A 111,681-nucleotide genomic window follows, 5' to 3' on the forward strand; every position below is an offset into this window, starting at 1 on the left:
TCCGCGACGACAACCCACCCGGAACACCCCCACCCCCCACACCAGACCCCACCGACCCCTCCGACCCCTCCACCACACCATCCACAACAGACATGTCATTCCTCCGGTTTCTCGTTGGTTCTCGTTGGTTCTCAGTGGTTCTCAGTAGTTCTCAGTGGTTCTCCGCCGCGGCCTTCTCGTCCAGGCCGAGGCGGGTGTTCTCGAATCCCGCCGCCATCTCCTGCCAGATCTGCCGGCAGCGGGCGGCCACGACGGCGACCGTGGCGATCTGGTGAGCGGGGACCACCGAGGCGATCCGTGCGGAACTGCGTTGTGCCGCCAGATGCAGATCGAGCAGCCTCAGCAGCAGCCGGCCGTCGGCGGAGTGCCGTAGCGAGGGCTCGTTGCACAGGCGTTTCACCAGGGCCGGGAAATCCGCCGGGTCGATCGTCGGCGGGCCGTTACGGGGCGGCGGGACCTCCGGGTGTTCCGGCCGGCTGCCCGGAACGGGGTCCTGCCCGCTGTCGATCCGTCGTTTCACGTCCCGCACCGTGGTCGCCGAGATCCCGGCGAGGCGTCCGACCCTGCGCAGCGAGGAATCGGGCTGGCTGCGCAGGATCTCGGCCGCGCGCCGCCGCCGTTCGTCCGCGTCGGTGGGGCGCAGCCGTCCGTCACGGCCCAGCCGATGGGTCGGATCCGTCCCGGACCGCGCGTCCTTGCGCAGATCGGCGACGGTGCGCGGGGACAGTCCCGCGACCCTCGCGACGGACCGGTCCGACCAGTGCGGATGCGCAGCCAGGATGCGTCCGGCCGCCGCCGTCCGGTCGGACCGGCTCAGCGGAAGGCCGTGCCGGACGTTCTCCCGGACGGAGCGGACGAACGCGGTCTCCAGCGGTTCGTCGCAGAACCGCACCGCGATGTCGGTCTCGCCCCGCAACCGCGCCGCGTGGAAGCGGTGGACGCCGTCGAGTATCGCCATGGTCGCGCGATGGACCAGGATCGGCGGGAACTCACCGGATTCGGCGAGGGCCCTGGTGTGCCGTTCGTCCGGGCCGTCGAGTCTGACCTTGACGGAGGTGTTGAGCGCGGTGAGCGGGACCCGGTGCCCGCCGTGCCGAACTCCCTTCTGTGTCCGGTCTGCTGTCTGTTCTTCGCTCTGGTCTTCTGTGTGCTCGGATCCGTTCGTCCTGCTTCGCTGTATTCGCTCGTGGTGGACCATACGGAGATCTCCTGTCGTCATCCAGGTGGCGGAACCGGACCGTGGCGACCTCACCAACTCGCCTAAGAGGGAACGGCGTTCAACGTTCAACCGGTGCTCCGGACGCACTTGGACACGTCAGGCGGTGAGCGCCGCCCGGTCGCCGGCCAGGAACCCGTGCAGCCACTCGACGAAGCCGGGGCCGAGGTCGTCGCGGTCGGCGGCGATCCGGACCACCGCGCGCAGATAGTCGGCGCGGTCCCCGGTGTCGTAGCGCCGCCCGGAGAAGACCACCCCGTGCACCGGATGCCCCTGGAGGGCGAGCGTGCGGATGGCGTCGGTGAGCTGGATCTCGCCGCCGCGTCCCGGCGGGGTCCGGCGCAGCACCGGGAAGACCGCCGGGTCGAGGATGTAGCGGCCGATGACCGCCAGATCGCTCGGCGCGGTGCCGGGGGCCGGCTTCTCCACCAGGTCGGTGACCCGCACGATGTCGCCGCCGTGCTCCCGCTGCACGGCGGCGCAGCCGTAGAGATGGCTGCGCGCGGGGTCGACCGCCATCAGGGCGACGACCGAACCGCCGTGCCTGCGGCGCACCTGCTGCATCTGCGCGAGGAGCGGGTCGCGAGGGTCGATCAGGTCGTCGCCGAGGAGTACGGCGAAGGGCTCGTCGCCCACGTGCGGGGCGGCGCACAGCACGGCGTGGCCGAGGCCGCGCGGGTCGCGCTGGCGGGTGTAGTGGATGTCGGCGAGTGCGGTCGAGGCGTGCACGGCGGCCAGCCGTTCGGTGTCGCCCTTCTTCTCCAGGGCGAGTTCCAGCTCGCAGTTGCGGTCGAAGTGGTCCTCCAGGGCGCGTTTGTTGCGCCCGGTCACCATGAGGATGTCGCGCATCCCCACGCTGACGGCCTCTTCGACGACGTACTGGATGGCCGGCTTGTCCACCACCGGCAGCATCTCCTTCGGGGTGGCCTTGGTGGCGGGCAGGAAGCGGGTGCCGAGTCCCGCGACCGGGATGACGGCTTTCGTTATCTCGCTCATGTGGGATGTCCAAAGACGTGTGGGAGTGCCGTGATGCACGGCCTGGGGAGGGGCGCGCGGCGCCCGGGCGAGGGATGCGTACCGGCTCGCCGTCGGCCGTCATAGTGCGCACCACCGGCCGCGTCGCCGCGAGCCCGGCGCCCCGAACGGACGCGACTTAAGGGAGTCGTCGAAGAGTCCCGGGGCCCTCGCGCCCCGCCGCGCGTGCCGTTTCGCGGCACTTTCACGCCGTTCGCCGCACCGGACCTGCCAAAGTCGTTGCGGATCACCTTCTCGGCGCAGCAACATAAAGAACGCTATTTATGCTGGACGGGTCGACGTCGTCGTATGGGAGGGACTGTCAGATGACCGTGCTGTACGAGCCGGATCCCGGGGGTCCGGCCGGCCTCGACGGGACCCGCCGGCTCAGCTCGTTCACCGACGCGGTCTTCGGCCGGCTGCCGCGGGCCGATCAGCGCCGCTGGGCCGAGCTGTACGTCAGGGCGCTGTTGAGCACACCCGGGAAGAAGTCGGTGCGCAGGCTCGCGGACTCCGTCAGCGACTCCCCCACCGCCTCGCAGTCCATGCACCAGTTCGTCAACGCCAGCCCCTGGGACTGGCAGGCGATCCGTCAGGACCTGCTGTGCTGGGTGGAGCAGCGGACCACCGCCACGGCGTGGGCGCTGGCCCCGGCGTTCATCCCCAAGCGGGGTGGCCACTCGGTCGGGGTGCACCGGCGCTTCGACCCGTTCCTGCGCCGGGCCACCACCTGTCAGCTCGGCATCGGGCTCTTCCTCTGCGGTCCCGCCGGTCCGCTCCCCGTCGACTGGAACCTCTACATCCCCGACGACTGGCCGGCCGACCCCCGGCTCGGCGCCCGCGTACGGCTTCCCGAGGACGCCGGCGGCCCGATGTGGTCCCAGGCGGCCGGACTCGCGGGCCGAACCCTGTCATGGACCTGCGGTCCGGAAGTGCCGCTCACCGCGGACCTGTCCTGGATGCCGGACCGGGGCGCCTTTCTCGCCCAACTGGCCTATGCCGAAAGGCCGTTCGTCGTGGAGGTGCCCGAGACGACGGCGGTGCGGCCGGTCGCGGCCGGACATCCGGCGCCCGCGCCGGTGACGGTGCGGGGGCTCCTCGACAGCCGGGGCGGTCTGGTGAGCGGCGGTGAGCACCACCACGGGGTGGACATCGTGTCGATGCCGGTGGCCCTGCCCGGGGCCACCTTGCGGCAGCCCCGGCTGCGACTGCTGGCCCAGCGGCGGGCGGGCGGCCGGGGCACCGCAGTGTGGCTGACGAACCTGGTCGACCGGCCACTGGCGCAGCTGCTGCCGCTGATGCGCCAGCCGCTGCTGGCGTCCGCGGTGGTGAACTCGCTCAGCGGTGACTTCGGCCTCCAGGACTTCGAGGGCCGTTCCTACCCCGGCTGGCACCACCACACGACCCTGGTCTCCGTGGCCTTCACGCACTACCGGCTGCGCGGCCCGGACGCCTGACCGGCCGACCGGGCCTCGCCCCGGCACGCGCAGCGTCACGACGGGGAGCTCAGGGCAGGCCCACGGTGGTGGGCCGGGGGCCCCGCCGCCAGGCCGGTCAGGGCCGCCTGCCAGACCTCGGTGAAGTCCGCCGCGCCCGGGGCGGGCCGGCCCGTGGTTCCCCGGGCCTCGACGGCCACTCCCTCCACCAGGTGCCGGACGAGCTGGGCGGCCGCCCGCGGCCGGATGTCCTCGGTGAGCTCCCCGCCGTCCCAGGCGAGCCCGATCAGCTCCTCGACCTCGTCGCGCCAGTCGGACGGCCAGGCGGAGTGCACCTGGCCCTCCGCGATCAGCCGTGCCGCCGACCGGGCCCGCACACTCTCCCGCAGCACCACCGCCACCGCCTGGACCAGCGACGACAGATCCTCCAACGGCCGCCCGGTGCGCGGGGCCGCGGCGCGGACGTGCTGGAGTTCGGCGGCCCCCTCGTCCGCCACCGCCGCCGCCAGCGCGGCCTTGCTGCGGAAGTGGAAGGTCAGCGCCCCCATCGAGATGCCCAGCGCACCGCAGACCGAGGCCAGCGAGGTGCCGTCGTAGCCGTGCCGGTCGAAGTGGTCCGCCGCGGCCAGGACCAGGCTGCTGCGGGTGCGGGCGGCTTGCTCTGTCTTCTTCGTCATGTGGGGCCTCGGTGATCGCGGTCGTGAACTGAGGGGCGGACAGCGGCGGCTTCGGGGTCCGCGCCCTCACCGGGGCGGGCGCCGGCCGTGCGGGTCACACGGTCCGGGCGCCTTCCGGCCGGGGTACCGGAGGTCCATGACCCGGGGGCGGGCGGACGGCTCGGCGCCGGGGATGGGTCGCCCCGGTCACCGGCCGCCGGACCCGCTCCTCGGGGTGCTGCGACGGGGTGCGTCGGTTCTGGTCGCTGCGGCTCGGTCACATGCGTCCTCGGAGGTCACCGGCTGCCAGGGGTCGCCGCGCCGGCCCGAGCACCGGGCGCGGCGGGCGATTCGACCATAGGGCGGCCCGCGGACGACGGGAACGGAAACGGGAGCAGGCCGGAACGTTCTCGGCAAGTCCGCCCGTACGACCGGTCCTGCGCCCCTACCTGGAGGTCCAGCCCCCGTCCACCTGGACGGCCGCGCCGGTGGTGAACGACGAGCGGTCCGAGCAGAGCCAGGCCGCCGTCTGCGCGACCTCCTCCGGTCCGGCCAGCCGCCGTTGCATGGCCCGCTCGGTGAACGGCCCCAGCAGGGAGGGGGTGTTGGTGAGCACCTCGTCCATCAGCTCGGTACGGGTGCTGCCGACGATCAGGGCGTTGACCCGGATCCCCCGGTCCGCGTACTCGTCGGCGGCGGCCCTGGTGAGCCCGATGACGGCGTGCTTGGCCGCGATGTACGGGGCGGACGCCCCGGTCGCCCGCACCCCGGCCACACTCGAGGTGTTGACGACGGCGCCGCCGCCGTGGTCCAGCATCACGGCTATCTGGGCGCGCAGGGCGTTCCACACCCCGCGGGCGTTGACGTCCATGATCCGGTCGTACTCGTCGTCCGTCATCAGGTGCATCGGGGTGCCGGTGGACGTCCAGCCCGCGTTGTTGAAAGCGGCGTCCAGAGCGCCGTAGGCGTCCAGCGCGGTCCACGCGACCTTGCGCATCTCGTCGGCGCTGGTGACGTCGGCGACGGCGGCGATCGCCGTACCCCCGGCCGCCTCGATCCGCTCGACGACCTCCCGGAGCCGGTCCTTGCGGCGCGCGGCCAGCACCAGACGGGCGCCCTCCCGGGCGAAGAGCAGGGCGGCCGCAGCACCGATCCCGCTGCTGGCCCCGGTGATGACGACGGACTTGCCGTGCAGCAGACCTCGTTCGGACATGACTCTCCTCGGAACGTGGGACATGGGTGGCCTCCGGCTGAGCGGCGCTGCCGGAGGATCAGACGAAGCGGTGCAGATGGGCGGTGGCCCAGCGGGTGAAGCTGGTCGGCGGCCGGCCGGTCAGTCGCTCCACGGTGTCGCCGGTCGCGCTCTTCGCACCGGCGGCCTGCCGGTCGGCCGAGAGCAGCAGCGCCTCCGCCATCGCCGGGGGGTACCGGCGGAGGAAGCCGGCACGGGCCTCGCTGCGGGTCAGCGCCCGGCAGGTGAGGGGCCGGCCCAGCAGCTCGGCCAGGATCCGGGTCTGGTCCTGGGCCGACAGGGCCTGGGGGCCGGTGAGCTGGTACGACCGGCCGTGATGGACGTCGTCGGTGAGCGCGAGCGCGATCACCTCGGCGATGTCCTCCGGCGCCACACAGGCGTTGCGGCTGTCCGGATGCAGCGCCGCGGTGGCGGACCGGGCACGGATGTCCTGCACCCAGGCCAGGGCGTGCGTCATGAAGGACCGGGGCTGGATCATGGTCCAGGGGATGCCGCAGGCCCTGATGCGCCGTTCGTTCTCCCGCTGCCATGAGGTGACCAGGTCGTCGGCGCCGGGGTCGTGGACGGCGGCGGCGGAGAGTTTGACGAGGTGGCCGACCGACGCGTCCAGGGCGGCCCGCAGGATGTTCCGGTCCTGCTGCGGACGGGTGGGGTCGTTGGTGACGACGAGCACCGCGTCCGCGCCCCGGAACGCCTCCCGCAGACTCGCGGGGTCCTCGTGGTCGCAGACCAGGTACCGTACCGCCGCCCCGGGACCGGCCGTGGCGTCCCGGGGCCGGTCCTCCGGGACCGTGCGGCCGGTGAGGGTGAGGCGGTGTCCGGAGGGTGCCAGCCGCCGGGCCACCAGGGAGGCGACCGTACCGCTGGCCCCGGTCAGCACCAGGTGTCGGGTTCTGTGCGCGGTGGCGGTCACGTGGCCGGCACCCGCTGCGGGTCGACGCTGATGTTGGCGCGCACGGCGTCCGAGGAGAGGCTGGGCAGCAGCAGCCTCCACATGTCGCAGACGCGCTCCATCAGGTCCGCACGGCCGGTGGCGAGCTGGGAGTAGACCTGCATCCCGGTACAGGCGGCCACCACGAAACGGGCCACCCGGTCGGGTTCGGCCCCCTCTTCCAGCTCTCCGTCGGCCTGCGCCGTCTCCAGCAGATCGCGCATCAGCTTGCGCCAGTCCTCGAACGAGGTCGCGTCGTTCATGCCGTGGCTGCCCTGCTCGACGGCGAGCCGGACACCGGCGCGCAGGATCGGGTCGTGCTGCATCCGCTGCGCCCACACCAGCGTGATGTCGACCAGCCGCTGCAGGCCGGTCGACTCCAGATGCGGCTCGATGGTCGTGGCCTGGGCGTTCATCAACGCCTCGGCCACGCCCTGCTTGGAGCCGAAGTGGAAGTAGAGCGCGCCGAGGGTGAGTCCGGCGCGCTCCACGATCCGGGTGACCGCCGCGCCCTCGTACCCCGCCTCGTCGAAGACCTCCGCTGCCGCGAGGAGGAGGCGCTGGCGGGTTCTCGCGGCGCGCTCTGCGTTGGCCGTCTTCATGGGCAATCCATTCCTCGACAAAAATAGAGAACGTATTTTATGTTAGCGCGGTCACCGCAGTCAGCGGCCAGTCATACAGGGGGAGAGTCAGCAATGTTGCACACGCACACCAGCGGCTTTGACATGTCCCAGCTCAGCACCGCGGTCCCGAGAGAACTCGTCCACAAGCGGGCGCACGCCGAAGTGCTGCTCACCGGTTGGACCACACACACCGACAACCGGCACACCGTCCGGGCCCAGTGGCCCCGGTTCCACAGCTTCTACTGGCCCCGCGACCAGCGGTTCGACCCCATGCTGTTCGTCGAGTCGGTCCGCCAGACCCTGCCACTGCTGTCCCACACCGCCTACGGCGTCCCGTTCGGCAACCACCTGATCTGGGACGACTTCAGCTACCACGTCGAACCGTCCGCCATGGCAGTCCCCGCGTCCCCCGCCGACGTGGTGCTCGACGTCGTGTGCGAGGACGTACGCAGCAGGAACGGCGCCTTCGTCTCGATGGTCATGCACACCACCGCCCACCTGGACGGGGAGCGCATGGGCACGGCCACCGCGCGGTTCGCCAACCGCGCCCCGGCCCTCTACCGCCGGCTGCGCGGGAACCGCAACGACCCCGCGGCCGTACGCGCCACCGCGCTGCCACTGCCCGCGGCGCTGCGGCCCGCCGCGGTGGGCCACTGCCTGCCGTACAACGTGGTACTGGCCGACAGCGCCCGCACGGACCGCTGGCAGTTGCGCGCCGACCTGGACCACCCGGTGCTGTTCGACCACCCGGTCGACCACGCCCCCGGCATGCTCCTGCTGGAAGCGGTCCGACAGGCCGCGCACGCCCACCGGCCGACCGCCACCGGCATGGTCACCGGGATGTCCGTCACCTTCGACCGCTGGGTGGAACTGGACCAGCCGGCCTGGGTGTGCGTGGCACCGCTGGGCGGCGACGGACTGCGGATCACCATCGAACAGGGAGAGGAGGTCTGCCTGGGCGCCGAGGTGACCACCACCCGACCGGCCCCGCTGCCCACGCCCGAACGGATCCCCGCCCTCACCTGACCGACGGCCGTCCCCACCCGCGGCCTCCCCGCGCTCTCCTCGCGCGGGGAGGGGCACCGCAGCGGCTCGGCCGCCGTACCGCCGCCGGGTGACGGGCCTGTCCACCGGTGCGGTGGGACGGGGTGAAGCGAGTGCCGGGGTGAGCGACGAGACGAAGGTCGGGTAAGGGCCGGCGGGCCCCCGGTCGGATCAGGTGGCCGAGTCCACCGGTTCGGGGGCCCGCTCCTGCGGGGCCTGCGGAGTGGGGGCCCGGTCCGCGTTCACGACCACCCCGGCGATCAGGGCGCCGAGGAGCAGCGCGGCCATGGCCCACCAGGTGGCCACGTTGAAGCCGTGCACGGCGGCCTTCGCGGCCAGCAGCGCCCTGTCCGGGACGCTCGCGGCGTGCGCGGTCGCGTACCGGGTGGTGACGCTCGCGGCGATGGTGTTGAGGAGGGCCGTGCCGATCGAACCGCCCACCTGCTGGGCGGTGTTGAAGGTGGCCGAGGCCGCCCCCGAGTCACGCGAGGCCACGTTGCCGGTGGCCAGGGAGACGGAGGTCATCATCGCCGTACCCATGCCGAGGCCGAGCATCAGCATGCCGGGCAGGATGTGCGAGGCGTACGCCGGTTCGACCCCGACCTGGGCTATCAGCGCCAGCGCCCCGGCCGCGAGCAGCAGCCCGGGCACCATCAGCACGCGCGGCGGGACCCGGTGCAGCAGCCGGGCGGCGACCTGGGTGGAGCCGGTGACCATGCCGACGGTGATGGGGAGATAGGCGACGCCGGTCTTCACGGGCGAGTACCCGAGGACGCGTTGCATGTAGTACGTCAGGAAGAGGAAGACGCCGAACATGCCGACGGTCACCAGCAGCACGGTGAGGAACGCGCCGATGCGCTGCCGGTCCCGTACGACGGTCATCGGCAGCAGCGGGACCGGGGCGCGGGTCTGCCAGTAGCCGAAGAGGCCGAGCAGCGCGACCCCGCCGATCAGCAGCGTCAGGACCAGGCCGTCGCTCCAGCCGCGGGACTCCGCCTCGGAGAAGCCGTAGACCAGGGAGAGCATGCCGGCCGAGCCGAGCAGGGCACCGGGGACGTCGAGGCGGGCGTCGGGATGCCGGCCGCCGCCGGGCAGCAGGGCCCAGGCGCCGGCGAACGCGACCAGCGCGATCGGCACGTTGACGTACAGGCACCAGCGCCAGTCCAGGTACTGGGTGAGAAAGCCGCCGGCGAGCAGCCCGACCGCGGCACCCGCGCCGATGATGGCGCCGAAGATGCCGAACGCCTTCCCGCGTTCCTTCGGGTCGGTGAACGTCGTCGCGAGCAGCGACAGCGCGGCCGGCGCCAGCAGCGCGGCGAACACGCCCTGCAGGGCCCGCGCCCCGAACAGCATCCCCTGGTTCACCGCGGCCCCGCCGAGCGCGGAGGCGGCCGCGAAGCCGACCAGGCCGGTCATGAACGCCACCCTGCGTCCGGCCAGGTCGGCGATCCGGCCGCCGAGCAGCAGCAGTCCGCCGAAGGCGAGGGTGTAGGCGGTGATCACCCACTGCCGGTTGCCGTCGGACATGTGCAGCGCGACCTGGGCGGAGGGGAGCGCGATGTTGACGATGGTCATGTCGAGCACGACCATCAGCTGGGCCAGTGCGATGACGACCAGAGCCCACCAGCGTCGGTTGTCGGCCATGGGCCAATCGTGCTCCGCCCCCGGCCAGTTGGGAACGCCCGCGTCTCTTGTTACGGTGTTTTTGCCGAGCCCGCGTCCCGGTGAACCCCGCTGCCTACTGACCCAGGGCGTCCCGGCACAGCAGCCGGAGCGAGCCGTGGCCGCCGTAGCAGCGCCGGGCCTCGTCGACGGGGTCCCAGAGCCGGCCGTCGGGGGTGCGGATCCAGTGCTCGCCGCCCGACGCCCACCACTCGGCGCCGGTGTGACGGACGATCACCTCACCGGCGTAGGCCCCGAGACCGCGCAGTGTCTCCCGCACGGCGTCGTAGGGCACGCCCTCCCGGCGTATCTCCTCGATCATCCGGTCGACCCGCCACAGGCTCTGCGCCGAGTAGTCGAGCCGGACCCGGGCGCCTTCGCGCAGCACGGCGACCGCGTCCGCCGCCCACCGCGCCGGTCTGGCGGCGGCGTGCGGCCTGGTCTGCTGCCGTGCGGTCCCGTCGGGGGGTGTCACGTAGTGGACTGTCACATAGGGAAGATCCAGGTCGGCGGCGGTTTCGTCATCCGGATCGGACGCTGTTCCCGCAACCGGCGCAGGACCCGCGCACCGTCCTCACCAATGGTTCACCCGCGCCCACGGGCTCGCCGCGACACCACCGCGCGCAGCACCCGGCGGCCCTCGGTGGAAACGTCCAGCGCGCGGCGCAGTCCGGCCGCGCCGTGCCCGGCGAGCAGTTCCAGCACCGTGACCTGGCGCCGCAGTTCGGCGGCGACCAGCGGGGACATGCCCTCGGTGCCGCCCTCGCGGCGGGTGTCGACGGAGGGCGCCGCGTCCTCGGCGGGGTCGAGAAGCCGGTGGATCTGCAGCGAGGCGACGGAACAGGCGTCGGCCCACAGGCGGACGCCGGCTGCCTCCTGCGACACGGGCGCGGCGTCGAGCATCCGCCGGGCGAGCGTCTCGGCCTCGTCGGCCTGACCGCCCGCCCCGCCGCCGGTCTCCACGCCGGAGCCGAGCGAGCCGCGCGCCTTCTCGAGACCCGCGCTCCAGTCGGAGCCGTCGGCGAGGCTCGCCCACAGCGGCCGCAGCACCAGGTCGTCCCCGCCGAGCAGTGGCACGCACCGATCCAAACAGGCCAACCCGCTGGCAGCCAGTCCGCGTTCATCGGCCTGAGCGATCAACTCCACCAGGCTCATCCCACGCCTCCCAGAAACGGTACATACCAAGGTCCGACATGCACGGAGCTCGTACTTCCCCTAACTGCGTGCGACGGTACGGCAGTGTCACACGTGCCGGACACCCGGGATCCGAAGAGGTCCGAAGAAAGGCTTTTCAGCCAACAGTTGCGTCCGGGCCGGGATCGGTGGGCCGGGCGACGGCACGGCCGTCGACAGGAGCGCAGCGGTGCGTCAGACCGCGACCGGGCGTCAGACCGCGGCAGGGCGTCAGACCGCAGCAGGGCTTCAGACCGCAGCAGGGCTTCAGACTGCGACCGGAAGGGTGCCCGCCATGGCCTTCTCGTGCTGCATCCGGGTCAGTCGCGCCACGAGAAGGACGGCGAGGACGGCGGCGGCGAGGTCGAGAGCGTGCGCGACGAGCATCTCCACGGAGACGGCGTGGTCCCAGGCCACACCCAGGTCGTCGCCGGAGTCGGCGCTCGCCATGCGGCCGGCGAACAGCGCGACCAGCCACAGGGTCCACCAGGCGTTGACCAGCTTGTGCGAACGGGTCGTCCCCCACGGGCTGCTGGCGTCCCAGATGTCGAGGGTGATCCGGCGCGGGAACCAGAGGCTCGCGACCGGCACGAACCAGCCGCCGATCGCCCAGCCCAGCGACATGCTCTGCCGGAGCGGGTCGAACACCTGGGCGTTGGCGCGCACCCGCCAAAACCAGCACAGGTACACGATCACGCAGGCGACCATCGAGACGGCATGGGCGCGGGCGGCGAGGCGGACCAGCGCGTCGGCGCGGTCGGCCCGCAGGAACACCCCGGCACCGGTCGCGCCGTCCATGAGGTCGTCCATGACGTCGTACCTCAGGAAGTCGGCCCAGACGGCGAACAGGTCGGCGGCCATGACCACCCCGAGCAGGACGGCCGCGGCCCAGCCGAGACCCATTGGCGAGCGCAGCCACAGCCCCGGCGTGCTGCCGAAGGCCGGGACCGGTTCGGGTGAGTCGCCGAGGCAGCGGTGGCACAGGGTGGCGCCGGGCGCGGCGGCGAAGTGGTGGCAGCGGGCGCAGATCAAGACGGTTCCCCCGGGACGCGGTCGGGCACGGAACCCTCCCCTGGCCCGCGCGGAATGCGGAACATACGGCCCGTCACCGCCGTACGTCCACCGCGATTCCGTATCAGCCCAGCCTGTTCGCGAGGGCCTTGAAGTCTGTCCAGGACATCGCCGGGGTGATCTCCGGGTCCCACAGCTTCTCGATGGTGGCCCGCAGCGGCATCCTGATGCCGGCCGCCACCTGGTCCTGGGTCTGGGAGTCGGCCAGGTCGCACCAGACCGCGAAGGAGCCGCCGAGGACCTGGGGTTCGTAGCGCGCGGCCACGGCCGAGGTGCCGCGCAGCATGCGCGGGATCCACTGCTCGTAGATGCGCCGGCCGGTCGGGTAGACGAAGGTGTTGGGCTGCCCGAGGACGTAGTACAGGTACTCGTCGTTGTAGTTGAGGACCTTGCGGCCCGCCCTCAGGTACTCCACGGGCTGCCGGGCGCCGTTCTCCTTGCCGGTCCAGTAGGCGACCTGGAGGTCGTCGGCGGGCTGCACGGAGGTACCCCGCAGGAAGCCGTCGTTCCACGCCCGCAGGGTGCGTTCGTGGGCGCGGACGGTGTCGGCGCGGTCGTTCAGCCAGCCGGTGGTGAGGTCGGCGACGGTGCCCGAGGCGCCGTACGCCTCCCGGGCCGCGGCCGCCAGCTGCGGGTAGGAGGCCTCGGGGTCCGCGACGGTCAGCGCCTGGTACTCGTCGCCGCCGAGGTTCCAGGAGGAGCCGGGGAACAGGTCGGCGTACTCGTCGAGCAGGTCGTCGACGATCTTCGCCGAGGCGTCCTCGGAGATGTCGATGGCGCCCCTGGTGGCCACGCCCTGCGCGTTGCGCAGCTGCAGCTCGGGGTGGGCGGCGAGGACGGCGCCGAGGTGTCCGGGCGAGTCGATCTCCGGTACGACCTGGATGTGCCGGGCGGCGGCGAGCGCGACGATCTCCTTCACCTGGGCCTTGCTTAGGTGGTCCCGGGAGACGACCTCCGGGTGGGTGTCGGACTCGATCCGGAAGCCCTGGTCGTCGGAGAAGTGCAGCCCGAGCTCGTTGAACTTCAGATCGCCGAGTTCTCGTATCCGGTCCTCTATCCAGCCGACGGTGAACGGCTTGCGCGCGATGTCCAGCATGAACCCGCGCTGCGGCTTGGCCGGCTGGTCCCGCACCACCCCCTCCGGGGCCGTACCGCCGCCGTGCACCTCCTGCTTGAGGGTCCGGGTGCCGTAGAAGACGCCTGCGTCCCCGGGCCCGCTGATCCGCACCGACCCGCCCCGCACGGTCATGGTGTACGACTCCGGGTCCCCGCTGCCGCCGAGGTCGAGCCGCAGGTCGCCGGGCCGGACGTCGTCCTGCGCGCCCTTCTGCCCCGCGTACGACAGCCCCAGCTCGCCCGCGGTCAGCCGCCCCTCGTCGGCCAGCGACGCGTCGCTCACGACGACCCGGCCGCCCTGCCGCGGGCGCCAGCCGGGGCCGCGCTCGGCGGTGTGGGAGCGGACGGCGGGGATGGTGCGGGGGGCCTGGGAGAGGGGGTAGCTGCGGGTGGGTGCGGGGGTGGCCGCCCCGGAGCGCGCCCCGGCCGAGGCCGACCGGTCGCTCCCCGAGGGCTGCCGGGACGCTCCGGCGGTGCTCCCGCCGCCGCCCGAGGAGGCCCATACGCCGATGCCCGTGCCGAGCGCGACGGTCCCCGCGACGGCAGCGGCGGCGACCACCGCCCGCCTCCGCGCGTCCTGCCGTGTCGACGGCCTGCGCCTGTGCTGGCTCACGGCTACAACTTACGACGCACCCGCCGCACAGCCGTCATCGACGCAATCTGAAACTCTCCCGTTCGGGTGAAATTCAGGCAACCAACGGACACACCGTGGACGTCCTCGATAACGTCGACGACACATCTCTCACAGCATCCCCTGCCACACCACATGTGACGCGAGGACCCACGCTGCCCGCCCATCACCTGCCCCATCTCCCCACCCCGCTGGACGCCTTCAACGCCGCCTCCGGCGACGAGGCCGGCGCGCTGCTCCTGCACTGCCTGCACAGCCTGCGCTGGTCCCGCCGCGTCTCCGACCACCGCCCCTACCCCGACGTGGAGTCCCTCCTGGCGGCTGCCGACGAAGCGGCGTACGACCTGTCCCCCGGCGACCTGTCGGAGGCACTGGCGGGCGAGTGCCTCCCGGAGCTGCCCGAGGACACGTACTCGGCCGCCCACACGGCCCTGACGGCGGCCCATGCGGCCTACGAGGCCAAGTTCGGCCACGTCTTCGTCATCCACCTCGGCGACACGCCACCCGCCGAATCCCTGGACCGCGTCCTGGAAGGCATCCGGTCACGTTTGACAAACGATCCGGAGGAGGAACGGATCATCGCGTCCGAAGAACTCCGGCGCCTTGCCGGGGAACGGCTCCAGTCCCTGCTGAGGGGCGCGGGGAACTGCGCGACCAGCCCAAACGCACCCGCACCCGGCAAATAACCGAACCCCCCACCCCGGGATGCCGCCCGGCTAACCCATACGCGTGCCACTTTGATCACACCGGTAGGCCCGGCGTAAACCCAGCCGCAGCGCCTCGCTACGATGCTGGGGGCCGGTGGACCGTACCCGGCCGGGCCCGACCGACACCCACAAGCCGGCGCGGCCCCGATACCCCGCTCCCGGAGGGACTTCCGTGCCGGCTGGAACGCTGTACCGCGGCCGGGAAGGAATGTGGTCCTGGGTGGCTCACCGAGTCACCGGCGTCCTCATTTTCTTCTTCCTGTTCGTTCACGTGCTGGACACCGCTCTCGTCCGCGTCTCCCCCGAGGACTACGACAAGGTCGTAGCCACGTACAAGACGCCGATCGTCGCACTGCTGGAGTACGGCCTGGTGGCCGCCATCCTCTTCCACGCCCTCAACGGCCTGCGCGTGATCGCCGTCGACTTCTGGTCGAAGGGCCCGCGCTACCAGAAGCAGATGCTCTGGACGGTCGTCGGTGTCTGGGTCGTCCTGATGGCCGGGGCCGTGTACCCCGTTCTCGGCCACGCCGCTCGTGTCCTGTTCGGGAGCTGACGCAGATGTCGACCACTGAAACCCCCGCCGGCGTCGGCCCCGTCGAGGGCGCGCCCCTCTTCAACGTGGACAACCCGGCCCCCCTCATCGAGGCCCCGCGCAAGCGCACCAAGAAGACCCCGCGCTCCACCCGCGGCAACTTCGAGATGGCCGCCTGGCTGTTCATGCGCCTGTCCGGCGTCGTGCTGGTCGTCCTGGTCCTCGGCCACCTGCTGATCCAGCTGGTGCTCGACGGCGGCGTGTCGAAGATCGGCTTCGCCTTCGTGGCCGGCCGCTGGGCGAGCCCCTTCTGGCAGGTCTGGGACCTGCTGATGCTGTGGCTCGCGATGCTGCACGGCGCCAACGGCCTGCGCACGATCATCAACGACTACGCGGAGCGCGCGAACACCCGGCTGTGGCTCAAGGGCCTGCTCTACACGGCCACGGTGTTCACCATCCTGCTGGGCTCGCTGGTGATCTTCACCTTCGACCCGAACATCCGCTAGGCACGGGGCTGCGAGAATCATGAAGATCCACAAGTACGACACCGTCATCGTCGGCGCCGGCGGCGCGGGCATGCGCGCGGCCATCGAGTCCACGAAGCGCAGCCGCACCGCGGTCCTGACCAAGCTCTACCCCACCCGCTCCCACACGGGCGCCGCGCAGGGCGGCATGGCCGCCGCGCTCGCCAACGTGGAGGAGGACAACTGGGAGTGGCACACCTTCGACACGGTCAAGGGCGGTGACTACCTGGTCGACCAGGACGCCGCCGAGATCCTGGCGAAGGAGGCCATCGACGCCGTCCTCGACCTGGAGAAGATGGGCCTGCCGTTCAACCGGACGCCCAACGGGACGATCGACCAGCGCCGCTTCGGCGGTCACAGCCGCAACCACGGCGAGGCGCCGGTCCGCCGGTCCTGCTACGCGGCCGACCGCACCGGCCACATGATCCTGCAGACGCTGTACCAGAACTGCGTGAAGGAGGGCGTGGAGTTCTTCAACGAGTTCTACGTCCTGGACCAGCTGATCACCGAGGTCGACGGCGTCAGGAAGTCGTCCGGCGTGGTGGCGTACGAGCTGGCCACCGGTGAGATCCACATCTTCCAGGCCAAGGCGGTCATCTACGCCTCCGGCGGCACCGGCAAGTTCTTCCGGGTGACGTCCAACGCGCACACGCTCACCGGTGACGGCCAGGCGGCCGTCTACCGCCGCGGCCTGCCGCTGGAGGACATGGAGTTCTTCCAGTTCCACCCGACCGGCATCTGGCGCATGGGCATCCTGCTGACGGAGGGCGCCCGCGGTGAGGGCGGCATCCTCCGCAACAAGGACGGCGAGCGCTTCATGGAGAAGTACGCGCCGGTCATGAAGGACCTCGCGTCCCGTGACGTCGTCTCCCGCTCCATCTACACGGAGATCCGCGAGGGCCGCGGCTGCGGTCCCGAGGGCGACCACGTCTACCTCGACCTCACCCACCTGCCGCCGGAGCAGCTGGACGCGAAGCTCCCGGACATCACCGAGTTCGCGCGCACCTACCTGGGCATCGAGCCGTACACGGACCCGATCCCGATCCAGCCCACCGCGCACTACGCCATGGGCGGCATCCCGACCAACGTCGAGGGTGAGGTCCTCTCGGACAACACCACCGTCGTCCCGGGCCTGTACGCCGCCGGCGAGGTCGCCTGTGTCTCCGTGCACGGCGCCAACCGCCTCGGCACCAACTCGCTCCTGGACATCAACGTGTTCGGCCGCCGGGCGGGCATCGCGGCCGCCGAGTACGCGCACGGCCACGAGTACGTGGAGCTCCCGGAGGACCCGGCCGGGTTCGTCGTCTCCCAGATCGAGCGGCTGCGCTCCTCGACGGGCAACGAGCGGGTCGCCACGCTCCGCAGGGAGCTGCAGGACACCATGGACGCCAACGTCATGGTGTTCCGCACCGAGCAGACGATCAAGACGGCGGTCGAGAAGATCGCGGAGCTGCGCGAGCGCTACAAGAACGTCTCGATCCAGGACAAGGGCAAGCGGTTCAACACGGACCTGCTCGAGGCCATCGAGCTCGGCAACCTGCTCGACCTCGCCGAGGTCATGGCGGTCTCCGCGCTGGCCCGCAAGGAGTCCCGCGGCGGTCACTACCGCGAGGACTACCCCAACCGCGACGACGTCAACTTCATGCGCCACACCATGGCGTACCGCGAGGTGGGCGACGACGGCGCCGAGTCCATCCGTCTCGATTACAAGCCGGTCGTCCAGACCCGCTACCAGCCGATGGAGCGTAAGTACTGATGGCAACCCCCGTTCTGGACAAGGCGGACGAGGCCGGCCGGCCCGAGCCCGGTTTCGCCGACTCCCCCTACATCACGGTCACCTTCCGGGTCCGCCGCTTCAACCCGGAGGTCTCCGCGGACGCGGTCTGGGAAGACTTCCAGCTGGAGATCGACCCGAAGGAGCGCGTCCTCGACGGCCTCCACAAGATCAAGTGGGACCTCGACGGCACGCTGACCTTCCGCCGTTCCTGCGCGCACGGCATCTGCGGTTCGGACGCGATGCGGATCAACGGCAAGAACCGTCTTGCCTGCAAGACCCTCATCAAGGACATCAACCCCGAGAAGCCGATCACGGTCGAGCCCATCAAGGGCCTGACGGTCCTCAAGGACCTGGTCGTCGACATGGAGCCGTTCTTCCAGGCGTACCGGGACGTCATGCCCTTCCTCATCACGAAGGACACGAACGAGCCCACGCGCGAGCGTCTGCAGTCCGCCGAGGACCGCGAGCGCTTCGACGACACCACGAAGTGCATCCTCTGCGCCGCGTGCACGTCCTCGTGCCCGGTCTTCTGGAACGACGGCCAGTACTTCGGCCCGGCGGCCATCGTCAACGCGCACCGCTTCATCTTCGACAGCCGTGACGAGGCGGCCGAGCAGCGCCTGGAGATCCTCAACGACCGCGACGGCGTCTGGCGCTGCCGCACGACCTTCAACTGCACGGACGCCTGCCCGCGCGGCATCGAGGTCACCAAGGCGATCCAGGAGGTGAAGCGAGCGCTGATCACGCGCCGCTTCTGATCCTTCCGCCAGGACGGCCTGGGCCCCGCTTCCGGTTCCGCACCGGGGCGGGGCCCTTGTCGTACTGCTCGGCGCTCAGGTCCCGGGGCGCTGGTTGATCGCCGTCAAATCGATCTCGATGTCGAAGGGGACGGTGAGCTTGAGGCGGTCGTGGAAGATGCCGGTGAGGATATAGACCCTCGTGGCGGGGTCGAGTTCGTAGACGTACGCGACCGGGAGACCTTCGTCGTCCTGCTCGACCCGCCAGTAGTGGCGCACTCCGGCCGCCGCGTACTTGCGGGGCTTCACGTCGCGGTCGCGCTCCCTGGAGTCCGCGGAAACCACTTCGACGGCGAGGACGACATCCTCGGGCTTGTACCAGGTCTGGTTGGGACCCGTGCAGGCATCCTTGGAGAACACGACGATGTCGGGCTCGAGCCGGTTCTTTTCATCCAGTCTGACGGTCATTTCCCGGTCGACGTCGAGATGGTCCGGCGCCTGCGCCAAGAGGGCGTTGTCCAGCAGGCGCATGGTGCGCGTGTGGAACCGGGTCTGCGGACTCATCAAGACAAGACTCCCGTCGATCAACTCCGTGTGGGGCGGGAGGCCCGGAATCCGGTCGAGGTCGTCCGCGGTCCAGCCCCCGGGAGGCGGGATCGGCCAGCGGTACGCCGGCTCCTCGTCGCGCTCCGACCTGTTCTCGGCTGCGGCGCTCATCAGTGCTCCCATGGGACGGAGTCTCGCCTGTCCCATCAGCCTACCCAGGGGGACCCGGGGACGCCTCACCTCAACGAGTGATCACTGCACCGCTCCCCGTTCGGCTCCCACAGCCCCGCGATCGCCGCATCTAACCTGACGACATGTCAGATGACGAGTCGTACGAACTGCTCGGGTTCGACAACGTGGTGATGCCCGTCGGGAATCTCGCGGCCGCCGTCGCCTTCTACGAGCGGGCCGGGTTCACGGTGGGGTTCCGGTTCGACGAGGGCGGGATCGCCCTGCTGAAGGTCGGGGGCGAGACGCCCGGGATCCTGCTGCGGGCCGAGGAGGGCCTCGGATACCGGCCGGCGGTGTGGGCGTCGCCGCGCGTGTGGCTGGAGGTGCCGGACGCGCGCGGCGCGGCCAGGCGCCTCAAGGAGGCCGGGGTCGCCGTGCTCGACGAGCCGTTCTCCGTGGCCACCGGCTGGACCGTCGAGGTCGCCGACCCCTGGGGGAACATCGTCGGCTTCACGGACTACAGCAAGCGGCCGGAGCTGGCGCGGCGAGGGTGAAGCGGGTCACCCCGCAACCGAGTTGAACGTGTTCAAAACTAGGTCTACAGTCATCCCTGTCAGCGTTTTGAACGCGTTCAAGAAGGGGTGGGGCATGGACCGCACGGTCATCGCCTACGTCATCTACCTGCTCGTCAGCATCGGTCTGACCATCTGGGTGGCCCGCACGCTCAGCCGCAACGGGCGGATCTTCCTCGCCGACGTCCTGCACGGCAACGAGCAGCTCGCCGACGCCGTCAACCACCTCCTGGTCGTCGGCTTCTACCTCGTGAACCTCGGCTTCGTCGCGCTCTACCTGCACACCAGCGACACGATCGACGACACCCGGGGCGTCTTCGAGGCACTGTCGTCCAAGCTCGGCGTGGTGCTGCTGGTGCTCGGCGTGATGCACCTCGGCAACGTGTACGTGCTCAACCGGATCAGGCGTCGCGGGGTCATGGAGAAGGAGCAGCTCCCGCCGGTCCCGCCGCAGGGCTGGACCGCACCGGCGGCGGGGGCGTGACCGCCGTGACCGGCACCGACGACCGGGGCGCCGTGCGCGTCCCGGTCCGCGGGCTCACCGTCCTCTACGACGCCGAGTGCACCCTCTGCACCCACCTGCGCGACTGGCTCGTGCGGCAGCCGCAGCTGGTGCCGCTGGAGCTGGTCCCGGCGGGTTCGGCCGAGGCCCGCACCCGCTTCCCTGACCTCGACCACTCGGCCACCTTCGACGAGGTCACGGTCGTCGGCGACGCGGGGCAGGTCTACCGGGACACCGCCGCCTGGATCGTCGTGCTCTGGGCACTGCGGGAGCAGCGGCCGCTCGCCCACCGGCTCAGCACGCCGGCCGGGGCCCGGCTGGCGCGGGGCGCGGTGCTCGCCGCCGCCAGGTGGCGGGGCGCGCAGTGGGGCGGGAAGGTCTACCGACGCGCGGACGGGTGGACGTACGACCCGGGTCTCGGGTGGATCTACGACCCCGCGGGCTGTGCCGGCGACGCCTGCGCCACTGGTTAGGCTCTGTCCGTGTCCGCGAAGAACGACGGTCCCGTCGAGGCCGCTGCCCAGAGCAAGTCCGAGCAGACCCGCGCGCTGATCCTGGAGACGGCGATGCGGCTGTTCCGGGAGCGGGGCTACGAGAAGACCACGATGCGGGCCATCGCCACGGAGGCCGGGGTCTCCGTCGGCAACGCGTACTACTACTTCGCCGGCAAGGAACACCTGATCCAGGGGTTCTACGACCAGCTCGCCGCCGAGCACCGGGTGGCGGTCCGCGAGGTCCTGGACAAGGAGACCGACCTGGAGAAGCGGCTCGCCGGCGTGCTCAAGGTGTGGCTGGACATCGCCCGGCCGTACCACGAGTTCGCGGTCCACTTCTTCAAGAACGCCGCCGACCCCGACAGCCCGCTCAGCCCCTTCTCCCCGGAGAGCGAGCACGCGCGCGTGGAGGCCATCGGCGTGCACCGCGAGGTGCTGGCCGGGGCGAAGACGAAGGTCGCCCCGGAACTGCGGGACGTGCTCCCCGAGTTGATGTGGCTCTCCCAGATGGGCCTGGTCCTGTACTGGATCTTCGACCGCACCGAGGGGCGGGAGCGGAGCTACCGGCTCGCCGAGCGGGGGGCCCGGCTGACCGCGCGAGGCGTGTCCCTCGCGCGGTTCCGGGTCCTGCGGCCGCTCGTGCTCGAGGTGCACGAGCTGTTCACGGACTTCCTGCCCGGGATGACGCGGGTGCTGCCGGATCCCGGAGGCAGCGGCGGGGGCGGCGCGGCTAGTTGACCGCGTCCACCTCGTCCCCGGTCAGCTCCACGTCGTACACCGCCGGCCCCTCCGCCACCGTCACGTGCCGGGCCTTCGAGCCGTACGACGCCGACGTGACCGCCAGCAGATAGGCCCCCGGCGCCGGGACCGACACGATGTAGGAGCCGTCCGCCAGGGAGGTCACGCGGTCCAGTTGGCGGCCGCCCTTGGACATCACGGTGACCGAGGCCGCCTCCACCGGATCGCCGCCCGGTGTGCGGACGAAGCCGTGGATCGCCGTGCCCGGGCCGGTGGGATCGGCCGGCTCCGCAGCCGCCGCGGGCTCCTGGGGTTCCACCGCAAGGTGCGGGAGCCGCTTGTCGAGCCAGGCCGGCAGCCACCAGTTGGAGCGGCCCAGCAGGTGCATCGCCGCCGGGACCAGGGCCGTACGCAGGATGAAGGCGTCCAGGGCGACCGCGGCCGCCAGGCCCACGCCCGCCATCGCGGCCCCCGAGTCCCCGCTGAGGACGAAGGCGAGGAAGACGCAGACCATGATCAGGGCCGCGGAGTTGATGACACGGCTGGTCTCCGCGAGGCCGACCCGGACCGCCCGCGCGTTGTCCTTGGTGTGCACCCACTCCTCGTGCATCCGGCTCACCAGGAACACCTGGTAGTCCATGGAGAGGCCGAAGAGCAGGGAGAGCATGATGACCGGGAGGAACGCGTTGATCGGACCCTCCTTGCCGAGGCCCAGCAGGTCCAGGCCCCAGCCCCACTGGAAGACCGCCACCAGGACGCCGAAGGAGGCCGCCGCCGCGATCAGGTTCATCACGGCGGCCGTCAGCGGGACGACCAGGGAGCGGAAGGCGACCAGGAGCAGCAGGAAGCCCAGCGTGATGATCGTCGCGATGAAGAGGGGCAACCGGTCGCCGGTGACGGAGGCGAAGTCCTTCGACACCGCCGTCACGCCGCCCACGTGCGCCTGCGCGCCCGCCTTAGGGATCACCTGGTCGCGGAGGGTGTCGATGAGGTCGTCGGTCTCCTTGGACTGCGGGGAGGTGGTCGGGACCACCTGGATGACCGTGACGCCCTGCGACGGGGGCAGTTCGGCCACCTGGGCGACTCCCGGGGTCGACCGCAGGCCCTGGACCAGCGTCGCGGTGTCGCCGCCGACGCTGACCACCTGGAGGGGGCCGTTGAAGCCCGGGCCGAAGCCCTCGGCGAGCAGGTCGTAGGCCTTCCTGGTGGTCGTGGACGCGTCGTCGTTGCCCTGGTCGGTGGCGCCGAGGCGGAGCGAGAGCACCGGGATGGCCAGGACCGCCATGACGACCACGGCGAGCGCGGCGATGCGGCGCGGGCGCTTCTCGACGTTCGCCGACCAGCGGGCCGCGAGTCCGCTCGCCCTCTCCGGCTCCGGGCCCTCGGCGGCGAGCCGGCGGCGCTGGCGGCGGCTGAGGACGCGCGGGCCGAGGACGCCGAGCAGGGCGGGCAGCAGGGTGGTGGCCGCGAGGACGCTGAGCACGACCGTGAGGGACGTGCCGATGACCACGCCGTCCAGGAAGTGCAGCCGGGTGACCAGCATGCCGGCCAGCGCGATGCAGACCGTGCCGCCCGCGAACAGCACCGCCCGGCCCGAGGTGTTGAGGGCGGTGACCGCCGACTCCTCGGGGTCCATGCCGCGCAGGATGCCGCGCCGGTGCCGGGTGACGATGAACAGGGCGTAGTCGATGCCGACGCCGAGGCCGATCAGCGAGGCCAGCAACGGCGCGATGTCGGGGATGTCGGTGGTGTGGCTCAGCAGCTGGGTGGAGAACAGGCCCATGCCGACGCCGAAGACGGCGACCGCGATGGGCAGGGTCATCGCGAAGAACGAGCCGAAGGCGAGGAAGAGAACGACGGCCGCCGCGACGATGCCGACCATCTCGGACAGGCCCTGCGGCGGCTCCTGGACGCGCTGGATGGCCTGTCCGCCCAACTCGACCTGCAGGCCGGACCGTTCGGCGGCCTGCGCGGTGTCCAGGACCTTCTGCACCTGGTCCTTGGGGATTTCGTTCGCCCGCTTGGTGAAGGTCAGCTGGGCGTAGGCGATCGTGCCGTCCTTGCTGATCTGCGCCGACCCGCGGGCGCCCGCGTAGGGGCTGGTGACCGCGCCCACGCCGGGCAGCTTCGCGATCTTGTCGAGGGCCGGCTGGACGCGGCCCTCGACCGCCTGGTCCGTCACCGAGCCGCCGTCGACCTTCCACACCACGGTGTCCGTGTCACCGGAGGTGTTCGGGAAGGCCTTCTGCATCAGGTCGTACGCGGTCTTGGAGTCCGTGTCGGGGAGGGAGAACACGTTCGCGTAGTTCGTGCCCGCCGCCGAGGCCGAGAAGCCCACGCCGACGAGTGCCCCCACCCACAGCAACAGGACCACCAGCCGGTGCCGATAGCACCACCGTGCCAATGCCGTCACGCTCAACAGCTCCTTGTCGTCGATCACTTCGGTCGGTTGGTCCCCCAGGTCCTGGGCAACAGGATCGGCAGCGGGAAGCGCGCCGGGACACGGGGCGCGCATGACTCTCAAGGAACTCCAAAGCTGCGCGCCCCCGGCCGTCGGCGGCGGCGCCGATACTGGGGGCATGACGGCTCCAGGCAGCACCGTGCTGATCGTGGAGGACGAGCCGAGCATCGCGGACGTCCTCGCCATCGCCCTGCGCTACCACCGGTTCGAGGTGATGACCTCCGGTACGGTCCGGGACGCCCTCGCGCTGGCCGAGCGCACCCGGCCGGACGCGGCCCTGCTCGACGTGATGCTGCCGGACGGCGACGGACGGGCCCTCGCCCGCGAACTGCGCGCCCGGCAGCCCGACCTGGCGCTGGTGTTCCTCACCGCGCGGGACGCGCCCGCCGAGATAGTCGGGGCGCTCGGCTACGGCGACGACTACATCACCAAGCCGTTCAACATCGACGAGGTCGTCGCCAGGATCGGCGCCGTGCTGCGCCGCACCCGCCCGGCGGACGTCATCCAGCAGCGCCCGCCGCTGCGCTACGGCGACCTGGAGCTGGACGAGACGACGTACTCGGTGCACCGCGCAGGCCGTACGGTCGAGCTGACCCCCACCGAGTACGCGCTGCTGCGCTTCCTGGTGCGCAACGGCGGCCGGATCGTGCCGAAGGAGCAACTGCTCAGGCACGTCTGGCAGTACGAGCACATACCCTCCGAGTCGACCGTCGTCGAGACCTACATCAGCTACCTGCGGCGCAAGCTCGACGCGCTGGGAGCACCGGTGATCACCACCCGGCGGGGCGTCGGGTACGGCCTGACATGAGCCTGGGCAAGCGCCGGCACCGGCACGGACTGCACTCGCTGCGCGGCAAGCTCACCCTGGCCAACGTCGGACTGCTCGCCGTCGGCATCGTGGTGGCGGCCGTCGCGAGCATCATGGGCATGCGGCTGTACCTGCTCGACCAGGTGGACTCCGAACTGCTCAAGATGCGGACGTCACTGGGGAGTTCGGGGCTGACCCTGCGGCAGGTCGACTCGCTGGGCGCGCTCGGCGTGATCCGCGACCGGGTCACCCCGGCCGAGTCCGACCCGACCCCGGACTCGATCTTCACGCTCATCGACGCCAGGGGGGAGGCGACCTCCCTCTTCGACATGAAGCCGACCGAGGCCCAGCGCTCCCTCGCCGCCGCCGTGTCCGACCCCGCGGCCCTCGCCGACGCGCCCGACCCGCGCGACGTCGACGTGCACGGCGCCTCCTACCGGGTGACGGCGACCCGGCTCGCCGACGGCTCCTGCATCCTGCTGGCCACCTCGACCGAGCTGCTGCACAAGGGCATCGGCAAGGCGCTCAGGCTCGACTTCGCGGTCGGCACGCTGCTGCTCGCGCTGCTGTGCTGCCTGACCATGTACAGCGTGCGGAGACGGCTGCTGCCGCTGGAGGACATGGTGGAGACGTCGTCGGCGATCGCCGAGGGCGACCTGACCCGTCGGGTGCCCTCCAGCCAGCATCCGACGGAGGAGGTCGAGCAGCTGCGGCTGGCCCTCAACGCCATGCTCCACCAGGTGGAGACGGCGTACCGGACCCGCGAGCGCAGCGCGGCCCAGCTGCGCCGGTTCGTCGCCGACGCCTCGCACGAGCTGCGCACACCGCTCGCCGCCATCCGCGGCTATCTCCAGCTGTACGACAAGGGGATGCTGAGCGAGCCCGGGGAGCGGCGGCGGGCCTGGGACCGGATGCACGGCGAAGTCGACCGGATGGGCCGCCTCGTGGACGAGCTGCTGCTGCTCGCCCGGCTCGACCAGCGGCCCGAGATCCGGTTCAAGAACGTCGACGTGAGCCGGCTGGTGCGGGACGCGGCGGAGGACCTGCGGGCGCAGCAGCCGGGGCGGCCGGTGGCCGTGGCGGCCGACGGGGCGGTGCTGGTGCGGGCGGACGAGTCGGGGCTGCGGCAGGTGCTGGGGAACCTGATGGCCAACGTGCGTGTCCACACGCCGGTGGAGGCGGCCGTGCGGCTGGGGGTGGAGCGGGCGGACGGGGTGGTCCGGGTGTGCGTGGCCGACGAGGGGCCGGGGCTCGGGGAGGAGGACGCGGGGCGGATCTTCGACCGGTTCTTCCGGGTGGGGAGTGCGGAGGGGAGCGGGCTGGGGATGGCGATCGTGCAGGGTGTGGTGGAGGCCCACGGGGGTGAGGTGCGGGTGCGGACCTCACCGGGGGAGGGTCTGGCGGTGACGGTGACGTTGCGGTCGGTATGAGATCCGGGGGCGGGTGGGTGGGGGCTGGTCGCGCAGTTCCTCGCGCCTCTTGAAAGAAGGGCATTGCAGTGCGCGCCGTTTCAGGGGCGCGGCGAACTGCGCGAGCGACCACGACGGCGCCGCGGCCGGACATCGCTACGGGTCGGCTGAGATCAGCGCCCACACGGTCGTGCCGTGGGCTCCCCTGCTCCACACCCCCCACGCCGCCGCGATCGTGTCGACCAGGTGCAGGCCCCGACCCGTCTCGTCGTCCTCCCGGACGATCCGGAGGCGGGGCTCGGCACGCCCCTCGTCGGACACCTCCAGCAGGCAGGAGCCGTCGGCCAGGGCGGTGACCGCCACCTCGAACTCCCGCTCCAGGAGGGGGCGGTGACGGACGACATCGGTGGCCAGTTCCGAGACGAGGAGCAGGGCGTCGTCGACGGCCGGGGTGTCCGCGCCGTGGCCCCACGCGGCCAGGTGGTCCCGGACCCGGTGCCGGGCCAGGCCGACGGACGCCGGGTGCCGGGGGAGCCGGAAGGCGTTGCGTCTGAGCACGCCCGTCAGATCCAGTTCAGGCTCCACAGGCGGAACACGCCCGTGCTGTCCGTGAGGTACTGGGCCCCGCCCACGTCCTCGCTGCTGAGGACGTAGTCGGTGCGCTGCCACAGCGGGATCAGCGGGACGTCGTTCGCCACGTCCGTCTGGACGTTCCGGAAGTCCTGGTCGGCACGGCCGCGGTCGGCGTACCGCTGGCTGTCCTGGAGGAGGCCGTCGACGGCCTTGTTGCTGTAGCCGGTGCTCATCACGGAGTCGCTGCCGACCAGGGAGGCGCCGAAGGTGTCCGGGTCGGGATAGTCGGCGACCCAGCCGACCGCCCAGGCGTCCATCTTCCCCTGGGCCCACGACTTCTGGAAGTCGGTCCACTCGTACCCCTTGACGTCGACCTTGAACAGGCCACCCGCCTCCAGCTGCTTCTTCAGCGCGGCGGCCTCCTCGGCTCCCGCGCCGTGGCCGATGCCGTAGCCGAAGGTGAACTCGACGGGCGTGCTGACGCCGGCCTCCGCCAGGAGCGCCTTCGCCTTGGCGACGCTCTGGGTCGGGTAGCTGTCGAAGAAGGACGTGGTGTGCCCGGTGAGGCCGCTCGGGATCAGTGAGTACAGCGGCTGCACCGTGCCGTAGTACACCGTCGAGGCCAGCTGCTCGCGGTCGATCAGCCAGGCGAGGGCCCGGCGGACCAGCACGTCGTGCAGGGGCGAGCTCTTGCGGGTGTTCAGGTACAGGTTGCGGGTCTCGGAGCTGTCCGACTCCAGGACGCGCTGGTCGGGGTCGCTCGGCGAGAGCTTGGAGACCATGCTGGGCGGCAGCGTCCGGGTCGCCACGTCGACCTGCTTGGCCTTGTAGGCGTCGGCGAGCTTGGCCGAGTCGGCGTAGTAGCGCAGCTCGACGGGGCGGCCGGTGCCGCTCAGCACGCCCTTGTAGTCGCCGTTGGGCCGCAAGGTCGCCTGCTTGTCCTTCGTGTACGACGTCAGGGTGTACGGACCGGTGCCGTCCACCGAGTTGTCGGTGCGCAGCTTGTCCGCCGGGTACGTGTCCTTGTCGACGATCGCGCCGGCGCCGGTGGCCAGCTTGAACGGGAACGTCGCGTCCGCGGACGACAGGTGGAAGGTGACGGTCTTGCCGGAGGCGGTCACCGAGCGGAGCGTCGAGAGCAGGGAGGCCGGGCCGACATCGGAGTTGATCTTCTTGACCCGGTCGAAGGAGTACTTCACGTCCTCGGCGGTCATCGCCCGGCCGCTCGGGAAGGTGATCCCGTCGCGCACCACGCAGCGGTACGTCTGCAGGCCGGAGTCCGTGAAGTCACAGCTCTGCGCCGCGTCCGGGACCGGCTGGACACCGCCGGGCTCGAAGGTGAGCAGCGTCTGGAAGACGTTGTTGAACAACGCCCAGGAACCGGCGTCGTAGGCGCCGGCCGGGTCGAGCGAGGTGACGGCGTCGGTCGTGCCGACGGTGATCGTCTTGTTCTTGTTCTCCTGCGACGGCAGCAGCTGCCAGCCGCCGATCCCCACGACCGCCAGAACGACGAGTGTCACGAGAATCCGCATGCGAACAGATCGCATGGTTGGTGCCTCCCCAGGACCAGCACGGGTCCGTTCCAGGCCCTGCCCAGGCCCTCCACAGGTGTCACTCCCCTAAGTGACGCGGCTCACCTAATCACAGGTGTTTCGTGTGGGGGAAGAGCGATCTGACTAGATGAGGAAGAACTTACCGATGGCTTGTTTCCGCCGGATTTCACAGCTCTTCCACAGCGCGTTCGAGGCGGTCCCGGTCAGGCCCGCCGCGACGCGAGTTCGGCGACCGTGATGTCGGAGGGCTATGACGTACGGCGCAGTGCGCGCACTCCGCGCAACCCGATGACCCCGATGACCGTCCCCAATACGAAGGACACGACGGCCAGCGTCAGGTGGATCCAGAAGTACGCCGTGGGATGCCCGTCGTCGAAGGCGAGACCGCTGCCGTCCTTGACGAGGTTCTTGACGAAAGTGATCCAGATGAACCAGCTCCACACCCCGAAGGCGAGCAGGAACCAGGAGACCGGACGACTGAGCTTCATGGGTTCAGTATCTCCGGCCGCTGTCCGGTTCCGGTTCCGGGGTGGAGTCGGTGACGGGACTTCACCCTCCGTGGCGGGTACGTTCTCGTCCGTGCCCGCTCCGAAGCCGAAGGCCAGCCGCGTGCTGCTGGTCGCCTCCGCCGCCCTGCTGTCCCTGTCGTCCACCGCGCCTGCCGCGCTCGCCGCACCGACCCCGTCCACGACTGCGACTCCGTCGGCGACTCCCCCGGCGGGCATGTCGACGGTGGGCGGCACCCGTCTCGGGCAGCCCGGTACCCAGGTGAACCTGGCCGCCGGGGTGCCGGCGCTGCCGAAGGACATCACGGGGCGGTCCTGGATCGTCTCGGACGCCGAGTCGGGCGAGGTGCTGGCCGCGCACAACGCGCACTGGCGGCTGCCCCCGGCGAGCACCCTGAAGATGCTGTTCGCGGACACCGTGCTGCCCCGGTTCCCGAAGTCGACCCCGCACAAGGTGGTGCCGGCCGACCTGGCGGGGATCGGCGCCGGTTCCAGCATGGTCGGGATAAAGGAGGGCCAGACCTACACGGTCCACGACCTCTGGCTCGGGGTGTTCCTGCGCTCGGGCAACGACGCCGTGCACGTGCTGTCCGCGATGAACGGCGGTGTCGAGCAGACCGTCCGGGACATGCAGGCCCACGCGGACGAGCTGCAGGCACTGGACACCCACGTCGTGAGTCCGGACGGGTACGACCAGCCGGGGCAGGTGTCGTCGGCGTACGACCTCTCGCTGTTCGCGCGTTCCGGGCTGCAGAAGAAGGACTTCCGGGAGTACTGCTCGACCGTGCGGGCCAGTTTCCCGGGCGACACGACGAAGAACGCGAAGGGCAGGTCGGTCCGCGGGTCCTTCGAGATCCAGAACACCAACCGGCTGCTGAGCGGTGACACCGACGTCCCGGTGTACCAGGGCATCGCGGGGGTGAAGAACGGCAACACCACGAACGCGGGCGCCACCTTCACCGGGGTCGCCGAGCGGAACGGCCGGGTGCTGCTGGTCACCGTGATGAACCCGGAGAAGAAGGAGCACAACGAGGTCTACAAGGAGACCGCCAGGCTCTTCGACTGGGGTTTCCAGGCGGCCGGCAAGGTGACTCCGGTGGGCGAGCTGGTGCCGCCCAGGGGGGCCGCGACCTCCGGTGCCTCCCCGCGGGCCACCGCCGTCGGCAAGGACGGCGGCGCGAGCGCGAAACCGGTGGCCGCCGCCTCCGCGAACGGCTCCGGCGGGGTCGGGGTGGCGCTGGGGATCGCGGGCGGCGCGGTGGTGCTGCTGGCGGGCGCCGCGTTCCTGGTCAACCGCCGTTGGCCGCTGCCGGATCTGGTGCGCCGGCGGACTCGTCCCTGAACTCGGCGGTGGTCTCCTCCGCCGTCCAGGCGGCGCAGTACAGGACTATCTTGGCCGTGAAGTTGATCCACAGCAGCAGGGCCACCGGGACGCCGAACGCGCCGTACATGCTCTTCCCTGCGATGCCCTGGATGTAGCCGCTGAGCAGCAGCTTGAGGAGTTCGAAGCCGACCGCGCCGATCAGTGCCGCGACCAGCAGGCGGCGGCGCGGTGGTTCGACGCCGGGCAGCAGGGTGAGGACGTAGAGCAGGAGCAGGAAGTCGGCCGCCACGGCGACGAGGAACGCGGCGATGCGCAGGAGCAGGCTGCCCCAGCTGTGTTCGGCGATGCCGAGCTGGCGGCCCGTCCAGCCGACCGCCGCCGAGGCGATGGTGGAGACGGCGAGCGTGACGAGCACGGCACCGCCGAAGCCGATCAGGATGACGCCGTCCTTGGCCTTGGCGAGGATCGGGTTCTCGTCCTTGTCGGGCAGCTGCCACACCGCGCGCAGGCAGTCCCGCATCTGGCCGACCCAGTTGATGCCGGTGAACAGCAGGACGGCACCGGCGATGAGACCGACCGTGCCGGCGTTCTGCACCAGGGAGTGGATGTCCAGCTGGTCGGAGATGCCGGGCACCTGGTCGGCGATCTTCTTCTGGAGGTCCTGCTGCTGCGACTCGCTCAGCGTGGCGGCGCCGATCGCGGCGCCCACGGTCAGCAGCGGGAAGAGCGAGACGAAGCTGATGAAGGTCATGGCGGCGGCCAGCCGGGACCACTTCACCCGGTCGAGCCGCTCGTACGACCGCCACGCGTGCGTCGTCATCAACCAGCCCACGAGGGGGCCGACGACGGGGAGTTTTCTCAGCCAGTCCATGATCCGACTCTGCCCCCTCCGCGGAACACCAATGTCCGGGTACCCCAGAACCGCAGGATCGTGGCCATCGACATACCGACGACCGCGCCGGAGACGGTGTCGGCGCGCTGCGAGGTGAGGCCGAGTCCGTAGTGGCTGACGGCGAGACAGAGCAACTGGACCAGGGCGCCGGCGAGGTTCACGGCGACGAAGACGGCGTAGGTGCGCGCCCCGGTCGCGCGGGCGTGCCGGTAGGTGCCGCGGGCGTTGCCGAGGTAGGCGACCGTGCAGCCCGCCACGAAGGACAGGGACTTGGCGGTGAGCGGGTCGAGGGCGGCCGGGCCGCGCAGCAGGCTGAAGAGGCCGAGGTCGGCGGCGTAGGCGAGCAGGCCGACGGTCGCGAAGCCGATCAGCTCGCGCGCGGGCGCGGTCACCAGTGGGCCACCGCGAGGCCGTACATGGCGAGCCAGGCCAGGCCGATCAGGGCGAGGGCGCGGTCGCGCAGGACGACGTCCTCGGGTTCGCCCGCGGTGCCGCGGTCGGCGAAGACGGCGTACCGCAGGATCGCCAGGATGAAGGCGACCATGGACAGCTGGCGCCAGGGCAGCAGGCCGGCGGCGGGCCCGTCGTGGCCTTCGAGGGCCCACAGGCAGTAGGCGAGGACCGCGACTCCGGCGGCCAGTTGCCAGACGAAGCGGAGGTATCCGGTGGTGTACTCGGTGAGCAGCGCGCGCGTGGCGCCCGCTTTTCCGGCCATCTGCACGGCCTCGGAGTAGCGCTTGGCCGCCACCATGAAGAGCGCACCGAAGCCGGTGGTGATCAGGAACCAGCGGGACAGCGGGATGCCGAGGGCGACCCCGCCGATCATCGCCCGCATCAGGAAGCCGGTGGTGACGACGACGAGGTCGACGACCAGGACGTGCTTCAGGGCGACGCAGTACGCCAGTTGCATGCCCAGGTAGGCGGTCAGGAGGACGGGGACCAGGGGTGGGGTGAGCCGGGCCGCGAGCAGGGGTGCGAGGACGGCCAGGAGGCCGCCGGCGGCGTAGGCGACGGGCACCGGGACCTGGCCCGCGGCGACCGGTCGGCGGCACTTGACGGGGTGGGCGCGGTCGGCCTCGGCGTCCCGGGCGTCGTTGATCAGGTAGACGGCTGCGGCGCAGGCCGTGAAGAGGGCGAAGGTCAGGGCGAGGCGGCCGAGCGCGGGCACCGAGAAGAGGCGTCCGGCGGCGGCCGGGGCGGCGACGACGAGGGTGTTCTTGACCCACTGCTTGGGGCGGGTGGTCCGCAGCAGGCCCGTGAGGAGGCCGCCGGGGGTGACACGCGCGCGTGCCGGTGCGTGGGCCCGGGAGGGGTGGGCGCGCTGTCCGTGCAGAGTCGTTTCAGCGGCGCCCTCCGCCCGGCCCTCCCCCGGTGCCGTTCCGGCGGCCTCCTGCGCGGCGGCGTGCGCGGTCTCAGTCACGGCCCGCTCCGCTCATCCAGCGTGCCCCGGCGCGGGCCGTGAGCGCCCCGAGGGCCGCGCCCGCCGCCACGTCGGTCGGGAAGTGCACGCCGACGACCAGCCGGGACAGGCACATGGCGGCCGCGAGCGGCGCGAGGGCGGGCACCCCGAGTGCGCCGAAGGCGACGGCGGCGGCCGCCGCGGAGGTGGCGTGCGAACTGGGGAACGAGTGCCGGCCCGCGGTGCGCATCCGGGGCCGGACGTGCGCGGGGCGGGCCCTGCGTACGACCCGTTTGACGCCCATGCTGCCGAGGTGCGCGACCGCGACGAGCGCCGTGCCGCGCAGCCAGGCGCCGCGCCGCGCGCCGTCCACGGCGGCCCCGGCGAGGCCCGCCGCGAGCCAGAGCGCGCCGTGCTCACCGGCGAGGGAGAGACCGCGCGCGGCCGACGCGACGCGTGGATCGGCGCCGCAGGCGTGCAGTGCGGAGAGGATCCGGTGGTCCATGTCGTCCATTGGACTCACTGTTCACCCTCACCCCGCCAAAGCTACGACCATATTGAGCGACATTCGGATAATCACCCGTTTCGGGGAGTCAGGCGATCTCCCGTGGCCAATAGCGCTAATTTCCCATAACGGGCGTTACGGTCGCCGTATGTCTGGAGAGACCGTCCCCGTCACCGGCTGGGGCCGCACCGCCCCCACCGCCGCCCGCCTGATCCGTCCCCGGACCTACCAGGAGGCGGCGGACGCGATCCGGAACTGCGGGGCGCGCGGCGGTATCGCGCGAGGCCTCGGGCGGGCCTACGGCGACGCGGCGCAGAACGCCGGCGGTGCCGTGCTCGACATGACGGGTCTGGACCGCGTCCACGCCATCGACGCCGACGGCGGCACCGTGCTGTGCGACGCCGGGGTCTCGTTGCACCGCCTGATGGAGGTGCTGCTGCCGCTCGGCTGGTTCGTCCCGGTGACCCCGGGGACCCGCCAGGTGACGGTGGGCGGCGCTATCGGCGCCGACATCCACGGCAAGAACCACCATGTCTCGGGATCGTTCTCCCGCCACGTGCTGTCCTTCGAACTCCTCACCGCCGACGGCCAGGTCCGCACGGTGAGCCGCGGCACCCCGCTGTTCGACGCGACGGCCGGCGGCATGGGTCTGACCGGAGTGATCCTCACGGCGACCGTCCGCCTCCTCCCCGTCGAGACGTCGTACATGTCCGTCGACACCGAACGCGCCACCGACCTCGACGACCTGATGGCCCGCCTGACCGGGACCGACCACCGCTACCGCTACTCGGTCGCCTGGATCGACCTGCTCGCGCGCGGGGCGGCGACCGGGCGCGCTGTGCTCACCCGCGGCGACCACGCGCCCAGGGAGGCGCTCGCCGGGAACCGCCGCGCCGGGCGCGCCCCGTTGGCCTTCCGCCCCCGCGAGCTGCCACCCGCCCCGGCCTTCCTCCCCGACGGCCTCCTCGGCCGCACCACCGTCGGCGTCTTCAACGAGCTCTGGTACCGCAAGGCGCCCCGCGCCCGGGTCGGCCAGCTCCAGCGCATCTCCGCGTTCTTCCACCCCCTGGACGGCGTACCGCACTGGAACCGCGTCTACGGCCGGGCCGGCTTCGTCCAGTACCAGTTCGCCGTCGGACACGGCCAGGAGGCCGCCCTGCACCGGATCGTGGCCCGGATCTCCGAGCGCCGCTGCCCGTCCTTCCTGGCCGTCCTCAAACGCTTCGGCGAGGCCGACCCCGGCTGGCTCTCCTTCCCCGTGCCCGGCTGGACCCTCGCCCTCGACATCCCCGCCGGGCTGCCCGGTCTCGGCGCCTTCCTCGACGAACTCGACGAGGAGGTCGCCGGCGCCGGCGGCCGCGTCTACCTCGCCAAGGACGCCCGGCTCCGTCCCGACCTGCTCGCCGCGATGTACCCGCGGCTCGCCGACTTCCGCGCCCTGCGCGCGGAGCTGGACCCCCGCGGGGTCCTCGTCTCCGACCTGTCCCGCCGTCTCGGTCTCTAGTCCTCCTCCAGCCCAAGGAGTTGCCGTGAAGGACGCCTTCGGAATGCCCCAGTCCCTGCTGGTCCTCGGCGGTACGTCGGAGATCGCGCTGGCCACCGCGCGCCGGCTGATCGCCCGCCGCACCCGCACGGTCTGGCTGGCCGGCCGCCCCTCCCCCGGCCTCGAACAGGCCGCCGAGCAGCTGCGCGCCCTCGGCCCCGACGTCCACACCGTCCCCTTCGACGCGCTCGACCCCGAGTCCCACGAGACGGCTCTCGGCAAGGTCTTCGCCAACGGCGACATCGACCTGGTCCTGCTCGCCTTCGGCATCCTCGGCGACCAGGCCACCGACGAGCGCGATCCGGTGAACGCCGTGCGCGTCGCCCAGACCAACTACACGGGCGCCGTCTCGGCGGGCCTGGTCGCGGCACGGGCCCTGCAGGCCCAGGGCCACGGCTCCCTGGTCGTCCTCTCCTCCGTCGCCGGCGAACGCGCCCGCCGCGCCAACTTCATCTACGGCTCCAGCAAGGCGGGCCTGGACGCCTTCACGCAGGGACTGGGCGACGCGCTGCACGGGACTGGCGTGCACGTGATGGTCGTACGGCCCGGATTCGTCCGCACGAGGATGACGCGGGGCCTGGCGGAAGCCCCGCTCGCCACCACCCCTCAGGCGGTGGCGACGGCGATCGAACTGGGGCTGCGCAGGCGCTCGGAGGTGGTGTGGGTACCGGGCACGCTGCGCGTGGTGATGTCGGCACTGCGGCACATGCCGCGGTCGGTCTTCCGCAGGCTGCCCGTCTGACTCCGGCCCGCGGGCTACCGGCTGGGGATGGATCCCCGCTCCGCGTGCCCCACCTGAGGCGGCACGACAGCGCCCCCGAACACGTAGTCACGCAGCTTCCGCCACACCCCGTCCGCGCCCTGCTCGTACAACGCGAACCCGGTACAGGGCCACTCGGCCTCGTAACCGGCCAGGTCGGCGAACGCCCGGTCCATGGCGGCCTCGTCGATCCCGTGAGCGACGGTCACATGAGGGTGGTACGGGAACTGCAGTTCCCTGGCGAGGGGTCCCGCCTCGTCCCGCACCCGTGCCTGGAGCCAGGCACACTCCTCGGCCCCCTGGGCGACCCTGACATAGACCACCGGCGACAGCGGCCGGAACGTCCCCGTACCGCAGAGCCGCATCGGGAAGGGCCGCCCCGCCGCGGCGACCTCGCCGAGGTGTGCCTGAACCGCGGCCAGCTCCCCTTCGTCGACCTCGGTCGGCGGCAGCAGGGTCACGTGCGTGGGGATGCCGTGGGCCGCGGCGTCGCCGAAGCCCGCGCGCCGCTCCTGGAGCAGGCTGCCGTGAGGCTCCGGGACCGCGATCGACACGCCGATCGTTACGGTCCCCACGTCATCTCCCGTCGGTCGTGGTGGGCGGACACATGTCGGGTTCGTACCCGGGCGTCCGGCTTCGACTGTACGGCCACGGCCGCCTCCCGGGCAGCCGTGGCCGAAGTGATGTGCAGCGCTTCGCCCCGCTCAGTGCTTGGCGGGCAGGAAGCCGACCCTGTCGTAGGCCTGGGCCAGGGTCTCGGCCGCGACGGCCCGCGCCTTCTCGGCACCCTTGGCGAGGATCGAGTCGAGGGTCTCCGCGTCGTCCAGGTACTGCTGGGTGCGCTCCCGGAACGGGGTGACGAAGTCGACCATGATCTCGGCGAGGTCCGTCTTGAGCGCGCCGTACATCTTGCCCTCGTACTCCTGCTCGAGTTCGGCGATCGACCTGCCGGTGAGGGTGGAGTGGATGGTGAGCAGGTTGGAGACGCCCGGCTTGTGCTCGGCGTCGTAGCGGATCACGGTCTCCGTGTCGGTGACCGCGCTCTTGACCTTCTTCGCGGTCGCCTTCGGGTCGTCGAGCAGGTTGATGAGGCCCTTCGGCGTGGACGCCGACTTGCTCATCTTGATCGCCGGGTCCTGCAGGTCGTAGATCTTCGCCGTCTCCTTGAGGATGTACGGCTTCGGGATGGTGAAGGTCTCGCCGAACCGGCCGTTGAAGCGCTCGGCGAGGTCGCGGGTGAGCTCGACGTGCTGACGCTGGTCCTCGCCGACCGGGACCTCGTTGGCCTGGTAGAGCAGGATGTCCGCGACCTGGAGGATGGGGTACGTGAACAGGCCGACGCTCGCGCGGTCGGTGCCCTGCTTGGCGGCCTTGTCCTTGAACTGGGTCATCCGGCTGGCCTCGCCGAAGCCGGTGAGGCAGTTCATGACCCAGGCGAGCTGGGCGTGCTCCGGGACGTGGCTCTGCACGAAGAGGGTGCAGCGGTCCGGGTCCAGGCCGGCCGCGAGCAGCTGGGCGGCGGCGAGCCGGGTGTTGGCGCGCAGGTCGGCGGGGTCCTGCGGGACCGTGATCGCGTGCAGGTCGACGACCATGTAGAAGGCGTCGTGGGACTCCTGGAGGGCCACCCACTGGCGGACGGCGCCGAGGTAGTTGCCCAGGTGGAACGAGCCGGCGGTGGGCTGGATGCCGGAGAGCACGCGGGGTCGGTCAGAGGCCATGCTCACCATTCTCTCAGAGGGCGAGGGTGGGATCGGCCCGGCGGTGGGGGGTGGTTTCGGAGCGCGGGGGACTGCGGGCCCGGCGGGGGCTTGTCGCGCAGTTCCCCGCGCCCCTTTCAGGGGCGCTGCCCCTGACCGGCGCCGATCAGCCCAGGTCGATCTCCGGGTACAGCGGGAAGCCGGCGACCAGGTCCGTCGCGCGCTGGGCGATCTCCGTGGAGACCTTCTCGTCGAGGACGTGCGAGGCCTTGCTCGGCGCGCCGGACTTCGTCGTGCCCGGCTCGGTCGTGGTCAGGACGCGGTCGATCAGGCCCGCGACCTCGTCCATCTCCGCCGTGCCGAGGCCGCGGGTGGTGAGGGCCGGGGTGCCGACGCGGATGCCGGAGGTGTACCAGGCGCCGTTCGGGTCGGCGGGGATCGCGTTGCGGTTGGTGACGATGCCGGAGTCGAGGAGGGCGGACTCGGCCTGGCGGCCGGTGAGGCCGTACGACGTCTCGACGTCGATCAGGTTGAGGTGGTTGTCGGTGCCGCCGGTGACCAGGGTGGCGCCCCGGCGCATCAGGCCCTCGGCCAGAGCGCGCGAGTTGTCGACGATCCGCTGCGCGTAGTCCTGGAAGGCGGGCTGCCGGGCCTCGGCGAGGGCGACGGCCTTGGCGGCCATGACGTGCGGGAGCGGGCCGCCGAGGACCATCGGGCAGCCGCGGTCGACCTGGTCCTTGAGGGAGTCGTCGCACAGGACCATGCCGCCGCGCGGGCCGCGCAGCGACTTGTGGGTGGTGGTGGTGACGATCTGGGCGTGCGGGACCGGGTCGAAGTCGCCGGTCAGGACCTTGCCCGCGACCAGACCGGCGAAGTGGGCCATGTCGACCATCAGCGTGGCGCCGACCTCGTCGGCGATCTCCCGCATGATCCGGAAGTTCACCAGGCGGGGGTACGCCGAGTAGCCGGCGACGATGATCAGCGGCCTGAAGTCGCGGGCCTGGGCGCGCAGCGCGTCGTAGTCGATCAGGCCGGTGGCCGGGTCGGTGCCGTAGGAGCGCTGGTCGAACATCTTTCCCGAGATGTTCGGGCGGAAGCCGTGCGTGAGGTGGCCGCCCGCGTCCAGGGACATGCCGAGCATCCGCTGGTTGCCGAAGGCCTGGCGCAGCTCGGCCCAGTCCGCCTCGGAGAGGTCGTTGACCTGGCGGGCGCCGGTCTTTTCGAGGAAGGGGACCTCGACCCGGTCGGCGAGGACGGCCCAGAAGGCGACCAGGTTGGCGTCGATGCCGGAGTGCGGCTGGACGTAGGCGTGCCGGGCGCCGAACAGCTCGCGGGCGTGCTCGGCGGCGAGCGCCTCGACGGTGTCGACGTTGCGGCAGCCGGCGTAGAAGCGGCGGCCGATCGTGCCCTCGGCGTACTTGTCGCTGAACCAGTTGCCCATCGCGAGCAGGGTCGCCGGGGAGGCGTAGTTCTCGGAGGCGATCAGCTTGAGCATCTCGCGCTGGTCGTGGACCTCCTGGCCGATGGCGTCGGCGACCCGCGGCTCGACCGCGCGGATCACGTCCAGGGCGGCGCGGTAGGCGGTGGACTCGGTGGACAGGGGCGCGGACTTGTCTGACATTCGGGACCTCCGGACATGGCGTTTCGGCATTCACGGTTCGGCCCAGGCGCACGGCACTCGGTCACGACGCAGGCCGCTCCCCGATGGTCGGTCCCATCCCAGCGCGCCAGTCACGGCCCGCGGATCACATTACCGGGCACGCCGGGCCACAGGGCCGTGGCGTCCACCAGTCGGGCAGGGGCAGAGGGTAGGAAAGGGGGCAATCCCGCCGCGTTCCCTGGAGTCGCCGTGACCACTACGGAAGCCCTCGTCGCCGCCGCCGACGCGCACAGCGCGCACACCTACGACCCGCTTCCGGTGGTGATCGCCACGGCCGACGGCGCCTGGATGACGGACGTCGAGGGGCGCCGGTACCTGGACTTCCTGGCCGGCTACTCGGCGCTGAACTTCGGGCACGGCCACCCCCGCCTGGTCGCGGCGGCGAAGGCGCAGCTGGAGCGGGTGACGCTGACGTCGCGGGCGTTCCACCACGACCGGTTCGCAGCGTTCTGCACGGAGCTGGCCGAGCTGTGCGGGATGGAGACGGTGCTGCCGATGAACACCGGCGCGGAGGCCGTGGAGACGGCGGTGAAGACCGCCCGGAAGTGGGGGTACCGGGTCAAGGGCGTGCCGGCGCAGACGGCGAAGGTCGTGGTGGCGGGCGGGAACTTCCACGGCCGTACGACGACCGTGATCAGCTTCTCCACGGATCCGGAGGCACGGGCGGACTACGGGCCGTACACCCCGGGCTTCGAGATCGTGCCGTACGGCGACCTGACCGCGATGCGGGCCGCGGTGACCGAGAACACGGTCGCGGTGCTGCTGGAGCCGATCCAGGGCGAGTCGGGAGTGATCGTGCCGCCGGAGGGCTACCTGGCCGGGGTGCGGGAACTGACCCGCGAGCGGGACGTGCTGTTCGTCGCGGACGAGATCCAGTCCGGGCTGGGGCGGACCGGGCGGACGTTCGCGTGCGAGCACGAGGGGGTCGTACCGGACGTGTACGTCCTCGGGAAGGCGCTGGGCGGCGGGGTGCTGCCGGTGTCGGCGGTGGTGGCGAACGCGGAGGTGCTCGGGGTGTTCCGGCCCGGGGAGCACGGGTCCACCTTCGGCGGCAACCCGCTGGCCTGCGCGGTGGCGCTGGAGGTGATCGCGATGCTGCGGACCGGGGAGTTCCAGGAGCGGGCGGCCGAACTGGGGGACCTGCTGCACCGCCGGCTGGCGGAGATGACCGGGAGCGGACGGGTGACGGCGGTGCGGGGGCGGGGGCTGTGGGCGGGGGTGGACGTGCATCCGGAGGCGGGCTCGGGGCGGGCGGTGGCGGAGCGGCTGATGGAGCGGGGGGTGCTGGTGAAGGAGACGCACGGGGTGACGGTGCGGGTGGCTCCGCCGCTGGTGGTGGCGGAGGAGGATCTGGAGTGGGGGGTGGAGCAGTTGTGGGGGGTGTTGAGTGCGTAGGGGGGGCGGACCGGTGCGTACTCGGCCGCCGGCCGGTGGGGGTGTTCGCGCAGTTCCCCGCGCCCCTCACGCGGGCAGAATCACGTGCGGCAAGAAGCGGGCGTAATCATCTGTCACCAACCCCTGCGACTCACGTATGCCCAGGCCCGCCGCCTCCTCCGCCACCACCCAGGCGCCCAGCACCACGTGGTTGCCGTCGAAGTCGGGGAGCGGGGCCAGTTCCTGGTAGCAGCAGGGCTCGTCGCGGACGACGGGCTCCGCGCCCGGCGCGTGGACGCGGACGCCCGCGCCCTCGCGGCCCAGCAGCGGCTTGCTGACGTATCCGCGGGTGGCCGCCAGCTCCCTCGGTCCGTCGAGGTAGGCCGGGAGGAGGTTCGGGTGGCCGGGGTACAGCTCCCAGAGGACCGCCAGCAGGGCCTTGTTGCTGAGCAGCATCTTCCAGGCGGGCTCGATCCACATCGTGGTGCCGGTGCCGCCGCCGTTGTCGAGGGTGTCGAGGACGTGGGCGGCGAAGGCGTCGGTGGTGAGCCACTCCCACGGATAGAGCTTGAAGCAGCTGCGGATGAACCGGAGCCGGTTGTCGACGAAGCGGCCGGAGAGGCTGTCCCAGCCGATCTCCTCCATGGGGATCCAGTCGGTGGCGAGGCCCGCCTGGTCCGCCGTCTCCTTGAGGTACGCGACCGTCATCAGGTCCTCGCCGAGCTCGTCGGCGGACGAGTGGGCGAAGTGCAGCGGGGCGCCGGACGGGAGGAGGGGGGCCTGTTTCCGCCAGCCGGCGACCAGGCGTTCGTGGAGGCTGTTCCACTGGTCGGCGCCCGGGAAGCGGTCCTCCATCCAGAACCACTGCGCCGACGCGGCCTCCACCAGGGAGGTGGGGGTGTCGGCGTTGTACTCCAGGAGCTTCGCCGGGCCGGTGCCGTCGTAGCGCAGGTCGAAGCGGCCGTACAGGGAGGGGAGTTCGGCGCGGCGGTGCCAGGACTCGGTGACGGCCGCCGCGACGCGCGGGTCGGTGATGCCCAGGTCGGCGAAACGGTTCTCCTTGACCATGCGGTCCGCCGCCGCCAGGCACATGGCGTGCAGTTCCTCGACGGTCCCCTCCAGCGCCTCCACCTCGTCGAGGGTGAAGGCGTAGTAGGCGCTCTCGTCCCAGTACGGGCGCAGGGTGCCGTCGGGGTGGCGGGTGAGGGGGTAGATCAGACCCTGTTCCTCGACGGTGCGCTGCCAGCCGGGGCGGGGTTCGGTCGTACGGCGTTCCACGGCGCGGTCAGCCGCCGGAGCTGCCGTGCTCGCCGCCGAAGCCGCCCCGCTTGACGCTGTGGCCGCCGCCGGAGGAGCCACCCGAACCGCTGCGCGGCTTGGTGAAGGAGCCGCCGCTGACCCAGCCACCCTTCTTCTTGCCGCCGTAGTAGTAGCCCGCGTCGACGGCGGACTTGGCCGAGGTGCAGTTCTTGTCGGAGACCACCTGGTAGCCCTTGGCCGCGGCGTAGCTGTCGCGGTCGACGCAGCGCTTGTCGGGGTCGGCGGAGCAGGAGGTCAGGGCGGCGGCCAGCAGGCCCATGCCACCGAGGACGACCGTGCCCGAGCGCAGTTGCCGGCGCGCGTCCGCCATGTTCGTTCTCCCCCGTGCGATGCGAAGTCCGGCGAAAGCTTAGACGAGCGGTTTCGAGCCACCACCGGACGGGGCCGGATTGTCATGCACAGGTAAGAAAAACCTGTGAAGTCGCCGGGTCCCTGTCGGCGCGCCACGTCCTGCCGGTACGGTCCTGCTGCCCGTAGGTGAACGATCAACTTCGAAGTCTACGCGCGCAGAACGACTCGTGACGCACCACCCGCACCGCCATCCCTCTCGCACCCCCCACCGATGGAGGAATGACAGATGCCCGGCTTCGCCGTACCGCGCCGCACCCTCACCACGGCTCTGACCGTGCTCGGCCTGCTCACCGCCGGTGCCGCCGTCCAGGCCACCGGCGCCGCGACCCCCGCGCACGCGGCCACCACCTACAAGGTCCTGTTCGACGACGGCCACGCCGAGGAGGCAGGCAACGCGGACTGGATCATCTCCACCAGCAAGCCCGACCCGCTCGCCCAGGACTCCTCCCCGTCCTCGGACAAGGACTGGACCGGCGCGCTGTCGTCGTGGGGCATCGCCCTGCAGAAGACCGGCGACTACAGCCTGAAGACCGCGACGAGCGCCCTCACGTACGGGGGTTCGTCGACGACCGACCTGTCCAAGTTCGACGCGCTGGTGCTCCCCGAGCCCAACACCAGGTTCACCACCGCCGAGAAGACGGCGATCATGAACTTCGTGAAGAACGGCGGCGGGCTGTTCATGATCTCCGACCACACCGGGGCCGACCGCAACAACGACGGCTACGACGCGGTCGAGATCCTCAACGATCTGATGACCAACAACAGCGTCGACTCGACCGACCCGTTCGGCTTCTCGATCGACTCGCTGGACATCAGCTCCGGCTACCCGAAGGCCGTCAGCGACAGCAGCAACCCGGTGCTGCACGGCGGCTTCGGCACGGTCACCAAGAGCCTGATCGCCGACGGGACGACGGCCACGCTCAAGCCCTCGGACAACTCCGCGGTCAAGGGCCTGGTGTACCGAAGCGGCTACTCAGGCAACACCGGTGCCTTCTTCGCCACCAGCACCTTCGGCAGCGGGCGGGTCGCGTTCTGGGGCGACAGCTCCCCGATCGACGACGGCACCGGCCAGTCCGGCAACACGCTGTACGACGGCTGGAACGACAGCGGCGCCACCAACGCGGCCCTCGCCCTCAACGCCACCGCCTGGCTGGCCGGCGCGAGCTGACGTCCGGGACGACGCCCGAGGAGCGGGTCCGGAATCGCCCCGGACCCGCTCGTTCTTACCTTTCCGCCCGATCACCGCAGGCCGCCTCCCCTACAGTCCCTCTGTGCTCTTCGGAATGGTGTGTGCCCTGGCGGCCGCGATCTGCTTCGGTACGGCGACGGTCCTGCAGGCGATGGCCGCGCGGGCGGCCGGTGACGGCGCCGGCGGGGAGGCCGCGCTGCTGCTGCGGGCGGTGCGGCAGTGGCGGTACGTCGTCGGGCTGGGGCTCGACGGGCTCGGCTTCGTGTTCCAGATCCTGGCGCTGCGGGCGCTCCCCATCTACGCGGTCAGCGCGGCCCTGGCCTCGTCGCTCGCGGTGACCGCGGTGGTCGCGGCGCGGCTGCTGCGGGTGCGGCTGAGCGGGGTGGAGTGGGCCGCGGTGGGGGTGGTGTGCGCGGGGCTCGCGATGCTGGGGCTGGCGTCGGGCCCGGAGGGCGACCGGGCCGGGTCCACGGCGTTGAAGTGGGTGATGCTCGGGACCGCGGTGGGGGTGCTGCTGCTCGGCCTGGCCGGCGGGCGGCTGACCGGGCGGGGGCGGGCGCTGGTCCTCGGCCTCGGGGCGGGGTTCGGGTTCGGCGTGGTGGAGGTGTCGGTGCGGCTGATCGACACGCTGCGGCCGGCCGGGCTGTTCACCAACCCCGCGACCTATGCGCTGCTGGTCGGGGGCGGCGGCGCCTTCATGCTGCTGACCTCGGCGCTGCAGCGCGGCTCGGTGACCACGGCGACGGCCGGCATGGTCATCGGGGAGACGATCGGTCCGGCGGCGGTCGGGGTGGTGTGGCTCGGGGACCGCACCCGGGAAGGGCTGACCTGGCTCGCGGTGCTCGGTTTCGCGGTGGCCGTGGCGGGGGCGCTGGCCCTGGGCCGGTTCGGGGAGGCGCCGGTCACGGCCGAGGAGCGGTGAGGCCGCCGTCCCCGGCCTTCCGCACCGGCCTTCCGCCCCGGCCTTCCGCCCCGGCCTTCTGCCCGCGGACGCCCGCCGTCAGTCCGGCACGGCGTCGCGGGTGCGCTGGTAGTGGCGGCGCGCCTTCATCCGGTTGCCGCACACGGCCATCGAGCACCAGCGGGCCTTGTTGGTCCTGCTGCGGTCGATGAGGAACAGCCGGCACTCCGGGTTGGCGCACGGCCGCAGCCGGCCCGGCAGCGTCTGCTGTACGCCGCTCCACGCCATGACCGCCTCCGCGGCCATCCGCCGTTCCGCGGGGGCGTCCAGCTGCCACGACACGCCCGCCGGCGAGAGGTGCGGGCGGGAGGTGACGCCGTCCAGGAGCGGGGCCAGTGAGGTGGCGGGCAGGTTGCCGCGCACCACCTCCTGAAGAGCGTCGCGGGCGGCCACGAGGCCGCGGAGCTCGGCCGCGGTCCCGCTGCCGCCGTGCGCCCGCTGCCAGGACCGTGCCGCCTCCGGGTCCGCCAGCAGATCCTGGACGACCCCGTTGACGACCGGCGTGCTGTTGAGGAGCTCCAGCAGCAGCGCGTCCTGCTCTTCCCTGTCGGCCACCGCCATCCCTCCTAACCGAATCGACGCACCAGACAGGTTACACGGACGGCCGGAACGGGCGGATCGGCGGAAGCGGCTCGGCCCAAAGGCGCACGCCGGCGCCGACAGAGCCCCTCCAGGGGCTCGGGGAACTGCGCGACCAGCCCCCACCCACCCGCAGCCGAAACGCGGAACAGGATCTGCCCGGCATCGTTCTGCCGGGCCGGGAATCACGTGTCCATCCGGATCCGGGGAACTCAGGCGGCGCCGGTCACACCGGGGTCGGACAGCACCGTGCACAGGGTGTCCAGCGCGCCCGACCAGGCGTGGTCGGGCGGGGTGCCGTAGCCGAGAACGAGGGCGTCGGGGGGTACGACGGCCGCGTCGGGGTGGCGGTGGCGCGGGGTGAGGCTCTCGACGGCGAGGCCGCGGTCCTCGGCGGCCCGGATCACCCGGTCCCGGGTGCCGGACGGCAGCCGCAGCACGGCGTGCAGGCCCGCCGCGATGCCGGTGACCCGGATCGCCGGGGCGCGCTCGGCGAGGGCCGTGACCAGGGCGTCGCGGCGGCGCCGGTAGCGGGAGCGGGCGGCGCGGACGTGCCGGTCGTAGGCGCCGGAGGTGATGAACTCGGCCAGGGTCAGCTGCTCCGGTGCACTGCAGGTGTCGACGCCTCCCTTGACCGCCGTCACCTCCCCGGCCACCGACGGGGGCAGCACCAGCCAGGCCAGCCGCAACCCGGGCGCCAGGGACTTGCTGGCGGTGCCCAGGTAGACCACCTCGTCGGGGGCGAGGCCCTGGAGGGCGCCGACGGGCCGGCGGTCGTAGCGGAACTCGCCGTCGTAGTCGTCCTCCAGGACCAGGCCGCCGGTGCGCCGCGCCCAGTCCACGACGGCCGCCCGCCGGTCGTGGTGCAGCGGCACGCCCATCGGGAACTGGTGCGAGGGCGTCAGCAGCACCGCGGCCGGGCCCTTGGCCAGCTTCGTGGTGTCCGTGCCGAGTCCGTCGAAGGGCAGCGGGACCTGGCGGAGTCCGGCCGCGGTGAGCAGCTGCCAGTGCTCGTCGAGGCCGTACGGCTCCACGGCGACCGTGTCCGCCCCGCGGGCCCGCAGCATGCCGCCGAGCAGGCTCAGGCCGTGCGAGAACCCGGCGCAGATCACGATCCGTTCGGGGTCGGCGCGCACGCCCCGGGCGCGGGCGAGGTAGGCGGCGAGCGCGGTGCGCAGTTCGGGGCGGCCTCGGGGGTCGCCGTAGCCGAAGGCCTCGTTGGGGGCGGCCGTGAGGGCGCGGCGGGCGGCCTTCAGCCACTCGGCGCGCGGGAAGGCGGAGACGTCGGGGAAGCCGGCGCGCAGGTCGTAGGCGGGCCGGTGGGCAGCCGTACCCGCGGGGGTCGCCGCCTGCCGCACCGGCGCCACGCCCCTCGCGACCCGGGTGCCGGAGCCCTGCCGGGCGGTGAGCCAGCCCTCGGCGACCAGGTCGGCGTAGGCGTCGGCGACGGTGTTGCGGGCGATGGCCAGGTCGGCGGCGAGGGTGCGGGAGGAGGGCAACCGGGTGCCGGGGAGCAGCCGGCCGCTGCGCACGGCCTCGCGCAGCGCGTCGGTCAGGCCCCGGCGCAGGCCCGGACCGGCGGCAGGCTCCAGGTGGAGGTCGATGCCCAGGGCGGTCCGCGCGGGCCGGGCGGGCGAAGCGGGCCTGGGTGGTGAAGTGGCCCATGTCTTCTCCATGGAAATGGACCATACCCCTGGGCTGCCTGGCACCTAGTGTCGGCACCATGAGCCATCAGGAAAACGCCGAGTACGCCCCCGAGCACACCCCCCGCCTCGCCTGGGCACAGCACGCGCCCGAGGTCTACAAGGCGATGGTCCGTCTGGACGGGGCGGCCCGCAGGGGTCTGGACGCCAAGCTGTTCGAGCTGGTGAAGATCCGCGCCTCGCAGCTCAACCACTGTGCGTACTGTCTCGACATGCACACCAAGGACGCGCTCGCGGCGGGCGAGAGCATCGCGCGCATCGTTCAGCTCAGCGCGTGGGAGGAGTCGAAGCACTTCTACACCGAGCAGGAGCTCGCCGCGATCGAGCTGACCGAGGCCGTCACGGTGCTGACCGAAGGTTTCGTGCCCGACGAGGTCTACGAGCGGGCCGCCAAGCACTTCGACGAGGTGCAGCTGACGCAGCTGATCGCCTCGATCATCGTGATCAACTCCTGGAACCGGTTCGCCGTGACGACCCGCATGGTTCCCGGGCACTACACGCCGGGACAGCACGGGTGAGCAAGGCCGAGGTCTTCCGGGCGCTGCACCACGGGCGCCCGGCCGGTGATCCCCTGGTCCTGGCCGGCCCGTGGGACGCGGCGAGCGCCCGGGCCCTGGCGGCGGCCGGGTTCCCGGCGCTGGCGACGCCGAGTGCCGGGGTGGCGGCGAGTCTGGGGTACGCGGACGGCGCCACCCCCGCGGCGGAGATGTTCGCGGCGGTGGCGCGGATCGCGCGGGCCGTGGACGTACCGGTGTCGGCGGACGTGGAGGACGGCTACGGGCTGGCGCCGGAGGAACTGGTCGAGCGCCTGCTGGAGGCCGGGGCCGTCGGCTGCAACCTGGAGGACTCCAGCGGGGACGTCCTCAAGGACCCGCACGAGCACGCCGAGTGGCTGGCCGAGGTCCGCTCGGCCGCCGGTGACCGGCTGTTCCTCAATGCCCGTGTCGACACCTTCGCCCACGGCACCGGTGATCCGGACCAGGCCGTCGAGCGGGCCGCGCTGTACGTGGCGGCGGGCGCCGACTGCGTCTACCCGATCCACGCCCCCACCGCCGTACTCCCCCTGCTGCGCACCGGCGTCGAGGGCCCGCTGAACGTGTACGCCCGCGTGGACGGCGACGGCCCCTCGCCCGCCGAACTCGGCGAACTCGGGGCCACCCGCGTCACGTTCGGACCGGGCCTGCTGCGGCTGGCCCTGCGGTCACTGGACGCGCGTCCCTTCGGGGCGCCACCGAACCGCAGCGGACTTCGCCGGACCACTCAGACGTACGACGAACTGCCCGTCCCGGGGCGGAAGCGCCGGTAGAGCACCGCGCCGGCCGCCAGGGAGGCCAGGCTCACGGCGGCCGGTGCCCAGGGGCTGGCCGCGCCCGTGTGGGCGAGGGTGTCGGTCGTCCGCTGCTGCACGACGGTGGTCCGCCTCGGGTGCGTCTTGGCAGGGTGCTGCGGCTCGTGGTGCACCCGCGGCGTCGACGGGGTGGACGGGGTGGACGGGGCCGGCGCGTCGGGCTCGTCCGAGCCGTTGCTCGACTCGTTGCCGAAGACGGGGTTGAGGAGGCCCACCAGGTTCGCGCTGTTGCCGCTGATGTTCACGGGCACGTGGACCGGGACCTGGACGAGGTCGCCGGAGAGAACCCCCGGCGAGTCGTGGGCGGTTCCGTCGGCCTTGGCGTGGCCCGACGTGCTGGAGCCCGCCTTGCCCGGTGCCTTGTGCCCCTCGTTGGAGCACTTGTTGCCCATCGCGGGGTTGAGCAGCCCGACCACGTCCACGGTGTTCCCGCAGACGTTCACCGGGATGTCCACCGGCAGCTGGATGGCGTTGCCGGACGCCACCCCGGGGGAGTTGCTCGCGGTGCCGTCCGCGGCGGAGTCGGCGTGCGCCGTCCCCGCTACTGCCATCGCGCCAGAGGCGACGGCCATGGCGATCACACTGTTCCGGGTAACCCTTTTCATGGGGTACCTGCCCTTCCAGACGCGTCGCGGGCGGTCACCCGGACTCGGCGAAATGTTGGGGGGATCACTGAAGAGAGATGTAGAGAGAGGAAAGAGGTCGTCTGCCAGGTCAGAGCGCCTGGTTGTTGCAGCCCATGTCCGAGCCGAGGTGGCTCTGCTGCGCGCCCGGGTTCCCCTCGCCGTTCAGCAGGTTGCCCGCCAGGCCGGTGAGGGCGCTGATGTTGCCGAGCACCTCGATGTTCATGTCGTGGGAGCGGCACTCGGTGCCCTGGGTGACGTCGATGTCGTGACCGGGCTCACCGTGGGCGACGGCGGTGCCGCCGCCGAACGAGCAGACGCTGCCGAGGACGGCGGCGCCCACGAGGGCCGCCTTGTGGAGCTTGCGCATGGGTTCTCCGTTGGTCGAGCGGACGGGGATCCGCTACGGGTCGATGAAAGGTGCGGAAGGTGGCGGGAGGGCGTCAGCCGAGGCGGGGAAGCCCCAGTTGGCCGACGGGGGGCGCCGCGACCTGGCCGATTCCGACCGGTGCGAGCCCGGGCACGCCCGGCGCTCCGAGCACGGGGTTGATGAGCGGGTTCACCTGCGGGTTCACCTGGGGGTTCACCTGCGGGGTGACGCGCGTCGGGCCCTCAGGCGCGTAGCCCTGGGGAACGGCCAGCTGCGGGGCGACCTGCGGCATGACCTGGGGCATGACCTGCGGTACGACCTGCGGCGGGGCGGCCTGCGGCTGGGGCTGGGCGTACTGCGGCGCCGGCGCGTACTGCTGTGGCGGGTAGGCGGGGGCGGCCTGCGGCTGGGCGTACGGCTGGGGCGGCGGGGCCTGCTGGTACTGCGGCGCCGGGGCGTACTGCTGCTGCGGGTAGGCGGGGGCGGCGGTGGCCTGGGCCGAGCCCTGCGACGAGGCCGAGGCGGCGGCGTAACCGGTCTGCTGCTGCGGGTACTGCTGGGGCGGCGGGGCCTGCTGGTACTGCGGGGGCGGCGCCTGCTGCGGGTACTGCGGCGGCGCGGCCTGCTGCTGCGGGTAGGCGGGCACGGTGGCCTGGGCCGAGCCCTGGGTCTGGCCGGCTGCGTAGGGGGCCTGCGGCGGAGCGGGTGCCGGGGGCGGGGCCTGGGGATAGGGCTGGTCCGGGGCCGGGGCCGGAGCCGGACCGCCGTATCCGACGGGAGCGTCGGCATAGCTGACGCCGGCGCCGATGGCGGACAGTCCGCCGGCCGCCGCCAGAACGAGCGCGGCCTTGTGAAGCTTGCGCATGAAACCCTCGGCCCTTCGATACCTGGAGATGAGAAAGTCCATTGCGTTCGGTGCGGTCGCGCGTGCGGACGGTGCGGTAATGACACTGCACTTTCAGCAGCGGTGCTCCCGAGCAGCACGCGAACTTCGCATCGGAGCCGGCGGCGATTCGCCTCGTTCTCTTCAGGTCCTCGACCGCTGCCCTCTCCCCACCGGAACGAGGAATGCCGGGCCGGGGTCACGGCAATTCGGGATCGCATCACCCAATTGCCGTCACCAGTACGGACGTTGCCGCTCATATGCCTTTTAGCAAACGGGTGACACGACATCGCACCCGTATCCGGGTGCGCATGCACGTCGTTCCCCACGGGGTGAGGGCGAAGGGGCATCCCAGCCGTCCGGTGCGGCGATAAAGCGATAACCGCGCTGCCTCATCAGTCATTTCATCAGTTTCGTGCACAGATCAAATGAAGAGCCGAGGATTTCATGCGCAAGTTTCGGCAAGTCGCGCTCATCGTCGCAGCAGCCGGCGGCCTGACCGCTGTCGGCGCCGGCCCCAGCTCCGCCGCCCCCGTCACCTACGGGACCGGCCCGACTCCCCTGTCGCAGCCGGACGCCCAGGCCGCCGCGGCCACCTCCGCCGCGGCGACCGCGCAGACGTACGGCACGCCGGCCCCGCAACAGGCCCCGCAGCGCGGCACCGAGGTCGCCCCGCAGCTCAACCCCCAGCTGAACCCGCAGATCAGCCCCCAGATCTCGCCGCCGGCCCCGCAACAGGTGCAGGGCGGACCGGTGGAGCAGAACAACCTGTTCCGCCCGTACCAGGAGTGCAGCCCGCAGTCCCTGCTCGACGCGAACGTTCCCGTCGCCCTGCTCGCCGCCTCCCAGACCCGGGGCGTCGACTGCACCCAGGCCAACAGCCAGTCGAACGCCCTTGCCCGCGCCCAGTACCAGGGCTGACGGCCGTTCGACTCTTCGGGTGTTTCTGTCGCGTATCGCGGAGAACAGCGCGTCGTTGCCAGATTTGCCGTATTAGGTACTAATCTCCCGTAATTGTAAAAAGTCGATCTTCCACAGATCGCAACCCCCCACTCCACGGAGATGACATGCGCAAGCTTCGCAACGCTGCCGTCCTGGTCGCCGCTCTCAGCAGCATCGGCCTCGTCAGTGGCACGGCTTACGCCGGCGGCGAGGGCCACGGGCACGGCGACAAGTTCAACATCACCCAGAGCTCGCACTGCAAGTCGCACGACCTGAACCTCGACGTCCTCGGCGAGGTCGGTCTGCTCAACGGCCTGCTGGGCAGCGCCCTGAACGGTGAGGGCAACCCCGGCGCCCAGGCCACCAACCTCGGTTCGACGATGGGCTGCAACAACAGCGCCTTCTGAGGTCGGCAACAGCAGCGGTGAATGGTCCCGGCGCCCGGCGCCGGGACCATTCGTGTATGTCAACGGGTCGGCAAAGCAGCGAAATACAGCGGCATTCGGCGCGTCGCGCGGTTATCTCGGGTATTTCGTATCAGCCTTTATGACACAGATCGCGATGTCTCGCAGATCGCATCCACCACACCTCGTTCATCGGAGATGACATGCACAAGCTCCGCACCGCCGCCGTTCTCGTCACCGCTTTCGGGAGCTTCGGGCTCCTCGGCGCCGGCGCCGCTCACGCCGACCAGGGCTGGGGCAAGAAGGGCGACGAATTCAACATCCAGCAGAGCAGCAGCTGTAAGTCGCACGACCTGAACCTCGACATCCTCGGTGAGGTCGGCATTCTCAACGGCCTGGGCGGCAACCTGCTGAACGGCGAGGGCAACTCGGGTGCGCAGCAGTCGTCCCTGGGTTCGAGCATGGGCTGCAGCAACAGCGCGTTCGGCAAGTAGGACGCAACAACAGTCCCCGGTTTCCCGGCCGTCGGCCGGGAAACCGGGGACTTTCGTTTTCCGTGGCCCTCAGAACTCGACGTGCGGCCGCTTGAAGCCCTTGGGCAACTCGGTCTTGTTGGAGCAGTCCACGACCTCCCCGACGCCGTGGGATCCCTCACCCACGAGCTGGTCGTCCGGGAACACCACGCGCGGACGGTCCGAGGTCGAGCAGTCCTGTGCCTGCTTGACGACATGCGTGCCGTTCTTGTCGATACGCGTCTCGCTCTTGTGGACGCAGACGGTGCCGCCCTGGGCGGTGGTCCTGCAGTCGCCCGGGGCCGGGTCCGCGTACGCGTGCCCGGCGCCGACACAGAGCGCGGCGAGACTTCCGACGAGCCCCGAGACGGTGGCGATCTTCCGTGCAGTGAACATGAGTTGTCTTCCTCTGCGATGGGCGACGCAAAGCAGCCCGGACGCATACCTCGACTGAGTCGGGGTGCGTCCGGGCTGCTTTCGCCATGGTTGTCACTCAGCACACCGGCGAGCGGACCCAAGCGGTGCCGGCGCGGGATACCGAGTTCGTGCGGGGTGCGTTTTTACTCGCCACCCTGGTTCTGGTCGTAACCGCCCTGCTCGGGACCGGAGTTCCCCTGCTCCTGCGGCTGGCCCTCGGGCTGGGCCTCGGGCTGGGCCTGCGGCTCGGCCTGCGGAGTGGCGTAGTAACCGCCACCGACGGCCAGGGCGTTGGCCGTCGAGTTGGCCACGGCGGTGATCTGCGGAGGCGCGTCCTCGCCACCGGCGGCGGAGCTGACCCCGGCACCGAGGAAGGAGAGCCCCGCAACCGTCGCCGCTACGAGTGCGACGCGCTGAAACTTACGCATGATTGACCCTTTCTGGTCCAGGCGGTAGCGCCCGGCTTGACTACTTAATGTGAGCATATACACACACTCCGTAGCTAACCGAGGATCCACACCCGTCGAGTTGCGCTTCAGCCCCGTCTGTCGTACAAGCGCTACCGGCCGCCGACCGGAAGGATCCGGCCCATGACACCGAACGGGTCGGCGGGCGAGTCCGGCTCGTCACCCTTCTCCACGGGCGCCACCCCGACGGCTCCGGGGGAACAGGTCACCTCGGGCCCGAGCCGCTCCGTCCCCTGGCCCAGGACCGCGGGCAACTGCACGGGCTGCACCGGCTTGCAGGTCTCCTGGTGCGGAATCGTCGCGCCCTCGGGAACCTCCCCCTTGATCCGCTGGGTGCAGGTGAGGTTGCCCATGAGATCGTCGGTGCACTTGCCGGGACCGGCCGCGGCATACGCCGGGGCGAGGCCGGCACAGGCCACGGCGAGGCCGCCGAGGAGCCCCGAGACGGCCGCGATCTTCTTCCCGCTGATCTTCCCGCTGAACATGTGATGCGCTTCCTGTCGTGAGGACACCCGCCGAACTCAGCCGCCGAAAGCCTGGTTGTACTGGCCGCAGGTGGTGTCGAGGGTGTCGGCGAGGCCGAGCACGCCGATCGGGACGTCGTTCTCGGACACCGTCTGCGGGCTGCACTCCTGGTAGGGGCGGTAGTGGTTGGACACCTGCGGCCCACTGTCGTAGGACTCGGCCACGGCGGGGGCGGCGGCGACGGCGGACAGGCCGCCGGCGGCCGCCACTGCTGCGATCACGACCTGCTGAAGCTTGCGCATGGAACCCTCGGTCCTTTGCTCGTACAGCTGCTCATACAGCGATGCTGGTTGCCTAGCGTGATTGCATGAACACTAGCAGTAGTGGGACAAGGGGTTCCACAAAGGACATCCGCCCCGAGGGTGACATAGCAGCACATAATCACCTTATGGGTGGGGGGAGTTGAGTCAGGAGAGCGCCAGCTCCGCAGGCCGCGGGCGATCGGTCGCGGGCACGGAGAGGATCAGGTCCCGCAGCCGCTCGACGTACCGCCGCACGTTCTTGTAGGCGATGTCGGTGTCCGGGTAGCGGCAGGCGAACCACAGTCCTTCGTGCAGGCGGTTGACCCAGGCGCACACCTGGTCGCCGTACGAGACCCGCAGCAGCCCGTACGCCTTCTGCTCGGCCCAGTCGGCCGCGCCGGGGATGAGCCGGGCGTCCACGTACGAGATGATCGAGTACATGTCGGGCGAGGTCGGCCTGAAGTCGGCGCCGAGCAGCCGCAGTACGCGGGCGAGCGGGATCCGGGCCAGCGACCGGTTGGCCCGCAGCTCGGCGCGGACCGTGTCGAGCGCGGTCTCCAGGTCCCGGGCCGCGGGCACCTCGATGGGTGCGCCGCCGACGTACCAGCCCACCGAGTCCGACCACGCGGACTTCAGCCGGGTGTGGAAGGGCACGACGGTGCGGTACACCGGCTGGCCGCCGAGTTCGTGGACGATCAGGCTGGTGGCGGCCAGGATGCCCACCAGACTGCCGCCGTAGGGACGGCAGTACGCCTCGAACGCGGCGGCGGCGTCCGCGTCGACGAGCGGCTCGCACACCAGCTTCTGGGTGGGCAGCACCCCGCCGGGCTCGAGACCGAGGTCGACCGGGAACTCCGGGAGCCGGCCGCCGCACCGGGCGATGAACTCCCGCCAGCGCGCGACGATCGCATGAGCGTCGTCGATGCCGTCCGCGTTCGCCCGCTCCTGCTCGCAGAAGTCGACGTAACTCCCCACGGACGGACCGGCGACGGGACTTCCCTCGACGGCGGCCGCGTACAGCCCGTTGATCTCCTCGGGGAGCCGGTGGATCGAGTAGGCGTCGACGTTGGTGTGGTCGAAGGCCATGTACACGCTGGTGGAGTCCTCGCGTACGACCGCCGTGTAGATGAGGTTCGGCCAGCCGAGCGCGTCCGCCGCGGCGTCGAACCGATCCTGCAGGTACCGGGTGAGCGCCCCCGCGTCGGTGAACTCGCCGACCACCTCGCGGTGCAGGGACACGTCGCTCTCGGCGAGCGTGAACCGCTGCATGTCGTCACCGGCCCACCGGAAGCCGCTGCGCAGCGTCTCGTGACGCAGCGTCCAGCCGCGCAACGCCCCTTCCAGCGCGTCGAGATCGACCTCGCCAGGCAGGTCGAACGCCGCACCGAGCCAGGTCGGTACGAACAGCCCGTCCTCGCGCACCGACCGGGCTGTTCTGATGTGCGACTCCTGGATGTACGCCGGCGGCCGCGGATCCGGCGGCAGTGCCGCCGCGGCCGCGATCGTCACCGGGCTGAACCTCCACTCGACGAGCCGTCCGGGCCGGATCTCACAGCGCTGGATGTCAGAAATTCGCACGGTGGCTCTCCTTCGCAGAAGACACCAGCTTCATCAACAACGGCAAGCCGTACGCGCGCGATGATCGCTGTGTCGCCGTGAGTTCAGCGGGACGTGTGACGTCTCGAACGGACAAGCGCACCACGTCACTCGTACCTGTAGATCCCACGCACGTCCTCCAGTTCGGCCGGGGTGACGTTCCAGGGCGGCAGTTGCTGGTACCGGGCCACGACCCGGCCGTGCTGGGGATCACCCGCGCCCGGGGGCTCGGCGGGAAGGTAGGTGTGGCCGGGGTGGCGTTGCTGCCAGCGGGTCCACAGCAGGTCGACGAAGGAGTGATGCAGCCAGAAGACCGGGTCGTTGACGGACGCGGCGCTGACCATCACCCCGCCGACCCAGTGGTGGACCCGGTTGTGGTTCTGCCAGGAGACGCTGCCCCGGCCGCTCCCCCAGCCCTCCAGCTTGTTGCGGTAGCCGCGGGTGACGGCCGAGTTCCAGGGCCAGCTGTCGTAGACCGGGTCGGCCAGCGCCCACTCGACGTCGCGGCCGGTCGGCAGCTGGATCGGGGCACGGGCACGGCCGAGGTCGCGGGTGAGGTACGGCACGTCGGTCACGTTCTCGGTGATCTTCCAGTGGCCCGCCCGGTAGGCGAACGGGCCCGTGATCACCTGCCGGTCCGTGCGCCGCCCGTTGCCGCCGAGCAGGTCATCGGCCCACGGCAGGGAGTCCGGTGTCCGGTCCCGGGTCCAGTCCCAGTACGGCACCGTCACCGAGGCGTCCACCCTGCGCAGCGCCCGCTCCAGTTCGAGCAGCAGCTTGCGGTGCCAGGGCAGGAAGGAGGGCGCCATGTGGGCGGTGCGCAACCGGTGTTCCCGGTCGGCGGAGTTGTGCGCGATGTGGATCCGCACGAACTCGTCGTACTCGCCCCGCCGTTTGACCTCCAGCAGCGCGCCCACGAACCGGCGCCGCTCGGCTCGGGTCAGCCTGTTGACGTTCTTGCGCGTGTAGACCACGTACGCCTCCCTCGGGCATCGGCCGGAGGGGTAACCGCCAAACACACCTTCGGGTCACCGGCGCTACGGCCGGACCGGTGACGCGAAGGTGTGTCCGGCGGGCGGTTCAGGACAGCCAGCGCTTCCACACCTCGGGGTGGCCGTCCACCCACTTCTTCGCGGCCTCCTCGGGGCTCAGCTTCTGGTCGGCGATCATCAGGGAGACCTGGTCCTGGTCCTCGGTCGTCCACGTGAACTTCTTCAGGAAGGCCGCCGCCCTGCCCCCGCTGTGCGCGAAGTCGGTGTTGAGGTACTTCTGCAGCGGGGTGTGCGGATACGCGCAGGCGACCTTGGCCGCGTCGGCGTCGCAGCCCTCCTTGTACGCCGGCAACCGCACCTCGGTCATCGGTACCTTCTTGAACAGCCACTGCGGGGCGTACCAGTAGGTGAGGAAGGGCTTCTTCTCCTTGGCGAACTGCTTGATCTGGGTGATCTGCGCGGCCTCGGACCCGGCGAAGACGACCTGGTAGTCCAGCTTCAGGTTGCTCACCAGCGCCTTGTCGTTGGTGACGTACGACGGTGAGCCGTCCAGGAGCTGTCCCTTGCCGCCGCTCTCCGCGGTGCGGAAGAGCGAGGCGTACTTGTTCAGGTTCCTCCAGTCCGTGATGTCCGGGTGCTGCCTGACGAGATAGGTCGGCACGAACCACCCGATGTGCCCGGTGACCCCGAGCTTCCCGCCCCGGCTGATGGTCTTCTTGTCGTCGACGTACCGCTTCTCCTGGTCCGGGTGCCCCCAGTCCTCCAGGATCGCGTCGACGCGGCCCTGGCTGAGCGCGTCCCAGGCCGGGACCTCGTCGACCTGCACGGTGTCGACGCGGTAGCCGAGCTTGTGCTCGAGGAGGTACTGGGCGACGGCGACGTTCGACTGCGCGCCGACCCAGGACTGCACGGACAGGGTCACGGTCTTCGAGCCCTGCGCGCCGGCGAACGGCGAGGCCTGCTTGGTCATGTCGGCGGCACCGCACCCGGTGGCGAGCACGAGGACGGAGGCGGCGGCGACGAGTGTCGTACGGCGCATGGTCACGCTCCCTTCCGCGTACGGCGTTCCGTGGGCTGGGTGACCCGGTCGAGCATCAGCCCCAGGCAGACGATGGCGGCACCGGCGACCAGCCCGGTGGCCAGGTCGCCCTGGGCGAGGCCGAAGGCGACGTCGTACCCGAGGGCGCCACCGCCCACCAGGCCGCCGATGATGACGACGGCGAGGACGAGTACCACGCCCTGGTTGACGGCGAGCAGCAACGCGGGGCGCGCGAGCGGGAGTTGGACCTGCAGCAGCTGCTGGCGCCCGGTCGCGCCGAGCGACCGCGCGGACTCCAGGGCGGCCGGGTCCACCTGGCGCAGCCCCTGCGCGGTGATCCGTACGACGGCCGGCAGCGCGTAGACGACGGCGGCGGCGACGGCGGGCGCGCGGCCGACGCCGAACAGTGCGACGACCGGGATGAGGTACACGAACTGCGGCATGGTCTGGAAGACGTCCAGGACGGGCCGCAGGACCCGCTCCACGCGGTCGCTGCGGGCGGCGGCGATGCCGGTGGTGAAGCCGAGGACCAGGGTCACGGCGACGGCCGCGAGGACCTGGGACAGGGTGTCCAGCGACGGCTCCCACACCCCCAGCACGCCGATCGCGGCCATCGCGAGGACGGCGGTCAGCGCGGTGCGCCAGGTGCCGATCAGCCAGGCCAGCGCGGCGACCACGAACAGCACCGCCCACCAGGGCAGCCACTGCAGCCCCGAGCGCACGGGGTCGAGGACCCAGGTGGTGAAGTGCGCCGCCCAGTCGGCGGTGCCGCCCACGACCGGGACGCCCGAGTACAGGTGGGCGGTCATCCAGTCGACGGCGCGGTTGACCGGTTCGGCGAAGTCCAGGGTCCAGGCGGTGGGCCAGTCGAGGCGGCCGAGGAGCCGGGCGGCGAGCGCGACGGCGACGGCGGCGCCGAGGCCGTACAGGAGGCCGGCGGCCGGCTTCCGGGTGTCGCCGCGCTCGCCCGCCGCCGCGGTGATGCGGTCCAGTACGACCGCGAGCAGCACGATGGGGACACCGGCGGCGAGGGCCGCGCCGACGTCGACCGACGCGAGGGCCTGGTAGACGCGGTCGCCGAGACCGCCGGCGCCGATGACGGAGGCGATGACCGCCATCGACAGCGCCATCATGATCGTCTGGTTGAGGCCGAGGAGGAGTTCCTTGCGGGCCAGCGGGATGCGGGCGGTCAGCAGCCGCTGTGCGCCGGTGGCGCCGAGCGAGTCGACGGCTTCCAGTACCTCGGGGTCGGCGCCGCGCAGGCCGAGGGCGGTGAGCCGGGCCATGGGCGGGGCGGCGTAGACGACGGTGGCGAGGACGGCGGCGGGGACGCCGATGCCGAAGACCAGGACGACGGGGAGGAGGTAGGCGAAGGCGGGCAGCACCTGCATGGTGTCGAGGACCGGGCGCAGGGCGCGGTGCAGCCGGTCGGAGAGCCCGGCACCGAGGCCGAGCACGAGGCCCACGGCCACGGACGCGAGTACGGCCACGACCATCAGCGCGAGGGTCTGCATCGTCGGCACCCACATGCCGAGGGCACCGCAGGCGAGGAACGCCACGGCCGTACCCGCGGCGAGCCGCGGGCCCGCGACGCGGTGCGCGACGGCGGCGGCGAGCACGGTGACGCCGGGCCAGCCCGCGGCGAGGAGGGTCAGGTAGACGGCGCGGACGGTCAGGACGACGGCGTCGCTGATGTAGCCGAAGAAGTAGAGGAAGAGGGGGTGCGTGTCCCGGTTGTCGACGACCCAGTTGCTCGCGGAGGTGAGGGGGGAGGAGAGGTCGACGGTGAGGTGGCCGGGCCAGGAGGCGGACGCCCAGCGGGCGTTGGCGAGGGGGACGAGGATCGCGGCGGCCACGGCCAGGACGAGGAGCTTGCGGGCGGCCCGGCCGGCAGGGAGCGTCACCCGACGAGGACTGGGAACACTGATCGTCGCCATCAGACGTCCTCCGGGCTGGTGCGGGGGGCGGGCGGTGTCACTCGCCCGCGCTCACGAGGTGCCGCCGCGCCCACCCTCCCCATCGCCCCAGCGGCACCACTGCCCGCGGCTGAGGGGGTATCGGCAACCCCCGCGGCCGAGGCGGTGTCGGCGGGGGTGGTGTCGGTGGCAGGTCCACCTTCCAGCGAACGCTCCCCATCCCCACCCAGGGGCGCGGGGAACTGCGCGACCGGCCCACGACCACCCGCGGCCGAACCACCACCCGCAGCCGAACCACCACCCGCGGCCGCGGGACCCTCCAGCGAACGCTCCCCATCCCCACCCAGGGGCGCGGGGAACTGCGCGACCGGCCCACGACCACCCGCGGCCGAAGTGCCACAGGCACCCCCCTTCGCCACGACCCCGAGCAGTGTGTCGGCGTCGACGACGCCCACGCAGCGGTCCCCGTCCACGACGCGCGCCGGGACACCGGCCTCCGCCACCACCTCGATCGCCTCGGCGACCGTCGCTTCAGGGGCGACCGCAGGGCCGTCGGCCGAGCCGGTCTCCGCCTGCGCACGCATCGCGGAGCGGACCGTCATCACCTGCTCGCGCGGCACGTCGCGGACGAACTCGCGGACGTAGTCGTCGGCCGGGGAGCCGACGATCTCCTCCGGGGTGCCCAGCTGGACCACCCTGCCGTCCCGCATCAGGGCGATGCGGTCGCCGAGTTTGAGCGCCTCGGACAGGTCATGGGTGATGAAGACCATCGTGCGGCCCTCCTCGCGGTGCAGGCGGACCACCTCCTCCTGCATGTCCCGCCGGATCAGCGGATCGAGCGCGCTGAACGGCTCGTCGAACAGGAGGACCTCGGGGTCCACCGCCAACGCCCGTGCGAGACCGACCCGTTGCCGCTGGCCGCCGGACAGCTGGCCGGGGCGGCGCTGCTCCATGCCGTCGAGGCCGACCTTGGTGACGACCTCTGCGGCCCGCGCACGCCGCTCGGACCTGCCGATGCCCTGGATCTCCAGGCCGTACGCCACGTTGTCGAGGACGGACCGGTGCGGGAGGAGCCCGAAGTGCTGGAAGACCATCGCGGCCCGGTGCCGGCGCAGTTCCCTCAGCCGGGCCTTGTCCATCGCGCGGACGTCCTCGCCGTCGATGGCGATGGCACCGGCCGTGGGCTCGATGAGCCGGGTCAGGCAGCGGACCAGGGTGGACTTGCCGGACCCCGACAGGCCCATCACCACGAAGACCTCGCCCTTGCGGACGTCGAAGGAGACGTCGCGGACGGCGGCCGTGCAGCCGGTGCGGGTGCGGAGCTCGGCCGGGGACAGGCCGGTCAGTTCGGGGTCGGCCGGGACGCGGTCGGCCTTGGGACCGAACACCTTCCACAGGCCCTCGACGGAGAAGACAGGGGTCGTACCGTTCATCACGCACCGCCCTTCAGGAGGTCCACGGCCCGTTCGCCGACCATCAGCACCCCGATCATCGGGTTCACGGCCGGCATGGCCGGGAAGACGGAGGCGTCGGCGATGCGGATGCCGTCCAGGCCGCGGATGCGCAACTCGGGATCGACGACGGCCAGTTGGTCGTCGGCCGCACCCATCCTGCAGGTGCCGGCCGGGTGGTAGACGGTGTGCGCGACCTTGCGGGCGTACTCGCTCAGTTCCGCGTCGCCCTGGATCTCCGGGCCGGGGCACACCTCGCGCTTCAGCCAGCCCGCCAGCGGCTCGGTCCTCGCGATCTCGCGGGCGATGCGGATGCCGTCGACGAGGGTGCGACCGTCGTAGTCGTCCTCGTCGGTGAAGTACCGGAAGTCGAGCGCGGGCTTCACGGACGGGTCGGCGCTGGTCAGGTAGAGGCGGCCGCGGCTGCGGGGTTTGGGGATGTTCGGGGTCATCGAGACGCCGTGCGCGGGGCGTTCGTAGCCCAGGCGCTCGGGGTTGTCGGTGAACGGGACCTGGTAGAAGTGGAACATCAGGTCCGGACCCGCCTGTTCGGGGTCGCGGCGGACGAACAGGCCCGCGTCGGAGTCCATCGCGGAGTTCTCCGGGATCGGGCCGTTCGTCTCCCAGACGATCACCGACTCGGGGTGGTCGAGGAGGTTCTCGCCGACGCCCGGGAGGTCGTGCGCGACCGGGATGCCGAGGGCCTCGAGGTCCGGCGCCGGGCCTATGCCCGAGTGGAGGAGCAGGCGCGGGGAGTCGACGGCGCCGGCGCACAGCACGACCTCGTTGCGGGCCCGTATCAGCAGCTCCTCGCCGTCCTTGGTGCGGACGTGCACGCCCTCGGCACGGGTGCCGTCGAGCTCCAGCCGGTATGCCCAGGTCTCCAGGAGGAGCCGGAGGTTGGGGCGCTCGTCCAGCACCGGGTGGAGGTAGGCCACCGACGCGCTGGACCGCTTGTTGGTCTCGGGATGGTAGGCGAGGTCGAAGAAGCCGACGCCCTCCGTGAAGGGCCGGCGGTTGAACCCCTCCACGCGCGGGACACCGAGCGCCTCCTGGGCCGCGTCGACGAAGTCGCGGGCGATGGCGTTCCGGTCCTTCTCGTCGACCGGGACGATGTTGTTGAGGAGGCGGGCGTAGTAGGCCTCCATCGGCACCGCGCCCCAGCCCTTGGCTCCCGCCTCCTCCCACTCGTCCCAGTCGGAGGGCAGCGGTTTGAAGGAGATGAGGGTGTTGTGGCTGGAGCAGCCGCCCAGCACCCGGGCGCGGCTGTGCCGGATGTGGGAGTTGCCGCGTGGCTGCTCGGTGGTCGGGTAGTCGTAGTCCAGGTCGCCGCCGAGCAGGCCCATCCAGCGGCGCAGGGTGAGGACGTCGTCGCGGCCGACGTCGCTGGGGCCGCCCTCGATGACGGCGACGGTGACGTCCGGGTTCTCGGTGAGGCGGGAGGCTATGACGGAACCGGCGGTTCCGCCGCCGATGACGACGTAGTCGTAGACGTGGGGTGTGTGGGACATGGGGGGAGCTCCAAGAGGCTTCTTCGGTACGGCGGTCGGAAGAACTCAGCCGGCGAACCAGCGCACCGGCTTCGGCGCGAGGTTCTGGTACACGTGCTTGGTCTCGCGGTACTCGGCGAGTCCGGCGGGGCCCAGCTCGCGGCCGGTCCCGCTCTTTCCGAAGCCGCCCCACTCCGCCTGCGGCAGGTAGGGGTGGAAGTCGTTGATCCAGACGGTGCCGTGCCGCAGCCGCCCCGCGACCCGGCGGGCCTTCCCGGCGTCCGTGCTCCACACGGCGCCCGCGAGTCCGTACTCGGTGTCGTTGGCGAGGGCGACCGCCTCGTCCTCGGTGCGGAAGGTCTCGACGGTGAGGACCGGGCCGAAGACCTCCTCGCGCACGACCCGCATGCCGCGGTGGCACTGGTCGAGGACGGTGGGTTCGTAGAAGTAGCCGCCGGCCGGGCGGTCGGCGGACGGTTCGGGGCGCTTGCCGCCGGCGCGCAGCACCGCGCCCTCCGCCAGCGCCGACGCCACGTACTCCTCGGTCTTGGCGCGCTGCTGCGCGGAGACGAGTGGGCCGCACTCGACGCCGTCCGCGGTGCCCCGGCCGAGCCGGATCCGGGCGGCGCGGCGGGCGAGTTCGGCGACGAACCGCTCCCTGACCGGCTCCTCGACGATCAGCCGGGCGCCGGCCGAGCAGACCTGGCCGCTGTGGATGAACGCCGCGTTGAGGGCCTGGTCGACGGCGGTGTCGAAACCTTCCTGCGTGGCGCAGGCGTCGGCGAAGACGACGTTGGGGTTCTTGCCGCCCAGTTCGAGCGCGACCTTCTTGACAGTGGGCGCGGCTGCCTGGGCGACCTTGGTGCCGCTGACCAGGCCGCCGGTGAAGGAGACCAGGTCGACGTCGGGGTGCTCGGCGAGGCGGGCGCCGACGGTGTGGCCGGGGCCGGTGACGAGGTTGGCGACTCCGGCGGGCAGCCCGGCCTCGGCGAGCAGTCCGATCAGGGCGACCGTCGTCAGCGGGGTGAGTTCGCTCGGCTTGACCACGAAGGTGTTGCCGGCCGCGAGCGCCGGGGCGATCTTCCAGCTCGCCTGGAGGAGCGGGTAGTTCCAGGGCGTGATCAGCGCGCACACGCCGACCGGTTCGGACACGACGACGCTGTGGATGTCGGCCGACCCCGCGTCGACCACACGGCCCGCGCCCTCCGCGGCGACCAGGTCGGCGAAGTAGCGGAAGGCGTCGGCGACGCAGTCGATGTCGACGCGGCCCTCCTCGACCGTCTTGCCCGCGTCCCGGCTCTCCAGGAGACCGAGCTGTTCGCGGTCGCGTACGAGGAGGTCGGCGACCCGGCGGAGCAGGGCAGCGCGCTCGGCGACGGGGGTCCGGGGCCAGTCGCCGGTGTCGAAGGCGCGCCGGGCGGCGGCCACCGCCGTCTCGGCGTCCTTCTCGTCACCTTCGGCGACCACGGCGAAGGGCAGGCCGTCCGCGGGGTCGATGATCTCGCGTGTCGCGCCGGAGACCGCTGCCAGCCAGTCGCCTCCGGCATGGATGGTCGCTCGTGCCGTGCTGTCCGCCATGATCGGTATTGCCTTCCGTTCCTGTTCGGTACCCCTGTGTGACAACGGGGTCACCCTCGGGGACCGTCGGCACCTGCCCTGGACCTCGGATTGCATGCGCAATCGCCGACCGAAAGTGTGCGGCGTCACTGAACAGTCGGACATGCATGAACAAACCCCCCGAGGAGAGCGAAGGCTCCTCGGGGGGCGGTTCGGGTTTCAGGACGTGGTACCCGCCGATGCGGTGGGCGTGGCGTGCCGGGGGCCGCTCCTGGTCGAGATCTGGCCGACGAGCTCCCAGAAGCAGACCAGGGCGGTGACGGGCGGAATCCCGAAGATGACTAAGGACAGCAGGGCGTGGGAGGAGTGGCTGATGCACAGGGCCACGGCCACGACGGAGGCGGCCAGCACCACGCACCAGGACCGGCGCGCGCTCCGGCGCTGCGCGGTGGCCCGCAGGACGGACAGCGCCGCCACGAACCACGGGCCGTAGACCGTCAGCGGCCAGTACTGCGCCAGTCCGCCGGGGAGCACCGAGGAGGCGATACCGCGCAGCTGGGCGTAGGAGTAGCAGAGGGACCAGGCCAGCATGGACACCGCGCACAGCGAGACCGTCGCGATCAGGAACGTGATGTGCGTGACGCTCCGGCCGCCGTCGAGCAGGTGGGAGTCGTGGCGGACCCGGTGGCGGACCCTCCGGCGGCTGCCCCGGCGCTGGGCGGGCACGTCCAGCAGGGTGGGGGCCGTGGCCACCGTCGGTGCGGACAGTATCTGCGCCAGCTCCTCGACCGGGTCCCAGTCGTTCGCCGCGACGTCCGGCTCCGGGACACCCCAGGCATGGTCGTAGAGACCGGGGTGGTCATAGAAGCCGGGGTGGTCGTAGAGACCAGGCCCCGAGTCGTGCTGAATCCCGTCCATCGATTACCTCCGCGCCCTGCCTCAGAAGGCTCCGTACAGATCTGCCATGGTCCGCCGATATTCATTTTCCATCGTGTTGATTCTCTTCAGGAAATCATCGAGCAGGTCCGAGCATGAGGTGATATCCATACCACCGGGCCAGCGCAGCACGGTTGTCGGATGATCTTCGGCTGCGCACCAGTCCAATCGCGTCACGGTCACCTAACGACCGTCGCGTCGGGCGGGGTTTGGAGCGTTCGGGGGAATTCAGTCACCCGGAAGAGAAGTTATATAATTCGCACCGCCCGCACATTCGAAGAAATTTTGAATGCCCGGGCGATTACGTTCCGTGAGTACTGAATTTAAATGAACGGCTGCGGTCAGGCGCCGGCAACGGCGCCAAAGGCCTCGGTCATCAGCTCCCGTACGCAGTTCCGCAGCCAGGCGTGCGCCGGGTCGGCGTCGTGGCGGGGATGCCAGGCCAGGCCGATGGGGACCGGCGGCAGCGGCAGCGGGACCTCGAAGGTGGTCAGGCCGAGGGCGGTGGCCAGCGGGACGCCCCAGGAGGTGATCAGGCCGATCAGGTCGGAGTCGCGGAGCACGAAGAGGGAGGCCGGGAAGGTGCCGACGGTACCCACCACCCGGCGTTCCAGGCCGAGTTCGGCCAGCGCGGCGTCGACCGGGCCGTGCAGCCTGCCGCGCCGCGAGACGTTCAGGTGACCGGCCGCGGCCGCGTACCGCTCGGGGGTCAGCTCGCCGGCCAGCAGCGGGTGCCCGGACCGTACGACGCCGAGCATGCGGTCCTCGTGGAGCTGCTCCACCCGCACCTCGGGCGCGGTGGTGTCGATCGCCCCGACCTCCAGGTCGGCCGTGCCCTGCCGCAGGTACGGCAGGTCCACATGGGCCTCGCCGAGGAACCGGATGCGGATGCCGGGCGCCTCCGCGGCGGCCCTGGCGAAGAGGACGGCGGCGTGGGTGCCGGCGATCGTGTCGGAGCCGACGATGGTGAACGTCCGCGAGACGGTGCGCAGGTCGGCGTCCCGGCCCGGCGCGAACAGCGCCCGCGCCCGCTCCACCACCGCGCTCACCTCGGCGCGCACGGCCAGCGCGTGCGGGGTCGGCACCATCCGGCGCCCGGCGCGCACCAGTACGGGATCGCCGAGCGCCCGGCGGATCCGGCCGAGGGTGCGGCTCATGGCCGGCTCGGACAGGTGCAGCCGCCGTGCGGCCCCCTGCACGCTCTCCTCCTCCAGGAGCACGTCCAGCGCGACCAGCAGGTTCAGGTCGAGGCCCGCGGGAGATGCGGCGGATTGCGTCATACGCAGTCGTCCCTTGCAAAGGTTGCACTGGAAAGCAGGTCAGCGCCGAGCCTACGGTGACGGGGCAGCCCACACCCCACCCATCAGCTCCCTGGGAGGAGCCGTGCCCTCGCACGCCCTGAAACGCCCCGTCCTGCTCGTCCTGTGCGCCTGCGTGCTGGTCGCGCAGAGCATGGTCGCCGCCATCAACCTGCTCATCCCCGAACTGGCCGGGTCGTCCCTGCACCCCTCGCACAGCGAGATCCTGTGGACCGTCGACGCCTACGTCATCGCCTTCGCCGGTCTGCTCGTCCCGGCCGGCGCGCTCGGCGACCGGCACGGCCGCAAGGGCGCCCTGCTGGCGGGCCTCGCCCTGTTCGCGGCGGGCGCGGCCACCAGCGCGCTCGCGCCGGATCCCGCCGTACTGATAGCCGGCCGCGGCCTGTCCGGCGCCGGCGCCGCCCTGATCACCCCGGCCACCCTCTCGATCCTGGTCCGCCTCTCCGCCCCCGAGCAGCGGGCCCGTGCCCTCGCCTCCTGGACCCTGGCCCTCGGCCTGGGCGGCGCGGCCGGCAACCTGGGCGGCGGTCTGGTCGGCCAGTTCCTGTCCTGGCGGGCCCTGTTCGCCGCCATGGTCCCGCTGGCCGCGCTGCTCGCCCTGGCCGTCGCCGTCATCACCCCGCGCACCGACCGCTCCGCGCACAGCAACCTCGACCCGCTCGGCACCGTGCTCCTCACGGCGGGCCTGATGGCGGTGCTGTTCGGCATCATCGAGGGCACCACGTACGGCTGGACGTCGGCGCCCATCCTCGGCGCCTTCGCGGCCGGCGCCGTCCTGACCGCCCTGTTCACCGCGCACGCCCTGCGCTCGCCGCGCCCCCTCTTCGACCCCCGGGTCTTCGCCTCAGCCCGGCTGCGCTCGGCGTCCCTCGGCACGGCGGCCGGGTTCTTCGGCCTCTTCTCCCTCTTCTTCGTCAACTCGCAGTACCTGCAGGGCATCAAGGGCTACGACGCGGCCGTGACCGGTGTCGCCATCATGCCGCTGACGATCGGCATGGCCCTGGTCCCGAGGCTCGCCGCCCGCTGGTCGGGCCATCCGCGCGCGGTCGTCGGCGCCGGGCTCGCCCTGATCGGCCTGGGCCTGCTCGGCGCGTCCACCGTCGACGCGGCCACGCCGTACTGGGCGTACGCCTGCTGGCTGCTGGTCATCTCGGCCGGCACCGGGCTTTCGATGCCCGCCCTCACCCTCGGCGTGGTCAGCTCGCTCCCGCCGCACCAGGCGGGCCTCGGCTCCGGGCTCGGCACCACGGCCCGGGAGACCGGCGCGGCCCTCGGGGTCGCGGTCACCGGCACGATCCTGGGCAGGCACAGTGACCTCGCCTCCGGGATGGGGCCGGCCCTGCGTACCGTCGCCCTGCTGGTGCTCGCGGCGACGGCGCTCGTGGTGGCCGGCTACGGCGGCCGCACCCCGACACGTACTATCGCGTCCGATCCGGAACGCGTACTATCGCGTTCGACCGATGCCTGAGCAACTCCCGCCGCACCCCGGCCCGTTGAGGAGCCCCCCGATGCCCGCCCTGCTGAACCCCGTCCTCGACCTGCTGACCCTGCGCGGCACCGTCACCGAGGCCGAACAGCTCACCGCCCGGATGCGCCGGCTGCGCGTCGACGGCGACCGGCTCGCCGGCCTCGACGTCCGGCCCGGCCAGCAGGTCCGGGTCCTGGTCGCCGGCCTGACCCTGCGGACGTACTCGGTCTGGCGCTACGACCCGTCCGGCGTCGTCGAACTGTGCGTCCTCGACCACCCCGAGGGCGGGCCGGGCGCCCGGTGGGGCCGGACCGCCCAGAAGGGCGATCCGGTGCGGCTGCGCGGGCCCGAGGGCACCTTCACGCTGCGCCCCGACGCCGCCCACCACGTGTTCGTCGGCGACGAGACGGCGGCGGTCGCCTTCGGCGCGATACTCGCGGCGCTGCCCGAGGAGGCCCGGATCTCCGGCTGCGTCGAGACGGAGACGGCCGCCGACCGGCTGCCCCTCAACCACGCGGAGCGCCTCGACTGGGTGCTCAGGACCGAGACCACGCTGCCGGAGGCGGTACGGCGGCTCGCTCCCGAACCCGGCGGGGTGGCGTACGTCGCCGGGGAGGCGCGGGCCGTGCAGGCGGTGCGGAAGGTGCTGGTCCAGGAGGCGGGGTGGGACCGGCGCGCGGTCCTGACCAAGCCGTTCTGGACGCCGGGGAAGCGCGGGTTGGAGTAACCGCTCACCGCACGCGGACGGGCCCCGCTCCGGAGGAGTCCGGCGCGGGGCCCGTCGGGGTGCGGGAGGCTCAGATGAGGCCGAGGGCGCGGACCGCCTCGCGCTCCTCCGCCAGCTCCTGCACCGAGGCGTCGATGCGGGCGCGGGAGAAGTCGCTGATCTCCAGGCCCTGGACGATCTCGTACCGGCCGTCCTTGGTGGTGACCGGGAAGGAGGAGATCAGGCCCTCCGGGACGCCGTAGGAGCCGTCCGAGGGGATGCCCATGGAGGTCCAGTCGCCGTCGGCGGTGCCGTTGACCCAGGTGTGCACGTGGTCGATCGCGGCGTTGGCCGCGGAGGCCGCGGAGGAGGCGCCGCGGGCCTCGATGATCGCCGCACCGCGCTTGGCGACGGTCGGGATGAACTCCTCGGCCAGCCACTTCTCGTCGTTCACGACCTCGGCGGCGTTCTTGCCGGCCACCGTGGCGTGGAAGATGTCGGGGTACTGGGTGGCGGAGTGGTTGCCCCAGATGGTCAGGCGCTTGATGTCGGCGACCGTGGAGCCCGTCTTCTTCGCGAGCTGGGTCAGCGCGCGGTTGTGGTCCAGGCGGGTCATCGCGGTGAAGCGCTCGGCCGGTACGTCCGGGGCGGCGGCCTGGGCGATCAGCGCGTTGGTGTTGGCAGGGTTGCCCACGACCAGGACCTTGATGTCGTCCGCGGCGTGGTCGTTGATGGCCTTGCCCTGCGGCTTGAAGATGCCGCCGTTGGCCTCCAGGAGGTCACCGCGCTCCATGCCCTTGGTGCGGGGGCGGGCGCCGACCAGGAGGGCGACGTTGGCGCCGTCGAAGGCGACGTTCGGGTCGTCGGAGATGTCGATGCCCTGGAGCAGCGGGAAGGCGCAGTCGTCGAGCTCCATGGCGGTGCCCTCGGCGGCCTTGAGCGCGGGGGTGATCTCCAGGAGGCGGAGCCGGACCGGCACGTCCGCGCCGAGCAGCTGGCCGGAGGCGATGCGGAAGAGCAGGGCGTAACCGATCTGGCCGGCCGCGCCGGTGACGGTGACGTTCACGGGAGTGCGGGTCATGGCGTTCTCCGTATGACAGCTGGCGGTGGGCGTCCTTGCCCTGGGTGCCCTGGGGTGCGGACGTACAAATGATCGATCTCTTGGTATCAAGAGATCCACCGGTCAGGCTATCGCGCATCAAGGATGCCCGAGGGCGAGGGGTCCGTGTGGCTCACCCCACAAAAGAGGCGGCCGCCTGTCCGGGAGAGGTGAGACAGCGCGGCCGCCGCTCGGGGTCCCGATTCCGGACTCCCGTGGGGGATACCTGTCGCGTGCCCAGGACGGAAGCCGCCATTCCTGTGTGCCGCCGATTTCTTCGTGGGGGGCAGCCGCAGGGTCCGGGGGCTGCCGCCCCCGGGCTCCCGCTCGTCGGCCTCCGGCCTCGTCCTCGAACGCCGGACGGCCCGTTGTGGTCATGCTTCCTACGGCGTGCACCCCGTCCGCCCCGACGCCAGCGTCGCGCACGCCTTCGCCGCCGCCGCGTCCCGCACCGCCACCATCGGCGTGTACGCGATCGTGTCGCCGGTGGCCGTGATGTCCCCGCGTTCCGTGGTGGTGCCGGCCGTGACCCGGACCGAGTCGCCCTGGGCGGCCCCCGTGATGCGGCCCCAGGCGGCGCCGCAGGTCCGGCTGTAGCGGACCTCCAGCGTGGTCGCGCCGACGGTGACGGTCTTCGCGGTGGTCACGAGGTCGCCGCTGCACCCCATGGCCTCCGCGTCCTTGCCGGTGCAGCCGGTGCCCGCGCACTTCACCCCGGCCGGGAGACCGCTGCTGGTGGCGGTGGAGGGGGTGGCCGGGGCGCCGTTGCCCTGGTTCTTCCGTCCGCCGCCGTCGCCCCCGGTGAGGAAGAGGACCGCGGCGACGACCACGACCACGCCGACGGCACCGGCGAGGAACATCGTCAGCCGCCGCCTGCCGCCGCCGGGTGGGGCCGCGGGCGTCGCCGGACCGCGCGAACCCCCCGCGCCCTCCCGGCGGTTCGCGTCGGGCGCCGTCGGCTGGGGCGGGATGGTGGGCGAGACGCCCGCCGGCCCGGCGATCCCCGGCACCGCCACCGCGCTGCCCGCCCGGCGCGGCGCCCTGCCGCCTCCGGCATCGGAGGAGGAGGTGGCGGGCGGCGCCCCGAACTCCCCCAGCGCGGCCCGCGCCTGGGAGATCCGGATCGCCTCCATGGTCATGTCGTGACGCATCTCCGAACGGCTCCAGGCCCGTTCGGCCAGCTCCCACATGGTGGTGAGATGGACGGGATCGGTCCCGGTGACCTCGGCGAGCGCGACGACCGCGCCCTTCGGTGCCAGCAGACGGCCGCTGAGATAGCGCTCCCAGGACGTCCTGGCGTAGCCGGTGCGGTCGGACAGCGCCGCGACGCTCAGGCCGCTGCGGTCCACGAGCCGCCGCAGCTGGGTCGCGAACTCCTTGACCTGCGGATCGAGTTCGTCCGGCAGGGCTTTCCAACGAGGCATTGCTTCCCCCCTCTTCCCCCGGTCCTCTTCCCCCGGTTCGGTGCCGTGTCTTCCCCGCGCTTCCCCTCGCGCGGTGCCCCCGCGCCGGTCCCCGTCTGGCCTACCCAGCGGGATGCGGCGGCCCCGGAGAACAGTCCCCGGGCAGGGGGCGCACAGGAGCACCGACCCGTCCCCGCGCACCGTCGCGCGCCTGCCGCCCTCCGGCCCAACGGGCCACCGGCTCGTCCCGATTGGACACGTTAGCCCGGTTGTGGGTCGGCTCCGTAACGTATCCGCGAACTTGTCAACACATCGACACACCGGTCATCCGGCCGTGACCTCGCAGGTCACAGGGGTCGCACCTCACCCGAGAGCCACGGCGCCGACGACCGCCACGAGGAGCAGGACGAGCAGCAGCACGACCGCGTACAGCAGCAGGCGGCCGTGCGGGCGGGGCGCCGGCTCCGGTTCCGGCCGGTCCCACCACGGGAGGGTCGGATCGTCCTCGTACCCCTCCGTCCCCGCGTCGCCCGGCGGACGGTCCGGATCCGGTGCGGCCGCCGGGCGCGGCCAGGCCTCGACGGCGAGTTCCCACCGCACGGCGTGCCGTTCGGCGTCCGAGTCGGCGAGGCCCGCGACCCGGCACAGCGCGACGACGGCCTGCCGGGGCGGTGGCTGCACGGCGTTGAGATAGCGCTGCCACGACGACTTGCTGTACGCGGTACGGACACCCAGCGCGACCAGGCTGAGGCCGGTGTCGTCCTTGAGGAGCCGCAGCTGCTCCACGAAGTGCCGTACCTCCGGCGGGAGCCCCTCCGGCAGCGGCTGCCAGCCGCCCATCACGCACCTCCACGGCCTGCCTCGTCGCCGGTCGGTTGCCAGTTCAGAGCGGGTGACGACGGCGGACGGCCCGCCGGTTCCCGCGGGCCGTGGCAGTACGGGCGCCCCGTAGCGGAACTGTCACCTCTCTGCCACAGCCGACGGACAGCCGTTGAACAGCCGCCGCGCGCTGGGAAGGCTGATTCCCGACGGCGGCCCGTCCTGCTCGGGGGAGAGGACGGGCCGCCTTGCGGTCGGGGCAGATTGTCCACGCGACCGGCCCCCACCACCCGCAGCCGAAACGGAACGGAACGGAACGGAACGGCCTAGTTCTTCATCGTGAAATGCAGCGTGTCCTTCAGATAGGGAATCACCAGCCACGGCTTCGGCTGCGCCATCAGCGCCAGCAGCACGATGGCCAGCCCCAGCACCCCGTACGTGGCGATGTCCGTGAACCGCGACCGGACCGCCAGCATCCCCACGCTCGGCAGTATCCACCGCATCACCGCCCCGCCCAGCAGCGCCGCCCCGATCAGCAGCGCGCCGACCCGGAACTGGTCGAGCGAGGTCAGCAGCAGCCCCAGCGCGACGGTCGCCAGCACCACCAGCATCGGCCACTGCCGGGCCGGCGCCGGCAGGTCCCCCGACGCGGCCCTGCCGCCCCCCTCGGGGCGGGCGGTGTCCCGCGTGAACAGCGGGAAGCGGCGCGTGGCCCGCCGGGGCCGCCCCTGCGCGTCCGGAGCGCTGATCGCGTCGCGGACCGTCGGCTCGTCGTCGTGCGCCTGCTCAGCCGGCACTGCGTTCCGCCGCCTCGACCACGTTGACGAGCAGCTGCGCCCTGGTCATCGGCCCGACCCCGCCGGGGTTCGGCGAGAGCCACCCGGCGACCTCGGCGACCCCGGGGTGCACGTCCCCGACGATCTTGCCGTCGGCGTTGCGGGAGACACCGACGTCGAGGACGGCGGCGGCGGCGATGATGATGTCGGCGCGCCTCAGGTGCGACGCGAGGTCCCGGGTGCCGGTGTGGCACTGGGTCACCGTGGCGTTCTCGCTGCGCCGGGTGAGCAGCAGCGGCATCGGTCGGCCGATGGTCACCCCGCGGCCGACGACCACGACCTCGGCGCCCTTGATCTCGACGCCGTACCGGCGCAGCAGCGTGAGCACGCCGTTGGGGGTGCAGGGCAGCGGCGCGGGCTCGTTCAGGACGAGGCGGCCGAGGTTCGTCGGGTGCAGGCCGTCCGCGTCCTTGTGCGGGTCCATCAGCTCCAGGATGCGGTTCTCGTCGATGCCCTTGGGCAGCGGCAGCTGGACGATGTAACCGGTGCAGGCGGGGTCGCCGTTGAGTTCGCGGACGACCGCCTCGATCTCCTCCTGGGTCGCGGTGGCCGGGAGTTCGCGCTGGATGGAGGCGATGCCGACCTGGGCGCAGTCGCGGTGCTTGCCGGCGACGTACTTCTGGCTGCCGGGGTCGTCCCCGACGAGGATCGTGCCGAGGCCGGGCGTGACGCCCTTCTCCTTCAGCGCCGCCACGCGGGCGGTCAGATCGGACTTGATCGCGGCTGCGGTGGCCTTGCCATCGAGAATCTGGGCGGTCATGGCTCCATCCTCGCGGATGCCGGTCTCCCGGTTCCAGTCGGGTGTGCGGTCATGATCAATGATGTTGCACTTGCACAACACATCGCTAATCGGACTGGACAACAACTCGCCCGTACTCAACGATGAACGGCGCAGTACCGCGGTCCGGTGGGGGGCAAAACCGCTCAGTTCATGACGTACCTCCGTCCTTGTCCGCGTCGTCCCCGCAGGTCAAACGGAGGAAACCCGTCATGAGTTTCGGCGCGCCCAACAACCCCTACGGTCAGCCGCAGGACCCGCAGCAGGGCCAGCCCGGCTACGGCTACCCGCAGCAGCCCGGCTACCAGCAGGCCCCGCAGGGCGTCCCGCCGCAGCAGGGCTACGGCTACCCACAGCAGCTGGGCTACCCCCAGCAGGGCGGTTACGGCTACCCGCAGCAGGGTTACGGCGCGACGCCGCCGTACGCGAACTGGGGCCAGCGCTTCGGCGGCACGATCGTCGACGGCCTGGTCTTCCTGGTGCCGTACATCCTGGTGCTCTTCAGCAGCAAGGCCGCGGTGCTGGGGATCATCGGCGGCCTGGCGATCCTCGGCCTCGCGATCTGGCAGCTGATCATGGAGGGCCGCACCGGCCAGACCATCGGCAAGAAGGCGCTGGGCATCCGCCTGGTCAAGGAGGCCACCGGCCAGCCGATCGGCGTCGGCATGGCGTTCGTGCGCCGTATCGCGCACATCCTGGACAGCCTCGCCTGCTACCTGGGCTGGCTGTGGCCGGCGTGGGACGCCAAGCGCCAGACGTTCGCCGACAAGGTCTGCGGCACGATCGTGATCCGCAGCAACTGAGCGTTCACCGGCACCCCAAGGGCCGTGTCCCCCGCTGCGGGGGACACGGCCCTTGTGTCTGCGCTCTTCTGCCGTGGCGGCTCAGTGGAAGAAGTGGCGCGTCCCGGTGAAGTACATCGTCACGCCCGCCTTCTTCGCGGCCTCCACGACGAGTTCGTCGCGGACCGAACCGCCCGGCTGCACCACGGCCCTGACGCCGGCCGCGGTGAGGATCTCCAGGCCGTCCGGGAACGGGAAGAACGCGTCGGAGGCGGCGTAGGAGCCGCGTGCCCGCTCCTCCCCCGCCCGCTCGACGGCGAGCTTCGCGGAGTCGACGCGGTTGACCTGGCCCATGCCGACGCCGACCGAGGCGCCGTCCTTGGCGAGCAGGATGGCGTTGGACTTCACGGCCCGGCAGGCCTTCCAGGCGAAGGCGAGTTCCCGCAGCTCCTCGGGGCTCAGCGCCTCGCCGGTGGCCAGGGTCCAGTTGACCGGGTCGTCGCCGTCGGCCTGCAGGCGGTCGGTGACCTGGAGCAGCACACCGCCGTCGATCGCCTTGACCTCGACGGGGTTGGCGGGGGCACCCGGCGCCTTCAGCACCCGGATGTTCTTCTTCTTGGCGAGGGCTTCGAGGGCCCCCTCCTCGTAGTCGGGCGCGACGATGACCTCGGTGAAGATCTCCGCGACCTGCTCCGCCATCTCCCGGCTCACCGGCCGGTTGACGGCGATGACCCCGCCGAACGCGGACAGCGGGTCGCAGGCGTGCGCCTTGCGGTGCGCCTCGGCGACGTCCGAACCGACGGCGATGCCGCAGGGGTTGGCGTGCTTGATGATCGCGACGCACGGCTCGTCGTGGTCGTACGCGGCACGGCGCGCGGCGTCCGTGTCCGTGTAGTTGTTGTACGACATCTCCTTGCCGTGCAGCTGCTCGGCCTCGGCGAGACCGCCACCGGCGGCGTCGACGTAGAGGGCGGCGGGCTGGTGCGGGTTCTCGCCGTAGCGCAGGGTGTTCGCGCGCTCCCAGGTGGCGCCGAGGAAGTCGGGGAACTGCGAGTCGTCAACCGGCGCGTACTCCGAGGCGAACCAGGAGGCCACCGCCACGTCGTACGCGGCCGTGTGCTGGAAGGCCTCGGCCGCGAGCCGCTTGCGGGTGGCGAGGTCGAAGCCGCCTTCGGCGACGGCCTTGAGGACGTCGGCGTAGCGGGCGGGGCTGGTGACGATCGCGACCGAGGAATGGTTCTTGGCGGCCGCGCGGACCATCGAAGGACCGCCGATGTCGATCTGCTCGACGCACTCGTCGGGGGTGGCGCCGGAGGCGACGGTCTCGCGGAACGGATAGAGGTTGCTGACCACGAGGTCGAACGGTTCGATGCCGAGCTCTTCGAGCTGGCGCCGGTGGTCCTCGAGGCGCAGGTCGGCGAGGATGCCGGCGTGCACCCTGGGGTGCAGGGTCTTGACCCGGCCGTCCAGGCACTCCGGGAAGCCGGTGAGCTCCTCGACCTTGGTGACGGGCACGCCGGCGGCGGCGATGCGGGCGGCGGTCGAGCCGGTGGAGACGAGTGCGACACCGGCCTCGTGCAGCCCGCGGGCGAGCTCTTCGAGCCCGGTCTTGTCGTAGACGCTGACGAGCGCGCGACGGATGGCCCGCTTGCCGCTCTCGGCCGTGACAGTGCTCTCGGCGGTCACTGGATAACTACCTTTCGTCCCTCAATGCGATAGCCGTTGCGGGCGATCCGCCCCACGACCTCGACGAGCAGCCTTCGCTCGACGTCCTTGATGCGCTCGTGCAGCGCGCTCTCGTCGTCCTCGTCCCGGACCTCCACCACGCCCTGAGCGATGATCGGCCCGGTGTCGACGCCGTCGTCGACGAAGTGGACGGTGCAGCCGGTGACCCTGGCGCCGTACGCGAGCGCGTCCCGTACGCCGTGGGCCCCGGGGAAACTGGGCAGCAGGGCGGGGTGCGTGTTGACGGTCCGCCCCCCGAACCGCGCCAGGAACTCCTTCCCGACGATCTTCATGAAGCCGGCGGAGACCACCAGGTCGGGTTCGTGGGCGGCCACGGCCGCGGTCAGCGCCCGGTCCCACTCCTCCCGGGTCGCGAAGTCCTTCACCCTGGTCACGAACGTCGGGATCCCGGCCCGCTCGGCACGCGCGAGCCCCTCGATGCCGGCACGGTCGGCACCGACGGCGACGACCTCGGCACCGTAGGCCTCGGCGCCGTGCTCGGCGATCGCGTCGAGGAGCGCCTGGAGGTTGGTGCCGGATCCGGAGACCAGCACGACGAGGCGCTTGGCCACGGGCTTGGCGGCCACGGTGGGGCCCTTTCTCGGGGGAGCGTCGGTACGGCGGCCGGCCCCGCACCCGCTTTGTACATTCGTACGAGTGCTTCGCGCCCCGGGATACGGGGAAGTCTACGAAGCGGCCGACCGTCAGCAACGATACCGGCACACCGGGCGGCCCCCACGGGACGGGGGCGTGGCCGGAAGGTAGCGTCTGGGAGGTGGCGAGGCGGGAACGCGTCCGGGATACGACGCGTTCACGGGGTAGGCGGTCGTTCCGGCCGCCGTGCCGATCGCCCGCAGCCAGCCGCCGTATCCAGCCGTATCCGTATCCAGCCCATCCATCAGCTCTGTTCTGTTCATCTTGATCTAGGGGAAGACGCTCACTTGATGCCGGACCGCAGCCTGGGACTTCGCATGCTCCCCCCGCAGTCGGTACAGGGAGGGACAGGTTCCGCCGTGCTGCTGCGGGAGCGGCCGGCCTCGCCGCCGGACGCGCCCTCGGACCGGCCGAAGGGCGACCGTAAGGACGGCTCGACGGACGTCCCGAAGGGCGGCCGGAAGGACGGCCGGAAGGACGACAACCCCTTCGCCCCGCCGCCGGAGGGCACGCCGGACAGCCCGTGGCGGCCGCGCCGCCCAGCCGGTGACGACGACCGGGAAGCGCCGTGGGGCAGTCAGTGGAGCGACCGCCAGCCCGGCCGGCAGTCCGGCGGCTTCGGCCAGCGTCCCGACGGCGGCCCGGGCGGCGGCGGCCAGAACGGCCCCGGCGGTCCCGGCGGCCCCGGGATGCGCTGGGACCCGACCGACCCGGCCCAGCGGCGGGCGCGGTACGCCCTGCTGTGCGGCATGTGGGCCTTCCTCTTCGCGCTCTTCAGCTGGCCGTACGTGGCGCTGCTGCTCGGCGCCCTGGCCCTCTACTGGGGCATCAGCGCACTCCGCGCCAAGCCGCGCGACCCGGACGAAGCGGTCACCGGCCGCCCCCAGACGACGGCGGCGATCAGCGGCCTGGTCACGGCGTCCCTGGCGCTGGCCCTGGTGGCGGCCAACTTCACGGCCCAGATGGTCTACCGCGACTACTACACCTGCGTCTCGGACGCCCTCACCAACGAGGCCAAGCAGTCCTGCGACCACCTGCTGCCGCAGGAGCTGCGCGGGGTCCTGGGGAGCGGGAACAGCTGACGCCGCGGAGGTGACGGGGCCGGGCGGTCAGGGGCCGTCCGGGTCCTCGCCCTCGTCCTCGTCCGTCGGCTCGGACAGCTTCCGCAGCGCGGTCCAGCGGGCCTTGCGCGCCGCCTCGTCCTCCCAGGGGCCGGGCGGCGGGTCGACGGGCTGCAACTCGCCGGGCAGCGGGGCGACGGGGAGCGCTTCGCCGGGCCACGCGTCGCCGGGCAGCGCATGGCCGGGCCGCGCGTCGCCGGGCAGGGGGTCGACGGGGAGGCGATCGTGCGGCTCGGCCGGCAGCGCCTCGTACCGCTCGGAGGCGTCGCCGTCGCCGTCGGCCTGGTCGGGCAGCAGTCCGGCCACGAAGACCGGGGCCGGGGTCGCCGCCGGCGGCTGGTCCGGAGCGGGGGTCGAGGTCCGGGCCGGGGCCGACGGCGTCCGGCTCGCCTGCGCCCGTTCCTGCTCCGTGGCCTGCCCGTCCCGCGGCTTCCGCCCGGCGAAGCCCAGCCACGCGGCGAGCGAGTCGGCGCCCTCCCTCCGCCAGGCCCGCAGCGTCAGGGCGGTCGGCAGGCCCACCAGGAGGAGCCAGCCGCCGGCCGCCGCGCCCGTCTGCCACCAGACCGGGCCGAAGGAGGCGAGCGCGGCGACGCCCAGCGGGCCGCCCGCCAGCTCGGCCAGCGCCGCGAGCAGCAGCGCGCCCAGCAGCGCCGCCAGTGCCGCCACCCCGGCCGTGCGCTCGGCCGACCAGCGCCGCTCGGCCGCCCGCGCCGCGACGAACCACGCCACCGTCACGCCGGCCACCACCGGCACCGCCCCGGCCACCCAGTGCACCCAGGTCCCGGGACCGTGCTGCGGCACCGCCGCCAGCAGCGGGAAGGGCGGGAGCAACGGTGCCGGATCCGAGGCCAGCGGGGTCACATGATGCCCGGCGCCGAGCGCGAAGCCGGGGCCCACGGAGTACGACGCGGCCCACACCGCCGCGTTCGGGATCAGCGAGAGGCAGAGGAACAGGACCGCGCACCGGCCCGTCCAGCCCTCCGTCAGCTGCAGGAACGACGCCCGCGCGGTGTCCCCGTGCCCCACCAGCGACACCGCGAGCAGCAGCGTGCCGCCGCCGAGGAACACGGCCGCCGCGGCCAGCGACGCGCGCAGGGCCGTACCCCACCGCACCCATGTGTCGCGCCCGAGCAGCCGCCGCCGTACCGCACCCGGCAGGAGCGGCACCAGGCGCAGCAGCGGTTCACGCGGCCGGCCGTACGCCGTCCACACCCCGGCGCCCGCCGCGCACGCCGCGAGCAGAGGCGGAGAGACCGCCACCCACGCCCACTGCGGCCGCAGCGCGCCGCCGGACGCGTACAGGGCGGCGCAGCCGCCGACGCCGAGGTAGCCGGCGACGACCCCGGCCCAGGCCGTACGGGCGCGGACCGGCGGCGGGGCGTCGGGGTCGTCGCCGTCCGGCGCGTCCACCGCGTACCGCGCCGCCCGGTGCAGCAGCAGCGCCGGCACCAGGAGGAGCAGCAACGGTGTCACCCCGACCGGCGCCGGCACTCCGGACAGCGTGTCGGTACGCACCAGTTCGACACCGTGGGCGAGCAGCCACAACGCGGCCGCGACGTGCAGCGCCCCACCCGGTCCGCTGTCGGGGTAGGGCGAGCTCACCCACAGCGCGGTCGCCAGCACGGCGAAGGACCCGAGTCCGAGTCCGGCCGCGAGCGCACCGGCCGCCAGGCTCGCGCCCAGCCCCGGGGAACGGTCGCGCACCCGGCTGAGCAGCGGCGGCGACGAGTGCCGGCGGGAGGACAACGACGGTCGGCGGGCGGTCATCCGAATCACGACCGCCATGCTCCCAACGACACGCGCTTTCCCGTCGTAACCGGTGAACAGCCGAAGTGTCGCTCAATATATGTTTATGTGCTTTTTCGAAGGGAGGTGCGCCCGATGACGCAGAGCCCCGGTCATGCCCACGAGGCCGGACCGTCACCCGCTCTGACGCCCGCTCAGGCCTTCGACGCGCTCTACGCGTTCTGCGCCCCGGCCCTGGTGCGGCAGGCCTACCTGCTCACCGGCCGCCGGGAGCTGGCGCAGGAGGCCGTCGAGCGGGCCTTCCAACTGGCCTGGCAGAACTGGCCCCAGGTGGCCCGCGACCGGGATCCGGCCGGCTGGGTGCGGGCGGCGGCGCACGAGTGTGCGCTCTCCCCCTGGCACCGCTTCCGGCTGCGCTACCGCCACCCCGAGCCGCCGCCGGCCGATGCGGCCGACCGCGCGCTCCTGGAGGCGCTGCTGAAGCTGCCGCCGACGTACCGGCGCACGCTGCTGCTGTACGACGGCATCGGCCTCGACCTGCCGGAGACCGCGGCGGAGACGGAGGCGAGCACGCCGGCGGCGGCCGGCCGGCTGACCCGGGCGCGGCGGCTGGTCGCCGGCCAGGTGCCGGAACTCGCCGACCCCGCCGCACTGCACCGGCGGCTGGCCGAGCTGGCCTCGACGGAGCGGCTGCGGGCGGCCCAGCCGCCCACCGTGCGGACGTACGCCGAACGGCGGACCCGTTTCTGGACCCGGTCCGCCCTCGCCTTCACGGCGACGATCATCGCGGCGACGACCCTCACGCTGCGGACGGCGCCGACGCACTACGAGGCGCCGATCGGCCCGGCGCAGGCGATCAGCGGGGTGCCGGCGGAGGTGGGGATGGGGCCGCTGTCCGCCGGGGAGCGGGCGTTGCAGGCGAAGCTGCGGAAGTCTGCCGACAGCGGACCGGAGAGGGTGGTACCGGTGGCGAGATAGCCGTCGTTCGGCTGTCGGCCGGTGGGGGCTGGTCGCGCAGTTCCTCCTCCAGCCTTCGGCCGGGGGTACCCCCAGCGCCCCTTACGGGGCGCAGTCCAGCCGCCCCTTCTCAGCGGCACCCCACAAGCGCGGGCGAGTGAAAACGCCGGTAGGCCCGCCCCCACCTCGGGGAACGGGCCTACCGGCATACCGTCACGCAGTTGTTCAGCCGGCGAGGATCTCGCGCGCCAGCTTCGCCGTCTCGGTCGGGGTCTTGCCGACCTTGACGCCCGCGGCCTCCAGGGCCTCCTTCTTCGCCTGGGCGGTGCCCGACGAACCGGAGACGATGGCGCCGGCGTGACCCATGGTCTTGCCCTCCGGCGCGGTGAAGCCCGCGACGTAGCCGACGACCGGCTTGGTCACGTTCTTCGCGATGAAGTCCGCGGCCCGCTCCTCGGCGTCGCCACCGATCTCACCGATCATCACGATCAGGTCGGTGTCGGGGTCGGCCTCGAACGCGGCGAGCGCGTCGATGTGCGTCGTGCCGATGATCGGGTCGCCACCGATGCCGACGGCGGTCGAGAAGCCGATGTCACGGAGCTCGTACATCATCTGGTACGTCAGCGTGCCGGACTTCGAGACCAGGCCGATACGGCCCGGCTTGGTGATGTCGCCCGGGATGATGCCGACGTTGGACTGGCCGACGGTGATGATGCCGGGGCAGTTCGGGCCGATGATCCGGGTCTTGTTGCCCTTCTTGCCGGCGTACGCCCAGAACGACGCCGAGTCGTGCACGGCGATGCCCTCGGTGATCACGACGGCCAGCGGGATCTCGGCGTCGATGGCCTCGACGACCGCGTCCTTGGTGAACTTCTCCGGCACGAAGATGACGGAGACGTTGGCGCCGGTCTTCTCGATGGCCTCGGCGACGGTCCCGAACACGGGCACCTCGGTGCCGTCGAAGTCCACGGTCTGCCCCGCCTTGCGCGGGTTCACGCCGCCCACGACGTTGGTGCCGTCGCCCAGCATGAGCTTGGTGTGCTTCATGCCCGTGGCGCCGGTCATGCCCTGGACGATGACCTTGCTGTCCTTGTTGAGCCAGATAGCCATGGTGTGTTGTGTCCTCGTCCTGAGTGCTTACTTGGCGGCGTTTGCCAGCTCGGCGGCCTTGTCGGCGGCGCCGTCCATGGTGTCGACGCGCTGCACCAGCGGGTGGTTGGCGTCGGTGAGGATCTTGCGGCCCAGCTCGGCGTTGTTGCCGTCGAGGCGGACGACGAGCGGCTTGGAGACGTCCTCGCCGCGGTCCTCCAGGAGCTTCAGGGCCTGCACGATGCCGTTGGCGACCTCGTCGCAGGCGGTGATGCCACCGAAGACGTTGACGAAGACCGACTTGACGTCGGGGTCACCCAGGATGATCTCCAGGCCGTTCGCCATGACCTGGGCGGACGCGCCACCGCCGATGTCCAGGAAGTTGGCGGGCTTGACGCCACCGTGGTTCTCACCGGCGTACGCGACGACGTCCAGGGTGCTCATGACGAGACCCGCGCCGTTGCCGATGATGCCGACCTCGCCGTCGAGCTTGACGTAGTTGAGGTTCTTCTCCTTGGCGGCGGCCTCCAGCGGGTTGGCCGCGGCCTTGTCGTGGAGCTCAGCCCAGTCCGCGTGGCGGAACTCGGCGTTGTCGTCCAGCGACACCTTGCCGTCGAGGGCGATGACGTCACCGGAGGCGACCTTCGCGAGCGGGTTGACCTCGACCAGGAGGGCGTCCTCCTTGATGAAGGTGTCCCACAGCCGGACCAGGACGTCGGCCACCTTGTCGGCGACCTCGGCCGGGAACTTCGCCGCGGCGACGATCTCCTTGGCCTTCGCGAGGTCCACACCGTCGATCGCGTCGATGGGCGTCTTGGCGACGGCCTCGGGGCGGGTGGCCGCCACCTCCTCGATCTCCATGCCGCCCTCGACGGAGGCGATGGAGAGGAAGGTGCGGTTGGCACGGTCGAGGAGGAAGGAGACGTAGTACTCCTCGAGGATCTCCGGGGCCGTCTCGGCGATCATCACCTTGTGGACCGTGTGGCCCTTGATGTCCATGCCGAGGATGTCCGTCGCCCGGGCGACGGCCTCGTCCGCGGAGGCGGCCAGCTTGACGCCACCGGCCTTGCCGCGGCCACCGACCTTCACCTGCGCCTTGACGACGGACTTGCCGCCCAGCCGCTCGGTGATCGCGCGCGCCGCCTCAGGCGTGTCGATGACTTCACCGGCCAGCACCGGTACATCGTGCTTGGCGAAGAGGTCCCTCGCCTGGTACTCGAACAGGTCCACGCGCTTCCGTCCCTATCAGTGATCTCGCGGTTCGTTGGATGCGTGGGCGTGCCGCGAAGGGCAACGTGACGTCCGCATGGGTCACAAGGGGTGCGCACACGGTGTCCGAGCGCGCGGCATGTCCGTCTCGCAGATTATCGCCGCTCGCTGGGGGTCTCTAAATCGGGAGTCACACCTGAGCGGTGATACCTGTCACATGATGCCGGGTAACCGGGGTTTCGGTGGCACGGCGTGCCGCCCCGCGTGCGAAGGGCGAGGCCTCACCGGGCTGGGGTTGGCCCGGTGAGGCCTCAGGCCCGGAGGATTTCCGGTCCTCGGGCCGGGCGGCCGCAACCCCCGCCCCAGGGGGAGGGCCGCCCCGAACCGTGGGATTCCGGCCGGACGGACCGACGGCGTTCGGCCGTCCGCACCGAGCCGCCCACGGAGTCGCGGGAAGCGGGTCGCCCAGGCCTACGCCCGGCGGCCGGCCTCCGGGGACATGAAGCTGCCTGCCGAGAGGAACTGGCCGGCGGCGGTGTCCGTGAGCATGGTCGCGGCGCGGTCCTGGAGGGCCTGGGCGTGAGCCCGGGCGGTGGCCTGCGCCCTGGCCGTGGCCGTCGCGGCGCGGGCCGCACGGGCGCCCTGGATGGCCTGGGCGCCACGGATCCGGGCCGCCCGGCCCGGATCGGCGGGCGTCTCCCCGGCGCGGGCCGCCGCGGGCCGGCCGAACGCCCCCGTCCAGCTCCCGCCTGCGGCTATGACCATGGAACGGCCGATGTACTCGTTCATGCGTGCGTCAGTCCTTCGGGGCTCCGGCGCGTCTTCCGCGCGCGTACGGAGCCGGGAGAGCTTCCGGTGGGGCCGGAAGCGCGGCTGGGGACATCGCCACCCGGAGCGTCGGCAGGGGTACCGAGGCGTGCTCACGGAGTCCGGAAGGGGGATCTCCGCGGGGGTCCGGGCGGGCGGGCAGACCTGTTCCGCCCCCGCGCGGCAGGTCTGTGGCGGGGAAGGTGGCCGCCGGTCCTAGCCGGGGAAGAGGGGGATGTCCCGGTACCTGTCCAGGGTTCCGGCCGCGTCGGTACGCGCGGCGGCACCGGTCGCGAGCCCGAGCGGCGCCCGGTCGGCGAAGGTCACGGCCTGTGCGTCACCGTGCCGGGAGGGGGCGGCGTCCACCGCGGCCTTGCCCAGCACGCCGTCCGGGTCTCCGGCGGGTGCGGGGTGGGCAGGAGCGCCGGCGGCGCGGTCGGTGGCGCGGCCGGCGCGGTGCCCGTCGGTGTGCGGCGCCCTGCCGGACGTGAAGGTCACGGCGGCGCTGTTCCGCGGGCCGTACGAGGCGGCAGTGGCCGGCGCCGCCGTCGCGGCTTCCGTACGGCGCGTGTCGTGCCCGGCGACGTGCGGGACCGGTGTCCGCGGCTGCGCCTGCGCGGGGCCGGGCGCCGGGGTCTTGGGTGCCGGATCCGCCCCGGCCTGCGGGCCGGAGACGACGGGCAGCTCCGGAACCTGCACCACCGGCACGACCGGCAGCTTGGTCACCTGCCGCACTGTTTCGGTGAGCGTCTCGGTGAGCGTGCCGGTCAGGGCCGAGGCGACGGGAGAGGACACGGTCCTCGTGACGGTGTCGTTCACGGTGTCGGCCACCGTGCCGGTCACGGCCCGCACGGCTTCGCCGACGCCGTCCACCACCGGCACGGCCTTGACGACGGGCTTCCGCACCGCCGCCGGCTCCCGATGCGGCGTCACCGCGTCCCGCACCGCGAGCCTCTGCGGCACCGCCGACGTCACGACCGCCGTCAGCGCCGGCAACGGCGCTGACGGCCTCAGCGACGGTGCCGACAACGGAGTCGGCGGCACCCCCTCGGCCGCCTGTGCCCGCTGCCCGCAGAGGAGACCGAGTGCGAGCAGTCCGCCGACCAGCAGCGCCAGGTACAGCGCACGCCGCCCCGGCGCCGTACGCAACACGCGCACGGCGGCACCGGGCAGAACTGCTGGCGAGGTCAAGGCGGGGAGGATCCTCCCGTGCGGCGGAACGGAGCAGAAGGGGCCCAACGGCGTGAAGGCCGGTGAAAGACCCGTGGAGACTTCGATCCTCGCACGGGACTCCCGAGGTCGCGCAAGCCCCCCGTTACCGATGGGTAGTCATGTCCGTTTTGGCGCCCGGTGCCTGACATCGCCGAGTCGACAAGTCACCCTTCGGGCCCGGCGTCAGACGGTGTCCGGTACCGGGATCGGCCGCTTCTCGATCGCAGCCGCCATCACCTCGGGGAAGAGGTCGGGCGTGCACGCGAACGCCGGTGCCCCCAGCGCCGCGAGCGCCGCCGCGTGCTCCCGGTCGTACGCCGGCGCGCCCTCGTCCGACAGCGCGAGCAGCGCCACGAACTGCACCCCCGACGCCTTCATCGCCGCGACCCGCTTCAGCATCTCGTTCCGTATCCCGCCCTCGTAGAGGTCGCTGATGAGGACGACGACGGTCTCCGCGGGCCTGGTGATCTGCGACTGGCAGTACGCCAGTGCCCGGTTGATGTCCGTCCCGCCGCCGAGCTGGGTGCCGAAGAGGACGTCCACCGGGTCGTCCAGCTGGTCCGTGAGATCGACCACCGCGGTGTCGAAGACGACCAGCCGGGTGTCGATCGACCGCATGGACGCGAGGACCGCCCCGAACACCGAGGCGTACACCACCGAGGCCGCCATCGACCCGGACTGGTCGATGCAGAGCACCACCTCCTTCTTCACCGACTGCGACGCCCGCCCGTACCCGACCAGCCGCTCCGGTACCACCGTCCGGTACTCGGGCAGGTAGTTCTTGAGATTGGCCGCGATGGTGCGGTTCCAGTCGATGTCGTGGTGGCGCGGGCGGCTGACGCGGGCGCTGCGGTCGAGGGCGCCGGTGAGGGTGGCCCGGGTACGGGTGGCCAGCCGCTTCTCCAGGTCCTCGACGACCTTGCGCACGACCGCCCGTGCCGTCTCCTTGGTCGTCTCCGGCATCGCCTTGTTGAGCGAGAGCAGCGTGCCGACCAGGTGCACGTCCGCCTCCACCGCCTCCAGCATCTCCGGTTCGAGCAGCAGCGCGGCCAGCCCGAGCCGGTCGATGGCGTCACGCTGCATGACCTGCACGACGGACGACGGGAAGTAGGTCCGGATGTCCCCGAGCCAGCGCGCCACCGACGGCGCCGACGCCCCCAGCCCCGCCGAACGCTCCCGCCCCGACTGCGGTCTGTCCCCCTTCCCGTACAGCGCGGCCAGCGTCCCGTCCATCGCCGCGTCCCGCCCCGACAGCGCGCACCCGGTCCCGTCGGCGGCCTCGCCCCCGAGTACCAGCCGCCACCGCCGCAGCCGCTCCCGCGCGGGATCAGCGGTGCCGGTGCCGGTGTTGGTGCCGGTGTTGGTCCCGGTGCCGGTGTTGGTCCCGGTGCCGGTGTTGGTCCCGGTGCCGGTGTTGGTCCCGGTCCCCGTGCCCGCGTCCGTCGCCGCCGTCGCGTCCGTCGCCGCCGTCGCGTCCGTCGCCGCCGTCGCGTCCGTGGTCATCTCCCCGCCCCCACAAGGTCGTTGTCCGATTCCTCCGCCTCTTCCCCTTCGTCGAGGCCGAGCAGCAGGCGCAGCACCGGCAGTACGGCGTCGGCACGCCCGGTGTCCGGCTCGGCGCCGAACCCCGGTGTCCCGCCGGCCTGCCCCGTTCCGCCCCGGAGCCGCTCCCCCGGGCCACGGCGCACCATTTCGCCGATCGTCCGGCGTACCCCCGGCTCGTACACCGAGAACGTCCGGCGCAGCAGCGGCAGCACGTCCGTGAACGCCTCCGCCGGCACCCCGGTCAGCCAGGCGTCGACCAGGCCGAGCAGCCGCTCGTCGTGCACCAGCAGCATCCCGCCCCCGCCGCTGCCGCCGACGAACCCCTCGATCCAGGCGGCCGCGGCCGCCGGCGGGGTTCCCGGCGAGAGCACCAGACCCATCAGCCGCGCCGCCTCCTGCGGATCCAGCTCCCCCTCGTCGAGCAGGATCCGCACGGCCCGTCCGCGCAGCACCCCGGGCACGGTGTCCCGCCCGGAGAGCGTGCGCAGCACGGCCCGCCAGCGGAGGCGGAGGTCCGAGTGACCGGAGCCGGCCTGCGCCGCCGTCTCCCCGAGCAGGCCCACCGCCGTGTGCACCGCGTCCACATGGCCGCGCATCTCGTCGGCGGCATCCGCGTCGAGGGCGGCGCAGGCCGGCGGGAGCCCGACGAAGACCCGCTCGGCGAGACCCGCGGCGACCTCGGCGAGCGCCCGGGTGTCGGTGCCCCGCACGTCGCCGTAGCGCAGGGAGCGGACCAGGGCGGGCAGGGCCTGGGCGAGCCGGCCCACGTCGGTGTCCAGCGCGGCCCGGTCGGCGAGCGCCCGCATCACCACCGGCAGCGCGTCCGGCAGCCCGGCGAGCAGGCAGTGCTCGGCGAGCCCGGTGACGTCGGCGAGGTCGCTCGCCTGCACCGCGTCGGCCTCGGCCCTGCCCGTCGCCGCGCCCTCGACGGTCGTCCCCCACACGCCCGCCTCGGCCACCCGCACCGACAGCTCCGGCTCCCAGCGCAGCCGCCAGGTCTCCCGGAACGTACCGGTACTCCCCCGGGACTGCGCGGGCTCCCCCCATCCGACGCCGAGCAGCCGCAGCCGGTGCAGCAGCCGGCTGCGCCCCGCGTCGATCTCCTTGCGCAGGTCGAGCTCCAGCTCCCGCTCCAGCGCCTCCGGCTTCAGCCTGAGCCGGCGCTGCTCCCGCGCCAGGTCCCGCTGCAACGGCACCGCGGGCGCCGCCTCCGGCACCTCCCCCAGCACGTCCCCGACCACCAGCCGGTCGTGCACCAGCGCCAGCGGGACGTCCGAGCCCTCGCAGAGCACCGCCCGCACCGCGTCGGTCGTCTCGCCGAGGCCGGGCAGCGGGCGACCGCGCATCGCCGCGAGCGTCTCGGCCAGCCGTACCGCCTCGATGACGTGGGCCGAGGAGACGATCCGGTCCTCCTCACGGAGCAGTCCCGCCACCTTGGTGAGCCACCGCTCCACCGGCCGGTCCGGGGCGCGGAACAGATGGCCGTACCAGCCCGGCGAGTCGATGCCCGCGCCGTAGCCGCTCGCCCGCGCCAGCCGGCGGTTCGTCCACGGCACCCAGGTCAGGTCCGCCTTGACCTTGGGCAGCCCCTTCAGCAGTTCCCTGTCGGCGGCGACGGTGGTCTTCGCGTGCAGCGCCGGCACGTGCCAGGCCCCGCACACCACCGCGACCTGCTCCCCGAACTCCCGCTGTGCGGCGCGCAGCCTGAGCCGCATGTGGGCCTCCCGCACGGGATCCCGGTCGCGGCCGCCGGCCCCGTACGTCTCCCGCAGCGCCCCCATCGCCTCCGCCACCGCGGCGAACGGCGCGAACACGTCCCGCTCCGCCCCCCCGCCCCGGTGCTCGACGACGTCCTCCCACCAGCGCTCGGGGTCGTCGTAACCGGCGGCCTCGGCGAGCGCGGCGAGGGGGTCGACCCGGATCTGCTGCTGCCCGCTGCCGGACCCGCCGTCCGGTTCGCACGGGTCCTCCTGCCGCTCCCACGCCAGCGTGTGCGTGGCCGGCAGGTCGATGAAGCGGGCCGGGACCTCGTGCTCCAGGGCCCAGCGGAGCGCCACCCACTCGGGGCTGAAGTCGGCCAGCGGCCAGAACGCCGAGCGGCCTGGCTCGTCCACGGCGTGCGCGAGGAGCGCGACCGGTGGCCGCATCTCCGGGTCCGCGGCCAGCGGGATCAGCGCGTCGGCCTCGGGCGGCCCCTCGATCAGCACCACCCGCGGCCGGGCGGCGTCCAGCGCGGCCCGCACCGCCCGCGCGGAGCCGGGCCCGTGGTGCCGTACCCCCAGCAGCAGCGGCCCGGGGCCGGGCGACCGCCGCCACGCCGTGTCGTCGCTCATGCGCTCACCTCGCGGCAGGCGCGGTAGAAGTCCTTCCAGCCGTCCCGCTCGCGGACGACCGTCTCCAGGTACTCCTGCCAGACGACCCGGTCGGCGGCCGGATCGCGGACCACGGCTCCCAGAATCCCCGCGGCGACGTCACCGGCCCGCAGCACGCCGTCCCCGAAGTGCGCCGCCAGGGCGAGACCGCCGGTGACGACGGAGATCGCCTCGGCCGTGGAGAGCGTGCCGCTCGGCGACTTGATCCTGGTGCGGCCGTCGGCGGTCACGCCGTCGCGCAGCTCGCGGAAGACGGTGACGACGCGGCGGATCTCCTCGATGCCGTCGGGCACGGCCGGCAGGTCGAGGGAGCGGCCGAGCTGGTCGACGCGGCGCGCGACGATGTCGACCTCGGCGTCCGGGCTGTCCGGCAGGGGCAGCACCACGGTGTTGAAACGGCGGCGCAAAGCGCTGGAGAGCTCGTTGACCCCCCGGTCGCGGTCGTTGGCGGTGGCGATCAGGTTGAAGCCGCGGACCGCCTGCACCTCCTGGCCCAGCTCGGGGATGGGCAGGGTCTTCTCGGACAGGATCGTGATCAGCGTGTCCTGCACGTCGGCGGGGATCCGGGTGAGCTCCTCGACCCTCGCCGTCATGCCCTCCGCCATGGCCCGCATGACGGGGCTGGGCACGAGGGCGTCCCGGCTGGGGCCGTGGGCGAGCAGCTGCGCGTAGTTCCAGCCGTAGCGGATCGCCTCCTCCGGGGTGCCGGCCGTGCCCTGCACGAGGAGGGTCGAGTCGCCGCTGACGGCGGCGGCCAGGTGCTCGGAGACCCAGGTCTTGGCGGTGCCGGGCACGCCGAGCAGGAGCAGGGCGCGGTCGGTGGCGAGGGTGGTGACGGCGACCTCGACGATCCGGCGCGGGCCGACGTACTTCGGTGTGATCACCGTGCCGTCCGGCAGTGTGCCGCCGAGCAGGTAGGTGGCCACCGCCCACGGGGAGAGCCTCCAGCGGGCCGGGCGCGGCCGGTCGTCCTGTGCGGCCAGTGCCGCGAGTTCGGCGGCGAAGGCGTGCTCGGCATGCGGTCGCAGCGCGCTCTCGACGGTCGTCGGGTCGGTCGGTTCCACGGACACAGTCATGGCTGAGGCCCCCTCCAGCTCGGCCGGTTCGGATCTGGTGTCCACCGTGCACCACGCCACTGACAATCGCTCTGACCTGCGCAGATGTGCTCGTCGGGGCGATTGTCAGTGGCGGGATCTACCTTCGATGGCATGACTCAGCAGGGGGTGCGCTGGAGTGCGGACCAGGTGCTGGCCTTGGCGCCTGACGCCGCGTCACGCAAAGCGGGAAGCAGGCTCGGAGCAGCAGGGCCGTGGTCCGGAGCCGGGAGTTGCGAGGAGGGGACGGTATGGGGACTGTGCAAGGGCAGCGGCAGCAAGCCGTACCAGACGATCGTGGACATCGCCGACCCGGCGGGGCCGGCCTACAAGTGCAGCTGCCCGAGCCGGAAGTTCCCCTGCAAGCACGCCCTCGGCCTGCTCCTGCTCTGGGCGGGCGGGGACGACTCGGTGCCGGCGGCGCAGCAGCCGCCGGACTGGGCGGAGCAGTGGATCGCGGGCCGGCGCAGGCGCGGGGAGGACAAGCGGGCGGCGGGGACCGGGAGTTCCGCGGCCGCCGCTGATCCCGAGGCGGCCCGGCGCCGGGCGGAGCAGCGGGCCGAGCGGGTCACGGCGGGCGCCACGGAGCTGGAGCAGCGGCTGTCCGACCTGCTGCGCGGCGGCCTGGCCGCGGCCGAGCAGGCGGGGTACGGGCTGTGGGAGGAGACGGCGGCCCGCATGGTCGACGCCCAGGCTCCCGGACTGGCGGCGCGGGTGCGGGAGCTGGGTGCGATACCGGGCTCCGGTCCGGGCTGGCCGGTGCGGCTGCTCGAGGAGTGCGCACTGCTGCACCTGCTCGACCAGGGCTGGCTGCGCCGCGACCGGCTCCCGGCGGATCTCGCGGCCACGGTCCGCTCCCGCGTCGGCCTGCCCGCCCCGGCGGACGGCTCGCCGGTGCGCGACCGCTGGCTGGTCCTCGCCCAGTACGACACGGCGGACGCGAAGCTGACGACCCGCCGGATCTGGCTGCACGGCACCGGCTCGGGCCGTACCGCGCTGCTCCTCTCCTACGGCGCCGCGGGCCGCGCCCCCGAACTGGCGCTGCCCGTCGGCCTCGCCCTGGACGCGGAGCTGTCCGCCTTTCCGGGCGCGGGCCAGCACCGGGCGGCGCTGGGCGAGCGGTTCGCCGCACCCGCACCCTCGTCGGCACGGCCGCCGGGCGTACCGACGGCACAGGCGGCGGCCCGGTACGGGGAGGCACTGCGCGACGACCCGTGGCTGGAATCGGTGCCGGTGACGCTCGGCCCGGTCGTGCCGCTCCCGGACGGCGACTCCTGGCAACTGGCCGACACCGAGGGCGAGTCGGCGCTGCCCCTGACGCCCGGCGCCCGTTCCGGTCCGGGGCTGTGGCGGCTGGTCGCGCTCTCGGGCGGTGCCCCGGTCACGGTCTTCGGCGAGTGCGGCCACCGCGGCTTCACCCCGCTGACGGCCTGGCCGCAGGAGACCGGCGAGGCGGTACCGCTGTGCTGACCCGGCCGACAACCGCACCGACTCGCCGAACGCGCACAACTCTGGGGGCTCCCACACCTCTCGGAACTCCCACAACTCTGGGGGCTCGCGCACCTCTCGGAGCTCCCACAACTCTGGGAGCTTTCGCACCTCTCGGAGCTCCCACAGCTCTGGGGGCTCTCGCACCTTCTGGTTCTCGTGAGGGGAAGCCGTGACCGCTTGGGAAGATCTCGTCACCACGGCGCTGCTGGGCACGGACCGGCGCCCGCCGACGACCGGCGGGCCGTGCCGCGAGGCTCCCGTGGCCCTGCTGGACGAGGCGGCCGTGGCGACCGTACGACGACGGGCCGGGCTGCGTCCGGCACCGGCCGCGCCCCGCCCCGAACCGGCCCCCGCGGACCCGCGCCCCGCGTTGCCGGCCGCCGCGGCACGCAGACTGGCGATGCTGTTGTCCGACCGTTCCGGCGCCGCGGCCGGCGGCCGCCGGGGCACCTCGCCCGATCTGATGGAGCTGCTGCCCCAGTGGCTCGCGGCGGCCAACGCACGCGGATTCGCCGCGCCCCCGCAGGCGCTGCCCGCGCTGCTGGACGCGGCCCGGGGCCGTACCGACCTGCGGCCCGCCGCGCTCGCCTTCGCGGGACCGCGCGCCCTGTGGCTGGCCCGGCTCAACCAGGACTGGCGGTTCGCCCTGCGCGCGGCCCCGGGCGGCGGCGCGGCCCTGCCCGGCCCCGAGGACACCGACGGGATACGGCAGTTGTGGCAGGAGGGGCTGTTCGCCGAGCGGGTCGCCCTGCTGGCCGCGCTGCGGGCCCGCGCGCCCGAGACGGCGCGCGAGCTGCTGGCCGGGACCTGGGCGACGGAGCGGGCCGAGGACCGGCTGATGTTCCTCGACTCGCTGCGCACCGGACTGGCCGCAGGGGACGAGCCGTTCCTGGAGCAGGCGCTGTCGGACCGCAGCCGCAACGTCCGGACGACGGCGGCCGAGCTGCTGTCCGCGCTGCCCGGCTCGGCACTCGCCGGGCGGATGGCGGTGCGGGCCGGGGCGTGCGTGGCGGTCGACCACACCGGGGACGGTCCGGTGATCGCGGTGGAGGCACCGCCGGAGTGCGACCCCGGGATGGAGCGCGACGGGGTCGTGGCCAAACCGCCGACTGGACGCGGTGAACGGTCCTGGTGGCTGGGGCAGTTGGTGGAGGCGGCCCCGCTCTCCGGCTGGCCGGCCCGGCTCGGCGGCCGCTCTCCCCAGGAGATCGTGGCACTGCCGGTGGCGGACGGCTGGCAGGGCGAGCTGCACGCGGCCTGGTGCCGGGCCGCCGTACGGCAGCGGGACGCCGAGTGGGCGAGGGCGCTGCTCGGGGTGCCGGGGGCACCGGAGGCAGGCGGTCCGGGCGCGGTGTCCCTGGCCGAGCGGGCCAAGCTGCTGGGCACGCTGGAGGGCGAGGAGCGCGCCGGCTGGGTGGCCGGCTTCATCGCGGCGCACGGCCTGTCGGAGGCGTTCCAGTTGCTCGGCGTGTGCGCCGTGCCGTGGTCCGCGCCACTCGGCCGGTCCGTGGTGGACGCCCTCAACATCGCGCGGGACGCGGGGAGTTACCCGTGGAGCTTCAGCGGGGTGATGGGCCTGGCCGAACGCTGCCTGGACCCCGCGGAAGCCGGCCGCCTGGACGCCCTCCTCGCGATACCGGACGAGCGCGAGGACGCCTCACCGGGAGCCGGCGGCTACTGGGCGGAGGCGTTCCAGCGCCTGGTGACGACGCTGAGACTACGGGCGGCCATGCTCACGGAACTGGACGACCACGCCCCGTAGGGGCGCTGGGGGTACCCCCAGCCTTCGACTGGGGGAGGAACATCGCGACCAGCCCCCACGGCCTGCAGCCGACACTCGCGTTGGCGCCCCACAGGGGCGCGAGGAACTGCGCGACCAGCCCCCACCACGCCGCAGCCGACACACCACCCGCACCCCCCGAAGTCGGCCCCCCGCGAACGCGGCCTACGCCTCGGTCGGCTGCCGCACGTTCTCCCGGACCCACTCCACGATCGACGCCGTCGTCGCGCCCGGCGTGAAGATCGCCGCGACGCCCTTCTCCTTGAGGGGCGCGATGTCGTCCTCGGGGATGATGCCGCCGCCGAAGACGAGGATGTCCTCGGCGTCACGCTCCTTGAGGAGGTCGATGACCGCGGCGAAGAGGGTGTTGTGGGCGCCCGAGAGGATGGAGAGACCGATGGCGTCGGCGTCCTCCTGGATCGCCGTGTCGACGATCTGCTCCGGCGTCTGGTGGAGCCCGGTGTAGATGACCTCCATGCCCCCGTCGCGCAGCGCCCGCGCGATGACCTTGGCCCCGCGGTCGTGGCCGTCGAGCCCCGGTTTGGCCACCACCACGCGGATCGGACCGGCTGCCACACCCATCACTGCCTCCATGACCACGAAACGAACACGCCGACATCCATTCGTACCGAGAAGTACCGCACATTCGGCGCGTTCCGCCACCCGCCTCAAGTGAACGAACGTTATCTCCAGCATCCCGCAACCGGCCGTTTCGCGGAGGTTACAGAGGGGGAAATCACACACAGCGGGACACGTCAGGGAGCCGCAGCGTGGTCCGCGGGGACGGCAGGAGCGCGCGACGCAGCACGTCGTCGCAGCCAGCCACCCCCGCAGCCTCCGCCCCGGCATCCCCATGAGGGCACACGGGGGACGGAGCTGTCCTCGGCGTGCCGACAGGAGGTCGGCCGATGAAGGTCACCGAGGTACTACTGGAGCCCTTTCTCCCGTTCTGCCGCCGCTTCCTGCCCAGCAGACTCGCCGGCCTGTCACTGGCCCTCCTGAAGTCGACCGCCCTGGAGGCCGCGATCCTGGCCGGGCATCTGCTGCTCTATCCCACCGGCCTCACCCCGGAGCACCGCCCGGCCGTCCCGCCCGCACCGCCCGCAGAGCCCGACGGCACGGCCCGGCTGCCGGTCAGAGCGGCCCCGCCGGTGGTGCTGCTGCACGGTTTCATCGACAACCGGTCGGTCTTCGTCCTGCTGCGCCGCACCCTCGCCCAGCACGGCGGCCAGCGCGTCGAGTCGCTCAACTACTCGCCGCTGACCTGCGACATCCGCACCGCCGCCGAGTTGCTCGGCCGCCATGTCGAGGAGATCTGCGAGCGCACCGGCAGCGGCCGGGTCGACATCGTGGGGCACAGCCTCGGCGGGCTGATCGCCCGCTACTACGTCCAGCGCCTCGGCGGTGACCTGCGCGTCCGCACGCTGGTGACGCTCGGCACGCCGCACTCCGGCACCCGGGTGGCGCCGCTGGCGGACGCGCACCCGATCGTGCGGCAGATGCGCCCCGGCTCGGCGGTCATCGAGGAGCTGGCCCGGCCCGCGCCCGGCTGCCGTACCCGGTTCGTGAGCTTCTGGAGCGACCTCGACTCGCTGATGGAGCCGGTGGAGACGGCGCGCGTCGACCACCCGGACCTCCTGGCGACGAACGTGCGGGTGACGGGCATCGGGCACCTCGCCCTGCCCATCCATCCGGCGGTCGCGACCGGTATACGACAGGCCCTCGACGACACGCACCCGGAGGAGCGGATCACGGGCGGTCTGACGGTGGCCTGAGGGTTCGCCGGAGCGCCCGACCGGGACCTGCCGGGGTCCCCGGAGGCCTCCGGGGACCCCCACTTGCCTCGAACAATCATCGAACACAAAGCCAAACCCGCGCCCGTCGTCCCCCGAAACACGGCCGAATGCCCGTTTCCCGAAACAGCGAAACCTGTTGAAGATTGTCGCGCCCGTATACCGCCGGGTACAGTCGCCGCACTGCTCTGCCAGCCCCTGTTGTCGAGGCGAAAGAGAAGTTGGTGAACGACCGTCACCCGTCGGGGACCATGACCACCCCGGCCCCGGCTTCCGACGCCGACCCGTCGCACTACGCGTCGTACGGCACCCAGGAAGCCCAGTACGGCGACTTCACCACGTACGGCGACCACACCGCCACCGGCACCGCGTTCCACAGCGACCCGCTCTTCGGCAGCCTCCCCGGCCAGGGGCAGGCCACCGGGGCCTACGACACCACGCAGTGGCAGACCGCCGGCGGCCAGACGCTGAACTACGACCCGTACGCGGCCCAGCACCACGCCGCCTACGACTCCGGCGCCTACGACAGCACCGCGTGGACCGTCCCGGCACAGGGGACGGCCCCCGACACCAGCGGCCAGTGGGACGCGAACGCCTGGCTGCAGCCGGACCAGTCGGGCATGGCCGGAGCGACCCAGCAGTGGGAGTGGGGCACCCAGGCCTTCGACACCGGCGTGTACGACGCCACGCAGTGGAACTCCGACGGCACCCCGGCGCACGTCCCCGAGCACGAGCCGGAGCCTGTGCAGCAGCACGAGCCGTACGGGGACTTCGAGGAGCAGGCGGGCCACGAGCAGTACGCGGAGTACGACGGGCACGGCGGGCACGGCGGGCACGGCGAACACGACGGGCACGGCGGACACGACGGCTTCGCAGAGCCCACGGCGGACTCCCCGGACGACGGGGGATTGGCCGCGACCGGTGAACTGCCTGCAGTAACGCCACTGCTGGAGGACCAGGAAGAGGTCGCCCCGGCCACTCCCGCGGCGACTCGCGCCGGCTCCCGCGCGGGGGCGCGTTCCCGTCGCCGTACGCCTCCCAAGCGGTCCGCGCTGCTGACCGTCGCGGTGCCCTCGGTGTGCGTGATGGGGGTCGCCGGGATCGCGGCCGCCTCCGTCAACGGCCTCACCGGCGACGGCAAGGACACCACGGCCTCCGCCTCCGACGCGCAGTCGGTGAAACCGTCCGCCGCCAACAGCAAGCTGGACGCCCAGCTGAGGACGCTCTCCGCGGGTGCGGACGACTTCGCCGACCGGGCCAGCCGGACGCAGGAGCGCATCGACCTCAAGGCCCAGCAGGAGACCGAGAAGAAGAAGGCGGCGGCGGAGGCGGCCCGCAAGGAGCGGCTGCGCCCCAAGTACGTGCTTCCGGTCACGCAGAAAGGGCTCAGCGCCTATTTCGGCCAGGCCGGCGTCAACTGGATGTCCGTCCACACGGGAATCGACTTCCCCGTCTCCTACGGCACGACGGTGATGGCCGCGACCGACGGCGTCGTCTCCACCAAGTGGAACAGCGCCTACGGCAACATGATGATCGTGACGGCGAAGGACGGCACGGAGACGTGGTACTGCCACCTCTCGTCGTACCGCGTCGCCGCCGGGACGACGGTGAAGGCCGGCGACCCGATCGCGTACTCCGGGAACTCCGGGAACTCGACAGGACCGCACCTGCACTTCGAGGTGCGGCCGGCCGGCGGCGCCGCCATAGACCCGCTGCCGTGGCTGCGCAGCCACGGACTCGACCCGACCTGACCGGCCGGTACCGCAGGGCCCCGCCGCGGCGGGGCCCACACCGTCCGGGTCAGAGCTTCTCCACCGGCGCGTACCGCAGCAGCAGCCGCTTCGGCTTGGCGTCGCCGAAGTCGATCGTCGCCTCCGCGTTGCCGCCCGTGCCCTTCACCGCGACGACCGTGCCGAGGCCGAACTGGTCGTGGGTGACGCGGTCGCCGACCGCCAGCGAGACCACCGGCTTCTCCGAGGTCCGCCGGGTGGCGAAGCCGGACGCGCCCGACGCCGAGGAGCGCGAGCGGGTCGAGGAGAGCGAGGCCGCCACACCCGCCGCGGGTCCGGTGGAGACCGGCGCCATCGCCCCGGTGCGCTTCCACTCCAGATACGCGCCTGGGATCTCCTCCAGGAAACGCGAGGGCGGGTTGTACGACGGCTGGCCCCAGGCGCTGCGCATCGCCGACCGCGTGAGGTACAGCCGCTCCCGCGCGCGCGTGATGCCGACGTAGGCGAGCCGCCGTTCCTCCTCCAGCTCCTTGGTCTGGCCGAGGGCGCGCATGTGCGGGAAGACGCCGTCCTCCATGCCGGTCAGGAACACCACCGGGAACTCGAGGCCCTTGGCGGTGTGCAGGGTCATCAGGGTGATGACGCCGTCGCCGTTCTCGTCCTCGTCGGGGATCTGATCGGAGTCGGCGACCAGGGCCACCCGCTCCAGGAAGTCGGCGAGGCCGCCGGACTGCTCGCCCTCGCCGGACTCCTGCTCGAACTCCAGGGCCACGGAGGCGAGTTCCTGGAGGTTCTCGATACGGGTCTCGTCCTGCGGGTCCGTGGAGTTCTGCAACTCGGCCAGGTATCCGGTGCGTTCGTAGATCGCCTCCAGGACTGTGGCGGGTCCGGCGCCGGACTCCACGACCGTACGGAGGTCCTCCATCAGCGTGTTGAACCGCTTGACCGCGTTCGCCGACCGCGCGGCCATGCCGTACGCCTCGTCGACCCGCTTGAGCGCCTGCGGGAAGCTGATCTTCTCGCGCTGCGCGAGGGCGTCGATCATCGCCTCCGCGCGGTCGCCGATGCCGCGCTTGGGGACGTTGAGGATGCGCCGGAGCGGGACGGAGTCCTCCGGGTTGGCCAGCACCCGCAGGTACGCCAGGACGTCCCGGACCTCCTTGCGCTCGTAGAAGCGGACGCCGCCGACCACCTTGTAGGGCAGGCCGACCCGGATGAAGATCTCCTCGAAGACACGGGACTGCGCGTTGGTGCGGTAGAAGACGGCGACATCGCCGGCCTTGGCCTCGCCCGCGTCCGTCAGACGGTCTATCTCCTCGGCGACGAACTGCGCCTCGTCGTGTTCGGTGTCGGCGACGTAGCCGGTGATCTGCGCGCCCGCGCCCGCGTTGGTCCACAGGTTCTTCGGGCGGCGGGACTCGTTGCGCTCGATGACCGCGTTGGCGGCGGAGAGGATCGTCTGGGTGGAGCGGTAGTTCTGCTCCAGGAGGATCGTCGTCGCGTTCGGGTAGTCCTCCTCGAACTGGAGGATGTTGCGGATCGTGGCGCCCCGGAAGGCGTAGATCGACTGGTCGGCGTCACCGACGACGCAGAGCTCGGCGGGGGGCAGGTCGTGCTCGCCGGGCGGGGTGTCCTCCTCGTGTGCGCCGGTGCCGACCAGCTCGCGCACGAGGGCGTACTGGGCGTGGTTGGTGTCCTGGTACTCGTCGACCAGGACGTGCCGGAAGCGGCGGCGGTAGTGCTCGGCGACGTCCGGGAAGGCGCGCAGCAGGTTGACCGTCGTCATGATCAGGTCGTCGAAGTCGAGGGCGTTCGCCTCGCGCAGCCGCGACTGGTAGAGGGCGTAGGCCTGGGCGAGGGTCTTCTCGAAACCGTCGGTGGCCCTGGCGGCGAAGTCCTCCTCGTCGACCAGCTCGTTCTTCAGGTTGCTGACCTGGGCGCTGAAGGACTTCGGCGGGTAGCGCTTGGGGTCGAGGTCCAGGTCACGGCAGACCAGGGCCATCAGGCGCTTGGAGTCGGCGGCGTCGTAGATCGAGAAGGAGGAGGTGAAGCCGAGCTTCTTGCTCTCCCGGCGCAGGATCCGCACGCAGGCGCTGTGGAAGGTCATCACCCACATCGCGTTCGCGCGCGGGCCGACGAGGTGCTCGACGCGCTCCTTCATCTCGCCCGCGGCCTTGTTGGTGAACGTGATCGCGAGGATCTGGCCCGGGTGCACCTGGCGCGCGCCGAGCAGGTGCGCGATGCGGTGGGTGAGCACGCGCGTCTTGCCGGAACCGGCGCCGGCCACGATGAGCAGCGGGGAGCCGGCGTGCACGACGGCGGCCCGCTGGTTGTCGTTCAGCCCCTCCAGGAGCGCGGCCGGGTCCAGGGCGGGGCGGGCGGCACCGTCGCGGTAGTAGGCGTCCCGGTCCGGGGGCACGTCGAACTTCCCGCCGAACAGATCGTCCGGAACCGACTCCGGAGCGTGTTCGTCCTCGGGCGGCGGCGGAGGTTCCTCGTCGTGGCCGCGGGGGGCCTGGAGGCTCGCCAGGAAGCTGTCGTCAAAGAGGCTGCTCATCGCTCTCCGAGTCTAGGGCGCCCCACCGACAACCGGCCGCCACCCCGAAAAGTCGCCAACGTGACCGAACGGATCCCCTCCGTCACAGCAGGTCGACGCGCGTCCCGCAGCCGCCGACCCCCACCCCGGACCTTTGTATACCTCCCGCCGGAACCTTTGGACCCATCCGGGCAAGTCGCCCATAACCTCCCCGATCGCCCCGCCTGAACGAGCGCAACGCCAAGGTCACGAAAATGTATCGGGCATATCGCACATCAAACTTCACAGAGACCACACGAGTTGGCTAGCGTGCCGGGCAGGCCGCACGACCCCCACCGGCGAACGTCGCCGGGCCGCACGGCCTCCGCCGAGTCCGGGGCGCCACCGCGCGTCCGGAGCCGGGGACCCACACCGATCCCGGGGTGAATCGGTCCCGACTCCCCTCCGGGGGACGGGCCGTAGGGCAACCCTTCCGAACCACCCGCCCGAACCCGACAGCTAACTCGGTAGGCGGAACACCGGAAGGAGTCGCCCCCGTTGGCGTCGCACCGCAAGTCCCGGCCGTCAGGAGCGCGCGCGGCAGGCATACGCACCCCCGCGCTGGCCACCGCGGCCCTCACCTCCATGGCCCTGTTCTCCCAGTCGGCCGAGGCCGCGCCCTCCGAGGACGGCAAGCCGAGCCTGGAGGAGGTCGAGAAGAAGGTCGACGCCCTCTACCGGCAGGCGGAGTCGGCGACCGAGAAGTACAACGCGGCCAAGGAGCGCACCGGCAGACAGCGCAAGCAGGTCGACGCCCTGCTCGACGACGTCGCCAGACGCACCGAACGGCTCAACAGGGCGCGTGAGGAACTGGGTTCGTTCGCCGCGGCCCAGTACCGCACCGGCGCGAGCGTTCCCGACACCGCGACCTTCCTGCTCGCGGACAGCCCCCAGGGCTACTTCGACCAGGACCAGCTGATGAGCCGCCTGACCTCGCGCCAGAAGAGCGCGGTCGACGACTACGTCACCGAGCAGTCCGCGACCATGAAGAAGCGGCAGGAGACCACCCGGAGCCTCGAGTCGCTCACCGGGACACAGGACGACCTCAGGACCGCCAAGGCCACCGTGCAGACGAAGCTGGCCTCCGCGCGGGAGCTGCTGTCGCAGCTGACGGCCACGGAGAAGGCCCGGCTGGCGGCGATCGAGAAGCGGCAGCAGGAGGAGGCGGCCCGCAAGGCGGCGGAGCTGGCGCAGCAGCAGGCCGCCGCTGCCGACCGGGAGGCCTCGTCGTCCGCGGCGTCCTCGGCGCCGGGCGGCTCCGCTTCCGGATCGGGTTCGGACTCCGGCCCGGACTCCGCCTACGCCACGAAGGCCGCCAAGGCGATCGCCTTCGCCCGCGCGCAGATCGGCAAGCCGTACGTCTGGGGTGCCACCGGACCCGGCTCCTACGACTGCTCGGGGCTCTCCCAGGCCGCCTGGAAGGCCGCGGGCGTCTCCCTGCCGCGCACCACCTACGACCAGGTGAACGCCGGCACCACCGTCTCCCTCGCCGACGCCCTCCCCGGCGATCTGGTCTTCTTCTACGACGACGTCAGCCACGTCGGCATCTACCTCGGCAACGGCATGATGATCCACGCCCCGAAGCCCGGCGCCTACGTCCGCGAGGAGTCGATCTACTACGGCGGCGAGTCGATCATCCACAGCGTGGTGCGCCCGGCCTGACCCCGCGGGGCGCCCGTCACCTCTCGGGCGCCCCCACCCGCTTCCCTCCGCCGGCCCGCACGCGCCACGGCGCCCGCCTGCCGCCACGCATCCCCACCCGCCCGCCGACGCCCGTCGGCGCTCCTGTCCGCCGCGACCGCACGGTCCGCGCGACGGGGCGCGCTTTTCGTCGGCACGCGCGCATGCCCTGCGACTACCGCGACCGGCTCTCCCCAGCATCAGGGACATGTCCGGCATCTCACCCCTCCGCGCCCGGCGGGCGCAGCGTCCACCGGCGGCCGGGGCCGCCGTGATGGCCACCGGCATCATGCGGGGATGACGGCGACGACGAGGCTGTCGGTCGCGGCCGCCGTCGGCGGCGCGTGGCTGGAGTGGCCGGGGCGGGTGCTGGTGTGCGTCACGGTGGCGGCCTGGCCGGCCGTGGCGGCCGGTGCGGCGGCGGCCGGTGCGGTGGCGGCCGCCCGTACCGCTCTCAGGAAGGCCCGGTGAGGGTGCCGGGGATCAGGTCCGCGGCACGGCGCCGGAGGCTCAGGTCCACAGGACGGCGATGAAGATGTTCGCCATCGTGAGCAGGCCGACCAGGCCGAAGGCGCCCTTCTCGACCTTCTCGTCGTCCCGTTTCACGTAGACGAGCCCGAGGATCACGATCAGCAGGGCGAGCTTCACGCCGATCTTGATCGTGTTGACGTGGTGGTCGTCGGCCTCGTTGAGGCCGACCAGGATCACGCCGGTCGCGAGCATGGTGAACGCGCCGTGCAGCATCCCGGGGACGAACCGGGCCGTGCCCTGGCCCATCGCCTTCATCTGGGTGAGGAAGCCGCCGAGGAGCGCGGCGATGCCGATGATGTGCAGGCCGACGAAGAGATGGATGAGTACGTCCATGGCCCCGGAGCCTAATCAGGGCCGTACGGGGCACCTGCCACCGGCCCCTCCCCCGGCGCTCACCACCCCGCATATATGCACGCCATAGCACCCCGGCTCCCCCGTCAGCCCCGGAACCGCCGCTTCGGTCATCCCGCCCCGAGAAGCCGACGACTCCACACCCGAATCCCGCTCACATACCGTCGGGTAACGATCCGGTCACGCCAATTCCGCGCATCGCGTTACCAGGCCGACACACCCGGGCCTAGCCTCCTCCCCCAGGTGACCGACTCCCCACCGCCGCCCGGGCCAGGGGCGGCAGTCGGGCACCACCGCCGAGAAGATCCGGCGGCGGCCCGCTCCCCTGTGCGGGGCCGCCGCCGGAGGCGCAATCCGCATCCCCCGCGGCCGTACGGACGCTCCCCCTGGCGTGCCTGCGGACGAGACGGCGGTCGTACGAAAGGACGGGACACTCCAGGTGGCAGCGCACCGCAAGCCCCGACAGCGCTCGCTCGGCGGAAACACGGCCCGCACGGCCGTCACCCTCGCCCTGGCGGGCGCGGCCACCGCGACGGCCTTCGAAGGGACCGGAAACGCCGAGCCGCAGCTGACACCGGCCCAGGTGAAGGCCAGGGTGGACCAGCTGTACCAGGAGGCCGAGGAGGCCACCCAGAAGTACGACGGGGCGAAGGACAAGGCCGACGCGGCCCAGCGGCGGCTGCGGTCGCTGCAGGACGAGACCGCCCGCGCGCAGCAGAAGCTCAACTCCGCCCGGGACGCGCTCGGTCTCGTGGCGGCCGCGCAGTACCGCGACGGCGGCATCGATCCGGCCTGGCAGCTGGCGCTGTCCAGCGATCCCGACCAGTACCTGGACGACGCGGCCATCGCCGAGCGGGCCGGCGACCGGCAGGCCGGTGCGGTGACACGGGTACGGCAACAGCTACGGGGCATCGAGCAGTTGCGGGGCGCGGCACATGTCGAGCTGGCGGCACTGCGGTCCCGGCAGGCCGAGCTGAAGCGGGAGAAGTCCGCCGTCAACGGCAAACTGGACGAGGCACGACAGCTGCTGGACCGGCTGTCACCGCAGCAGCGGTCGGCGGTCACGGCGGACGACGGCACCGGACGCGCCTCACGCTCCGCGGCGGACGCCCGCACCCCGCTGACCGCCGGCAGCGTCGCCGCCACCGACTCGCGCGCCGCGGCCGCCGTCGCCTACGCCTACTCGAAGCTCGGCAGCCCCTACGTCTGGGGCGCGACCGGCCCCGACGCCTTCGACTGCTCGGGACTCGCCCAGGCCGCCTACCGCTCCGCCGGAGTTTCCATCCCCCGCACCACCTACGCCCAGATCGACGCCGGCCGCCGCGTCTCCCGCTCCGAACTCCAGCCGGGCGACCTGGTGTTCTTCTACTCGGGCATCAGCCACGTCGGCATCTACATCGGCAACGGCCAGATGATCCACGCGCCCAACCCCTCGGCGCCGGTACGGATCGCCCCGATCGACGAGATGCCGTTCGCGGGCGCGACACGGGTCGTCTGAGCGGCCGGGCACGGGCCTCAGACCAGGCGGCGCGCCGTCGCCCAGCGGGTCAGCTCGTGCCGGTTCGACAGCTGCAGCTTCCGCAGCACCGCCGACACATGGGACTCGACCGTCTTGACGGAGATGAACAGCTGCTTGGCGATCTCCTTGTACGCGTAGCCGCGGGCGATGAGGCGCAGGACCTCGCGCTCGCGCTGGGTGAGACGGTCGAGGTCCTCGTCGACCGGCGGCGCGTCGGTGGAGGCGAAGGCGTCCAGGACGAACCCGGCGAGCCGCGGCGAGAAGACGGCGTCGCCCTCCTGAACCCGGAAGATCGAGTCGACCAGGTCGGTGCCGGTGATGGTCTTGGTGACGTAGCCCCGGGCGCCGCCCCGGATCACGCCGATCACGTCCTCGGCCGCGTCCGACACGGACAGCGCGAGGAAACGCACCGGCCGCGCGGCGTCCGCCGTCAACGGGGCGCACCGGCGCAGCACTTCGACCCCGCCGCCACCCGGCAGGTGCACGTCCAGGAGGACCACCTCGGGCCGGGTCGCGGTGATCACCGAGACCGCCTGGTCGACGTCGGCCGCCTCGCCGACCACCTCGACGCCGGTCTGCTCGGTCTGGCCGATCTCGGCCTGGACGCCCGTCCGGAACATCCGGTGGTCGTCGACGAGGACCACACGCACCCGACGCCCGGACTGACCAGCGCCTTCCGCCGGGCCGTTCGCCTCGGTCGCGTCGCTCATGACGTCTTCTCCGCCCTCTCCATCTCCAGCTCGACCTCCGTGCCGCCGCCCGGCACGGACCGCAGCCGTGCGGTGCCGCCGTGGCGTTCCATGCGGCCGATGACCGATTCTCTGACACCCATGCGGTCGGCGGGTATCGAGTCGAGGTCGAAGCCGGGACCGCGGTCGCGTACGGACACGAAGACCGTCCTTCCTTCGACTTCGGCGTAGACCTGGACGGCGCCGCCCTCGCCACCGTACTTGGCCGCGTTGACCATCGCCTCGCGCGCGGCCTGCATCTGCGCGCCCGTCCGCTCGTCGAGCGGGCAGTCCCCGACCACGACGACCTCGATCGGGACGCCGTGCTTGTCCTCCACCTCCGCCGCGTTGCGCCGGACGGCGTCCGCGAGGGTGGCGGGTTCGTCGGCCTCGTCCTTGCCGGTGCCCTCGGGCTTGTAGAGCCAGGTGCGCAGGTCGCGCTCCTGGGCGCGGGCGAGACGGCGCACCTCGCCCGCGTTCTCCGCGTTGCGCTGGATCAGGGTGAGGGTGTGCAGCACGGAGTCGTGGACGTGGGCGGCGACCTCGGCACGCTCCTGGGCGCGGATGCGCATCAGCCGCTCCTCGGAGAGGTCCTGGGTCATCCGGACCAGGTACGGACCGGCGAGCAGCGTGATGCCGACGAGCACGGCGAGGGCCGCCTGGAGCACCGCGCCGATGTGCGCGGCGGAGCCCTGCATGACGAAGACGCCCGAGACGCCCGCGGTGACCAGCAGGACACCGACGCCCGCGCGCAGCAGGCTGAGCGTGCGGCGCCGGCTGCCGACCTCGACCCAGCGGGCCCGGCGGGCGTTGTCGGCCTGGCGCCAGACCAGGGCGACACCGGCCGCGACCAGGACGGCGGGGAGAAGATAGGCCTTGGCGCCGCTGGTCAGGTTGACGCTGCCCACGAACACCATGGACACGACGACCATGAGGAGCAGGGCGACGATCTGGCCCTTGTCGGGCTTGCGGGCGACGAGTCTGCGGCGACCGTCCGCCGAGGTCTCGGTGGCGACCAGGGACGGTGGCTTCTGCCCGCCGACCCCGCCGACGCCGAGCGGCACGAAGAACCAGAACGCGGCGTACAGCAGCGCGCCGAGCCCGTTGGCCATGAACAGGCCGACGAAGACGAGCCGTACCCAGACGACGGGCAGGCCGAGATGCCCGGCGAGGCCCCGCGCCACTCCGCCGAGCCAGCGGCCGTCGCTGCTGCGGTAGAGCTTGCGCGGCGGCCGCGGGTCGTCGAGTGGCACTGCTGCGGCTTCCGGCATGCCATCGATGTTCACACGCCCGTGGTGGTGGAGCATCAGGGTCGACCCCCGAGACTCCCCTGATCTTCGGAGTTCCCCCCTGATCTTCGGATTTCCCCGCTGCTCTTCGGATTTCCCGGCGGGCAGTCCTCGCCTCCGGCCGCTCGAACGCCTCCCGGTCCGGCCTCGGGGCAGATCTCAGGGTTCGGCCAGGGTCATCCCGACTGCCGCTGCGGCCACACGGCCGTCACCATTGACTCATGACTGATCACGAGCACGCCGCGACGGGTCCGGGACCCGGCCCCGGCCCGCGGCCCGCAGCGGGCACCGGGCCGTCGGATGCCGCGCCCGCCGCGACGGAGACGGCCGCGACGGGAGCCGCCGCGCACCGTACCGGCGCGGAAGCCGCCGACGCGGCCTCCCCCCGGTTCCGGCGCGACCGCCGGCACAAGATGATCGCGGGCGTGTGCGCGGGGCTCGGGCGCCACACCGACCTGGACCCGGTGATCTTCCGCATCACCCTGGCCGTGCTGGCCGCGACCGGCGGCATCGGTCTCCTCTTCTACGGCTTCGCCTGGCTCTTCGTGCCGTACGAGGACGACGACGAGAACGAGGTCCGCAAGCTGCTGACCGGCCGGGTCGACGGGCAGGCCCTGGCAGCCGTGCTGTTCGCCCTGGTCGGCTGCGGAGTGTTGCTGACGATGATCAGGAACGGCCAGGTGCTGGCGTTCGCCGTCGTCCTCTCCCTGCTGCTGGCCGGCGCCGGATACTGGTCGCGGCGGCGCGGCGCCCCCGACCCCGACCCGCTGTCCGCGCAGGCCGTCGCCGACGCCCCGCCGGAGGCCCAGGCACCGCCGATCCCCATCTCCTACCCCTCGTGGTGGCGGGACCCGATCGTCAAGGACGGCACGCATGTCGGGGGCACCGGCTACCTGTGGGGCCCGGCCGACGTTCCCGGCCCGCAGGTGCCTGGGCTCGACTTCCGGCTGAGCACCCCATGGGTCCACGGCCAGGACGTCCGGACCCGGCCGAGCCCGCCTCCCAAGCCGCGCGGACCGCGCTGGATCGGCGGCTGGATCTTCCTGTTCGCGCTGGTCGCGGGCGGCTTGGGCACGGGGCTGACGTGGGACACGCACCCCCTGGGCACCAGCCTCCAGGCCGGTCTGGCCTGCGCGCTGATCGTGTTCGGGCTGGGGACGGCACTCAGCTCGTTCCTGGGACGCACGGGGGCCGGCTCGCTGTTCCTGGCCCTGCTCACGGCGGCCCTGCTGGCGGCCGCGACGGCCCTGCCGTCGAACATCAGCACCCACTGGACACGGGCGTCCTGGACACCCGCCACCACGGCGGAGGTGTCACGGGCGTACGACCTCGGGACGGGCGTGGCCACGCTGGACCTGACGCACATACGCGTCGCCCAGGGGCGGACGGTGTCGACCTCCGCCGAGGTGGGCGCGGGCCAGTTGAAGATCGTCGTACCGGCGGACGTGACCGTGCGGATGAGCATCGACGTGGGGGTGGGCGACATCCGGTTGCCCGGTGAGGACAAGAAGGACGTGGACGTGGAGCCGGGCAGGCACAAGGACGTGACGCTGCCGCCGGCGAGCGGCGCGAAGAACGCGGGGACGCTCGACCTGGATCTCCAGGTCGGCGCGGGACAGGTGGAGGTGACCCGTGCTGCGGCATGAGTTCCAGCCCGGACGGCTGGTCGTCGGTGTCTTCCTGACGGCGGCGGGGGTCGCCTACGCCGGTGACGCGGGCGGCTGGTGGGACACCGAGTGGTTCGCGGTCATCCCCGTGACGGTGGCCGGCCTCTCCCTCGCAGGGGTGGCCGCGGCGCTGACCCGGGCGATACGCAGGCGCCGCGGGACACCGGAGAGCTAGGGGCCGGCGCCGGTCAGAGGCCGAGCGAAGCCCGTGCCGAGCGATGCCGGCGTCGGGCGCGGAGCATCGCGTCCAGGGAGAGGTAGGGGGCGCCGGCCAGCACCAGGGGCAGCCAGGCCATCAGGTAGGCGAGGTCGTTGCCGTAGTAGTACGGGGAGTTGGCCCAGCTGATGGTCAGCCAGAGGCTGAGCGAGATCAGTGCGCCGCCGAGCGCTGCCAGCCGGGCCAGCAGGCCGAAGAGCGTGCCGAGGCCGACGGCGAGCTCACCGATGGCGATCGCGGTCCCGAAGCCGACGGGGTTCTTCAGGGCCAGGTCGATCAGGGCCGGGATCGCGGCGGAGTCGCGGACCGAGCGCATGGTGTCGCCGATGGACCCGGAGCCGCCGGATTTCAGGAAGGCATTGTCGGTCAGTTTGTCCAGGCCGGCGTAGATGAAGGTGACGCCCAGGAAGATCCGCAGAGGAAGGAGGGCGTAACGGGTGGCGGTGTCCCGCAGGCCGCGGTCGCCGTCGAGATAGGGAGTGTGCGTGTCCGAACGAATGCTGTGAGTCATCGCCAGTAGCCGCCTCTCGCCGCAGTACCCGGGCCCCTCAACAGACCATACGTACGACAATGACGGCCCGCTCAATCCTCTCCCGGACGTTTTTCCGAATTTCGGCCGGAGCGACACACCCGTGAGGGTGGAGAAAGGCGGGCAGGAAGGGCCGGGGTGGTGGGCTCGGCCGGTTCCGCTCCGGCCTCGGCCGCCCGGTCGGCTCAGTCCGTCACCTCGACCACGCACCGGTTGGTCGCGACTCCGGCCGCCGTCACCACCTGGACCTCGACGGAGCCGGGCTCCACGTCGGCCGGGACGGGGACGGTGAGGACGTGGTCCGTGGGGTTGCTGAAGCCGCCGGCGACGGGGACCAGGGGGACGTGGACGTTGACGGCGCCGATGCGGACCACCATGCGGGAGAGGCGGTCGGCGGTCTGGGCACCGGGCGGGACGAAGCCGGTGCCGCGGATCTCGATGTCGTCGCCCGTGCGGATCGGGGCGTCCAGGTCACCGGCCTCACGGGCCCGGACGACGGAGAGGATCACCGGGCGGCCGCCCTCGGCGTACTTGCCGGCCAGGTAGGTCGCGGCGGAGATCAGGACCACCGTCGCGAGGCCCCAGGGCAGGTCGGGGAGCTGGTCGGGGCGGCGGGCCAGCCGTACGGCGGCGAAGAGCAGGGCGACGGCGCTGATGACGACGTACTGGATGTCGGCGAAGGTGCCGCGGCCGGAGTCGTCGGTGAGCAGGTCGGCGGCGCGGGGGCGGTGGGCGCGCACCTTCTGCAGGCGCTGGCCGGCGATGCGCAGGCCGACCACCCGGCGCACCAGGACGGCGATGCCGCAGACCACGGCGAGGACGGTGACCGCCCCGGCACCGCGGGCGAGGTCGAGGCCGGAGATGAGGGTGTCACGCTCGGCGGGCGAGGAGGCGGCGGCCAGGCGGCCGGCCAGGACGAGGACGGCGTAGGCGACGAAGAGGACCCAGGAGGCGGCGACGGTGCGGGAGGTGGACATGCGGTTGTCCTCGCCGATGACGGGAGCGAGCACCCCGCCGCGCGAGCGGTGGAACCAGGAGGCGGCGGTGAGGGCGAGGGCCACGAGCAGGGCGGCGAGCAGTCCGGCGGTGCGGGCGCTGGTCCAGCCCGCGCCGATGGCGGTGAGCGCCTGGGCGAGGAGCATGATCAAGACGGCGGCCCAGACGGTGCACGCGGTGCGCAGCCACAGGCGGGCGAGCCAGGCCTGGCCCTCGGCGCGGCCGCGTTCGGCGACCACCCCGGCGGACTGGGCGAGTTCCTCGGAGACCCACTGGCGGGAGGCGGAGGCCGAGTGGGCCACCGCCGCGGGCAGTCCCTGCCCGGCCGCGAACTCCTCCCGCTTGACGAGGAATTCGGCGACCGCCCGCCGGTGTCCCTCGCGTGCCCCGTGCGGGCAGTCCCCGCACGCGCAGCCGCCACCGTGGGCACCCGAACCGGCGCCCTGCCTCGCCTCCTGCACCGCCACGCCCGACGCCTGCCTTCCCCACGCCCGGGGCACGACGCGCAGGGCCCTCCCCGGGGCCGGACGGCGTCATGCAACTCCCTTGTGTCGAGAGCGAATTGTGCCCTACGCCACGCCGTTCGCGGTCAGTGGGCCGGTCATGACGAGTGAAGATACGGCCGACGTGTTGACCCGACTGCGAGAATTCCCCCATGGCCGAGATCATCCAGCGGGACGGGACCTGGGCCTTCGACGGCAGCACGGTCCGGATCACGCCGGGACGTCACCGGTCCGTGCCGCTGTTCCGGCAGACCTACGGGGAGATCGCCGTCCCCCTGGAGGCGGTGGCGGGGGTGGTGTACGAGCCGGAGCGCAGACGGGGACGCTTGAGGATGCGGCTGCGCGAGGGTGCGGACCCGTTGCTGCAGGCGACGGGCGGGCGGTTGCCGGCGGCGGCGGATCCGTATCGGCTGGCGGTGGACGGGGACCGGTCGGGGGTGGCCGAGTACGTCGTGGCGGAGATCCGGCGGTCGCTGCTGCTGGACCAGGTCCCTAAGGAGCCGGCGAGGAGCTATCTGCTGCCGGGGCCGCCGGTGCCGGTGTCGGTGCGGTCCTCGGACGGCACGGTGTCGTTCGACGGTACGCAGGTGCGCATCGACTGGGCCGACACCTCCGACCGGGTCAAGCGGGCCACCGGGCCCCGGATCATCGGCGTCGGCGATCTGGTGCGGGTGGAGTGGCTGCCCAACTCCGGTTACGAGGACGGCTTCCTGCGGTTCGTGAGCCGGGAGACGGTGTTCTCGAAGCTGCCGGCCGAGCGCGACCCGTACGCCCTGGACCTGTGGGGCAGTGTCCGCCGCGACCTGCTGACGGCGTTGGTGGCGGCGGCGGTCACGGCCCGGCTGCCGCATCCGTCGACCGGGCCGGGCACGGAGTACGCCGACCGGGACCGGCCCCCGGTGCCCGTGCCGCGCCGGCCGGCCGACCACCAGGACGTCCTGCTGCGCAGGCTCCGGGAGCTGGGCGAGCTGCACCGCGACGGAGTACTCACCGACGAGGAGTTCGCCCAGACGAAGGCGGCCGTACTGCGGAGCTTCTGAGCCGGCGGTCCCACAGCGCCCCGCAAGGGGCGCGGGGCCGTATCCGATATGCGGCTGCCGCCGCGCGGGCGCGACCAGCCAGGACGGCGCCGCAGACGAAAGACGGCCGGCGACAGGTCGCGGCCTTTCCGGCGGAGCGCCCGGCGGAGCGCCTAGCTGAGCAGGTCCGGTTCGCTGCGGCTGATGTCCTGCCACAGGGGCTGGTAGTTGATCCAGGCCACCAGGTCGCCGCCGAGCTGCTCCCTGGTGGCGACGGCGAGCTTGTGGTCGATGAGCAGGGGCCGGCCGGCCGCCTTGGCGGTCAGCTGGACCTGGGCGGACTTCTCCATCGACAGGAACCACCAGGCCGCCGCGTCCACCGAGTCGCCGACGGTCAGCAGCCCATGGTTGCGCAGCACCAGCGCCTTGCGGGAGCCGAGGGCGGCGGCGATCCGGCGGCCCTCCTCGGCGTCCACGGCGACGCCGGTGTAGGCGTCGTAGAGGGCGTGGTCCTCGTAGAAGGCGCAGCTCTCCTGGCTGATCGGGTCGAGCAGGTCGCCGAGGGCGGACAGGGCGCGGCCGTGCACGGAGTGGCAGTGGGCGACGGCGACGACGTCCGGGCGGGCCGCGTGGACCTGCGCGTGGACGGTGAAGGCGGCCTGGTTGACGTGGTAGCGGCCCTCGATCACCTGGCCGTCCTGGTTGGCCAGGACCAGGTCGCCGACGGTGACGTGCTTGAACGGCATGCCGAAGGGGTTGACCCAGAAGCAGTCCGAGTACTCGGGGTCGCGGGCCGTGATGTGCCCGGACACGCCGTCCTCCAGTCCGGCCCGGCCGAAGATCCGCAGCGCTCCGGCGAGCCGCTCCTTGCGATGCCGGCGCTCGTCGTCGAGCGAGTCGTACATCGGCGGCATCGCGAACTGGAGCTGGTCGGTCGGGAGCGGAAGGGGCGGGGTCGGCCCGTGCATAGGTCCTCCAGCACTGGGTTTGCGTTACGGCCGGAAGTTACCGCCGGTCAGCGCAGGAAAACAGAGCTGTTCTGTAAAGATGACGCGCGCGAACAGATCGCGACAGAAGATGTCGGGAATCGACAGCCGCGTGGTCCCTGCGCCACATGACGAAGAGGTGGCACGGCCGGAGCCGCACCACCTCTTCACCAGGGCTACTCCCACTCGATGGTGCCCGGCGGCTTGGAGGTGACGTCGAGGACGACCCGGTTGACGTCACGGACCTCGTTGGTGATCCGGGTGGAGATCTTCGCGAGGACCTCGTACGGCAGGCGGGACCAGTCGGCCGTCATGGCGTCCTCGGAGGAGACCGGGCGCAGCACGATCGGGTGGCCGTAGGTGCGGCCGTCGCCCTGGACGCCGACGCTGCGGACGTCCGCGAGCAGGACCACCGGGCACTGCCAGATGTCCCGGTCGAGGCCGGCCGCGGTCAGCTCCTCACGGGCGATCGCGTCCGCCTCGCGGAGCAGGTCCAGGCGCTCCCTGGTGACCTCGCCGACGATCCGGATGCCGAGACCCGGGCCCGGGAACGGCTGGCGCTGGACGATCTCCTCCGGCAGGCCGAGCTCCTGGCCGACCATGCGGACCTCGTCCTTGAAAAGCTTGCGCAGCGGCTCGACGAGCTTGAACTCCAGGTCCTCGGGGAGGCCGCCGACGTTGTGGTGCGACTTGATGTTCGCGGTGCCGGTGCCGCCGCCGGACTCCACGACGTCCGGGTAGAGGGTGCCCTGGACCAGGAACTCCACGGCCGGGCCGGCGTCGGCGATGATCTCGGCCTGAGCCTGCTCGAAGACCCGGATGAACTCGCGGCCGATGATCTTCCGCTTCTGCTCCGGGTCGGAGACGCCGGCGAGGGCGTCCAGGAAGCGGGCCTGAGCGTCGACGACCTTCAGCTGGACGCCGGTCGCGGCGACGAAGTCCTTCTCGACCTGCTCGGTCTCGCCCTTGCGCATCAGTCCGTGGTCGACGTACACGCAGGTCAGCTGGGAGCCGATGGCCTTCTGGACGAGGGCCGCGGCCACCGCCGAGTCGACGCCGCCGGACAGGCCGCAGATGGCGCGCTTGTCGCCGACGAGCTCGCGGATCGCGGCGACCTGCTCGTCGATCACGTTGCCGGTGGTCCAGGTGGGCTTGAGGCCCGCGCCGCGGTAGAGGAAGTGCTCCAGCACCTGCTGGCCGTGCGTGGAGTGCATGACCTCGGGGTGGTACTGGACGCCGTAGAGCTTCTTCTCGTCGTTCTCGAAGGCGGCGACCGGGACGACGTCCGTGGACGCGCTGACGGTGAAGCCCTCGGGGGCCGCGGAGCAGGCGTCGCCGTGCGACATCCACACGTGCTGCTCGGCGGGCGTGCCCTCGAACAGGGTGGAGGCCGTCTTGGAGACGTGCAGGTCGGTGCGGCCGTACTCGCGGGCGCCGGTGTTGTCGACAGTGCCGCCGAGGACCTGCGCCATCAGCTGGAAGCCGTAGCACATGCCGAAGACCGGGACGCCGGCCTCGAAGAGCTCGCGGTCCAGGCGGGGGGCGCCCTCCTCGTACACGGACGAGGGGCCGCCGGAGAGGATGATCGCCGCCGGGTTCCTGGCGAGCATCTCGGCGACCGGCATGGTGCTGGGCACGATCTCGCTGTAGACCCGGGCCTCGCGGACGCGGCGGGCGATGAGCTGGGCGTACTGCGCGCCGAAGTCGACGACCAGGACGGTGTCGGGAGCGGCGGCAGCGGGAGTCGCTGATGACACGGGGTGCCTTCCGGCGGTCGGGCGGGGGTCTGTGGTTACCGATTCTAACGGGGTGGGCGCGGGCACCTCGCCGTAGCGCTGTGGCATACTCGCCCCATGCTCACGCAGACGACCTTCCTCTTTACCTATGGCAACCGGCCCACCGGCTGCCATGGTCGTGCTGCTTGAGCAACTGACGAGCGACTTCCCCAGGCGCCCCGGGCCGACAAGGTCCGGGGCGCCTGCCGTTTTCTCCGGATCCGGTCGCTCCGGGGCACCGCATCGCACCCGTTCCGGCAAGGAAAGACGAGGAGCCCCCATGAACCCCATCACCCCCATGACCCCTGTGACCCCCACGACCCCCGTGAACGCGATCGACGCGACCGGTGCCCGTACCCACGAGGCCGCCGAGGTGATC

Annotated in this window: 107 protein-coding genes, 1 pseudogene and 2 riboswitches (1 of these 110 only partly in view); of the genes and pseudogenes, 40 read left to right on the forward strand and 68 right to left on the reverse strand. The window is 72.1% G+C overall.

Annotated elements, in window-relative coordinates:
• Positions 1-151: 151 nt before the first annotated feature.
• Both ACZ63F_RS15425 and galU read right to left on the reverse strand, forming a co-directional pair.
• Positions 152-1,198, reverse strand: coding sequence for a ParB/RepB/Spo0J family partition protein (locus ACZ63F_RS15425; RefSeq protein WP_469711416.1), 1,047 nt, complete (start codon positions 1,196-1,198; stop codon positions 152-154).
• Positions 1,199-1,315: 117 nt separating this feature from the next.
• Positions 1,316-2,212, reverse strand: coding sequence for a UTP--glucose-1-phosphate uridylyltransferase GalU (gene galU, locus ACZ63F_RS15430; protein WP_469711418.1), 897 nt, complete (start codon positions 2,210-2,212; stop codon positions 1,316-1,318).
• A gap of 344 nt (positions 2,213-2,556) precedes the next feature.
• Between galU and ACZ63F_RS15435 the strand changes: the two genes are divergently transcribed.
• The gene (locus tag ACZ63F_RS15435; protein ID WP_469711421.1) at positions 2,557-3,687 is read left to right on the forward strand and encodes an IS701 family transposase; all 1,131 of its coding nucleotides are present in this window, start codon (positions 2,557-2,559) and stop codon (positions 3,685-3,687) included.
• A gap of 35 nt (positions 3,688-3,722) precedes the next feature.
• Here the strand turns inward: ACZ63F_RS15435 and ACZ63F_RS15440 are convergent, their stop codons facing one another.
• The 4 genes from ACZ63F_RS15440 to ACZ63F_RS15455 form a co-directional block, all read right to left on the reverse strand.
• Complete coding sequence (locus ACZ63F_RS15440) at positions 3,723-4,343, reverse strand: TetR family transcriptional regulator (protein ID WP_469711424.1); 621 nt, start codon at positions 4,341-4,343, stop codon at positions 3,723-3,725.
• A 424-nt stretch (positions 4,344-4,767) separates the two neighbouring features.
• Positions 4,768-5,535 (reverse strand): SDR family NAD(P)-dependent oxidoreductase, encoded by a 768-nt coding sequence (locus ACZ63F_RS15445; RefSeq protein ID WP_469711426.1) that lies wholly within the window; start codon positions 5,533-5,535, stop codon positions 4,768-4,770.
• Between the two features lie 58 nt (positions 5,536-5,593).
• On the reverse strand, positions 5,594-6,487 hold the full coding sequence (locus ACZ63F_RS15450; RefSeq protein ID WP_469711427.1) for an NAD(P)H-binding protein: 894 nt from the start codon (positions 6,485-6,487) through the stop codon (positions 5,594-5,596).
• The gene (locus ACZ63F_RS15455; RefSeq protein WP_469711429.1) at positions 6,484-7,107 is read right to left on the reverse strand and encodes a ScbR family autoregulator-binding transcription factor; all 624 of its coding nucleotides are present in this window, start codon (positions 7,105-7,107) and stop codon (positions 6,484-6,486) included. Before ACZ63F_RS15455 ends, ACZ63F_RS15450 begins: the two co-directional genes overlap by 4 nt.
• A 123-nt stretch (positions 7,108-7,230) precedes the next feature.
• On the opposite strand from ACZ63F_RS15455, the gene ACZ63F_RS15460 reads away from it, so the two are divergent.
• Complete coding sequence (locus ACZ63F_RS15460; RefSeq protein WP_469711432.1) at positions 7,231-8,154, forward strand: ScbA/BarX family gamma-butyrolactone biosynthesis protein; 924 nt, start codon at positions 7,231-7,233, stop codon at positions 8,152-8,154.
• Between the two features lie 189 nt (positions 8,155-8,343).
• Here the strand turns inward: ACZ63F_RS15460 and ACZ63F_RS15465 are convergent, their stop codons facing one another.
• The 5 genes from ACZ63F_RS15465 to ACZ63F_RS15485 all read right to left on the reverse strand — a co-directional run bounded on the left by ACZ63F_RS15465 (position 8,344) and on the right by ACZ63F_RS15485 (position 13,807).
• Complete coding sequence (locus ACZ63F_RS15465; RefSeq protein ID WP_469711434.1) at positions 8,344-9,816, reverse strand: DHA2 family efflux MFS transporter permease subunit; 1,473 nt, start codon at positions 9,814-9,816, stop codon at positions 8,344-8,346.
• Positions 9,817-9,910: 94 nt separating this feature from the next.
• Complete coding sequence (locus ACZ63F_RS15470; protein WP_469711437.1) at positions 9,911-10,309, reverse strand: hypothetical protein; 399 nt, start codon at positions 10,307-10,309, stop codon at positions 9,911-9,913.
• 110 nt (positions 10,310-10,419) lie between these two features.
• On the reverse strand, positions 10,420-10,989 hold the full coding sequence (locus ACZ63F_RS15475) for a hypothetical protein (protein ID WP_469711439.1): 570 nt from the start codon (positions 10,987-10,989) through the stop codon (positions 10,420-10,422).
• A gap of 285 nt (positions 10,990-11,274) precedes the next feature.
• The gene (locus tag ACZ63F_RS15480) at positions 11,275-12,039 is read right to left on the reverse strand and encodes a DUF4328 domain-containing protein (RefSeq protein WP_469711441.1); all 765 of its coding nucleotides are present in this window, start codon (positions 12,037-12,039) and stop codon (positions 11,275-11,277) included.
• Between the two features lie 103 nt (positions 12,040-12,142).
• A complete protein-coding gene (locus ACZ63F_RS15485; protein WP_469711444.1) occupies positions 12,143-13,807 on the reverse strand; it encodes a beta-N-acetylhexosaminidase in 1,665 nt (554 codons plus the stop codon).
• A 155-nt stretch (positions 13,808-13,962) separates the two neighbouring features.
• Between ACZ63F_RS15485 and ACZ63F_RS15490 the strand changes: the two genes are divergently transcribed.
• From ACZ63F_RS15490 to ACZ63F_RS15510, 5 genes are all read left to right on the forward strand, one after another.
• On the forward strand, positions 13,963-14,511 hold the full coding sequence (locus ACZ63F_RS15490) for a 2-oxo-4-hydroxy-4-carboxy-5-ureidoimidazoline decarboxylase (RefSeq protein ID WP_469711445.1): 549 nt from the start codon (positions 13,963-13,965) through the stop codon (positions 14,509-14,511).
• A gap of 193 nt (positions 14,512-14,704) precedes the next feature.
• The gene (sdhC, locus tag ACZ63F_RS15495; protein ID WP_071659649.1) at positions 14,705-15,085 is read left to right on the forward strand and encodes a succinate dehydrogenase, cytochrome b556 subunit; all 381 of its coding nucleotides are present in this window, start codon (positions 14,705-14,707) and stop codon (positions 15,083-15,085) included.
• A gap of 5 nt (positions 15,086-15,090) precedes the next feature.
• Positions 15,091-15,570 carry a succinate dehydrogenase hydrophobic membrane anchor subunit gene (locus ACZ63F_RS15500; RefSeq protein WP_352354818.1) on the forward strand — a complete coding sequence of 160 codons (480 nt, stop codon included), beginning with the start codon at positions 15,091-15,093 and terminating at the stop codon, positions 15,568-15,570.
• A 19-nt stretch (positions 15,571-15,589) separates the two neighbouring features.
• Positions 15,590-17,344, forward strand: a complete 1,755-nt coding sequence (gene sdhA, locus ACZ63F_RS15505; RefSeq protein ID WP_352354820.1) for a succinate dehydrogenase flavoprotein subunit — start codon at positions 15,590-15,592, stop codon at positions 17,342-17,344.
• Positions 17,344-18,123, forward strand: a complete 780-nt coding sequence (locus tag ACZ63F_RS15510) for a succinate dehydrogenase iron-sulfur subunit (protein ID WP_469711449.1) — start codon at positions 17,344-17,346, stop codon at positions 18,121-18,123. The genes sdhA and ACZ63F_RS15510 overlap by 1 nt, the downstream gene beginning before the upstream one ends.
• Before the next feature lie 75 nt (positions 18,124-18,198).
• On the opposite strand, the gene ACZ63F_RS15515 is transcribed toward ACZ63F_RS15510, so the two are convergent.
• Positions 18,199-18,831: a Uma2 family endonuclease gene (locus ACZ63F_RS15515; RefSeq protein WP_469711450.1), complete on the reverse strand. Its 633-nt coding sequence runs from the start codon at positions 18,829-18,831 to the stop codon at positions 18,199-18,201.
• Positions 18,832-18,962: 131 nt separating this feature from the next.
• Between ACZ63F_RS15515 and ACZ63F_RS15520 the strand changes: the two genes are divergently transcribed.
• The 4 genes from ACZ63F_RS15520 to ACZ63F_RS15535 all read left to right on the forward strand — a co-directional run bounded on the left by ACZ63F_RS15520 (position 18,963) and on the right by ACZ63F_RS15535 (position 21,125).
• Positions 18,963-19,373 carry a VOC family protein gene (locus tag ACZ63F_RS15520; protein WP_469711452.1) on the forward strand — a complete coding sequence of 137 codons (411 nt, stop codon included), beginning with the start codon at positions 18,963-18,965 and terminating at the stop codon, positions 19,371-19,373.
• Positions 19,374-19,467: 94 nt separating this feature from the next.
• The gene (locus tag ACZ63F_RS15525; RefSeq protein WP_469711454.1) at positions 19,468-19,875 is read left to right on the forward strand and encodes a hypothetical protein; all 408 of its coding nucleotides are present in this window, start codon (positions 19,468-19,470) and stop codon (positions 19,873-19,875) included.
• Positions 19,872-20,366, forward strand: a complete 495-nt coding sequence (locus ACZ63F_RS15530; RefSeq protein ID WP_469711457.1) for a thiol-disulfide oxidoreductase DCC family protein — start codon at positions 19,872-19,874, stop codon at positions 20,364-20,366. Before ACZ63F_RS15525 ends, ACZ63F_RS15530 begins: the two co-directional genes overlap by 4 nt.
• A gap of 9 nt (positions 20,367-20,375) precedes the next feature.
• Positions 20,376-21,125: a TetR/AcrR family transcriptional regulator gene (locus ACZ63F_RS15535; RefSeq protein WP_469711460.1), complete on the forward strand. Its 750-nt coding sequence runs from the start codon at positions 20,376-20,378 to the stop codon at positions 21,123-21,125.
• Here the strand turns inward: ACZ63F_RS15535 and ACZ63F_RS15540 are convergent.
• Positions 21,118-23,529 (reverse strand): MMPL family transporter, encoded by a 2,412-nt coding sequence (locus tag ACZ63F_RS15540; RefSeq protein ID WP_469712036.1) that lies wholly within the window; start codon positions 23,527-23,529, stop codon positions 21,118-21,120. The two genes, ACZ63F_RS15535 and ACZ63F_RS15540, sit on opposite strands and share 8 nt — an antisense overlap.
• 175 nt (positions 23,530-23,704) lie before the next feature.
• On the opposite strand from ACZ63F_RS15540, the gene ACZ63F_RS15545 reads away from it, so the two are divergent.
• Together ACZ63F_RS15545 and ACZ63F_RS15550 are read left to right on the forward strand one after the other, a co-directional pair.
• A complete protein-coding gene (locus ACZ63F_RS15545) occupies positions 23,705-24,394 on the forward strand; it encodes a response regulator transcription factor (protein ID WP_352354832.1) in 690 nt (229 codons plus the stop codon).
• Positions 24,391-25,824: a sensor histidine kinase gene (locus ACZ63F_RS15550; protein WP_469711462.1), complete on the forward strand. Its 1,434-nt coding sequence runs from the start codon at positions 24,391-24,393 to the stop codon at positions 25,822-25,824. The genes ACZ63F_RS15545 and ACZ63F_RS15550 overlap by 4 nt, the downstream gene beginning before the upstream one ends.
• A gap of 135 nt (positions 25,825-25,959) precedes the next feature.
• On the opposite strand, the gene ACZ63F_RS15555 is transcribed toward ACZ63F_RS15550, so the two are convergent.
• The 3 genes from ACZ63F_RS15555 to ACZ63F_RS15565 all read right to left on the reverse strand — a co-directional run bounded on the left by ACZ63F_RS15555 (position 25,960) and on the right by ACZ63F_RS15565 (position 28,417).
• Entirely contained in the window at positions 25,960-26,361 is a 402-nt protein-coding gene (locus ACZ63F_RS15555; protein ID WP_469711464.1) for an ATP-binding protein, read from the reverse strand.
• A gap of 5 nt (positions 26,362-26,366) precedes the next feature.
• The gene (locus ACZ63F_RS15560) at positions 26,367-27,923 is read right to left on the reverse strand and encodes an ABC transporter substrate-binding protein (protein WP_469711466.1); all 1,557 of its coding nucleotides are present in this window, start codon (positions 27,921-27,923) and stop codon (positions 26,367-26,369) included.
• 254 nt (positions 27,924-28,177) lie between these two features.
• Positions 28,178-28,417 carry an SCO4848 family membrane protein gene (locus ACZ63F_RS15565; protein ID WP_294011328.1) on the reverse strand — a complete coding sequence of 80 codons (240 nt, stop codon included), beginning with the start codon at positions 28,415-28,417 and terminating at the stop codon, positions 28,178-28,180.
• A gap of 91 nt (positions 28,418-28,508) precedes the next feature.
• On the opposite strand from ACZ63F_RS15565, the gene ACZ63F_RS15570 reads away from it, so the two are divergent.
• Entirely contained in the window at positions 28,509-29,777 is a 1,269-nt protein-coding gene (locus tag ACZ63F_RS15570) for a D-alanyl-D-alanine carboxypeptidase family protein (RefSeq protein ID WP_469711470.1), read from the forward strand.
• On the opposite strand, the gene ACZ63F_RS15575 is transcribed toward ACZ63F_RS15570, so the two are convergent.
• From ACZ63F_RS15575 to ACZ63F_RS15590, 4 genes are all read right to left on the reverse strand, one after another.
• Positions 29,725-30,630, reverse strand: coding sequence for a YihY/virulence factor BrkB family protein (locus ACZ63F_RS15575; RefSeq protein WP_352354840.1), 906 nt, complete (start codon positions 30,628-30,630; stop codon positions 29,725-29,727). The two genes, ACZ63F_RS15570 and ACZ63F_RS15575, sit on opposite strands and share 53 nt — an antisense overlap.
• A complete protein-coding gene (locus tag ACZ63F_RS15580; protein ID WP_469711472.1) occupies positions 30,618-31,043 on the reverse strand; it encodes a GtrA family protein in 426 nt (141 codons plus the stop codon). The genes ACZ63F_RS15575 and ACZ63F_RS15580 overlap by 13 nt, the downstream gene beginning before the upstream one ends.
• Entirely contained in the window at positions 31,040-31,984 is a 945-nt protein-coding gene (locus ACZ63F_RS15585; RefSeq protein WP_352354882.1) for a decaprenyl-phosphate phosphoribosyltransferase, read from the reverse strand. The genes ACZ63F_RS15580 and ACZ63F_RS15585 overlap by 4 nt, the downstream gene beginning before the upstream one ends.
• 79 nt (positions 31,985-32,063) lie before the next feature.
• Entirely contained in the window at positions 32,064-32,564 is a 501-nt protein-coding gene (locus tag ACZ63F_RS15590; RefSeq protein WP_457701237.1) for a phosphatase PAP2 family protein, read from the reverse strand.
• Positions 32,565-32,703: 139 nt separating this feature from the next.
• Between ACZ63F_RS15590 and ACZ63F_RS15595 the strand changes: the two genes are divergently transcribed.
• Entirely contained in the window at positions 32,704-34,059 is a 1,356-nt protein-coding gene (locus tag ACZ63F_RS15595; protein ID WP_469711475.1) for an FAD-binding oxidoreductase, read from the forward strand.
• 25 nt (positions 34,060-34,084) lie between these two features.
• Positions 34,085-34,840: a decaprenylphospho-beta-D-erythro-pentofuranosid-2-ulose 2-reductase gene (locus ACZ63F_RS15600; RefSeq protein ID WP_469711477.1), complete on the forward strand. Its 756-nt coding sequence runs from the start codon at positions 34,085-34,087 to the stop codon at positions 34,838-34,840.
• A 14-nt stretch (positions 34,841-34,854) separates the two neighbouring features.
• Here ACZ63F_RS15600 and ACZ63F_RS15605 read toward each other — a convergent pair whose 3' ends face one another.
• The 3 genes from ACZ63F_RS15605 to ACZ63F_RS15615 form a co-directional block, all read right to left on the reverse strand.
• Entirely contained in the window at positions 34,855-35,433 is a 579-nt protein-coding gene (locus ACZ63F_RS15605; RefSeq protein ID WP_469711479.1) for a 2'-5' RNA ligase family protein, read from the reverse strand.
• Positions 35,434-35,562: 129 nt separating this feature from the next.
• On the reverse strand, positions 35,563-36,576 hold the full coding sequence (trpS, locus tag ACZ63F_RS15610; protein WP_469711482.1) for a tryptophan--tRNA ligase: 1,014 nt from the start codon (positions 36,574-36,576) through the stop codon (positions 35,563-35,565).
• 145 nt (positions 36,577-36,721) lie between these two features.
• Positions 36,722-38,176 (reverse strand): glycine hydroxymethyltransferase, encoded by a 1,455-nt coding sequence (locus ACZ63F_RS15615; protein WP_469711483.1) that lies wholly within the window; start codon positions 38,174-38,176, stop codon positions 36,722-36,724.
• Between the two features lie 33 nt (positions 38,177-38,209).
• A riboswitch (ZMP/ZTP riboswitch) is annotated at positions 38,210-38,300 on the reverse strand.
• A 104-nt stretch (positions 38,301-38,404) separates the two neighbouring features.
• On the opposite strand from ACZ63F_RS15615, the gene rocD reads away from it, so the two are divergent.
• Complete coding sequence (gene rocD, locus ACZ63F_RS15620; protein ID WP_469711485.1) at positions 38,405-39,610, forward strand: ornithine--oxo-acid transaminase; 1,206 nt, start codon at positions 38,405-38,407, stop codon at positions 39,608-39,610.
• A 66-nt stretch (positions 39,611-39,676) separates the two neighbouring features.
• On the opposite strand, the gene ACZ63F_RS15625 is transcribed toward rocD, so the two are convergent.
• Both ACZ63F_RS15625 and ACZ63F_RS15630 read right to left on the reverse strand, forming a co-directional pair.
• Entirely contained in the window at positions 39,677-40,867 is a 1,191-nt protein-coding gene (locus tag ACZ63F_RS15625) for a glutathionylspermidine synthase family protein (protein WP_469711486.1), read from the reverse strand.
• A gap of 7 nt (positions 40,868-40,874) precedes the next feature.
• Positions 40,875-41,219 (reverse strand): hypothetical protein, encoded by a 345-nt coding sequence (locus tag ACZ63F_RS15630; RefSeq protein ID WP_469711488.1) that lies wholly within the window; start codon positions 41,217-41,219, stop codon positions 40,875-40,877.
• Between the two features lie 267 nt (positions 41,220-41,486).
• On the opposite strand from ACZ63F_RS15630, the pseudogene ACZ63F_RS15635 reads away from it, so the two are divergent.
• Positions 41,487-42,425, forward strand: a pseudogene (locus ACZ63F_RS15635) (hydrolase); the annotation flags it as partial.
• 118 nt (positions 42,426-42,543) lie between these two features.
• Positions 42,544-43,371 carry a DMT family transporter gene (locus ACZ63F_RS15640; RefSeq protein ID WP_469712038.1) on the forward strand — a complete coding sequence of 276 codons (828 nt, stop codon included), beginning with the start codon at positions 42,544-42,546 and terminating at the stop codon, positions 43,369-43,371.
• A gap of 78 nt (positions 43,372-43,449) precedes the next feature.
• Here ACZ63F_RS15640 and ACZ63F_RS15645 read toward each other — a convergent pair whose 3' ends face one another.
• On the reverse strand, positions 43,450-43,971 hold the full coding sequence (locus ACZ63F_RS15645; protein ID WP_469711491.1) for a CGNR zinc finger domain-containing protein: 522 nt from the start codon (positions 43,969-43,971) through the stop codon (positions 43,450-43,452).
• Positions 43,972-44,201: 230 nt separating this feature from the next.
• Entirely contained in the window at positions 44,202-45,665 is a 1,464-nt protein-coding gene (gene pdxR, locus ACZ63F_RS15650) for a MocR-like pyridoxine biosynthesis transcription factor PdxR (RefSeq protein ID WP_469711494.1), read from the reverse strand.
• Between the two features lie 47 nt (positions 45,666-45,712).
• On the opposite strand from pdxR, the gene ACZ63F_RS15655 reads away from it, so the two are divergent.
• Both ACZ63F_RS15655 and ACZ63F_RS15660 read left to right on the forward strand, forming a co-directional pair.
• On the forward strand, positions 45,713-46,210 hold the full coding sequence (locus ACZ63F_RS15655) for a carboxymuconolactone decarboxylase family protein (protein WP_469711496.1): 498 nt from the start codon (positions 45,713-45,715) through the stop codon (positions 46,208-46,210).
• Positions 46,207-46,998, forward strand: coding sequence for an isocitrate lyase/PEP mutase family protein (locus ACZ63F_RS15660; protein WP_469711499.1), 792 nt, complete (start codon positions 46,207-46,209; stop codon positions 46,996-46,998). Before ACZ63F_RS15655 ends, ACZ63F_RS15660 begins: the two co-directional genes overlap by 4 nt.
• Here the strand turns inward: ACZ63F_RS15660 and ACZ63F_RS15665 are convergent.
• The 3 genes from ACZ63F_RS15665 to ACZ63F_RS15675 form a co-directional block, all read right to left on the reverse strand.
• Positions 46,953-47,612 (reverse strand): chaplin, encoded by a 660-nt coding sequence (locus ACZ63F_RS15665; RefSeq protein WP_469711501.1) that lies wholly within the window; start codon positions 47,610-47,612, stop codon positions 46,953-46,955. The two genes, ACZ63F_RS15660 and ACZ63F_RS15665, sit on opposite strands and share 46 nt — an antisense overlap.
• A gap of 142 nt (positions 47,613-47,754) precedes the next feature.
• Positions 47,755-48,033, reverse strand: coding sequence for a hypothetical protein (locus ACZ63F_RS15670; protein WP_352361826.1), 279 nt, complete (start codon positions 48,031-48,033; stop codon positions 47,755-47,757).
• 73 nt (positions 48,034-48,106) lie between these two features.
• Positions 48,107-48,898, reverse strand: coding sequence for a hypothetical protein (locus ACZ63F_RS15675; protein WP_469711503.1), 792 nt, complete (start codon positions 48,896-48,898; stop codon positions 48,107-48,109).
• Positions 48,899-49,363: 465 nt separating this feature from the next.
• Between ACZ63F_RS15675 and ACZ63F_RS15680 the strand changes: the two genes are divergently transcribed.
• From ACZ63F_RS15680 to ACZ63F_RS15690, 3 genes are all read left to right on the forward strand, one after another.
• Positions 49,364-49,837, forward strand: coding sequence for a hypothetical protein (locus ACZ63F_RS15680; protein WP_469711504.1), 474 nt, complete (start codon positions 49,364-49,366; stop codon positions 49,835-49,837).
• Between the two features lie 146 nt (positions 49,838-49,983).
• The gene (locus tag ACZ63F_RS15685) at positions 49,984-50,265 is read left to right on the forward strand and encodes a hypothetical protein (protein WP_294007180.1); all 282 of its coding nucleotides are present in this window, start codon (positions 49,984-49,986) and stop codon (positions 50,263-50,265) included.
• Between the two features lie 200 nt (positions 50,266-50,465).
• Complete coding sequence (locus ACZ63F_RS15690; RefSeq protein WP_093499533.1) at positions 50,466-50,756, forward strand: hypothetical protein; 291 nt, start codon at positions 50,466-50,468, stop codon at positions 50,754-50,756.
• 69 nt (positions 50,757-50,825) lie between these two features.
• Here the strand turns inward: ACZ63F_RS15690 and ACZ63F_RS15695 are convergent, their stop codons facing one another.
• From ACZ63F_RS15695 to ACZ63F_RS15760, 14 genes are all read right to left on the reverse strand, one after another.
• The gene (locus tag ACZ63F_RS15695) at positions 50,826-51,170 is read right to left on the reverse strand and encodes a hypothetical protein (protein WP_469711506.1); all 345 of its coding nucleotides are present in this window, start codon (positions 51,168-51,170) and stop codon (positions 50,826-50,828) included.
• 164 nt (positions 51,171-51,334) lie between these two features.
• Positions 51,335-51,619 (reverse strand): hypothetical protein, encoded by a 285-nt coding sequence (locus ACZ63F_RS15700; RefSeq protein WP_469711508.1) that lies wholly within the window; start codon positions 51,617-51,619, stop codon positions 51,335-51,337.
• Positions 51,620-51,750: 131 nt separating this feature from the next.
• Positions 51,751-52,143 (reverse strand): hypothetical protein, encoded by a 393-nt coding sequence (locus tag ACZ63F_RS15705; RefSeq protein ID WP_469711510.1) that lies wholly within the window; start codon positions 52,141-52,143, stop codon positions 51,751-51,753.
• A gap of 36 nt (positions 52,144-52,179) precedes the next feature.
• Complete coding sequence (locus tag ACZ63F_RS15710; RefSeq protein WP_093499536.1) at positions 52,180-52,425, reverse strand: hypothetical protein; 246 nt, start codon at positions 52,423-52,425, stop codon at positions 52,180-52,182.
• Positions 52,426-52,590: 165 nt separating this feature from the next.
• Entirely contained in the window at positions 52,591-54,003 is a 1,413-nt protein-coding gene (locus ACZ63F_RS15715; RefSeq protein ID WP_469711511.1) for a condensation domain-containing protein, read from the reverse strand.
• 125 nt (positions 54,004-54,128) lie between these two features.
• The gene (locus ACZ63F_RS15720; RefSeq protein WP_469711513.1) at positions 54,129-54,995 is read right to left on the reverse strand and encodes a tyrosinase family protein; all 867 of its coding nucleotides are present in this window, start codon (positions 54,993-54,995) and stop codon (positions 54,129-54,131) included.
• Positions 54,996-55,101: 106 nt separating this feature from the next.
• On the reverse strand, positions 55,102-56,052 hold the full coding sequence (locus ACZ63F_RS15725; RefSeq protein WP_469711515.1) for an ABC transporter substrate-binding protein: 951 nt from the start codon (positions 56,050-56,052) through the stop codon (positions 55,102-55,104).
• A 2-nt stretch (positions 56,053-56,054) separates the two neighbouring features.
• Complete coding sequence (locus ACZ63F_RS15730; RefSeq protein ID WP_469711517.1) at positions 56,055-57,989, reverse strand: ABC transporter permease; 1,935 nt, start codon at positions 57,987-57,989, stop codon at positions 56,055-56,057.
• Positions 57,989-59,401, reverse strand: coding sequence for a quaternary amine ABC transporter ATP-binding protein (locus tag ACZ63F_RS15735; RefSeq protein WP_469711519.1), 1,413 nt, complete (start codon positions 59,399-59,401; stop codon positions 57,989-57,991). The genes ACZ63F_RS15730 and ACZ63F_RS15735 overlap by 1 nt, the downstream gene beginning before the upstream one ends.
• Complete coding sequence (locus ACZ63F_RS15740; RefSeq protein WP_469711521.1) at positions 59,401-60,930, reverse strand: GMC family oxidoreductase; 1,530 nt, start codon at positions 60,928-60,930, stop codon at positions 59,401-59,403. The genes ACZ63F_RS15735 and ACZ63F_RS15740 overlap by 1 nt, the downstream gene beginning before the upstream one ends.
• A gap of 45 nt (positions 60,931-60,975) precedes the next feature.
• Entirely contained in the window at positions 60,976-62,487 is a 1,512-nt protein-coding gene (locus tag ACZ63F_RS15745) for an aldehyde dehydrogenase family protein (protein WP_469711524.1), read from the reverse strand.
• Between the two features lie 198 nt (positions 62,488-62,685).
• Positions 62,686-63,384, reverse strand: coding sequence for a DUF2637 domain-containing protein (locus ACZ63F_RS15750; RefSeq protein ID WP_469711526.1), 699 nt, complete (start codon positions 63,382-63,384; stop codon positions 62,686-62,688).
• Positions 63,385-63,405: 21 nt separating this feature from the next.
• The gene (locus ACZ63F_RS15755) at positions 63,406-63,585 is read right to left on the reverse strand and encodes a hypothetical protein (RefSeq protein ID WP_143063672.1); all 180 of its coding nucleotides are present in this window, start codon (positions 63,583-63,585) and stop codon (positions 63,406-63,408) included.
• A gap of 158 nt (positions 63,586-63,743) precedes the next feature.
• On the reverse strand, positions 63,744-64,682 hold the full coding sequence (locus ACZ63F_RS15760; RefSeq protein ID WP_469711528.1) for a LysR family transcriptional regulator: 939 nt from the start codon (positions 64,680-64,682) through the stop codon (positions 63,744-63,746).
• Positions 64,683-64,785: 103 nt separating this feature from the next.
• Between ACZ63F_RS15760 and ACZ63F_RS15765 the strand changes: the two genes are divergently transcribed.
• Both ACZ63F_RS15765 and ACZ63F_RS15770 read left to right on the forward strand, forming a co-directional pair.
• Positions 64,786-66,189: an MFS transporter gene (locus ACZ63F_RS15765; RefSeq protein ID WP_469711530.1), complete on the forward strand. Its 1,404-nt coding sequence runs from the start codon at positions 64,786-64,788 to the stop codon at positions 66,187-66,189.
• A 40-nt stretch (positions 66,190-66,229) separates the two neighbouring features.
• Complete coding sequence (locus ACZ63F_RS15770) at positions 66,230-66,916, forward strand: siderophore-interacting protein (protein ID WP_469711532.1); 687 nt, start codon at positions 66,230-66,232, stop codon at positions 66,914-66,916.
• A gap of 70 nt (positions 66,917-66,986) precedes the next feature.
• On the opposite strand, the gene ACZ63F_RS15775 is transcribed toward ACZ63F_RS15770, so the two are convergent.
• From ACZ63F_RS15775 to ACZ63F_RS15795, 5 genes are all read right to left on the reverse strand, one after another.
• The gene (locus ACZ63F_RS15775) at positions 66,987-67,976 is read right to left on the reverse strand and encodes a malate dehydrogenase (RefSeq protein ID WP_352361793.1); all 990 of its coding nucleotides are present in this window, start codon (positions 67,974-67,976) and stop codon (positions 66,987-66,989) included.
• 401 nt (positions 67,977-68,377) lie between these two features.
• A complete protein-coding gene (locus ACZ63F_RS15780; RefSeq protein ID WP_469711535.1) occupies positions 68,378-69,418 on the reverse strand; it encodes a helix-turn-helix domain-containing protein in 1,041 nt (346 codons plus the stop codon).
• A 342-nt stretch (positions 69,419-69,760) separates the two neighbouring features.
• A complete protein-coding gene (locus tag ACZ63F_RS15785; RefSeq protein ID WP_469711537.1) occupies positions 69,761-70,237 on the reverse strand; it encodes a helix-turn-helix domain-containing protein in 477 nt (158 codons plus the stop codon).
• A gap of 305 nt (positions 70,238-70,542) precedes the next feature.
• A complete protein-coding gene (locus ACZ63F_RS15790; protein ID WP_351957688.1) occupies positions 70,543-71,013 on the reverse strand; it encodes a DUF3017 domain-containing protein in 471 nt (156 codons plus the stop codon).
• Entirely contained in the window at positions 71,003-71,812 is an 810-nt protein-coding gene (locus ACZ63F_RS15795; RefSeq protein WP_469711539.1) for a bifunctional methylenetetrahydrofolate dehydrogenase/methenyltetrahydrofolate cyclohydrolase, read from the reverse strand. The genes ACZ63F_RS15790 and ACZ63F_RS15795 overlap by 11 nt, the downstream gene beginning before the upstream one ends.
• Before the next feature lie 230 nt (positions 71,813-72,042).
• On the opposite strand from ACZ63F_RS15795, the gene ACZ63F_RS15800 reads away from it, so the two are divergent.
• Positions 72,043-72,633, forward strand: coding sequence for an RDD family protein (locus tag ACZ63F_RS15800; RefSeq protein WP_469711542.1), 591 nt, complete (start codon positions 72,043-72,045; stop codon positions 72,631-72,633).
• A gap of 81 nt (positions 72,634-72,714) precedes the next feature.
• Here the strand turns inward: ACZ63F_RS15800 and purH are convergent, their stop codons facing one another.
• Together purH and purN are read right to left on the reverse strand one after the other, a co-directional pair.
• Positions 72,715-74,298, reverse strand: a complete 1,584-nt coding sequence (gene purH / locus ACZ63F_RS15805; RefSeq protein WP_469711544.1) for a bifunctional phosphoribosylaminoimidazolecarboxamide formyltransferase/IMP cyclohydrolase — start codon at positions 74,296-74,298, stop codon at positions 72,715-72,717.
• The gene (gene purN / locus ACZ63F_RS15810) at positions 74,295-74,924 is read right to left on the reverse strand and encodes a phosphoribosylglycinamide formyltransferase (RefSeq protein WP_457722681.1); all 630 of its coding nucleotides are present in this window, start codon (positions 74,922-74,924) and stop codon (positions 74,295-74,297) included. The genes purH and purN overlap by 4 nt, the downstream gene beginning before the upstream one ends.
• A gap of 357 nt (positions 74,925-75,281) precedes the next feature.
• On the opposite strand from purN, the gene ACZ63F_RS15815 reads away from it, so the two are divergent.
• A complete protein-coding gene (locus tag ACZ63F_RS15815; protein WP_469711546.1) occupies positions 75,282-76,073 on the forward strand; it encodes a hypothetical protein in 792 nt (263 codons plus the stop codon).
• A 27-nt stretch (positions 76,074-76,100) separates the two neighbouring features.
• On the opposite strand, the gene ACZ63F_RS15820 is transcribed toward ACZ63F_RS15815, so the two are convergent.
• On the reverse strand, positions 76,101-77,897 hold the full coding sequence (locus ACZ63F_RS15820; protein WP_469711549.1) for a cell division protein PerM: 1,797 nt from the start codon (positions 77,895-77,897) through the stop codon (positions 76,101-76,103).
• 96 nt (positions 77,898-77,993) lie between these two features.
• On the opposite strand from ACZ63F_RS15820, the gene ACZ63F_RS15825 reads away from it, so the two are divergent.
• Positions 77,994-78,836, forward strand: coding sequence for an RNA polymerase sigma factor (locus tag ACZ63F_RS15825; protein WP_469711551.1), 843 nt, complete (start codon positions 77,994-77,996; stop codon positions 78,834-78,836).
• A gap of 204 nt (positions 78,837-79,040) precedes the next feature.
• On the opposite strand, the gene sucD is transcribed toward ACZ63F_RS15825, so the two are convergent.
• The 7 genes from sucD to ACZ63F_RS15860 all read right to left on the reverse strand — a co-directional run bounded on the left by sucD (position 79,041) and on the right by ACZ63F_RS15860 (position 88,125).
• Positions 79,041-79,925 carry a succinate--CoA ligase subunit alpha gene (sucD, locus tag ACZ63F_RS15830; protein WP_093499555.1) on the reverse strand — a complete coding sequence of 295 codons (885 nt, stop codon included), beginning with the start codon at positions 79,923-79,925 and terminating at the stop codon, positions 79,041-79,043.
• 27 nt (positions 79,926-79,952) lie between these two features.
• Complete coding sequence (sucC, locus tag ACZ63F_RS15835) at positions 79,953-81,134, reverse strand: ADP-forming succinate--CoA ligase subunit beta (protein ID WP_352361772.1); 1,182 nt, start codon at positions 81,132-81,134, stop codon at positions 79,953-79,955.
• Between the two features lie 450 nt (positions 81,135-81,584).
• On the reverse strand, positions 81,585-81,902 hold the full coding sequence (locus tag ACZ63F_RS15840) for a hypothetical protein (RefSeq protein WP_469711555.1): 318 nt from the start codon (positions 81,900-81,902) through the stop codon (positions 81,585-81,587).
• Between the two features lie 234 nt (positions 81,903-82,136).
• Positions 82,137-83,111: a hypothetical protein gene (locus ACZ63F_RS15845; protein ID WP_469711556.1), complete on the reverse strand. Its 975-nt coding sequence runs from the start codon at positions 83,109-83,111 to the stop codon at positions 82,137-82,139.
• A gap of 204 nt (positions 83,112-83,315) precedes the next feature.
• Positions 83,316-84,635, reverse strand: a complete 1,320-nt coding sequence (locus ACZ63F_RS15850) for a VWA domain-containing protein (protein ID WP_469711558.1) — start codon at positions 84,633-84,635, stop codon at positions 83,316-83,318.
• Positions 84,632-87,010, reverse strand: coding sequence for a DUF5682 family protein (locus tag ACZ63F_RS15855; protein ID WP_469711561.1), 2,379 nt, complete (start codon positions 87,008-87,010; stop codon positions 84,632-84,634). Before ACZ63F_RS15855 ends, ACZ63F_RS15850 begins: the two co-directional genes overlap by 4 nt.
• Positions 87,007-88,125 (reverse strand): ATP-binding protein, encoded by a 1,119-nt coding sequence (locus ACZ63F_RS15860; protein WP_352361762.1) that lies wholly within the window; start codon positions 88,123-88,125, stop codon positions 87,007-87,009. The genes ACZ63F_RS15855 and ACZ63F_RS15860 overlap by 4 nt, the downstream gene beginning before the upstream one ends.
• Before the next feature lie 132 nt (positions 88,126-88,257).
• Between ACZ63F_RS15860 and ACZ63F_RS15865 the strand changes: the two genes are divergently transcribed.
• Together ACZ63F_RS15865 and ACZ63F_RS15870 are read left to right on the forward strand one after the other, a co-directional pair.
• Positions 88,258-89,613 (forward strand): SWIM zinc finger family protein, encoded by a 1,356-nt coding sequence (locus ACZ63F_RS15865; protein ID WP_469711564.1) that lies wholly within the window; start codon positions 88,258-88,260, stop codon positions 89,611-89,613.
• A gap of 190 nt (positions 89,614-89,803) precedes the next feature.
• Positions 89,804-91,396: a DUF5691 domain-containing protein gene (locus ACZ63F_RS15870; protein ID WP_469711566.1), complete on the forward strand. Its 1,593-nt coding sequence runs from the start codon at positions 89,804-89,806 to the stop codon at positions 91,394-91,396.
• Between the two features lie 183 nt (positions 91,397-91,579).
• On the opposite strand, the gene ACZ63F_RS15875 is transcribed toward ACZ63F_RS15870, so the two are convergent.
• Positions 91,580-91,996 carry a cobalamin B12-binding domain-containing protein gene (locus tag ACZ63F_RS15875; RefSeq protein WP_093499563.1) on the reverse strand — a complete coding sequence of 139 codons (417 nt, stop codon included), beginning with the start codon at positions 91,994-91,996 and terminating at the stop codon, positions 91,580-91,582.
• Positions 91,997-92,322: 326 nt separating this feature from the next.
• Between ACZ63F_RS15875 and ACZ63F_RS15880 the strand changes: the two genes are divergently transcribed.
• Together ACZ63F_RS15880 and ACZ63F_RS15885 are read left to right on the forward strand one after the other, a co-directional pair.
• The gene (locus ACZ63F_RS15880; RefSeq protein ID WP_469711568.1) at positions 92,323-93,189 is read left to right on the forward strand and encodes an esterase/lipase family protein; all 867 of its coding nucleotides are present in this window, start codon (positions 92,323-92,325) and stop codon (positions 93,187-93,189) included.
• A 242-nt stretch (positions 93,190-93,431) separates the two neighbouring features.
• Positions 93,432-94,958 carry a M23 family metallopeptidase gene (locus ACZ63F_RS15885; protein ID WP_469711570.1) on the forward strand — a complete coding sequence of 509 codons (1,527 nt, stop codon included), beginning with the start codon at positions 93,432-93,434 and terminating at the stop codon, positions 94,956-94,958.
• A gap of 49 nt (positions 94,959-95,007) precedes the next feature.
• Here ACZ63F_RS15885 and pcrA read toward each other — a convergent pair whose 3' ends face one another.
• Positions 95,008-97,494, reverse strand: coding sequence for a DNA helicase PcrA (pcrA, locus tag ACZ63F_RS15890; protein WP_469711572.1), 2,487 nt, complete (start codon positions 97,492-97,494; stop codon positions 95,008-95,010).
• Positions 97,495-97,828: 334 nt separating this feature from the next.
• Positions 97,829-98,002: riboswitch (cyclic di-AMP (ydaO/yuaA leader) on the forward strand.
• Positions 98,003-98,010: 8 nt separating this feature from the next.
• Between pcrA and ACZ63F_RS15895 the strand changes: the two genes are divergently transcribed.
• Together ACZ63F_RS15895 and ACZ63F_RS15900 are read left to right on the forward strand one after the other, a co-directional pair.
• Positions 98,011-99,174, forward strand: coding sequence for a C40 family peptidase (locus ACZ63F_RS15895; RefSeq protein WP_469711574.1), 1,164 nt, complete (start codon positions 98,011-98,013; stop codon positions 99,172-99,174).
• A 315-nt stretch (positions 99,175-99,489) separates the two neighbouring features.
• Positions 99,490-99,663, forward strand: coding sequence for a hypothetical protein (locus ACZ63F_RS15900; protein ID WP_469711576.1), 174 nt, complete (start codon positions 99,490-99,492; stop codon positions 99,661-99,663).
• A gap of 39 nt (positions 99,664-99,702) precedes the next feature.
• On the opposite strand, the gene ACZ63F_RS15905 is transcribed toward ACZ63F_RS15900, so the two are convergent.
• A complete protein-coding gene (locus ACZ63F_RS15905) occupies positions 99,703-100,056 on the reverse strand; it encodes a hypothetical protein (RefSeq protein WP_352222998.1) in 354 nt (117 codons plus the stop codon).
• A 457-nt stretch (positions 100,057-100,513) separates the two neighbouring features.
• Between ACZ63F_RS15905 and ACZ63F_RS15910 the strand changes: the two genes are divergently transcribed.
• Positions 100,514-101,572, forward strand: a complete 1,059-nt coding sequence (locus ACZ63F_RS15910) for a C40 family peptidase (protein ID WP_469712040.1) — start codon at positions 100,514-100,516, stop codon at positions 101,570-101,572.
• A gap of 17 nt (positions 101,573-101,589) precedes the next feature.
• On the opposite strand, the gene ACZ63F_RS15915 is transcribed toward ACZ63F_RS15910, so the two are convergent.
• Together ACZ63F_RS15915 and ACZ63F_RS15920 are read right to left on the reverse strand one after the other, a co-directional pair.
• Entirely contained in the window at positions 101,590-102,303 is a 714-nt protein-coding gene (locus ACZ63F_RS15915; protein ID WP_469711578.1) for a LuxR C-terminal-related transcriptional regulator, read from the reverse strand.
• A complete protein-coding gene (locus ACZ63F_RS15920) occupies positions 102,300-103,592 on the reverse strand; it encodes an ATP-binding protein (RefSeq protein WP_352361742.1) in 1,293 nt (430 codons plus the stop codon). Before ACZ63F_RS15920 ends, ACZ63F_RS15915 begins: the two co-directional genes overlap by 4 nt.
• Positions 103,593-103,831: 239 nt before the next feature.
• Here ACZ63F_RS15920 and ACZ63F_RS15925 point away from each other — a divergent pair, with 239 nt between their 5' ends.
• Both ACZ63F_RS15925 and ACZ63F_RS15930 read left to right on the forward strand, forming a co-directional pair.
• On the forward strand, positions 103,832-105,256 hold the full coding sequence (locus tag ACZ63F_RS15925) for a PspC domain-containing protein (protein ID WP_469711581.1): 1,425 nt from the start codon (positions 103,832-103,834) through the stop codon (positions 105,254-105,256).
• Positions 105,243-105,452, forward strand: coding sequence for a hypothetical protein (locus tag ACZ63F_RS15930; protein ID WP_469711583.1), 210 nt, complete (start codon positions 105,243-105,245; stop codon positions 105,450-105,452). The genes ACZ63F_RS15925 and ACZ63F_RS15930 overlap by 14 nt, the downstream gene beginning before the upstream one ends.
• A 13-nt stretch (positions 105,453-105,465) precedes the next feature.
• Here ACZ63F_RS15930 and ACZ63F_RS15935 read toward each other — a convergent pair whose 3' ends face one another.
• A complete protein-coding gene (locus tag ACZ63F_RS15935; protein WP_351957664.1) occupies positions 105,466-106,005 on the reverse strand; it encodes a DoxX family protein in 540 nt (179 codons plus the stop codon).
• A 203-nt stretch (positions 106,006-106,208) separates the two neighbouring features.
• On the reverse strand, positions 106,209-107,486 hold the full coding sequence (locus ACZ63F_RS15940; protein WP_469711586.1) for a hypothetical protein: 1,278 nt from the start codon (positions 107,484-107,486) through the stop codon (positions 106,209-106,211).
• 188 nt (positions 107,487-107,674) lie between these two features.
• On the opposite strand from ACZ63F_RS15940, the gene ACZ63F_RS15945 reads away from it, so the two are divergent.
• Positions 107,675-108,562, forward strand: coding sequence for a DUF4429 domain-containing protein (locus ACZ63F_RS15945; protein WP_469711588.1), 888 nt, complete (start codon positions 107,675-107,677; stop codon positions 108,560-108,562).
• A 152-nt stretch (positions 108,563-108,714) separates the two neighbouring features.
• Here the strand turns inward: ACZ63F_RS15945 and ACZ63F_RS15950 are convergent, their stop codons facing one another.
• Positions 108,715-109,509 (reverse strand): class II aldolase/adducin family protein, encoded by a 795-nt coding sequence (locus ACZ63F_RS15950; RefSeq protein WP_352361730.1) that lies wholly within the window; start codon positions 109,507-109,509, stop codon positions 108,715-108,717.
• Positions 109,510-109,703: 194 nt separating this feature from the next.
• Positions 109,704-111,284 (reverse strand): glutamine-hydrolyzing GMP synthase, encoded by a 1,581-nt coding sequence (gene guaA, locus ACZ63F_RS15955; protein WP_457701067.1) that lies wholly within the window; start codon positions 111,282-111,284, stop codon positions 109,704-109,706.
• A 298-nt stretch (positions 111,285-111,582) separates the two neighbouring features.
• Here guaA and ACZ63F_RS15960 point away from each other — a divergent pair, with 298 nt between their 5' ends.
• Positions 111,583-111,681, forward strand: partial view of a chorismate mutase gene (locus tag ACZ63F_RS15960; RefSeq protein WP_469711591.1) — the 5' portion only. Its footprint extends 228 nt past the window's final position; only the first 99 of its 327 coding nucleotides appear in the window; the start codon lies at positions 111,583-111,585; its stop codon lies beyond the right edge, outside the window.

This window comes from Streptomyces sp. NPDC104761 (genome assembly GCF_055583445.1).

Coding starts and splice junctions, on each gene's coding strand:
- pcrA (WP_469711572.1), bottom strand. CDS start 97,494: ATGAGCAGCCTCTTTGACGACAGCTTCCTGGCGAGCCTCCAGGCCCCC.
- ACZ63F_RS15925 (WP_469711581.1), top strand. CDS start 103,832: ATGACTGATCACGAGCACGCCGCGACGGGTCCGGGACCCGGCCCCGGC.
- sucD (WP_093499555.1), bottom strand. CDS start 79,925: ATGGCTATCTGGCTCAACAAGGACAGCAAGGTCATCGTCCAGGGCATG.
- ACZ63F_RS15435 (WP_469711421.1), top strand. CDS start 2,557: ATGACCGTGCTGTACGAGCCGGATCCCGGGGGTCCGGCCGGCCTCGAC.
- ACZ63F_RS15840 (WP_469711555.1), bottom strand. CDS start 81,902: ATGAACGAGTACATCGGCCGTTCCATGGTCATAGCCGCAGGCGGGAGC.
- ACZ63F_RS15815 (WP_469711546.1), top strand. CDS start 75,282: ATGCCGGACCGCAGCCTGGGACTTCGCATGCTCCCCCCGCAGTCGGTA.
- ACZ63F_RS15700 (WP_469711508.1), bottom strand. CDS start 51,619: ATGCGTAAGTTTCAGCGCGTCGCACTCGTAGCGGCGACGGTTGCGGGG.
- ACZ63F_RS15425 (WP_469711416.1), bottom strand. CDS start 1,198: ATGGTCCACCACGAGCGAATACAGCGAAGCAGGACGAACGGATCCGAG.
- ACZ63F_RS15945 (WP_469711588.1), top strand. CDS start 107,675: ATGGCCGAGATCATCCAGCGGGACGGGACCTGGGCCTTCGACGGCAGC.
- ACZ63F_RS15950 (WP_352361730.1), bottom strand. CDS start 109,509: ATGCACGGGCCGACCCCGCCCCTTCCGCTCCCGACCGACCAGCTCCAG.
- ACZ63F_RS15855 (WP_469711561.1), bottom strand. CDS start 87,010: ATGAGCGACGACACGGCGTGGCGGCGGTCGCCCGGCCCCGGGCCGCTG.
- pdxR (WP_469711494.1), bottom strand. CDS start 45,665: ATGGAGAAGACATGGGCCACTTCACCACCCAGGCCCGCTTCGCCCGCC.
- ACZ63F_RS15880 (WP_469711568.1), top strand. CDS start 92,323: ATGAAGGTCACCGAGGTACTACTGGAGCCCTTTCTCCCGTTCTGCCGC.
- ACZ63F_RS15800 (WP_469711542.1), top strand. CDS start 72,043: ATGAGTTTCGGCGCGCCCAACAACCCCTACGGTCAGCCGCAGGACCCG.
- ACZ63F_RS15770 (WP_469711532.1), top strand. CDS start 66,230: ATGCCCGCCCTGCTGAACCCCGTCCTCGACCTGCTGACCCTGCGCGGC.
- ACZ63F_RS15785 (WP_469711537.1), bottom strand. CDS start 70,237: ATGGGCGGCTGGCAGCCGCTGCCGGAGGGGCTCCCGCCGGAGGTACGG.
- ACZ63F_RS15440 (WP_469711424.1), bottom strand. CDS start 4,343: ATGACGAAGAAGACAGAGCAAGCCGCCCGCACCCGCAGCAGCCTGGTC.
- ACZ63F_RS15575 (WP_352354840.1), bottom strand. CDS start 30,630: ATGGACTGGCTGAGAAAACTCCCCGTCGTCGGCCCCCTCGTGGGCTGG.
- ACZ63F_RS15640 (WP_469712038.1), top strand. CDS start 42,544: ATGGTGTGTGCCCTGGCGGCCGCGATCTGCTTCGGTACGGCGACGGTC.
- ACZ63F_RS15475 (WP_469711439.1), bottom strand. CDS start 10,989: ATGAGCCTGGTGGAGTTGATCGCTCAGGCCGATGAACGCGGACTGGCT.
- ACZ63F_RS15465 (WP_469711434.1), bottom strand. CDS start 9,816: ATGGCCGACAACCGACGCTGGTGGGCTCTGGTCGTCATCGCACTGGCC.
- ACZ63F_RS15725 (WP_469711515.1), bottom strand. CDS start 56,052: ATGCGCCGTACGACACTCGTCGCCGCCGCCTCCGTCCTCGTGCTCGCC.
- ACZ63F_RS15595 (WP_469711475.1), top strand. CDS start 32,704: ATGTCTGGAGAGACCGTCCCCGTCACCGGCTGGGGCCGCACCGCCCCC.
- ACZ63F_RS15915 (WP_469711578.1), bottom strand. CDS start 102,303: ATGAGCGACGCGACCGAGGCGAACGGCCCGGCGGAAGGCGCTGGTCAG.
- ACZ63F_RS15685 (WP_294007180.1), top strand. CDS start 49,984: ATGCGCAAGCTTCGCAACGCTGCCGTCCTGGTCGCCGCTCTCAGCAGC.
- ACZ63F_RS15515 (WP_469711450.1), bottom strand. CDS start 18,831: ATGGGAGCACTGATGAGCGCCGCAGCCGAGAACAGGTCGGAGCGCGAC.
- ACZ63F_RS15825 (WP_469711551.1), top strand. CDS start 77,994: ATGACGCAGAGCCCCGGTCATGCCCACGAGGCCGGACCGTCACCCGCT.
- ACZ63F_RS15560 (WP_469711466.1), bottom strand. CDS start 27,923: ATGCGATCTGTTCGCATGCGGATTCTCGTGACACTCGTCGTTCTGGCG.
- ACZ63F_RS15705 (WP_469711510.1), bottom strand. CDS start 52,143: ATGTTCAGCGGGAAGATCAGCGGGAAGAAGATCGCGGCCGTCTCGGGG.
- ACZ63F_RS15525 (WP_469711454.1), top strand. CDS start 19,468: ATGGACCGCACGGTCATCGCCTACGTCATCTACCTGCTCGTCAGCATC.
- ACZ63F_RS15510 (WP_469711449.1), top strand. CDS start 17,344: ATGGCAACCCCCGTTCTGGACAAGGCGGACGAGGCCGGCCGGCCCGAG.
- galU (WP_469711418.1), bottom strand. CDS start 2,212: ATGAGCGAGATAACGAAAGCCGTCATCCCGGTCGCGGGACTCGGCACC.
- trpS (WP_469711482.1), bottom strand. CDS start 36,576: ATGGCCTCTGACCGACCCCGCGTGCTCTCCGGCATCCAGCCCACCGCC.
- ACZ63F_RS15455 (WP_469711429.1), bottom strand. CDS start 7,107: ATGAAGACGGCCAACGCAGAGCGCGCCGCGAGAACCCGCCAGCGCCTC.
- ACZ63F_RS15920 (WP_352361742.1), bottom strand. CDS start 103,592: ATGCCGGAAGCCGCAGCAGTGCCACTCGACGACCCGCGGCCGCCGCGC.
- ACZ63F_RS15670 (WP_352361826.1), bottom strand. CDS start 48,033: ATGCGCAAGCTCCACAAGGCGGCCCTCGTGGGCGCCGCCGTCCTCGGC.
- ACZ63F_RS15760 (WP_469711528.1), bottom strand. CDS start 64,682: ATGACGCAATCCGCCGCATCTCCCGCGGGCCTCGACCTGAACCTGCTG.
- ACZ63F_RS15655 (WP_469711496.1), top strand. CDS start 45,713: ATGAGCCATCAGGAAAACGCCGAGTACGCCCCCGAGCACACCCCCCGC.
- ACZ63F_RS15740 (WP_469711521.1), bottom strand. CDS start 60,930: ATGTCCCACACACCCCACGTCTACGACTACGTCGTCATCGGCGGCGGA.
- ACZ63F_RS15630 (WP_469711488.1), bottom strand. CDS start 41,219: ATGGCGGACGCGCGCCGGCAACTGCGCTCGGGCACGGTCGTCCTCGGT.
- ACZ63F_RS15820 (WP_469711549.1), bottom strand. CDS start 77,897: ATGGCGGTCGTGATTCGGATGACCGCCCGCCGACCGTCGTTGTCCTCC.
- ACZ63F_RS15695 (WP_469711506.1), bottom strand. CDS start 51,170: ATGTTCACTGCACGGAAGATCGCCACCGTCTCGGGGCTCGTCGGAAGT.
- ACZ63F_RS15710 (WP_093499536.1), bottom strand. CDS start 52,425: ATGCGCAAGCTTCAGCAGGTCGTGATCGCAGCAGTGGCGGCCGCCGGC.
- ACZ63F_RS15445 (WP_469711426.1), bottom strand. CDS start 5,535: ATGTCCGAACGAGGTCTGCTGCACGGCAAGTCCGTCGTCATCACCGGG.
- ACZ63F_RS15780 (WP_469711535.1), bottom strand. CDS start 69,418: ATGCCTCGTTGGAAAGCCCTGCCGGACGAACTCGATCCGCAGGTCAAG.
- ACZ63F_RS15645 (WP_469711491.1), bottom strand. CDS start 43,971: ATGGCGGTGGCCGACAGGGAAGAGCAGGACGCGCTGCTGCTGGAGCTC.
- ACZ63F_RS15460 (WP_469711432.1), top strand. CDS start 7,231: ATGTCCCAGCTCAGCACCGCGGTCCCGAGAGAACTCGTCCACAAGCGG.
- ACZ63F_RS15675 (WP_469711503.1), bottom strand. CDS start 48,898: ATGCGCAAGCTTCACAAGGCCGCGCTCGTTCTGGCGGCGGCCGGCGGA.
- ACZ63F_RS15750 (WP_469711526.1), bottom strand. CDS start 63,384: ATGGACGGGATTCAGCACGACTCGGGGCCTGGTCTCTACGACCACCCC.
- ACZ63F_RS15520 (WP_469711452.1), top strand. CDS start 18,963: ATGTCAGATGACGAGTCGTACGAACTGCTCGGGTTCGACAACGTGGTG.
- ACZ63F_RS15865 (WP_469711564.1), top strand. CDS start 88,258: ATGACTCAGCAGGGGGTGCGCTGGAGTGCGGACCAGGTGCTGGCCTTG.
- ACZ63F_RS15545 (WP_352354832.1), top strand. CDS start 23,705: ATGACGGCTCCAGGCAGCACCGTGCTGATCGTGGAGGACGAGCCGAGC.
- ACZ63F_RS15935 (WP_351957664.1), bottom strand. CDS start 106,005: ATGACTCACAGCATTCGTTCGGACACGCACACTCCCTATCTCGACGGC.
- ACZ63F_RS15745 (WP_469711524.1), bottom strand. CDS start 62,487: ATGGCGGACAGCACGGCACGAGCGACCATCCATGCCGGAGGCGACTGG.
- ACZ63F_RS15735 (WP_469711519.1), bottom strand. CDS start 59,401: ATGAACGGTACGACCCCTGTCTTCTCCGTCGAGGGCCTGTGGAAGGTG.
- ACZ63F_RS15680 (WP_469711504.1), top strand. CDS start 49,364: ATGCGCAAGTTTCGGCAAGTCGCGCTCATCGTCGCAGCAGCCGGCGGC.
- ACZ63F_RS15795 (WP_469711539.1), bottom strand. CDS start 71,812: ATGACCGCCCAGATTCTCGATGGCAAGGCCACCGCAGCCGCGATCAAG.
- ACZ63F_RS15615 (WP_469711483.1), bottom strand. CDS start 38,176: ATGTCAGACAAGTCCGCGCCCCTGTCCACCGAGTCCACCGCCTACCGC.
- ACZ63F_RS15590 (WP_457701237.1), bottom strand. CDS start 32,564: ATGGACGACATGGACCACCGGATCCTCTCCGCACTGCACGCCTGCGGC.
- ACZ63F_RS15730 (WP_469711517.1), bottom strand. CDS start 57,989: ATGGCGACGATCAGTGTTCCCAGTCCTCGTCGGGTGACGCTCCCTGCC.
- ACZ63F_RS15860 (WP_352361762.1), bottom strand. CDS start 88,125: ATGACTGTGTCCGTGGAACCGACCGACCCGACGACCGTCGAGAGCGCG.
- ACZ63F_RS15550 (WP_469711462.1), top strand. CDS start 24,391: ATGAGCCTGGGCAAGCGCCGGCACCGGCACGGACTGCACTCGCTGCGC.
- ACZ63F_RS15690 (WP_093499533.1), top strand. CDS start 50,466: ATGCACAAGCTCCGCACCGCCGCCGTTCTCGTCACCGCTTTCGGGAGC.
- ACZ63F_RS15665 (WP_469711501.1), bottom strand. CDS start 47,612: ATGGCCGTCGCCTCTGGCGCGATGGCAGTAGCGGGGACGGCGCACGCC.
- ACZ63F_RS15565 (WP_294011328.1), bottom strand. CDS start 28,417: ATGAAGCTCAGTCGTCCGGTCTCCTGGTTCCTGCTCGCCTTCGGGGTG.
- ACZ63F_RS15900 (WP_469711576.1), top strand. CDS start 99,490: ATGACGGCGACGACGAGGCTGTCGGTCGCGGCCGCCGTCGGCGGCGCG.
- ACZ63F_RS15875 (WP_093499563.1), bottom strand. CDS start 91,996: ATGGGTGTGGCAGCCGGTCCGATCCGCGTGGTGGTGGCCAAACCGGGG.
- ACZ63F_RS15500 (WP_352354818.1), top strand. CDS start 15,091: ATGTCGACCACTGAAACCCCCGCCGGCGTCGGCCCCGTCGAGGGCGCG.
- ACZ63F_RS15850 (WP_469711558.1), bottom strand. CDS start 84,635: ATGACCACGGACGCGACGGCGGCGACGGACGCGACGGCGGCGACGGAC.
- ACZ63F_RS15775 (WP_352361793.1), bottom strand. CDS start 67,976: ATGACCCGCACTCCCGTGAACGTCACCGTCACCGGCGCGGCCGGCCAG.
- sdhA (WP_352354820.1), top strand. CDS start 15,590: ATGAAGATCCACAAGTACGACACCGTCATCGTCGGCGCCGGCGGCGCG.
- ACZ63F_RS15905 (WP_352222998.1), bottom strand. CDS start 100,056: ATGGACGTACTCATCCATCTCTTCGTCGGCCTGCACATCATCGGCATC.